At 39.9% G+C, this 115,343-nt stretch carries 97 protein-coding genes and 1 pseudogene (1 of these 98 only partly in view); 54 read left to right on the plus strand and 44 right to left on the minus strand.

Annotated elements, in window-relative coordinates; all coding sequences use genetic code 11:
- Window positions 1-352: 352 nt before the first annotated feature.
- Window positions 353-3,061, minus strand: coding sequence for an HTH-type transcriptional regulator MalT (malT, locus tag BCU68_RS08885; RefSeq protein WP_102564418.1), 2,709 nt, complete (start codon window positions 3,059-3,061; stop codon window positions 353-355).
- A gap of 550 nt (window positions 3,062-3,611) precedes the next feature.
- Between malT and BCU68_RS08890 the strand changes: the two genes are divergently transcribed.
- From BCU68_RS08890 to glgB, 3 genes are all read left to right on the plus strand, one after another.
- On the plus strand, window positions 3,612-6,065 hold the full coding sequence (locus tag BCU68_RS08890; protein WP_102564419.1) for a glycogen/starch/alpha-glucan phosphorylase: 2,454 nt from the start codon (window positions 3,612-3,614) through the stop codon (window positions 6,063-6,065).
- 112 nt (window positions 6,066-6,177) lie between these two features.
- A complete protein-coding gene (gene malQ, locus BCU68_RS08895) occupies window positions 6,178-8,358 on the plus strand; it encodes a 4-alpha-glucanotransferase (protein ID WP_102564420.1) in 2,181 nt (726 codons plus the stop codon).
- A 171-nt stretch (window positions 8,359-8,529) separates the two neighbouring features.
- Window positions 8,530-10,713, plus strand: a complete 2,184-nt coding sequence (glgB, locus tag BCU68_RS08900; RefSeq protein ID WP_102564421.1) for a 1,4-alpha-glucan branching protein GlgB — start codon at window positions 8,530-8,532, stop codon at window positions 10,711-10,713.
- Between the two features lie 54 nt (window positions 10,714-10,767).
- Here glgB and BCU68_RS08905 read toward each other — a convergent pair whose 3' ends face one another.
- The gene (locus BCU68_RS08905; RefSeq protein ID WP_102564422.1) at window positions 10,768-11,724 is read right to left on the minus strand and encodes an AEC family transporter; all 957 of its coding nucleotides are present in this window, start codon (window positions 11,722-11,724) and stop codon (window positions 10,768-10,770) included.
- 198 nt (window positions 11,725-11,922) lie between these two features.
- Between BCU68_RS08905 and BCU68_RS08910 the strand changes: the two genes are divergently transcribed.
- Together BCU68_RS08910 and BCU68_RS08915 are read left to right on the plus strand one after the other, a co-directional pair.
- Complete coding sequence (locus BCU68_RS08910; RefSeq protein WP_102564423.1) at window positions 11,923-12,204, plus strand: pyrimidine/purine nucleoside phosphorylase; 282 nt, start codon at window positions 11,923-11,925, stop codon at window positions 12,202-12,204.
- Window positions 12,205-12,303: 99 nt separating this feature from the next.
- Complete coding sequence (locus BCU68_RS08915; protein ID WP_102564424.1) at window positions 12,304-12,567, plus strand: hypothetical protein; 264 nt, start codon at window positions 12,304-12,306, stop codon at window positions 12,565-12,567.
- Window positions 12,568-12,597: 30 nt separating this feature from the next.
- Here the strand turns inward: BCU68_RS08915 and BCU68_RS08920 are convergent, their stop codons facing one another.
- A complete protein-coding gene (locus tag BCU68_RS08920) occupies window positions 12,598-13,362 on the minus strand; it encodes a ribonuclease H family protein (RefSeq protein ID WP_102564425.1) in 765 nt (254 codons plus the stop codon).
- 178 nt (window positions 13,363-13,540) lie between these two features.
- Between BCU68_RS08920 and BCU68_RS08925 the strand changes: the two genes are divergently transcribed.
- Together BCU68_RS08925 and BCU68_RS08930 are read left to right on the plus strand one after the other, a co-directional pair.
- Window positions 13,541-13,783, plus strand: coding sequence for an RNA recognition motif containing protein (locus BCU68_RS08925; protein WP_102564426.1), 243 nt, complete (start codon window positions 13,541-13,543; stop codon window positions 13,781-13,783).
- 246 nt (window positions 13,784-14,029) lie between these two features.
- Window positions 14,030-16,396: an ATP-binding protein gene (locus tag BCU68_RS08930; protein ID WP_102564427.1), complete on the plus strand. Its 2,367-nt coding sequence runs from the start codon at window positions 14,030-14,032 to the stop codon at window positions 16,394-16,396.
- 122 nt (window positions 16,397-16,518) lie between these two features.
- Here BCU68_RS08930 and BCU68_RS08935 read toward each other — a convergent pair whose 3' ends face one another.
- The 6 genes from BCU68_RS08935 to deoD all read right to left on the minus strand — a co-directional run bounded on the left by BCU68_RS08935 (window position 16,519) and on the right by deoD (window position 23,564).
- Complete coding sequence (locus tag BCU68_RS08935; RefSeq protein ID WP_102564428.1) at window positions 16,519-17,244, minus strand: flagellar brake protein; 726 nt, start codon at window positions 17,242-17,244, stop codon at window positions 16,519-16,521.
- A 150-nt stretch (window positions 17,245-17,394) separates the two neighbouring features.
- Window positions 17,395-19,155: an EAL domain-containing protein gene (locus BCU68_RS08940; protein ID WP_102564429.1), complete on the minus strand. Its 1,761-nt coding sequence runs from the start codon at window positions 19,153-19,155 to the stop codon at window positions 17,395-17,397.
- Window positions 19,156-19,609: 454 nt separating this feature from the next.
- The gene (locus BCU68_RS08945) at window positions 19,610-20,740 is read right to left on the minus strand and encodes an HlyD family secretion protein (RefSeq protein ID WP_102564430.1); all 1,131 of its coding nucleotides are present in this window, start codon (window positions 20,738-20,740) and stop codon (window positions 19,610-19,612) included.
- Window positions 20,740-21,132, minus strand: a complete 393-nt coding sequence (locus tag BCU68_RS08950; protein ID WP_102564431.1) for a DUF3302 domain-containing protein — start codon at window positions 21,130-21,132, stop codon at window positions 20,740-20,742. The genes BCU68_RS08945 and BCU68_RS08950 overlap by 1 nt, the downstream gene beginning before the upstream one ends.
- A 188-nt stretch (window positions 21,133-21,320) precedes the next feature.
- Window positions 21,321-22,790 carry a lactate dehydrogenase gene (locus BCU68_RS08955; RefSeq protein ID WP_102564432.1) on the minus strand — a complete coding sequence of 490 codons (1,470 nt, stop codon included), beginning with the start codon at window positions 22,788-22,790 and terminating at the stop codon, window positions 21,321-21,323.
- A 63-nt stretch (window positions 22,791-22,853) separates the two neighbouring features.
- Entirely contained in the window at window positions 22,854-23,564 is a 711-nt protein-coding gene (gene deoD, locus BCU68_RS08960; protein WP_102564433.1) for a purine-nucleoside phosphorylase, read from the minus strand.
- A 265-nt stretch (window positions 23,565-23,829) separates the two neighbouring features.
- Between deoD and phrB the strand changes: the two genes are divergently transcribed.
- Both phrB and BCU68_RS08970 read left to right on the plus strand, forming a co-directional pair.
- The gene (phrB, locus tag BCU68_RS08965; protein WP_102564434.1) at window positions 23,830-25,266 is read left to right on the plus strand and encodes a deoxyribodipyrimidine photo-lyase; all 1,437 of its coding nucleotides are present in this window, start codon (window positions 23,830-23,832) and stop codon (window positions 25,264-25,266) included.
- Entirely contained in the window at window positions 25,263-26,222 is a 960-nt protein-coding gene (locus BCU68_RS08970; RefSeq protein WP_102564435.1) for a L,D-transpeptidase family protein, read from the plus strand. Before phrB ends, BCU68_RS08970 begins: the two co-directional genes overlap by 4 nt.
- An 81-nt stretch (window positions 26,223-26,303) precedes the next feature.
- Here BCU68_RS08970 and BCU68_RS08975 read toward each other — a convergent pair whose 3' ends face one another.
- Complete coding sequence (locus BCU68_RS08975) at window positions 26,304-26,570, minus strand: Lpp/OprI family alanine-zipper lipoprotein (protein WP_102564436.1); 267 nt, start codon at window positions 26,568-26,570, stop codon at window positions 26,304-26,306.
- A gap of 288 nt (window positions 26,571-26,858) precedes the next feature.
- Here BCU68_RS08975 and BCU68_RS08980 point away from each other — a divergent pair, with 288 nt between their 5' ends.
- The gene (locus BCU68_RS08980) at window positions 26,859-28,193 is read left to right on the plus strand and encodes a DEAD/DEAH box helicase (RefSeq protein WP_102564437.1); all 1,335 of its coding nucleotides are present in this window, start codon (window positions 26,859-26,861) and stop codon (window positions 28,191-28,193) included.
- 131 nt (window positions 28,194-28,324) lie between these two features.
- Here the strand turns inward: BCU68_RS08980 and BCU68_RS08985 are convergent, their stop codons facing one another.
- On the minus strand, window positions 28,325-30,844 hold the full coding sequence (locus BCU68_RS08985) for a nitrate reductase (RefSeq protein ID WP_102564438.1): 2,520 nt from the start codon (window positions 30,842-30,844) through the stop codon (window positions 28,325-28,327).
- A gap of 434 nt (window positions 30,845-31,278) precedes the next feature.
- Between BCU68_RS08985 and cobA the strand changes: the two genes are divergently transcribed.
- From cobA to pstB, 9 genes are all read left to right on the plus strand, one after another.
- Window positions 31,279-32,103, plus strand: coding sequence for a uroporphyrinogen-III C-methyltransferase (gene cobA / locus BCU68_RS08990; RefSeq protein WP_102564439.1), 825 nt, complete (start codon window positions 31,279-31,281; stop codon window positions 32,101-32,103).
- A gap of 19 nt (window positions 32,104-32,122) precedes the next feature.
- A complete protein-coding gene (nirB, locus tag BCU68_RS08995; protein ID WP_102564440.1) occupies window positions 32,123-34,711 on the plus strand; it encodes a nitrite reductase large subunit NirB in 2,589 nt (862 codons plus the stop codon).
- 32 nt (window positions 34,712-34,743) lie between these two features.
- The gene (gene nirD / locus BCU68_RS09000) at window positions 34,744-35,082 is read left to right on the plus strand and encodes a nitrite reductase small subunit NirD (RefSeq protein WP_102564441.1); all 339 of its coding nucleotides are present in this window, start codon (window positions 34,744-34,746) and stop codon (window positions 35,080-35,082) included.
- 24 nt (window positions 35,083-35,106) lie between these two features.
- Entirely contained in the window at window positions 35,107-36,576 is a 1,470-nt protein-coding gene (locus BCU68_RS09005) for a NarK family nitrate/nitrite MFS transporter (protein WP_102564442.1), read from the plus strand.
- Window positions 36,577-36,665: 89 nt separating this feature from the next.
- Entirely contained in the window at window positions 36,666-38,459 is a 1,794-nt protein-coding gene (locus BCU68_RS09010; protein WP_241901324.1) for a bifunctional protein-serine/threonine kinase/phosphatase, read from the plus strand.
- 292 nt (window positions 38,460-38,751) lie between these two features.
- Entirely contained in the window at window positions 38,752-39,573 is an 822-nt protein-coding gene (locus BCU68_RS09015) for a phosphate ABC transporter substrate-binding protein (RefSeq protein ID WP_102564443.1), read from the plus strand.
- An 85-nt stretch (window positions 39,574-39,658) separates the two neighbouring features.
- Window positions 39,659-40,588: a phosphate ABC transporter permease subunit PstC gene (gene pstC, locus BCU68_RS09020; protein ID WP_102564444.1), complete on the plus strand. Its 930-nt coding sequence runs from the start codon at window positions 39,659-39,661 to the stop codon at window positions 40,586-40,588.
- A 5-nt stretch (window positions 40,589-40,593) separates the two neighbouring features.
- A complete protein-coding gene (gene pstA, locus BCU68_RS09025; RefSeq protein ID WP_102564445.1) occupies window positions 40,594-41,457 on the plus strand; it encodes a phosphate ABC transporter permease PstA in 864 nt (287 codons plus the stop codon).
- Between the two features lie 48 nt (window positions 41,458-41,505).
- Window positions 41,506-42,255, plus strand: coding sequence for a phosphate ABC transporter ATP-binding protein PstB (pstB, locus tag BCU68_RS09030; RefSeq protein WP_102564574.1), 750 nt, complete (start codon window positions 41,506-41,508; stop codon window positions 42,253-42,255).
- Between the two features lie 462 nt (window positions 42,256-42,717).
- Here the strand turns inward: pstB and BCU68_RS09035 are convergent, their stop codons facing one another.
- Genes BCU68_RS09035 through BCU68_RS09060 form a run of 6 tightly spaced genes read right to left on the minus strand, consistent with a single transcriptional unit; the run spans window position 42,718 to window position 49,618 of the window.
- Window positions 42,718-44,379: a BatD family protein gene (locus BCU68_RS09035; protein ID WP_102564446.1), complete on the minus strand. Its 1,662-nt coding sequence runs from the start codon at window positions 44,377-44,379 to the stop codon at window positions 42,718-42,720.
- A gap of 2 nt (window positions 44,380-44,381) precedes the next feature.
- Window positions 44,382-46,247 carry a VWA domain-containing protein gene (locus tag BCU68_RS09040; RefSeq protein ID WP_102564447.1) on the minus strand — a complete coding sequence of 622 codons (1,866 nt, stop codon included), beginning with the start codon at window positions 46,245-46,247 and terminating at the stop codon, window positions 44,382-44,384.
- Window positions 46,240-47,178 carry a VWA domain-containing protein gene (locus BCU68_RS09045; RefSeq protein ID WP_102564575.1) on the minus strand — a complete coding sequence of 313 codons (939 nt, stop codon included), beginning with the start codon at window positions 47,176-47,178 and terminating at the stop codon, window positions 46,240-46,242. The genes BCU68_RS09040 and BCU68_RS09045 overlap by 8 nt, the downstream gene beginning before the upstream one ends.
- 43 nt (window positions 47,179-47,221) lie before the next feature.
- Window positions 47,222-47,701 (minus strand): DUF4381 domain-containing protein, encoded by a 480-nt coding sequence (locus BCU68_RS09050; protein ID WP_102564448.1) that lies wholly within the window; start codon window positions 47,699-47,701, stop codon window positions 47,222-47,224.
- Window positions 47,698-48,630 carry a DUF58 domain-containing protein gene (locus BCU68_RS09055; protein ID WP_102564449.1) on the minus strand — a complete coding sequence of 311 codons (933 nt, stop codon included), beginning with the start codon at window positions 48,628-48,630 and terminating at the stop codon, window positions 47,698-47,700. The genes BCU68_RS09050 and BCU68_RS09055 overlap by 4 nt, the downstream gene beginning before the upstream one ends.
- Window positions 48,631-48,661: 31 nt before the next feature.
- Window positions 48,662-49,618, minus strand: coding sequence for a MoxR family ATPase (locus tag BCU68_RS09060; protein ID WP_102564450.1), 957 nt, complete (start codon window positions 49,616-49,618; stop codon window positions 48,662-48,664).
- A 339-nt stretch (window positions 49,619-49,957) separates the two neighbouring features.
- On the opposite strand from BCU68_RS09060, the gene BCU68_RS09065 reads away from it, so the two are divergent.
- From BCU68_RS09065 to BCU68_RS09075, 3 genes are all read left to right on the plus strand, one after another.
- Window positions 49,958-50,437: a carbohydrate binding domain-containing protein gene (locus BCU68_RS09065; protein WP_102564451.1), complete on the plus strand. Its 480-nt coding sequence runs from the start codon at window positions 49,958-49,960 to the stop codon at window positions 50,435-50,437.
- Window positions 50,438-50,552: 115 nt separating this feature from the next.
- Complete coding sequence (locus BCU68_RS09070) at window positions 50,553-52,568, plus strand: methyl-accepting chemotaxis protein (protein WP_102564452.1); 2,016 nt, start codon at window positions 50,553-50,555, stop codon at window positions 52,566-52,568.
- A gap of 109 nt (window positions 52,569-52,677) precedes the next feature.
- Window positions 52,678-52,878, plus strand: coding sequence for a restriction endonuclease subunit S (locus BCU68_RS09075; RefSeq protein WP_102564453.1), 201 nt, complete (start codon window positions 52,678-52,680; stop codon window positions 52,876-52,878).
- 137 nt (window positions 52,879-53,015) lie between these two features.
- Here the strand turns inward: BCU68_RS09075 and malK are convergent, their stop codons facing one another.
- Window positions 53,016-54,131: a maltose/maltodextrin ABC transporter ATP-binding protein MalK gene (gene malK, locus BCU68_RS09080; protein WP_102564454.1), complete on the minus strand. Its 1,116-nt coding sequence runs from the start codon at window positions 54,129-54,131 to the stop codon at window positions 53,016-53,018.
- Between the two features lie 730 nt (window positions 54,132-54,861).
- Between malK and malE the strand changes: the two genes are divergently transcribed.
- The 3 genes from malE to malG all read left to right on the plus strand — a co-directional run bounded on the left by malE (window position 54,862) and on the right by malG (window position 58,617).
- A complete protein-coding gene (gene malE / locus BCU68_RS09085; RefSeq protein WP_102564455.1) occupies window positions 54,862-56,043 on the plus strand; it encodes a maltose/maltodextrin ABC transporter substrate-binding protein MalE in 1,182 nt (393 codons plus the stop codon).
- 100 nt (window positions 56,044-56,143) lie between these two features.
- On the plus strand, window positions 56,144-57,715 hold the full coding sequence (malF, locus tag BCU68_RS09090) for a maltose ABC transporter permease MalF (protein WP_102564456.1): 1,572 nt from the start codon (window positions 56,144-56,146) through the stop codon (window positions 57,713-57,715).
- Window positions 57,716-57,726: 11 nt separating this feature from the next.
- Window positions 57,727-58,617, plus strand: a complete 891-nt coding sequence (malG, locus tag BCU68_RS09095) for a maltose ABC transporter permease MalG (protein ID WP_102564457.1) — start codon at window positions 57,727-57,729, stop codon at window positions 58,615-58,617.
- Window positions 58,618-59,009: 392 nt separating this feature from the next.
- Here the strand turns inward: malG and BCU68_RS09100 are convergent, their stop codons facing one another.
- Both BCU68_RS09100 and BCU68_RS09105 read right to left on the minus strand, forming a co-directional pair.
- Complete coding sequence (locus tag BCU68_RS09100) at window positions 59,010-59,255, minus strand: hypothetical protein (protein WP_102564458.1); 246 nt, start codon at window positions 59,253-59,255, stop codon at window positions 59,010-59,012.
- Window positions 59,256-59,372: 117 nt separating this feature from the next.
- Window positions 59,373-59,858, minus strand: a complete 486-nt coding sequence (locus BCU68_RS09105; protein WP_102564459.1) for an acyl-CoA thioesterase — start codon at window positions 59,856-59,858, stop codon at window positions 59,373-59,375.
- A gap of 217 nt (window positions 59,859-60,075) precedes the next feature.
- On the opposite strand from BCU68_RS09105, the gene sbcD reads away from it, so the two are divergent.
- From sbcD to BCU68_RS09120, 3 genes are all read left to right on the plus strand, one after another.
- Window positions 60,076-61,323 carry an exonuclease subunit SbcD gene (sbcD, locus tag BCU68_RS09110; protein WP_102564460.1) on the plus strand — a complete coding sequence of 416 codons (1,248 nt, stop codon included), beginning with the start codon at window positions 60,076-60,078 and terminating at the stop codon, window positions 61,321-61,323.
- The gene (locus BCU68_RS09115; RefSeq protein ID WP_102564461.1) at window positions 61,320-65,003 is read left to right on the plus strand and encodes an AAA family ATPase; all 3,684 of its coding nucleotides are present in this window, start codon (window positions 61,320-61,322) and stop codon (window positions 65,001-65,003) included. Before sbcD ends, BCU68_RS09115 begins: the two co-directional genes overlap by 4 nt.
- A gap of 141 nt (window positions 65,004-65,144) precedes the next feature.
- Complete coding sequence (locus BCU68_RS09120; protein WP_102564462.1) at window positions 65,145-65,570, plus strand: DUF3010 family protein; 426 nt, start codon at window positions 65,145-65,147, stop codon at window positions 65,568-65,570.
- A gap of 100 nt (window positions 65,571-65,670) precedes the next feature.
- Here the strand turns inward: BCU68_RS09120 and BCU68_RS09125 are convergent, their stop codons facing one another.
- Window positions 65,671-66,357, minus strand: a complete 687-nt coding sequence (locus tag BCU68_RS09125) for a DUF4344 domain-containing metallopeptidase (protein WP_241901335.1) — start codon at window positions 66,355-66,357, stop codon at window positions 65,671-65,673.
- Window positions 66,358-66,500: 143 nt separating this feature from the next.
- Between BCU68_RS09125 and BCU68_RS09130 the strand changes: the two genes are divergently transcribed.
- On the plus strand, window positions 66,501-67,289 hold the full coding sequence (locus BCU68_RS09130; RefSeq protein WP_102564464.1) for a helix-turn-helix transcriptional regulator: 789 nt from the start codon (window positions 66,501-66,503) through the stop codon (window positions 67,287-67,289).
- Window positions 67,290-67,350: 61 nt separating this feature from the next.
- Here BCU68_RS09130 and BCU68_RS09135 read toward each other — a convergent pair whose 3' ends face one another.
- The gene (locus BCU68_RS09135; RefSeq protein ID WP_102564465.1) at window positions 67,351-68,271 is read right to left on the minus strand and encodes a M14 family metallocarboxypeptidase; all 921 of its coding nucleotides are present in this window, start codon (window positions 68,269-68,271) and stop codon (window positions 67,351-67,353) included.
- 114 nt (window positions 68,272-68,385) lie between these two features.
- The gene (pyrC, locus tag BCU68_RS09140; protein WP_102564466.1) at window positions 68,386-69,414 is read right to left on the minus strand and encodes a dihydroorotase; all 1,029 of its coding nucleotides are present in this window, start codon (window positions 69,412-69,414) and stop codon (window positions 68,386-68,388) included.
- Between the two features lie 216 nt (window positions 69,415-69,630).
- Here pyrC and BCU68_RS09145 point away from each other — a divergent pair, with 216 nt between their 5' ends.
- Window positions 69,631-70,794: a YcbX family protein gene (locus BCU68_RS09145; RefSeq protein ID WP_102564467.1), complete on the plus strand. Its 1,164-nt coding sequence runs from the start codon at window positions 69,631-69,633 to the stop codon at window positions 70,792-70,794.
- An 84-nt stretch (window positions 70,795-70,878) separates the two neighbouring features.
- Here the strand turns inward: BCU68_RS09145 and nadE are convergent, their stop codons facing one another.
- Window positions 70,879-71,709: an ammonia-dependent NAD(+) synthetase gene (gene nadE, locus BCU68_RS09150; protein ID WP_102564468.1), complete on the minus strand. Its 831-nt coding sequence runs from the start codon at window positions 71,707-71,709 to the stop codon at window positions 70,879-70,881.
- Between the two features lie 100 nt (window positions 71,710-71,809).
- Between nadE and BCU68_RS09155 the strand changes: the two genes are divergently transcribed.
- Together BCU68_RS09155 and BCU68_RS09160 are read left to right on the plus strand one after the other, a co-directional pair.
- Complete coding sequence (locus BCU68_RS09155; RefSeq protein WP_102564469.1) at window positions 71,810-72,340, plus strand: nicotinate-nicotinamide nucleotide adenylyltransferase; 531 nt, start codon at window positions 71,810-71,812, stop codon at window positions 72,338-72,340.
- Between the two features lie 18 nt (window positions 72,341-72,358).
- Entirely contained in the window at window positions 72,359-72,835 is a 477-nt protein-coding gene (locus tag BCU68_RS09160) for a hypothetical protein (protein ID WP_102564470.1), read from the plus strand.
- Between the two features lie 6 nt (window positions 72,836-72,841).
- Here the strand turns inward: BCU68_RS09160 and BCU68_RS09165 are convergent, their stop codons facing one another.
- On the minus strand, window positions 72,842-73,450 hold the full coding sequence (locus BCU68_RS09165; RefSeq protein WP_102564471.1) for an AraC family transcriptional regulator: 609 nt from the start codon (window positions 73,448-73,450) through the stop codon (window positions 72,842-72,844).
- 177 nt (window positions 73,451-73,627) lie between these two features.
- Between BCU68_RS09165 and BCU68_RS09170 the strand changes: the two genes are divergently transcribed.
- Window positions 73,628-74,734: a 1-acyl-sn-glycerol-3-phosphate acyltransferase gene (locus tag BCU68_RS09170; RefSeq protein ID WP_102564472.1), complete on the plus strand. Its 1,107-nt coding sequence runs from the start codon at window positions 73,628-73,630 to the stop codon at window positions 74,732-74,734.
- A 69-nt stretch (window positions 74,735-74,803) separates the two neighbouring features.
- On the opposite strand, the gene BCU68_RS09175 is transcribed toward BCU68_RS09170, so the two are convergent.
- Both BCU68_RS09175 and BCU68_RS09180 read right to left on the minus strand, forming a co-directional pair.
- Window positions 74,804-75,427: a hypothetical protein gene (locus BCU68_RS09175; RefSeq protein ID WP_198591712.1), complete on the minus strand. Its 624-nt coding sequence runs from the start codon at window positions 75,425-75,427 to the stop codon at window positions 74,804-74,806.
- A gap of 81 nt (window positions 75,428-75,508) precedes the next feature.
- On the minus strand, window positions 75,509-75,802 hold the full coding sequence (locus BCU68_RS09180; protein WP_102564473.1) for a DUF406 family protein: 294 nt from the start codon (window positions 75,800-75,802) through the stop codon (window positions 75,509-75,511).
- A 447-nt stretch (window positions 75,803-76,249) separates the two neighbouring features.
- Between BCU68_RS09180 and BCU68_RS09185 the strand changes: the two genes are divergently transcribed.
- From BCU68_RS09185 to BCU68_RS09195, 3 genes are all read left to right on the plus strand, one after another.
- Complete coding sequence (locus tag BCU68_RS09185) at window positions 76,250-76,711, plus strand: TetR family transcriptional regulator (protein WP_102564474.1); 462 nt, start codon at window positions 76,250-76,252, stop codon at window positions 76,709-76,711.
- Between the two features lie 77 nt (window positions 76,712-76,788).
- On the plus strand, window positions 76,789-77,067 hold the full coding sequence (ppiC, locus tag BCU68_RS09190) for a peptidylprolyl isomerase PpiC (RefSeq protein WP_102564475.1): 279 nt from the start codon (window positions 76,789-76,791) through the stop codon (window positions 77,065-77,067).
- Between the two features lie 284 nt (window positions 77,068-77,351).
- The gene (locus BCU68_RS09195; protein WP_102564476.1) at window positions 77,352-78,716 is read left to right on the plus strand and encodes an alpha-amylase family glycosyl hydrolase; all 1,365 of its coding nucleotides are present in this window, start codon (window positions 77,352-77,354) and stop codon (window positions 78,714-78,716) included.
- A gap of 133 nt (window positions 78,717-78,849) precedes the next feature.
- On the opposite strand, the gene BCU68_RS09200 is transcribed toward BCU68_RS09195, so the two are convergent.
- From BCU68_RS09200 to BCU68_RS09210, 3 genes are all read right to left on the minus strand, one after another.
- Window positions 78,850-80,724, minus strand: a complete 1,875-nt coding sequence (locus BCU68_RS09200) for a methyl-accepting chemotaxis protein (RefSeq protein ID WP_102564477.1) — start codon at window positions 80,722-80,724, stop codon at window positions 78,850-78,852.
- A 90-nt stretch (window positions 80,725-80,814) separates the two neighbouring features.
- Window positions 80,815-82,179: a YjiH family protein gene (locus BCU68_RS09205; RefSeq protein ID WP_102564478.1), complete on the minus strand. Its 1,365-nt coding sequence runs from the start codon at window positions 82,177-82,179 to the stop codon at window positions 80,815-80,817.
- Between the two features lie 206 nt (window positions 82,180-82,385).
- Window positions 82,386-83,069: a YoaK family protein gene (locus BCU68_RS09210; RefSeq protein ID WP_102564479.1), complete on the minus strand. Its 684-nt coding sequence runs from the start codon at window positions 83,067-83,069 to the stop codon at window positions 82,386-82,388.
- Window positions 83,070-83,381: 312 nt separating this feature from the next.
- Between BCU68_RS09210 and BCU68_RS09215 the strand changes: the two genes are divergently transcribed.
- The 4 genes from BCU68_RS09215 (at window position 83,382) to BCU68_RS17210 (ending at window position 85,934) form a co-directional block, all read left to right on the plus strand.
- A complete protein-coding gene (locus tag BCU68_RS09215) occupies window positions 83,382-83,678 on the plus strand; it encodes an isoamylase early set domain-containing protein (RefSeq protein WP_102564480.1) in 297 nt (98 codons plus the stop codon).
- 250 nt (window positions 83,679-83,928) lie between these two features.
- On the plus strand, window positions 83,929-85,221 hold the full coding sequence (locus BCU68_RS09220; protein ID WP_102564481.1) for a peptidoglycan DD-metalloendopeptidase family protein: 1,293 nt from the start codon (window positions 83,929-83,931) through the stop codon (window positions 85,219-85,221).
- Between the two features lie 113 nt (window positions 85,222-85,334).
- Window positions 85,335-85,685, plus strand: coding sequence for a hypothetical protein (locus tag BCU68_RS09225; protein WP_102564577.1), 351 nt, complete (start codon window positions 85,335-85,337; stop codon window positions 85,683-85,685).
- A 114-nt stretch (window positions 85,686-85,799) separates the two neighbouring features.
- On the plus strand, window positions 85,800-85,934 hold the full coding sequence (locus BCU68_RS17210) for a hypothetical protein (RefSeq protein ID WP_277868781.1): 135 nt from the start codon (window positions 85,800-85,802) through the stop codon (window positions 85,932-85,934).
- Between the two features lie 92 nt (window positions 85,935-86,026).
- Here the strand turns inward: BCU68_RS17210 and BCU68_RS09230 are convergent, their stop codons facing one another.
- A complete protein-coding gene (locus BCU68_RS09230; protein WP_198591713.1) occupies window positions 86,027-86,308 on the minus strand; it encodes a hypothetical protein in 282 nt (93 codons plus the stop codon).
- 181 nt (window positions 86,309-86,489) lie between these two features.
- Between BCU68_RS09230 and BCU68_RS09235 the strand changes: the two are divergent.
- A pseudogene (locus BCU68_RS09235) lies at window positions 86,490-87,869 on the plus strand (DEAD/DEAH box helicase); the annotation flags it as partial.
- 441 nt (window positions 87,870-88,310) lie between these two features.
- Here BCU68_RS09235 and BCU68_RS09240 read toward each other — a convergent pair.
- Window positions 88,311-89,837 carry a DUF3612 domain-containing protein gene (locus BCU68_RS09240; RefSeq protein WP_102564484.1) on the minus strand — a complete coding sequence of 509 codons (1,527 nt, stop codon included), beginning with the start codon at window positions 89,835-89,837 and terminating at the stop codon, window positions 88,311-88,313.
- 176 nt (window positions 89,838-90,013) lie between these two features.
- On the opposite strand from BCU68_RS09240, the gene BCU68_RS09245 reads away from it, so the two are divergent.
- Window positions 90,014-90,592: a malate synthase gene (locus BCU68_RS09245; RefSeq protein WP_102564485.1), complete on the plus strand. Its 579-nt coding sequence runs from the start codon at window positions 90,014-90,016 to the stop codon at window positions 90,590-90,592.
- Window positions 90,593-90,684: 92 nt separating this feature from the next.
- Here BCU68_RS09245 and BCU68_RS09250 read toward each other — a convergent pair whose 3' ends face one another.
- The 3 genes from BCU68_RS09250 to BCU68_RS09260 form a co-directional block, all read right to left on the minus strand.
- The gene (locus BCU68_RS09250) at window positions 90,685-91,701 is read right to left on the minus strand and encodes a GGDEF domain-containing protein (RefSeq protein ID WP_102564486.1); all 1,017 of its coding nucleotides are present in this window, start codon (window positions 91,699-91,701) and stop codon (window positions 90,685-90,687) included.
- Between the two features lie 211 nt (window positions 91,702-91,912).
- Window positions 91,913-92,125 carry a cold-shock protein gene (locus BCU68_RS09255; protein WP_004730009.1) on the minus strand — a complete coding sequence of 71 codons (213 nt, stop codon included), beginning with the start codon at window positions 92,123-92,125 and terminating at the stop codon, window positions 91,913-91,915.
- 424 nt (window positions 92,126-92,549) lie between these two features.
- Window positions 92,550-92,864 carry a DUF496 family protein gene (locus BCU68_RS09260; RefSeq protein ID WP_102564487.1) on the minus strand — a complete coding sequence of 105 codons (315 nt, stop codon included), beginning with the start codon at window positions 92,862-92,864 and terminating at the stop codon, window positions 92,550-92,552.
- Between the two features lie 190 nt (window positions 92,865-93,054).
- Here BCU68_RS09260 and BCU68_RS09265 point away from each other — a divergent pair, with 190 nt between their 5' ends.
- The 6 genes from BCU68_RS09265 (at window position 93,055) to BCU68_RS09290 (ending at window position 99,434) form a co-directional block, all read left to right on the plus strand.
- Window positions 93,055-93,303: a hypothetical protein gene (locus BCU68_RS09265; RefSeq protein WP_102564488.1), complete on the plus strand. Its 249-nt coding sequence runs from the start codon at window positions 93,055-93,057 to the stop codon at window positions 93,301-93,303.
- A 55-nt stretch (window positions 93,304-93,358) separates the two neighbouring features.
- Window positions 93,359-94,009, plus strand: coding sequence for a YceH family protein (locus tag BCU68_RS09270; RefSeq protein ID WP_102564489.1), 651 nt, complete (start codon window positions 93,359-93,361; stop codon window positions 94,007-94,009).
- A 3-nt stretch (window positions 94,010-94,012) separates the two neighbouring features.
- A complete protein-coding gene (locus tag BCU68_RS09275; RefSeq protein WP_102564490.1) occupies window positions 94,013-94,330 on the plus strand; it encodes a GIY-YIG nuclease family protein in 318 nt (105 codons plus the stop codon).
- A 79-nt stretch (window positions 94,331-94,409) separates the two neighbouring features.
- Complete coding sequence (gene traF, locus BCU68_RS09280; RefSeq protein ID WP_241901326.1) at window positions 94,410-95,531, plus strand: conjugal transfer protein TraF; 1,122 nt, start codon at window positions 94,410-94,412, stop codon at window positions 95,529-95,531.
- A 226-nt stretch (window positions 95,532-95,757) separates the two neighbouring features.
- Complete coding sequence (locus BCU68_RS09285) at window positions 95,758-96,855, plus strand: autoinducer 2-binding periplasmic protein LuxP (RefSeq protein WP_102564492.1); 1,098 nt, start codon at window positions 95,758-95,760, stop codon at window positions 96,853-96,855.
- Complete coding sequence (locus BCU68_RS09290) at window positions 96,855-99,434, plus strand: LuxQ periplasmic sensor domain-containing protein (RefSeq protein WP_102564493.1); 2,580 nt, start codon at window positions 96,855-96,857, stop codon at window positions 99,432-99,434. Before BCU68_RS09285 ends, BCU68_RS09290 begins: the two co-directional genes overlap by 1 nt.
- 30 nt (window positions 99,435-99,464) lie before the next feature.
- Here the strand turns inward: BCU68_RS09290 and BCU68_RS09295 are convergent, their stop codons facing one another.
- Window positions 99,465-99,782: a cysteine-rich CWC family protein gene (locus tag BCU68_RS09295; protein WP_102564494.1), complete on the minus strand. Its 318-nt coding sequence runs from the start codon at window positions 99,780-99,782 to the stop codon at window positions 99,465-99,467.
- Between the two features lie 122 nt (window positions 99,783-99,904).
- Here BCU68_RS09295 and yegD point away from each other — a divergent pair, with 122 nt between their 5' ends.
- Entirely contained in the window at window positions 99,905-101,263 is a 1,359-nt protein-coding gene (gene yegD, locus BCU68_RS09300; protein ID WP_102564495.1) for a molecular chaperone, read from the plus strand.
- Between the two features lie 36 nt (window positions 101,264-101,299).
- Here yegD and BCU68_RS09305 read toward each other — a convergent pair whose 3' ends face one another.
- Window positions 101,300-101,944 carry a D-Ala-D-Ala carboxypeptidase family metallohydrolase gene (locus BCU68_RS09305; protein WP_102564496.1) on the minus strand — a complete coding sequence of 215 codons (645 nt, stop codon included), beginning with the start codon at window positions 101,942-101,944 and terminating at the stop codon, window positions 101,300-101,302.
- A 181-nt stretch (window positions 101,945-102,125) separates the two neighbouring features.
- Here BCU68_RS09305 and BCU68_RS09310 point away from each other — a divergent pair, with 181 nt between their 5' ends.
- Together BCU68_RS09310 and BCU68_RS09315 are read left to right on the plus strand one after the other, a co-directional pair.
- A complete protein-coding gene (locus tag BCU68_RS09310) occupies window positions 102,126-103,292 on the plus strand; it encodes a GGDEF domain-containing protein (protein WP_102564497.1) in 1,167 nt (388 codons plus the stop codon).
- A gap of 169 nt (window positions 103,293-103,461) precedes the next feature.
- Window positions 103,462-103,722 (plus strand): DNA polymerase III subunit epsilon, encoded by a 261-nt coding sequence (locus BCU68_RS09315; protein ID WP_102564498.1) that lies wholly within the window; start codon window positions 103,462-103,464, stop codon window positions 103,720-103,722.
- 49 nt (window positions 103,723-103,771) lie between these two features.
- On the opposite strand, the gene BCU68_RS09320 is transcribed toward BCU68_RS09315, so the two are convergent.
- The 6 genes from BCU68_RS09320 to BCU68_RS09345 all read right to left on the minus strand — a co-directional run bounded on the left by BCU68_RS09320 (window position 103,772) and on the right by BCU68_RS09345 (window position 108,850).
- Window positions 103,772-104,803 (minus strand): biotin/lipoyl-binding protein, encoded by a 1,032-nt coding sequence (locus BCU68_RS09320; protein ID WP_102564499.1) that lies wholly within the window; start codon window positions 104,801-104,803, stop codon window positions 103,772-103,774.
- Between the two features lie 3 nt (window positions 104,804-104,806).
- On the minus strand, window positions 104,807-105,367 hold the full coding sequence (locus tag BCU68_RS09325) for a magnesium transporter (protein WP_241901328.1): 561 nt from the start codon (window positions 105,365-105,367) through the stop codon (window positions 104,807-104,809).
- A gap of 254 nt (window positions 105,368-105,621) precedes the next feature.
- Window positions 105,622-106,059 (minus strand): glycine zipper family protein, encoded by a 438-nt coding sequence (locus tag BCU68_RS09330; RefSeq protein ID WP_102564500.1) that lies wholly within the window; start codon window positions 106,057-106,059, stop codon window positions 105,622-105,624.
- A gap of 58 nt (window positions 106,060-106,117) precedes the next feature.
- Entirely contained in the window at window positions 106,118-106,849 is a 732-nt protein-coding gene (locus tag BCU68_RS09335) for a hypothetical protein (RefSeq protein WP_102564501.1), read from the minus strand.
- A 95-nt stretch (window positions 106,850-106,944) separates the two neighbouring features.
- Window positions 106,945-107,784, minus strand: coding sequence for a LysR family transcriptional regulator (locus tag BCU68_RS09340; RefSeq protein WP_102564502.1), 840 nt, complete (start codon window positions 107,782-107,784; stop codon window positions 106,945-106,947).
- Between the two features lie 166 nt (window positions 107,785-107,950).
- A complete protein-coding gene (locus BCU68_RS09345; protein ID WP_102564503.1) occupies window positions 107,951-108,850 on the minus strand; it encodes a LysR family transcriptional regulator in 900 nt (299 codons plus the stop codon).
- A 123-nt stretch (window positions 108,851-108,973) separates the two neighbouring features.
- On the opposite strand from BCU68_RS09345, the gene BCU68_RS09350 reads away from it, so the two are divergent.
- Entirely contained in the window at window positions 108,974-109,972 is a 999-nt protein-coding gene (locus BCU68_RS09350) for an NADP-dependent oxidoreductase (protein ID WP_102564504.1), read from the plus strand.
- 94 nt (window positions 109,973-110,066) lie between these two features.
- Window positions 110,067-110,453, plus strand: a complete 387-nt coding sequence (locus BCU68_RS09355) for an MAPEG family protein (protein ID WP_102564505.1) — start codon at window positions 110,067-110,069, stop codon at window positions 110,451-110,453.
- Between the two features lie 121 nt (window positions 110,454-110,574).
- Here the strand turns inward: BCU68_RS09355 and BCU68_RS09360 are convergent, their stop codons facing one another.
- A complete protein-coding gene (locus BCU68_RS09360; RefSeq protein WP_102564506.1) occupies window positions 110,575-114,045 on the minus strand; it encodes a hypothetical protein in 3,471 nt (1,156 codons plus the stop codon).
- Window positions 114,046-114,733: 688 nt separating this feature from the next.
- Between BCU68_RS09360 and BCU68_RS09365 the strand changes: the two genes are divergently transcribed.
- Window positions 114,734-115,343, plus strand: the start of a protein-coding gene (locus BCU68_RS09365; RefSeq protein ID WP_102564507.1) for a carbohydrate porin. It continues 674 nt past the right edge of the window; 610 of the gene's 1,284 nt are visible here — the first part of the coding sequence; it begins with the start codon at window positions 114,734-114,736; the stop codon falls past the right edge of the window.

The following is a 115,343-nucleotide window of genomic DNA, read 5'->3' on the forward strand; positions in this document are numbered from 1 at the left end:
TTTGTTTGATTAGAAAAAAGATGAATTGGATTATACAGAGGTTTGTGTAGAAAAGTATGTAATGTCACCAGTATGCCAGCCAAGCAGAACAAGATTTATTTGTATTATGTTTCTCTTTTGCAAAATGGAATTGCAATTTGCAAAAGACGTTGTCAGTTTATAAAAAAAGAATGATTTTATCTGCAAAAACAGGGAGAAAAGTTGGCACGATGCCTGCATATGTATAAGTGATCCTTCTTAAGCCGAGGATCACCTAGCCAACTGACGTTGTTAGTGAATATTATCTTTGTTCACAAATTATATGAGCCAATCGCCTTATTTGCGATTGGCTATTTTTTTGCCTAGTGAAAAGTTAAAACCCCATCAACTGCAATAAGTTTTCAGCGGTACTGATTGCTTCCTTTCTATTTGCGATATTTAGTTTCTGGTAGAGATTTCGAATGTGCGTTTTGATTGTTGTGCCCGCCACATCGAGCTCTTGAGCTATTTGTTCGTTACTAAAGCCAGAGTAAATTAAGCCAAGGACTTGCCATTCTCGCTGAGTCAGTGGGCTGGTACGTACAAGCTCTGGAATATTTGGATGGTTAACTAACTTTTCAATAAACTCTTCATCAAAGTGAATAGAGCGACTTCTCTGCGTTGTTGAAATCTCTTTTATTAATTTGACGGCGCGATGACGCTCTAAGTCACCAAGCTCGACTTTGTTAGTGATCCTTTCTAACAGATGACCAATCGAAGCTCCATCGATTAAGAAGTTGCCTACCATGCCCGTTTGGTTGGTTAACTTTAGAGCCGATTTTAGTTTCTCAACAGCATCATCTTCATCTTTTAGCTTGACACTTAAAACTGCCTCAACAATTAAATTCCTATTAGTATCAGTGATTAGCTGGTGGTTTTCTGCTTCATTTTTTAAAAAAACGAGTGCTTCTTTGGCTTGGTCCAGTTGATCTAGGTTAATATGAGCGCGAACAATATTACGCCATTGTAACTGGCAAAAATGATTGCTTGCTTGCTCAGGTCTTATTGCACAGTTTAGCCACTCTTGCATCGATTCTTTATCCCCTTTTGCTTGCCAAAACAGTAGAAGTGAAAGCGATGCATTGGCAGTCCAATCAACATGATAAGTTGACTGCTTCAACAGATGGTTTATTTGGTCAATAAATTTAGAGGCTTTATCGAGCTCTCCGCGACCTGTGGCAATACGAGCGAGCATTGAATAACAATGTAAGTGCTTACTTGGATCATGATGACCAAGAGTATCTAACCCTTTATAAGTGCACTCTTCTGCTTCATCGAGTCGATTCCAGCACCATAAGATTTGTGAACGAACACGTAATAAAAATTCATGCAAAGGGATGTGTTGCAACTGATGCTCTTCAATAAATTTAAAGGCTGACTCTTGTAATTCAAAAGCAGCTTGAACATAGCCTTGTGCGATGAGAATTTCACTTTGTTGTAAAATGGCCCACAGTGCTTGGTGATAAACTTGATATTGACGAGCTAACTTTTCCGTCTGTTGCATCATAGGTAAAGCGCGGCGTAAGTTACCCATCACATGGTTCACTTCACCAACAATTGAGGTCGCAACAATTCGACTTCGATAAATAGGAGAATTTAACTGGCTTAGTGCGAGTTCGGCCATTTCAAGTGCTAGTTCAGGGTTATTATCATTAATAGCAACTTGGGCACGTAGGACATTATATTGACCTTGATGCTCACTATCTAACTCAATATTACGAGCAATGTGCTGTTTCTCTGCTTCTGTAATTAATGTGCTTACTTGATCGTAACGATGCTGGCTTTGTGCTAACCAAGCGCGTAATAGTGATAGTTTAGGGTTACTATACAGTACTTCATCATCAAGGTTGTTAATTGCGAACTCTAAAGCCGTTAACTCACCTTGGTTAAACATCTTCCAGCCATACTTATCCAGTATCTTAGCTGTTAATTCACTGTCTTTGGCTTTTTGAGCATGACCTAACGCTTGATGTGGTGTTTTTAGTTTTAGCCAAGCATTAGCAGCGCTATGATGTAAATCGAGCTCTTGCTGAGGGATGCGGGCTTGACGTTGGTGAGATAGGAATTCACCAAATAAATTATGGAAGCGATACCAGTTGTGTTCACCTTCTAAAGGATAAATGAATAACCCGTAGCGATTAAGTGACTCAATTTGACCTAGGGCATCATCTCTATGTGTTAACTCACAAACGAGCTCATCATTAAAGTGATCAAGTACTGAACATTGCATTAAAAACTGGCGCGTCTCAGTATCTAAAAGGTCAAAGACCTCCTCAACTAAATAATCCCATAAGTGAGCATGATTAAACTGGGAAACCGATTCAGCCGATTGAGTTAATGTGCGCTTTTGATGTTGTGCTTGCAGAGCAATGAGTTGTAATGCTGACGGCCACCCCTCAACATAACTACGCAAACTATCAGCTGTTGAATCATCAATACCATCCGTTACTCTTTGGTTGAAAAATCGAGTCGTTTCTTCAGTATCAAAAGCCAGTAGGTCATTACCTATTTCTATCATTAAATCACGAACACGCAGGTTCGCTGTACCTAATGGCGGTGTTGCACGGCTGGTGGCGACAAGCGTTAAATTATCAGGCATATGCTTAATAAAAAATCGCATGGCTTCATGAATATCATCATTTTGGATCAGGTGGTAGTCATCTAATACGAGATAGCACTCTTGATGAAAGTCAGACATTTCAGCAAAAACTTGACTAAATAAAGAGTGAATAGATGAAAACTGACGCTTTTCAGCTAATTTTTGCGCACTTTCACAAGCGTACTGTGTCGCTTTATTGATTGATTGAATTAGATAGTTAATAAAGCGAAACGTATCATTGTCGCTGTCATCTAAGCTATACCAACCGATATTAGGTTTATCTGATAACCATTGTGCAGCCATGGTTGTTTTGCCATAACCCGCCGGCGAACGGAAAAGGACGAGTTTATAAAATGGTGCTTGTTGCAGTAGGTCTAAAACTCGAGGTCGTACGATAGCGTTATGTAATCGGCCAGGGCGGGTTAGTTTTGAGGGTATCCACATGTGTATTTAGCCTGTGATAATAATGTTTTCGTTATTATTTGATCTATATCTAAAACAAATAATAGCGATTTAATTTGATTGTCATGTTACTTGAATCAAAGATCTACAGACTATGATCTAGCTCTGAATTATCTACACACTGCCTGTCCGCAAGGTAACTACGCCCTATATTTGTGATGCTCGTCACGTAGTGTCTGCTGATTAGCTTGGTTGTTCACTTTGTCCTATACGTTCAATGCAGCATTATTTTGAATAGAATAGAAAAAACATGTGATCAAACAAGCATTATTTTAATAATTTCATTGCTGATTATTTAATCGCTTTTGTTTTGGTATATAAATACAGTTGCACATTAGCTGTGATCGTAATCACGACTAAATTGATGAATCACATTCAAGGTGAGATTTGGATCACTAACTGTATTTTCATACGCCCTCTACGCCCTAACTTCTCATCCTTAATAATTGAGATTTTAGGAGGATGTTTAGTTTTCCCTGAACATGCACGATATATGGCAGATGAATTGAACATATAAATGAGAGTTCTAGTAATGAAATCAACTCAGCAAAAAAAATTCGATAAAGTAGCTTTTCAGGCAAGTGTTAAGAAGCACCTTTCAGCGACTTACGCAACGACAGTAGAAAACGCAGATAGTCGTGCATGGTATCTCGCTATGGGCCGTGCCTTAGCTGAATTCACAACTTTCGATCTATTAGAAACGGAAAATGATGAAAAAGTCATAAATGCAAAAAGTGTTAACTACCTATCACTTGAATTTTTGATTGGTCGCTTAACGGGTAACAACTTAATCAGCATGGGCTTATATGAAAATGTAACTCAAGCAATGGAAGAGTTAGGTCAGAATGTTACTGACTTATTGGAAGAAGAGCGTGATCCATCATTAGGTAATGGTGGTCTTGGTCGCTTAGCAGCATGTTTTATGGATTCTTGTGCTGCGCAAGAGTTCCCAACTGTTGGTTACGGTCTGCACTATGAGTATGGTCTGTTTAAGCAATCATTTAAAGAAGGTCATCAACAAGAAGCACCAGATGCATGGCGTTGTGTTGAAGGTTATCCTTGGGAAGTTGCTCGTCCAGAGCTTGCGCAAGAGATTGGTTTCTACGGTCATGTTGAAACCTACCAAGAAGGCGGTAAAGAGTGTCGTCGTTGGGTTCCTGGCATGTCAGTAAAAGCAATGCCATGGGATCTACCTATTTGTGGTTACGAAAGTGATACGGTGTACCCACTGCGCTTATGGGAATGTCAGGCAATTGCACCTTTCTCTCTAGCAAGCTTTAATAATGGCGATTATTTTGAAGCGCAACACTCGCTAATTGATGCGGGTAACATTACAAAAGTACTTTATCCTAATGATAACCATGAGAAAGGAAAGACACTGCGTTTAATGCAACAGTACTTCCACTCTGCTGCATCAATTCGTGATATTTTGCGCCGCCATGAGGCTGCTGGTCATACTTTAGCATCATTGCCAAAGTACGAAACTGTACAATTAAATGATACTCACCCAACGATTGCGATTCCTGAACTTATGCGCATCTTACTTGATGAAAAAGGCTTAGGTTGGGATGAAGCATGGGCGATTAGTTCACAGACATTTGCTTACACAAACCACACATTACTTCCAGAAGCTCTAGAAGTATGGAGTGAGTCTTTGATTCAGCGTCTACTTCCTCGTCATATGGAAATAATTTACCAAATCAACCACTTATTCTTGAAAGAAGTGCGAGCTAAGTGGCCTGGTGATGTGGCTAAACAACAAAAGCTATCAATCATTCAAGAAGGTTTCCATCGTATGGTACGTATGGCTAACCTTGGCGTTGTTGGTTCATATGCAGTGAATGGCGTTGCAGCTCTTCACTCAGCACTTGTGAAGCGTGACCTTTTCCCTGAATTTAATGAGCTATACCCAACTCGTTTACAAAACGTAACGAACGGTATTACTCCGCGTCGCTGGTTAAAGTTCTGTAACCCATCACTATCTCGTTTGATTACAGATAAAGTCGGTACAGAGTGGCCTGCTAAATTGGATCAATTGGCTGGTATAGCTAAGTTTGCTGATGACGCAAAATTCCAAAAGCAATTCATGGCTGTGAAAAAAGAAAACAAGCAGCGCCTAGCTAACTGGGTTTCTGACAACATGGGTATCGAGCTAGATACTAATGCCATTTTTGATGTGCAAATTAAACGTTTGCACGAGTACAAGCGTCAGCATCTTAATATGCTGCACATTTTGTCGCTTTACCATCGCTTACTAAATGATCCTGATTTTGATATGGCGCCACGTGTTGTGATCTTTGCAGCGAAAGCCGCTCCAGGTTACCACCTAGCAAAAGAGATCATTTACGCAATTAACAAAATTGCAGATAAAGTAAATAACGATCCTCGTATTGGCAATAAGCTAAAAGTGGTCTTTATTCCTGATTACCGTGTAAGTATTGCTGAAATCATTATTCCAGCGGCTGACGTTTCTGAGCAAATCTCTACAGCAGGTAAAGAAGCATCAGGTACTGGTAACATGAAGATGGCACTAAACGGTGCATTAACTATCGGTACGATGGATGGTGCTAACGTTGAAATTCGTGAAGAAGTGGGCGAAGACAACATTTATATCTTTGGCTTAGAAGTCGATGGCGTAGAAGCACTTAAAGCATCGGGTTACAACCCATTTGATTACTACAATGCAGATCACCTACTTAAATCATCAATGGATTTATTGCTAGGTGAAGAGTTCACTCCAGGTGAACCAGGCAAGCTTCGTGCAACATTTGATAGCCTACTTGATGGCGGTGATCCATACCTGTGTCTAGCGGATTTTGCTTCATATGTTAAAGCACATGAAGATATGGATGCACAGTATCGCGACCAAGCTGGTTGGGCTAAAAAAGCAATCTTAAATACAGCACTTGTAGGTAAGTTTAGTTCTGACCGTAGTATCCGTGATTACGTTAATAACATTTGGAAACTAGAAACTGTTAAACGTTAATCAAGGCTAAATAGCTAAGGCGGAACATCTGCCTTAGCTAATTTTTTAATTGTATTTTTATAAATAATAAACCCGATATTAGAAGGTTTACAACGTCCCTTCGGAGAGAGCGATGATAGATCAAACCGTATTAAAAAAAGTCGCCGAGATGGCGAATATAGCCGATAGCTACGTAAGTGCGTGGGGCGAAGAAGCATCAGTATCTGATGCCACTATTCAGCATATGCTTTCATCACTTGGTTATGATGTAAGTAGTGAACAAAAACTGCTGAAATCAGCAGAAAAAAAACATAAAAAAGATGTATTAGATCCAGTACTTGTTGTTCGAGATGGTGAGCAAATAGAAGTTGCTCTTTATTTAGGCGTAAGTGCTCGCGAAAGTGAAATTAGCTGGCGCATAGATACAGAACAAGGAGAGGTACTTGAAGGCTATCTTCAATCACAAATCGTAAGAGATGATCGTGCTGAGGGTGGCCCTTTAGTATTTGCACTGCCAAGTGACTTGGCGTGGGGTTATCATACATTAAGCGTCTCTCGTAAGCGTCGTAAAACACCTTATGTTATGTCGTTAATTGTGACTCCAACATCGTGCTTTAAACAGCCTGCTATTCAACAAGATAAAAAGCTATGGGGACCAAGTGTTCAACTTTACACACTACGCACTCAGCATAACTGGGGGATTGGAGATTTTGGGGATCTAAAACAACTCGTTAGTGATATTGCTTCTCGAGGTGGTGATTTTGTTGGATTGAACCCAATTCATTCTCTTTTCCCTGCTAATCCAGAAGGTGCAAGTCCATATAGCCCATCTTCTCGCCGTTGGTTAAATATTTTATATATAGATGTCAGCTCTGTACCTGAATTTTCTCTCAGTGCAGAAGCCCAGCAACTCGTAGGTAGTGCTGACTTCCAACAACGATTGCAAAAAGCGCGCGACTCTCACTGGGTTAATTACACTGAGGTCTCGCAGCTTAAAATGCAAGTTTTACCGCTTTTATTTGCAGAGTTTCAAACGCGCCACCTAGATAAAGGGACAGAGCGAGCTCAAGCATTCGAAGAGTTTGTGAAGTTGGGGGGCGAAAGCTTAGTACATCAAGCAGCATTTGATGCATTACATGCTAAATTATTAGCGGAAGATTCTGGGATGTGGGGTTGGCCAGTATTCCCTGAGAAGTATCGTCGCTTTAATAGTCCTGATGTAAAGAAATTTGTTACTAGTCAAAGTGATCAAGTGCAACTGTATATGTACTTGCAGTGGTTAGCCGATGGTCAAATCAATGAAGCTCAGGCATTAGCTGAAGAAAAAGGTATGGCAGTTGGCTTATATCGAGATCTTGCGGTAGGCGTTGCCGATTCTGGCTCTGAAACTTGGGCTGATGACGGTAACCTTGTCATGGATGCGAGCATTGGTGCTCCACCGGATATTTTAGGTCCTCTAGGTCAAAACTGGGGCTTACCACCTCTAAACCCTGAGGTGCTAAAAAATACAAGCTACGAAGCATTTGTACAATTATTGCGTGCCAATATGAAACATTGTGGTGCATTACGAATTGATCATGTTTTAGGACTGCTGCGCTTATGGTGGATTCCAAAGGGTGAGAATGCGACAAATGGTGCTTATATTTACTACCCAGTTCAGGATATGCTATCCATTCTTGCTCTTGAGTCACATCGCTACCAATGCTCTGTGATTGGAGAAGATTTAGGCACAGTGCCTGATGAAATCGTTGATATTTTAGCTGATGCAGGCGTGCATTCATATAAAGTCTTCTTCTTTGAAACCGCAGAAGATGGTGGTTTTATTTCACCAAAACATTATGCAGACCAATCAATGGCCGCGCTTTGTACTCATGATATGCCAACATTACGTGGATTTTGGCATTGCGATGACTTAAAAATGGGTAAAGAAATTGGATTATACCCAGATCAAGCGCAATTAGATGGATTGTTTGATGATCGCTTGAAATGTAAACAAGGTATCTTAGATTCAATTGCTTGGCATGGTTATTTACCTGAAGGGGTTGGCCGTGACGCAAGTCAGGTGCCAATGGACACTTTTTTAAGTGAAGCTCTACAGTTGCATGTTGCAGCCGGCGATTCAACCCTGTTAAGTGTACAGCTAGAAGACTGGTTACAAATGGACAACCCGGTGAATATTCCAGGTACGATTGATGAGTATCCAAACTGGCGTCGTAAATTATCGATGAATTTGGATGAAGTTTTTGCATTAGAAGGTGTTAATGGGATTGCAACCCGTTTGACATCGGTTAGGGCTGAAGCGAGTAAGAAATAGAGAATACTTTGATTAGTTAAAGAAATTTGACGTCGAAATATAGGGTTAGGTCACTCTATTTAACTGCACCCTGTTGTACAATTAATTGTCGTTATTATGCCCGCATCTATATCGCGGGCTTTTTTTGTATATATTTTAATTATAGTTAAATGTCAGTTAGGGAGAAAGGTTTTGAAAACATGCTCTATTTCAAAGCAAAAACAGGGATATAATCAGCTTAAGGAAGCTTCATTTAATAATCCATTTGCATTTTTAGGTCCATTTCAGGCTGAAAAAGACGTTGCATTACGAGTTTGGATGCCAGGGGCTGATAAAGTTGAACTCATTATTGGTGATGAGCCTCGTATTGCATTGGAAAGAAGCGAAGAAAGTGGGTTTATTTTACCTTCGACTCGAGATTTACAATTTACTCATTATCAATTAGCTGTAGATTGGGCGGGGACTGAACAAATTATTGATGATCCATATCAGTATCATGATCTCTATATTGGTTTCGAAGAGCTGCATACACCAAAAGAAATGTACCACTACATGGGAGCGCAATTTGTAACGTTAGAGCGTGATGGTGAGTTAATTTCAGGAACTCGTTTTTTAGTTTATGCACCTCATGCAACAGCGGTTAATCTTATTGGTGATTTTAATGCTTGGGATGGTCGACGCAACCCAATGCAACGCTTAGATTATGGGATCTGGGGACTATTCATACCAAACCTCGAAGAAGGTGCTCAATACAAATTTGAGATGAAAGGTCCTAATGGTGAAGGCTTACCACATAAAGCTGATCCATGGGGTTTCTATGCTGAGCAGTACCCTTCTTTTTCTTCTGTGACTTATGATCATAATCGTTACGATTGGCAAGATAGCGCGTGGCAAAATCGTCCTGTGACGGAAAAGCGTAAGGAAGCTTTATCATTTTATGAGCTCCATGCTGGTTCTTGGAAGCGTAACGAAGAAGGTGAATTTTTAAATTATCGTGAACTTGCTGCTGAGCTTATCCCATATCTAACGGATTTAGGCTATACCCACGTTGAGTTAATGCCAGTATCAGAATACCCATTCTATGGCTCGTGGGGCTACCAACCAATTGGTTTATTTGCTCCAACAAGCCGCTTTGGTTCACCTGATGACTTTAAATATTTTGTTGATCAGTGTCACCAAGCCGGTCTTGGTGTTGTCATTGACTGGGTACCTGCACACTTCCCATCGGATAGTCATGGACTGGCTAACTTTGATGGTACACCGCTATATCATGATCCTGATCCTCGTCGTGGTTGGCACCAAGATTGGAATTCATTTATTTATGATCTCGGTCGTGAGCATGTACGTCGTTTCCTTGTTTCAAATGCACTGTATTGGATAGAACAATTCCATATTGATGGTATTCGTGTCGATGCCGTCGCGTCTATGTTGTATCTTGATTATTCTCGTAGTCATGATCAATGGATACCAAACATTGATGGTGGTAATGAAAATTATGATGCGATTGCAACGCTAAAATGGATGAATGAGGAACTGTATAAGCATTTCCCTAATGTCATGACGATTGCTGAAGAGTCAACAGCGTTCCCTGGTGTTTCTGCACCAACGTTTATGGGTGGATTAGGCTTTGGCTTTAAGTGGAACATGGGCTGGATGCACGATAGTTTATCGTATATGCAAGAAGATCCAATACACCGTAAATATCATCATAATACGATCACTTTCCCATTAATTTATGCGCACAGTGAAAATTATGTCTTATCACTTTCGCATGATGAGGTTGTATATGGTAAAGGTTCGCTGCATGACAAAATGCCAGGTGATGAATGGCAACAGACTGCCAATCTACGCGCATACTTAGGTTATATGTATGGTCAACCAGGCAAGAAATTAAACTTTATGGGTACCGAGTTTGGTCAAACGGCTGAATGGGATCATGATGATCAACTGCAATGGTTCTTATTAGAATTTGAGCGCCACCAAGGCTTGCAGCAATTGACTAAAGATCTAAACCATCTTTACCGTAATGAGACAGCATTGCATGAACTTGATTGCCACCCTGATGGTTTTGAGTGGCGCTTACAAGATGCTGCTGACGCAAGTATTTTAGCGCATGAGCGTATGAATGAAGCTGGTGATCGTATTTTAGTAGTCACTAACTTTACGCCAGTGCCACATACTGCTTTCCGTGTTGGTGTACCACATAAAGGTAAATATCAGCTACTTCTTAATACTGATGATGTACAGTATTCAGGTAGTGACTTTGATGTGTTAACTAAGGTGTCTTCTAAAGCCGTTGCAAGTGAAGGGTTAGATCAATCCATTACTTTAAGCGTGCCGCCATTAGCGACCTTATTCTATAAATTCGCTAAGTAACCTCTAAGCGTTTCAATAAATAAAAACCCAGCTCAGTGCTGGGTTTTTTATTTTTTACAGTAAGTTAAACGTAGAGAGTATAAAAATGCCCATAGTGCATGTCACTAGAGATAAAACGGTCGTTAATGCGATGATATTCGCCGCTAAAACAGCATTACCGCCCATCGCTCTTGCCATAATATAACTTGCAGCAGCGGTAGGTGCAGCACTCATAAAGAAGACTAACCCTAAATCTAGCTCCGTAAAACCGATACAGTAAGCTCCGAGTGTGATCAACAGTGGGCACAAAACCAGTTTGTAACCTGTTGAGAAAAAGGTCGAGAATGTCTCTTCTCTAAGTGAACCAATATTGAGGGCGCCACCGGTACATAGTAGCGCGAGTGGTAGAGTCATATTGGCAAAGTATTGACCTGCATCAGTAATAACTTTTGGTACTGGTATCGATAGGAAATAGAAAAGCATACCAAGAAAAATAGCAATAATGAGCGGGTTTTTTGTTAAGGTTTTTGTTATAACCCCAAGCGCTTTAGAGCTCGATTCTTCTCCCTTTGGTGACAAAGCGATAACGGCTAGAATATTATAGAGTAATGTACAGGCAGCAACATAGATCGCAGCGAGTGCCACTCCTTCATCGCCATAAACATTGGCAACGTAAGCAAGCGCAATAATCGCTGTATTCGAGCGGAAGCCACCTTGAATAATAACCCCTTTATCCTCTGGTTTTTTAAAGAAGATATGCGTACTTAGTGTAGTGAAAAGATAAAAGAGAATATTGGCGATTAATCCATAGATAAGCAAAGTTCCACTTGCTGCAAAGTCATGCTCAGAATTGATGATGCTTAAAAATAACATAGCAGGTAATGTTATTTGAAAAACGATCTTAGAGGCAACATCAATGAAATTCTCATTAATGATCCCGACGCGCTTTAAAATCACACCGAGCAGCAGCATGATACAAATAGGACCAGTAATTGAGATAGAAAAGAGCAGTTGGTCTAGTAAATGTGCCATTTGATAATGTATGTCCAAGATTGAGTGAGGTTGAATTTTACGTCATATTTATTTGTATGATAAATTTTTTTTGATGATTCTATTGTGATCTTATCGTTAATCCAAATGGTATAAAGATTAAATATGTAAATGGATTATTAAGTAAGCTAAGATTGGAGAACAAATTTACCTTAAATAGAAAGCAGGGATGTATCAGCAATGATTATAGAAAATACGTATTTTTCTGGTGGTGTTAAGTCGCTTGGTTTTAGCCAAAAAGAAACAGAGAGTAGCGTGGGTGTTATGGATGTGGGTGAATACACTTTTGGTACCTCTGCACCTGAAAAAATGACGGTAGTGAAGGGGTCATTAACCATTAAACGAGTGGGAGACGATGACTGGGTTACTTTTGTTTGTGGTGAATATTTTGAAATAGCAAGTAACTCCTCATTTGATGTAAAAGTCGTGACACCAACGGCTTATTTATGCGAATACTTCTAGGGTTGTTTTTTGAACTATCTTAACGGATGAAATTATAACTATACTTATATGAATGACAGAGTTATCTGTTGGTATAGATACATGTATTAAGGGGGCGTTGTGAGTAAAAGAAAAAAAAATCGTAAAGATATGGCATTAGATTTTGATTTTACACCAGAGCAACGGACCCATTTTACCAACATGGCTCATCAAACGGACTTAAAAAGAGCCTGGCAAGCGAATCAATTTCAACAATCATCGAGCATGTCGGTACTAAAGCAGTATTCGCGATTAAAGCCACAATACTCAAAGCGTGTTAAGCGGACTCTTTGGCTGCTTATATTCGTGGCAGTTGTGATGGTCAGTATGTACTTTATAGGCTAGTAACCCAAATCAGATACTAGCCAGTTTACTTTAACCTGATGTCATAGCAAGTATTGTATTTACATCCATAGTATCAGCGTAGCGATGAAAACCAGCATCTTGGCTCTTAATGGCATGAATCGACATTCTATCGGCTAATTCATTGCCTTCCACGCCAACGTGACCATTAACATGCAAGATAGCAACCTTATCTTTAATCTCGGTATAACGGGCAAACATTTCCTGTATAAGAGCTAAGTTCTTAATCTCACCGCCTGATTTTTTCCAGCCATTCTTTTTCCAATTCGCTGCCCATTGGGTAATACACTGAATGGAGTATTTAGAATCACAACAAATGCTGACGGATTTTGAGCTTAATATGGCACTTTTAGCCATAATTAACGCTTGGTTTAAGGCATTCAACTCGGCCGTGTTATTCGTGCCCTGAGGGTGATATAAGCCATACCATAACTCGGCGAGCTGGTTATGGTGGTAAACGGCAATTCCTGAACCCGAACGACCAGGGTTTGGGTCACATCCTCCATCGGTAAAGATAGTAACATCGCTTTGCAAAGCAATAATTTCTTTAGCGGTATAGGTCTTTACGCTATTTTTACTTGCTGCTGTTTTCTTAGTCGGTGTTGCTGATGAGCCTGAATTCGACTTTCCTTCAAACGCTAATTGCGCTTCTTCTTTTGTTTTAAATGACTTATAGCGAGCACCATTGAACCCATCAACGTGGCTTTTACAAGTTGCCCAATCGGTGAAAATACCTGTTTTTCGACCCTTCCAAACGACATAATATTTCTTTGCCATTACATTACGTACTCATCACTATTGATTATACGTAGACTATAGCCTGTCCTTAATCATGCTTGAAGAAAAAAGTGAAGCAAAACCTAGCATCGCATTTAATCTAATATATCAGCTTGGTTTATGGCTTGGCTTCTGTGATAATCACCTTTACTGTAGATGATAAAAATAAGATATTCCTATGAAATTATTAGTTCGTAACCTACCACGCACCACAACTCAAGATGAGTTAAAAGCCCTGTTTGAGCAATACGGTGCTGTCGTTTCTTGTAACCTAGTAATGGATGAAGAAACGGGGCGTTCAAAAGGATTTGGTTTTGTAGAAATGCCAGAAATGGATGATGCAGTAAAAGCGATTCAAGAGTTAGATCGCAGCAAAATCGAGAAAGAAAAGATTCGCGTAAAAGAAGTGACATATAACTAATAACAATTGCAGTTATATTGTATTGATAAGCCAGAAATGACTCACTCATTTCTGGCTTTTTTAATGGCTATCAATTACGGCTAGAGCAAGGAAGTTTTAAGCGTTGAATCGAACCTATTTTGACCTGATTACCAACCAAAATGGTATAATTATTGAGCGCTTAAATAACCCTGTAAGTTAAGTCACTAAAAAACGCGATTTTTACGACTACACTAAAGTTAACTAAATGGAATTTAAAGGACTTTTATGGCGATCCATAAGCTCAATTCACAAGCATTATACCGTGTTGCGGATTTAGATAATCTGCCTTGTAAGTCGACGAAAGAATTAGCTCCGATTGATGAAATTGTGGGGCAAGAGCGGGCTCAAAAAGCGGTTGAGTTTGCAATGTCGATTAAAGAAAAAGGCTACAATATTTATGCAATCGGTCAAAATGGGCTGGGTAAGCGGACGATGATTTTGCGCTACTTAAGTCGTCACCAGCCAGAGAGTGATGAAGTCTTTGATTGGTGCTACTTAGCCAATTTTGACAATATCAGAACGCCGAAAGTATTAAAGTTACCTTGTGGGGTTGGCAATACCTTTAGGCAAGATATTGAAGTATTAATGGTCAAGTTATTAAAAGCTATGCCTCTAGCGTTTGATAATGAAATGTACTTTAGCCGTGCGGATAAATTAAAAAATCAGTTAGCGAAAAAACAGCAAGCCGCTTTAGATGGAATTAATAAGGAAGCGGTTAAGCAGGGCATTAGCTTAACGCTTACTAATCAAGGCGATTATCAATTTGTTGCGATGAATGGCGAAGAAATGCATACCGAAGAGAGCTTTGATGCATTGAGCCCAAAAGAGCAAGAGCAATTTGATAAAACTATTGATGGACTAGAGGTGAGCTTACGTAATATGTCACGCTCATTAACAGAGCTTGAAGAGACCTATTCTGAAAAAATTCAAAAATTGAATGATGAAGTTGCATTAGATGTGATTGCTCATTTTATTAAAAAGTTGAAAAAAGATTACGCTCAGTATCCAGAGATAAAAAAACACCTTACCGATTTACAAAAAGACATTGTTGATAATGCGGATATTTTCTTAGAGCAAGCAGAGAGCAATGATCAGGCAGAAATTGCCTCCGCTTCGTTAGATAAAAAGTTACCACGTCGCTATAAAGTTAATGTGTTAGTCAGTCAACAAGATAAAACCTTCCCGATCATTGTTGAAGAGCACCCGAATTATCACTCACTGTTTGGCTATGTCGAAACCGCCACTTTTAAAGGAACAGTCTTTACTGATTTCTCATTAATACGCGCTGGAAGCTTACACAAGGCGAATGGCGGGGTATTACTGATGGATGCGGTTAAAGTTCTTGAACAACCTTATGTCTGGGATGGGCTAAAACGAGCTTTACGCTCCCGCCAGTTGAGCTTTACCTCTTTAGAAAAAGAAGTGACCTTAACGGGGACGGTATCTTTAGATCCTGAACCTATTCCTCTTGATGTGAAAATTATCTTATTTGGTGATTATAAAACTTATCAATTATTACGTCATTATGATGCTGAGTTTGCTGAATTGTTCCGGGTAACGGCTGATTTTGAAGATGAAATGCAGCGAACCACAGATTCTGAAATGCACTATGCTCGCTTTATTTCTAGCATCGTGCATGACAATAATATGCTTCATTGTGATAGAAAGGCGATGGCACGTATTATTGAGTACAGCTCACGCCAGTCAGGCGATCAGAGTAAGTTATCATTACACTCAGCTCAAATTGCCAACTTGCTACGAGAGTCAAATTACGTTGCTAAAATATCGAAATCCAATTTGATTCGCGCTAGTCACGTCGAGCAAGCTCTCGCCAATCAGTTGCTTAGAGTTAATCGCTTGCAAGATAACGTGATGGAAACCTTCATTAATGGTACTACGCTAATTCACACGGATGGCCACGCTATAGGTCAAGTGAATGCTTTGTCGGTGCTGAGCACGACGGATCATATGTTTGGAGCACCGAATCGGATCACTGCAACAACCGCGTATGGTAATGGTGATGTTATTGATATCGAGAGAAATGTTGATCTTGGAGGAAGTATTCACTCGAAAGGCGTCATGATCTTATCCGCCTACTTATCTTCAGTGTTTGGACGCACAGCCAAAGTACCGTTAACGACTCACATAACCTTTGAACAATCTTATGGCGGTGTTGATGGCGATAGTGCCAGCATGGCTGAATTTTGTGCGATAGTCTCTGCATTCTCGAAACAAGCCAATCGACAAGATATTGCGATCACCGGCTCAATGAATCAGTTTGGTGAATCACAGCCGATTGGTGGGGTAAATGAAAAGATCGAAGGTTTTTTTGATGTGTGTAGTATTAAAGGTCGAACTTTGACTCAAGGCGTCATCATCCCACACTCAAATCAGCATAATTTGATGCTACGAGCGGATATTGTTAAAGCGGTCGAGCGTGGTGAGTTTCATATTTGGGCTATTGAGCATGTATCAGAAGCGATTGAAATATTTACAGGTAAAAAAGCGGGTGAGTTAAATGATGAGGGGGCATACCCTGTCGATACTATTTTTGGTCTAGCTCAAACTAAACTCAATGCATTGAGAAAGTAGTTAACGCCGCTTTAGATTGAATGTGTAGAGGTCTTACTTAGCATCATTCAAATGAAGTTTAGATTTATTAAAGTGCCATTCCTGTTGTAGTCGCAGTTATAGCACTTGATTGGTGTTCAGGTTTAGTTACGGAAAATTAATTTAGTACCATCAAACTTTAGGTGAGATAAAAGATCTTTAACGTTCTCATGCCCTTCATTATTAAACTCTAAGCCATAGCGTGAGTAATGGTATGACTTTTGCGAATTACAAACTTTTCCTTTCAGTGGGCTGAAGTGAGTTTTTCGGGTCGTCCCTGAATGGACCGAAATAGACACTTGGTCACCAATTTGAATTGGTTTACCAAGCGGTGGAGTAAAGAATCGACACCCTCCTTTGGACAAATCTCTTATCTCACAGTCAATGCTATTACCATCAAATGAGGCTTTGGCTGATAGATTGACATTGTAGCGAGTTTCTTTACGTAGTTGAGCGATTTGCATATTGGCTGGGATAGAAAGCATTAGCATAGGTAGTGGTTCAGAGATTGAGTGCTGCAGTTGACTACGAAACTGAACAACAGCACCTTCACCTCGGTAACAGAAAGCTTTGACTTTTATCCAAAATCCTGGCTGGAAATAAAAAGAGAAATCATCATCAGAAATGTTAGGAGTCTCAATGAGTATGCTACCACTGCTATGAACGCCAATAAATTTTGTCGCAGTAATAAACTTAATACCGACAGGTGTTGTAACGTTAAGCGTCATTTCGCTGCTGTGCTCAATCATCTCTAAAGCATCAGTGCTATTGATCGTTGTGATGTTTGATGAGTCTTTATTTGATTTATGTTTCACAGCCGATACGTGCATTAATTGAACTCTCCATGAGTACAGAACATTTAATCTAAACTATTGATAGTAGTTTTTTATTCTATGTTGTTCAATCACAAATTCAATTAAGCACCAATGGGTTCAATATTAGCTTTGACTCTATTTGTGAGAGAAAAAGCTAATAAGTATTTAAAAGTTATGATATTTTAGTAGTTCAACAAGAGACTTCACATTCAACTTTTCAAGCAAGCGATATTTATAGGTACTAACCGTTTTTACGTTAATACTTAACTGGTTAGCTATCGCTTTATTGCCGACACCTTCAATGAGTAGCTTTAAAACCTCTAATTCTCGCTTTGAAAGGGCATCGAGTGGAACCGTCGATGCAGCATTTTTTGCCGATAAAGTATTTTTATGAGCAAAATTCAATATGTTTTCTACCATTACATCAAGCTCAAGCGTGTTGCTAATATAGCCAGCATCAATGATATGACTATTCGCATCACAAAAGAGGTCACTTTGTTCTGAAATAAAAATCACCCGACCGTTGAAGTTGGAAGAGTCAATTTTTTCTATGATCTTAGCGTCATCTTCATTTGTTAAAGGTAGATTAACAATTAGTAAGTTACACAGCGTATCTCGAATGTGGTTCAGTGCTTGGTGACTATTCGTAACACGGTGTACACTTTCTACTTGAGTGTTCAATAATAGTTGGTTTTTTAATGCTGTACCAAGAATTGGCTGTTCATCGACAATTAATACATTCAGTTGTTCGCTATCTGTCTGAGTCTTTTGTTTCATTAACTCTTGTTTTAAAGCATGGATCGACATAGGGCGACCAGTGAAGTAGCCTTGGCATTCATCAGCATCCATATCTTTAAGGCATTGCCATGTCACCTCATCTTCTACACCTTCGACTACGACATTCAGTTGTAGTGCTTTTGCCGTACCGATACAGAGTTTAACAATAAGGGCATGCTGAAAATCGTCAAGCATATTACGGACAAAGCAGCGATCGATCTTCAAAGTATCAAAAGGTATTTGGGTTATTTTTTGTAAAGACGAGTAGCCGATACCAAAGTCATCAATGGCAAATTTGACCCCAAGCATTTTCAGGCGAGCTAAATTAATCAGTGAATTTGAGTCAGCAGAATAGATATGACTTTCCGTTAACTCTAAAACAAGGTTATGGTAGTTAAACCCTTCCGCCTTGCAGGTATCGATAATTTCATTACAAATATCAGAGCACTCCAGATCACGCTGCGTTAAGTTTATCGACAGCTTGATAGGTGTTGATAGATTTAAGCTCTGAATTGCTCTGACAGACTTATGCAATACAGTATGAAAGAGCAAGTTATAATTTTCTCTTTCATTAATATATGGCATAAAGTGGTTAGGCGTTAGGATACCCAATGTTGGATGATCCCAACGAATGAGCGCCTCAACACCAACAATAATATTTGACTTAAAGTTAACTTGTGGTTGGTAGAAGTAAAATATTTCACCATTTTCAACCGCTTTGATCACTTCTTCTTCAGTAAATAGATGCGTTTGTGATGCTTGTATATTTACTTTGGGTTTGGAATCATCAACCTCAAGTGCTTTGGATATATCATCAGATGCGAATGGTTTTTGTATCGCATTGACATTATTAAATTTTAATTCTTTACAAGCTAAATAAGCGAGTTTTATAACGCTTTGATCGCTGCTGCTTAATATAATGACATTAGCATGTTGTTGTTTATTTGATATTGTATTTAAAACTATAATGCCATCAGTATCAGGTAACTGAATGTCACAAAAAATATGTGTAAATCTTTCCTTAGCGCATAATTCCAGGGAGTCTTTCCCTGTATGTGAAATAACAATATCATTAAAACCTAATTTGTTTAATATTAACTTCAAGCTAATTGCTTGTATTTGATCGTCTTCAATAATGAGAACTTTCATCTTTAGGCCTTAAAACTTAAGAGTATTAACAATTTTTTTACTCTCACCCTAGGTAAGGGTAGGTGTGTTAGAAATATGTGAACTTATTCAGTCTGGATTTACAAAGGAATTAGTATCCTATGTGGAATAGTGAGTCAAGACCTAGAGGAGAAAAGCATACATTTAATCAAATTGTGGGAGCGTTTTTTTGTACCCTGTCAACTTATCGACAGAGTGCCATTATAATTACACCTTGTTAACGAAGAGATGAATAATGAAGTATAGAGTTCGCTTTAGAAAAACTTATGTATTAGTTAATAAACCTTATGGATATTAGCTGTCTGAGAATGATTTAATTGTATTTATATTGAGTTGGCAGTTTTTAATAGATCATTATGTGATAGTGGTTGCTAGATAATATATTCAATAGGTAATAGAAGAGACTTAGATAAGCCCCTTCTATTTTTATTGGTTATTAATGGTCGAGGTATAAATAATTCTGCCAACTCTTCATTCTAATTAACACCTTGCGCATAACGGATACATGAGTAAAACTATCTGAATAAACGGCAACTTCGACAGCTGTGCCTAAGGGTAAATCATAATTGGAGAGGTCATCATTGATAGCCAGGGTAACGAAAACTCGTCCATCGGTTCTTAATGCGTTAGTACCTAATAGTGATCCCCTCGCTTGAAACTGGCTTTCAGCAATAGCAGGTAATCGTTGTATCACTTCTCCTTTAAATACCTTTCCAGGTAGCGCACGGAACATAAATTCTGCTTCAAAACCCGGAGCTAGGCGTTGTAATGAATTTTGTCTGAAGGCTGCGGTATAAAGCTTTTCTTCTGTATGGACAAAGGTCATAACAGGCGCAAGTGGAAGAGGTACCGCCATGACTCCTGGGCGGAGCGCTAATTGAGTAACATAACCATCTGTTGGAGCCTGAACAACCGTTTGCTGCAGGTTAAATTCTGCTTTTCTTAGTTCAGCAAGTAACCCAGCGACGGCTGTATTTTCACCATTGATTTCTGACTCTAATGCGATGTTGGCTTGTTTTAATTGTGCATTGCTGACTTTTAGCTCGGCTTCTGCTGCTTTGTAATTTTGTAAGCGTGTGTCAACTTGTTGCTCTGTAAATGCCCCCTTTTTGTAGCCTCGCTGATATCGATCATACTCCCGTTTTGCTTTATCCCTTTCAGCTTCTGCTCTAACGGTAGCGGCTTCCGCTTCAGCGACATTGGACTCTAGCACTAGGGCATCTTGGCTTGCTTCCATTATCTCTGCTTTGAGCTTTGATACCTCAGCTTGAAAAGGGATCGGATCTATTTTGAATAACACATCCCCTTTTTTTAACTGCACATTTGGTTTAACGGGGACTTCTATCACTTTTCCACGCACGCCAGACACTATCGGTGTTGTGGCATAAACCTGATTGCCGATCTGTGTAAAGGGATGGTTGTAGTTCATTAATAGAATCAATGTACCAATTAAAACGACGCCACCTAATACTGCTGTTGGTACTGTCCACTTATTGAGTGGGATGTTAAATATTTTAAAGATCGCAATACACAAGGCGGCATAAGTCATTATTAGTAATAAATCCATTATTCAGCTCCTTGCTCAGGTGATGGGGAAGTATGGGGTGGAGCTTTATCCAAAGTCGTTTGAGAGTTTATTTGTTTTAGCTCTTGTTCGAGAAGTGCAACTTGATCGATTAACTGATCAACCCGATGATGTATATCTTGCTGTTCTTCCTTAATTTTATCAAAACCCCATCCACGATCTTTACGCCATAATGTTGCCCATATCCATAGGAAAGGCCAAATAGTATGTAGAGTGAATAGGCTAACCCAACCAGATACATGGATGGCGTCTTGGTGTGGATGACCGCGCTCCTTGGCAATCTCGTAGGGAATATCATGGATAACAATAATCCCATAAAAGATAACGAGCGCGACAAAAACGAGTAGACCGAGTGCGAAATAATCTAAAAACATAACACATCCTTGTTGGATAATTGACCTTAATGATACTTACTGGTTAATTATTTGTTATAAAAGAGATTAATACAACTCGATAAGAGAAATTTAATTGATAGTGACGCAGGTAATAGGCTTGCCTCTGGGTATTCGGCAAGCAAAGGTAGTCAACAGGGTTGTGTTAAAAGGTGAGATAAAAAATAAGACTAAGAGAGAAGTTGATTGACGGTCATTGGCTGCTTGGTTAATCCTAGTTTTTGCGCTGCGGTTTGCCCATCTTTTTGTTGATAGCAGAGGTTGTGCCATGCGCGAAAAATATCCAATAAAGGCAGTAACCCTGCTGGACGTAATTTGCGGCGAGGTTCATTAATAAAATGACTAAATAGTAACTGAAAGCGCTGTTGGTAAAACTCTGTCTGTTGTAGGGAGGCAAACTGTAACCAGTGCTCTAAGTTATTATTATCACCAGCCAGGTAACATAGCCCTTTTTGGTGATGATTTTGAGTACCAATTGCCCAGCGGTCACGCCACCAACTCATATAGACGATATCAACTTTATCAGAGCTATATTGCTGATCCCAACCACTCTCTTCTTGTACATACATTAGGTCAATTTTATGACTTTCAATTCTATCTAAAGATAAGCTTAATGCTGCAGAACGTAATAAAGGATCTTGAGGTAGATAGAGAGCAATCGGTTTATTTTGATCGCATAAATTAAACAGATGTAAAAAGTGTGCGTAGGCAGTATAGGGTGGTCGGATTAATGCCCCTTTCGATGGGTAAGTAAATGAAGTGAGATCCCCCATCGGATCTTCAACATTACTACGCGCTAGAATGGTTTGATATTGCTGTTCAATTAAGGCATTGAGCTTGTGTGATGAAGCGGTTTTAGTTTGGGTTGCTTCTGGGCTGAAATCGGTTGCGACATAGCGAGCATTGGGCTTATAAGCATTATGTTCACGACTTATTTGTTCTTTTGTATCAGAAGTATAGTTAATATGTTGGGAAAGAATATACCCTGAATGCGCTTCACCGGTCATCAGCCAGTAAACCCCATTGTTGCTGTTGGGTTGCAGGGCATGATAGTGAGAAGCGAATTGATAGCTTGTTGCCTGTGTTAACCAGCGATGATCGGTCACCGTTAATTTGTCTCGGCAGCGGTTAGCAATATACCTTAGATGATCGTAAAACGTTTTAGGGTTTACTGCGAGTTTTCGGCAGATTTCACGTACAGAATACCCCATAAACAATAGGGCAAGAAGTTGCTCTTGAAAGGCAAGATCTTTATTTTTACCAGAGCATTTATCAACAAAGGTTGCTAGGCACGCTTTACATCGGTAGCGTTGACGATCGCCACTAAATCCAAAAGCATGGTAAAGGTGCTTATGGGTATGAACAGATAAGCCAAACTGATGACATTGTGAATTTCTACATGCCAGCAGGTTGCTATTTTCATCTTGTTTTAAACGTTGGTATTCGTCTAATACATCTTGGTTATTCAGTAGAGGAGGAAATGCACCACACTCTCGACATATCATTGTGGGGCGTTTCGGGTTTGTATGTTGCAAAATATAGTGTATAGGATCGCTAGAACCAAAGTTCTTGCAGGCTAGTGTTTTACAAAAGTTGAGCTGTAATCCATGTGCCACATTGGGGAGTTTGCCATTTGACACAGTCGCTTTCCTTAGCTAAATACTGCCAAACCATGTTGGCAGTATCCTATTATATCAATTAGATTAGATGTTAATTGCCGTTTCCAATGCAACAACCATCATGTCGTTAAATGATTTTTGGCGTTCTTCTGAGCTCAGTTTTTCGCCACGAATGATGTGGTCTGAAACGGTTAAAATTGTCAGTGCTTTTGCTTTTAGATCAGCAGCAACACCGTAAATGCCAGCCGCTTCCATATCAACACCTAGGATGCCTAGCTTGTCCATTTTTTCAAAAATGTCAGCTTCAGGTGTGTAAAATAGGTCAGCAGAAAATACGTTACCAACTTTTACTGGTACATTATGAGCACGTGCTTGTTTTACTGATTCTTCCAGTAAACCAAAGTCAGCGATTGCTGCGAAATCATGGTTATTGAAACGGATACGGTTTACTTTTGAATCCGTTGACGCGCCCATACCAATCACAACGTCCATCAGCTTAACGTCATCACGTACAGCACCACAGCTACCAACGCGGATTACATTCTTTACACCAAACTCAGCAATTAATTCATGTACATAGATACAGCATGAAGGAATACCCATACCGTGACCCATAACCGATACTTTTTTACCTTTGTAGGTACCAGTGTAACCAAACATATTGCGTACATCACATACTTGCTTTACGTCATCTAAAAAAGTTTCAGCAATGTATTTAGCGCGAAGTGGATCACCTGGCATTAGAACTGTTTCTGCAAAATCACCAACTTGAGCATTAATATGAGGGGTAGCCATAATTGTTTCTCCGTTTTCATTAAGTAAATGACATTGGTAATGTGTATTACTAAATTATATTGAATTTGGTTTTTTATTTTCAGCTGATAGTAACGGCATCAAGCAGGATGACATGAGAGCATGATCACAAAACCAGCTTGATGATACTTTAACACTACTATTGATAACTAAATCTGTTGAACGGTGAAATTACCACTATTTGCTATGCTTGGAAAGGAAGTCTATTAATCAAATAGATTATTTAGTGAAGGTAGGTGCATTAAGAATGAATTTGATATGGTTTCGTCGAGATTTGCGAGTGATTGATAACACAGCGCTTAGGTTTGCCTTGGAGGCGAATCGTCCTGTTGTTGCTGTTTTTATTGCCACGCCAGAGCAATGGGGTCAACATCACATGTCACCGATTCAAGCTGACCTAATTTACCGTCGCTTGTTTGCACTCCGTGATGATCTCAAAAAGCTAAATATTCCCTTATTGTATTGTGAAGTAAGTAACTATTCAGCAAGTGTCGATGCCATAACCCATTTAGCTAATTCATTCGATGCCGATCATATTTTTGCTAATAAAGAGTATGAAGTGAATGAGGAACACAGAGATCGGTTATTAAAATCTTCCCTACTTGATTCTCAATGCACTCTATCTTTGTTCGATGATAAATGTGTGTTTGCCCCTGGTGACGTTTTAAATAAGCAAGGTACATATTTTAAAGTATTTACCCCTTTTAAGAAAAGTTGGTTAAATCGATTTACACCACCACATGTTACTTCCCCACATGCACAAGAATATAATCTATCTGACATGCAAAGTGAGCTTGCAAACGAGTCCAATTTTAGTGAATTGTCGGATTCAATTCGGTTCTCATACTCACGTAAAAATAGTCAGGCCTGGAAAGTGGAAAGTAGTGACATTATTCGCCAGTTACGTACATTTTGCACTCAGCATGTTGACCAATATGATGTTGAGCGCGACTTTCCCTCTCTCGATACAACCAGTCGACTTTCACCCTATCTAGCCATTGGAGCGCTTTCGGTTCGTCAATGTATTGCTCGTTTATATATGCAAAGCCAAGCGGGAGTACTTAGTACAGGTAAGCAGATTTGGCTCAGTGAATTAATATGGCGTGAATTTTATCAACATTTACTCTCTTTTGAGCCAAAGTTGTCGAGAGGTCATGCGTTCGTTACCTGGAGTGAGGATATTGGTTGGCATGATAACCTACAAGCACTACAGGCTTGGCAGCAAGGTAAAACAGGCTTTCCACTGGTTGATGCTGCCATGAGACAGCTAAATCAAACCGGTTGGATGCATAATCGTTTACGTATGGTTGTTGCCAGCTTCCTGACTAAAGATTTACATCTCAACTGGCGAGAAGGTGAAGCGTATTTTATGAGCCAATTAATTGATGGCGATTTTGCTGCCAACAACGGTGGTTGGCAATGGTCAGCCTCTACAGGTTGTGATGGGCAGCCATACTTTAGGATCTTTAACCCTGTAAGCCAAAGCGAACGATTTGATGCACAAGGCGAATTTATTCGTTACTGGTTACCTGAGCTTGAAAGTGTGCCGGATAAGTGGATTCATCAACCTTGGATGTGGGAGGGTTCACAAATGTTAGATTATCCCCAACCAATCATTGATCATAAAGTTGAAAGAGGGGTAACTTTAGCGGCATACAAAGCCGCAAAGGATAGCAGCCAATGATTTTTTTTAATGCCATTCATCAAATAGCAAAACCATGTTTGCCAAGAAAGTGGAAAAGCGCTTTATTGGGCCTGTGTTTATCAGCCAGTAGTGGGTGCTTACTTGCTGCAACTTATTCTCTACCAAGTGATGAAAGTAAAATGGTCGGTCGTCTACAAAGGCACATGGTTGATAAAGGCGAAACGCTCGCCAATATAGCGAAGCACTATGATGTTGGATTTTTAGCTTTAATGGCAGCAAATCAGGGCGTTGATCCTTTTTTACCTGCAGATGGTCATGTTTTGACTATCCCAACACAGCTAATTTTGCCCGATGTCCCAAAAGAGGGGATTGTAATTAACTTAGCAGAGCTGAGACTTTACTATTTTGAACCGAAGAAAGATCAAGTACATATTTTCCCTGTCGGAATCGGTAGAATTGGGCGTGATACCCCTGAAATGAAAACCAGCATAAGTCAGAAGCGAGCTAACCCTACCTGGACACCTCCTCAATCAATTCGTAAAGAGTATTTAGAAAAGGGAGTGACGTTGCCCACTGTTGTTCCTGCAGGGCCTGATAATCCGCTTGGTGAGTATGCTTTGCGTCTTTCCTATGGGATGGGGGATTATCTTATTCATGGTACAAATAAGGACTTTGGTATTGGTCTACGAGTCAGTTCTGGCTGTATACGTATGGAGCCAAAAGATATTGAGTGGCTTTTTAATCAAGTTAAGAAAGGTGAAAAGGTGCGCATAATTGATGAGCCAATTAAAGTCGCATTTGAGCCAGACCGTAGTGTGTTTATTGAGGTTCACGAACCATTGACACGCAGCAATGGGACCAAGAAAGAATTAGAATTGCCGAGCGATTTAAATCGATGGTTAGAGATGTATAATTTTTCATTAAGCAAAGCAAAATCAGTGATACTTGCTCAAAATGGCTTACCGATAGAAATAGTAACGCCTACTAATGAGTAGGCGTTACTATCATTAATCATTGAAACTTAGCTCGTATGATTAAGTTCCAATGACGGATGATTATTTTACTAAGTAAGTAAATTACTTAGTGTATGAGCGAGCAATGTTATCAATACGATCGTTCGCACGCTCAGCATCTTCTTTTGCAGTCATGGCCGCTTGACTTGCTTCAGACGCTTTCATTTCAGCACTCTTTTGTTCACTTTTTAGTGCAGAGACTTCTTGGCTCAGTTGAGCAACTTGGTTTTGCAGCTCAGACATGCCAACATCAGCAACTTTATCACTTGAAGAACAGCCCGCAAGTACAAATACAGATGCAGCAGCTACCGCGATTAACGTTTTATTCATAGGAACTCCTTGTTTGATAAATATCGATAGTCGCCATATATGTTGTAAATCATAGAGTAGCAACATATATCATTGTAGCGACAAATTTACATACAGCCTAATTTTGTGCGATGTTATTTTACTTTAATTATCTTTTTTCTCTATTTTGATTCAAATGCTTAACATGGGTCACAGGAAGTAGAGGTTAATTAATTAAGAATAATTTTGTGTGATCGCTATCCATGTTTGGTGTTTTCGCGGTATTATGTAGTGTTATTTAATTAAAATTGATCAAGACTGGAGAGTCCATTGCACTTTAAAGATTTAGGCCTAGATAATCGGTTACTGAAAACCTTAAAACACTACGATTTTAAGCAAGCAACCGATATTCAAAAACAAGCTATCCCTGTAGCTATCGCAGGAAAGGATTTATTAGCTTCGTCAAAAACTGGATCTGGCAAAACTTTAGCATTCGTTTTACCTATGCTGCATAAGGCTCTTAAGTCAAAAGCATTCTCAGCACGAGATCCTCGTGGTGTTATTTTGGCTCCAACGCGTGAGCTAGCAAAACAAGTTTACGGTGAACTTCGTTCAATGCTAGGTGGCTTATCTTACGATGCTGCTCTTATTGTTGGTGGTGAAAACTTCAACGATCAGGTAAAAGCATTACGCAAGTACCCACGCTTTATTGTTGCAACACCAGGTCGCTTAGCTGATCACCTTGAGCATAAATCAACGTTTTTAGATGGCGTTGATACCTTGGTTTTAGATGAAGCCGACCGTATGCTTGATCTAGGTTTTGCTCCAGAACTGCGCCGTATTAACAATGCAGCTCGTCACCGTCGTCGTCAGACGCTAATGTTCTCAGCAACGCTTGACCATGATGAAGTCAATGGTATTGCGGCTGAGATGTTAGATTCACCAAAGCGTATTGCCATTGGTGTTTCAAATGAAGAGCACAAAGATATTACGCAGAAATTTTACCTGTGTGATCACCTAGACCATAAAGAAGCACTGTTAGACCGCATTCTAGAAGAAGCGGAATATCGTCAGGTCATCATCTTTACCGCAACACGTATTGATACTGAGCGTCTAACCGCTAAGTTAAATGAGAAGAAATTAAAAGCCGTTGCATTAAGTGGCAGCTTAAATCAAACGCAACGTAGCGCAATCATGAGCCAATTTGAGCGCTTTGTGTTTAAGATCTTGGTAACAACCGATGTTGCTTCTCGTGGTCTTGATATTGCCAATGTAACGCACGTTATTAACTTTGATATGCCAAAGCATACCGAAGAGTACGTTCACCGTGTTGGTCGTACTGGTCGTGCTGGTAACAAAGGTGATGCGGTATCACTCGTCGGTCCAAAAGACTGGGATAGCTTTAAGCGTGTAGAAACATTCTTACAGCAAGATCTTAGCTTCTCTGTATTGGAAGGCTTAAAAGGTAAATTTAAAGGCCTACGCCCTCGTAATCTACCATTTAAAAAGGGTGGTCCAGCGAAGAAATCGAGCAAGCCAAAAGGCAGCACGACACCTAAGAAGCAGAAGAAACGCGATAAGAGCTTCCATCAAAATGTTGCAGTGGGTGATAGCGTCTTTATCCCTAAGAAAAAAGTCGCACCTAAAGTTGATGATGGTGAGTAAACCGCTAATGGGCTAGTTTATCCCTGATAGACAATATCCCTAATAGACTATGAAACCGAAGCTTGCACTCTTTGCTCTTTATCGTTGAGAGTATATGCAAACTTCGGTTTTTTTATATCTAAATTATTCACTTAATCTACATACTCCCTCTGCATAAACCGTTGCTCACCTTCATTATCAATGGCACTGGCGCATACCGCTTCTAACCATTCTACATCGAGCTCAGAAATAGGCGTTTTCACTAAGAAAGCTCGATTTACTCTCATTGACTTTATCGTCGCCACTCTAAAATTACCGCTATCATCATTGCTCTCATAGGATAATTTTTTATCACTATCAGCATCAAGAAAATGGCTGAGTTGTAGGGTTAATTCGATTGGGTTTAAATGAGAGGCAAGTCGATATAGATAGCCATGCTCGACTTTTTGCTTAACCCAGTAGTCAAAGGATTCAAAGTTAATGCTGTTTTTACTAATGAAAATGGCTTCCGTTCGGTAGTGCCATGGACGAATGGTTACTGGTGTGTGCTTGAATTCCGGTTGACCTGAGCGACTATCTGCATTCGGCTTAATCAAATCGCACGGCTTACTGTTTTTTGCCGTAAGTTGATTCCAATGGATTGGCATGAATAGCTCACCTGGTGCTATTGATTCGTTGACATCAACTCTAGCCAACACTTGTCCTTGAGCACTCTCTATCATACTAATCGCGTTGTGTTGTAGCTGGTATTGCTGTGCTGTTCGCGGGTGGATGGTGACATAAGGCTCTGGGGTGTGACTGGCTAAACGAGAAGAGAGGCCGGTACGTGTCATCGTATGCCAATGATCTCTGATCCGCCCGCTATTAAGTAAAAGTGGGTAGGAGGTATCGACTTGGCTTTGAGGTTGCTGATGTTGGACGGCAATAAACTGCGCTTTTTTATTCGTAGTAAAAAATTGCTGGTCATGAAACATACGCTGATGAACGATTTCAGTTTGTTTTATTAGTACTGGCCATTGTTGTGGCGTCAGTTCACTGTACCCTTTAGCATCTAAGTTGGTTAATCCAATTAGGGATAGGTCGCGGTTTTCTCCCATGGCATTATCTAAGCTTGTTAATTGGGCGTACTCATTAAAAATCTCTCCCTCATGGGCATAATCAAAAGCAGTGATAAACCCCATCTTTTGTGCAACTTGACTGACTATCCACCAATCAGGCTTAGCCAACCCTGGGCTAGGGAATAGTCGGCGTTGACGCGATATTCTACGCTCAGAGTTGGTGACAGTACCCGATTTTTCACTCCACCCTTGAGCAGGCAAAACCATATCGGCGAGTTGAGTCGTTTCAGTATCAGCAATACAGTCGGAGACGACAACAAAAGGGCACTTTTCGAGAGCGGATTTTATTTTTGCGCTATCGGGTAAACTTACCATTGGGTTGGTCGCCATAATCCAAACGGCTTTGATTTTGCCTTGTTCCATTGCATCAAAGAGATCAATGGCTTTAAGACCTGGTTGGTCAGCAAGATTGTTCGTTTGCCAGAAGTCACTGATCATTTGATGATGCTTAGGATTTTCGAACTCCATATGCGCTGCTAACGTATTGGCTAATCCACCGACTTCTCGCCCTCCCATTGCATTAGGTTGACCGGTGATGGAGAAGGGACCACAACCTTCTTTGCCTATTTTCCCTGTCGCTAGGTGACAATTGAGAATGCTGTTTACTTTATCAGTACCTTGAGAGGATTGATTGACACCTTGAGAGTAGATCGTGACGACTTTTTGAGTCGTAGAGAAGGCGGAGTAGAAGGTGGCTAAATCATCAGAAGCAATGCCCGTTATTTGTTCTACATTGCTATTTTGTTCGAGGTTAAGGCTCTGTTTTGCAAGAGTGAGCGCTTGTTCAAATCCATCGGTGTACTGTTCAATATACTGTTGATCAAGGCTATTATTGTCAGAAAGATAAGCAAGTAGACCATTAAATAATGAGACATCTGAGCCAGACTTTAATGCTAGATGGAGATCAGAAATTTCACACGTTGCTGTTTTACGAGGATCAATAACGACAATATTGAGTTGTGGATTATTTTGTTTAGCAAGACGTAAGCGTTGAAATAAAACTGGATGACACCAAGCTAAATTAGAGCCTGTTATGATCACCATTTCAGCTTGTTCTAAGTCTTCATAGCAGATCGGGACCGTATCGGTACCAAAAGCGCGTTTATGACCTGCGACAGAAGAAGCCATGCACAGTCGCGAGTTGCTATCAATATTACTGCTACCAATAAAGCCTTTCATTAATTTATTAGCGACATAGTAATCTTCAGTCAAAAGTTGCCCTGAGACATAAAAAGCAACGGAGTCTGGACCATACTCTTGAATGGTTTGCTGAAACTTTTCAGCGACCGTTTTTGTTGCTTCATCCCAACTAATATCGGTGACGAATGACTGATGATTAATACGGTTTCGCTTTAGCGGTACCATTAAGCGCCCATCAGTAATAACTGTATCACCAAGCGCAACTCCCTTTGTGCATAGCTTTCCATAGTTGGAGGGATGCTGTTTATCACCTCTAATATCAAGCCCTCCTTGCGCATTGGGTTTGGCTTCAATGCCACAACCTACTCCACAATAGGCACAGGTTGTTTTAATCCATCCATCATTACTTATCATTGTCCCTACCTTACTCATACAAATAGAGCTTGATGTTACAGTTGTTAAATATTTATCTATAGAAGCAATCTTTAAGCCATATAGTGGGAAGATAGTTAAATGGAGAGTTTTTGTTGTTTTTATAAATGTTTACAGCACTTTATATGTATATACCTCTAAAGTGGTATGTGGTGTAATGGTGATTATAGTGGGAGTTTATTTAATTGTTGCACTGTTTTGATGTGCTTTTGCACCAAAGGGGGCTTTAATTGCATTTTTTGAACGTTTTTATATTAGTACACTTGCCTAGTTATGAGGGTGTTTTTATTTTTAACATTATGTTTACCAAGTGAATTTGAATTTATTTATTGTGTATTTTTTGAACTGGCACTTTCTTTGCTGCCCTAATTGGTCAATGAGATTTAGTTTATCTCTTGAGCTAAAGGGAGTTGGATATGCAAAAAGTACAGAAGAATATAGGCAAAGTGACCTTAGTGGGAGCCGGTCCAGGAGATCCAGAATTGTTGACGATTAAAGCATTTAAAGCCATTCAAACCGCTGACATTATCGTTTTTGACAATCTGGTGAGTGAAGAGATACGTGCACTTTTTCCCAGCCAAACAGTACAGATTTATGTTGGTAAAGCTAAGGGTTGTCATAGTTCTAGCCAGCAAGATATCAATCAACTTCTCATTGAAAAAGCACTGTCTGGCTCAAGTGTATGCCGAGTAAAAGGAGGCGATGCATTTATCTTTGGTCGAGGTGGTGAAGAAATGCTCCTCCTTAGCCAAAGTGGTGTTGAGGTTGATGTGATTCCTGGCATTACTTCGGCATCTGGCTGTACAACGTATGCTCAAATCCCATTAACACATCGAGGGTTAGCGCAAGGGTGTACATTTATTACCGCACATGCAGAAAAAGAGCTCGATATAAAGTGGCAAGCATTAGCTCAACTAAACCAAACCTTAGTTATTTATATGGGCTTAAGTAAAACCTCACTTATTTCAGAGCAGCTAATAGCCGCTGGAATGTCGCCATCAATGCCCGTTGCGTTAATTGAAAATGGCTGTTGCCCACAACAAAGAACCATTATTGGTCATCTGGCAGAGCTTGATCAGCTAAAGGTTAAGCATGAGGTTCAGTCACCAGCTTTAATCGTTATAGGTCAAGTCGTCACCGTTGCTAAGAAAATGCAATGGTTGGAAAAATTGGCCAATTCAGATCTGAAAACTCAACAGCAAGACGCCCATCAATCGCAAGCCTTACCTTTATCAGCCTAGTTCTTTCAAGGATGGAATTATGAATATAGTAGATAGCACTCAAAGCCGTAATAGTAAAAAAAGAATTGTCGTGGTTGGCAATGGAATGGTTGGTCATAAATTTATTGATACGTTAATTGGAGCCAATTGCGATGATGTTGAAATCATCACTTTCTCAGAGGAGGACCGGTTAGCGTATGATCGCGTTCAACTGACGGCGTACTTTAATGGCAAGAGTGCCGATGACTTAGCGTTAACCGATGAAAATTATTATAACCAAAATGGTGTCAAGTTTGTTCTAGATGAAAAAGTCACCTCGTTAGATATTGCGAATCATCAAGTTATAACAGCAAGTGGACGATGTGAGCCTTATGATAAATTGATACTTGCCACTGGATCTTATCCATTTGTGCCACCGATTCCTGGTAATGATCAAGCGCATTGTCATGTTTATCGCACGTTAGATGATTTAGATGCAATTGAGCATTCAAGCAAAGAGAGTCAGTCAGGCGTTGTTATTGGTGGTGGTTTACTTGGTCTAGAAGCGGCCAATGCACTGAAGAATCTTGGGTTAAAAACTCATGTCGTCGAATTTGCGCCCCGTTTGATGGCTGTTCAGTTGGATGATGGTGGTGGTGCTCTTTTACGTCGCAAAATTGAAGATTTGGGCGTTTCTGTTCACACCGGTAAAGCGACGAACGAAATTATCGCAGGTGAGACATCTCGTTATCGAATGAACTTTTCAGATGGTTCATTTTTAGAGACAGATATGATCGTATTTTCAGCCGGTATTCGACCGCAAGATGAGTTGGCTCGTGATGCTGGACTTGAACTCGGTGAGCGAGGTGGAATTGTTATTAATGACCACTGCCAAACCAGTTCAGATGATATTTATGCCATTGGTGAGTGTGCACTTTGGCAGCAAAAAATATTTGGCTTGGTCGCACCAGGTTATCAAATGGCCAAGGTGACCGCGTCACATCTATTATCAGCAAATGAAGAGAGTTTACGCTTTAATGGTGCTGATATGAGTACAAAGCTGAAACTGCTTGGCGTGGATGTTGCCAGTATTGGTGATGTTCATGGGCAGATAGAAGGTGCGCAGTCTTATACTTATCACGATGAAATTGAGCAAGTCTATAAGCGATTAATTGTTTCCTCTGATGGAAAGAAAATAGTTGGAGCAGTGTTAGTTGGGGATGCTGATGCGTATGGCACTTTGTTACAGCTTAAACAAAATGACATGCCTTTACCTGACAATCCAGCCGTATTAATTTTACCTAATTTCTCAGCTGATGTTGATGGAGCGGGAATGGGGGTCGATGCTTTACCTGATGCCGCGATGATTTGTTCGTGTTTTGACGTTACAAAAGGGGACATCAAGCAAGCGGTCTCGGCAGGGTGTACGACTATGGCGATGCTTAAAGAGACAACCAATGCATCAACAGGTTGTGGTGGCTGTTCTGCGCTCGCTAAGCAAGTACTTGATTCTGAACTAAGCCAATTAGGTGTTGAGGTTAACAATGATCTCTGTGAGCACTTTGCTTATTCTCGCCAGGAGTTAAGCGACATTATTCGCGTGAACAAAATCGAAACCTTTGATCAGCTATTAACGGCTTATGGTTCTGGGCTCGGTTGTTCGGTGTGTAAACCGACAGTAGGATCAATTTTAGCTTCTTATTGGAACGATTATGTACTCGATGATAAACACCTTGAACTGCAAGACACTAATGATATTTACCTTGGTAATATGCAAAAAGATGGGACTTACTCTGTCGTGCCTCGAATTGCTGGTGGTGAAATAACGCCAGATAAACTGATTGTTCTAGGGCAGGTCGCCAAGGACTATAACCTCTATACAAAAATCACAGGCGGTCAACGAGTTGATTTGTTTGGCGCTCAACTCAATGAATTACCTCTAATTTGGAAAAGACTGGTTGATGCAGGTTTTGAGACGGGCCACGCCTATGGTAAGTCGGTGCGTACTGTTAAATCTTGCGTTGGCAGTACATGGTGTCGCTATGGTGTTGCTGACAGTGTCGGCTTTGCCATTGATATTGAAAATCGATACAAAGGCTTACGTTCCCCTCATAAACTCAAATTTGCCGTTTCAGGTTGTACTCGTGAGTGTGCTGAAGCTCAATCTAAAGATATTGGTATTATTGCCACGGATAAAGGTTGGAACCTCTATGTTTGCGGTAACGGAGGAATGCGCCCGCGCCATGCTGATCTCTTTGCCTCTGATCTTGATGAGAAAACCCTAACTCAATATATCGATAGAATTCTCATGTTTTATATCCGCACTGCAGATCGATTGCAGCGTACCTCTGTATGGCTAGAAAACTTAGAGGGCGGGATTGAATATCTAAAACAAGTGGTCATTGACGATAAATTGAACTTGGTTGAAGAGCTTGAAAAAGAGATGGCGACCAATATCAGTCATTACCAATGCGAATGGAAAACCACCTTAGAAAGTCCAGACAAACTTAAACGTTTTCAGCACTTTATTAATAGTGATGAAGTGGACGATAACTTGGAGTTTGTTACCGCGCGCGATCAGCGTTTCCCAAATGATAAGGTCAAGCAGGTGAAGTCGCTTGAGCAAAGAATCGACGTTGTTGAAATTTGATTATTATAAAAATAATAACTTAGGAGGAAGTTATGGATAACTGGATAACGGTTTGTTCAAGAGAAGATCTCGTCCCACATACAGGGATCTGCGCTAAGGTAAAAGATCAGCAAGTTGCTATTTTTTATTGCCAGCGTAGTGAAACCTTATATGCGATATCCAATTATGACCCAATTGGTATGGCGAACGTGATATCTCGCGGGATCATAGGCTCAATTCAAGGAGAACCCTGCGTAGCATCACCGCTTTATAAACAACACTTTAATTTAAAAACCGGTATTTGTGTTGAAGAGCCAACTTATCAACTTATGTGTTTTAAGATCCGAACGCTAGATGATCAAGTACAAATTCAATTACCACTAGTCGCCTAGTCGCACCACGAAAGGATAATTATTATGGATAATACAAAATTTAATCTTTTGTCTTTTACAGGAAAAATGAAAGTACTTCATCTGAGTTGGATGGCATTTTTTATCACCTTTGTTGTTTGGTTTAACTTTGCACCATTGCTACAAATGGTAAAAACGACCTTAGGTTTGACCACGGAAGAAATTAAAACCTTACTGATTTTAAATGTTGCGTTAACCATTCCTGCTCGTGTTGTTGTTGGTATGCTCACGGATAAATATGGTCCGCGGTTGGTTTATACAACCTTACTGGCAGTTTGTTCGCTACCCTGTTTTATGTTCGCACTGGCTGATTCTTTTATTCAAGCAGCGATAGCTCGATTCTTGCTCGGCTTCATTGGTGCTGGTTTTGTGGTGGGTATACGTTTAGTTTCTGAATGGTTCCCACATGATGAACTTGGTACAGCAGAAGGTATCTACGGCGGTTGGGGTAACTTTGGTTCAGCGGCTGCAGCCTTTACTCTACCAACGGCGGCATTGATGTTTGGTGGTGAAGACGGCTGGCGCTATGCGGTTGGTATCACTGGGTTAATGAGTTTAGCATTTGCATTTATTTTCTATAAAAATGTCACGGATACACCAAAAGGCTCGACGTACTTTAAACCGACTCACTCAACAGCAATGGAAGTGACGTCGAAAGGTGATTTCTTCTTCTTACTTGTGATGAAGGTACCAATGTATGCTGCTTTAGCGCTATTAACTTGGAAGCTATCACCAAGTGGCATCAATATGCTGTCTAATCTCGTTGTGAACTCTGTTTACTTCAGCTTATTCGCTCTATATTGTTATGAAGTTTCACAAGTGTGGAGAGTCAACAAATCCGTCTTTACTAAGCCTGTCCCTAAAATTCATCAATATAAGTTTAAGCAAGTTGCGGTATTGAATGTATTGTATTTTGCTACCTTTGGTTCTGAACTAGCCGTTGTCTCTATGTTGCCACTCTTTTTCTCTGATACCTTTGAGCTAACACCGGTTATGGCTGGTATGGTTGCTTCGGCCTATGCCTTTATGAACTTAATGTCGAGACCTGGTGGCGGTTGGATTTCGGATAAATTTGGTCGAAAATCGACACTGTTAATTTTAACGGCAGGTCTTGCTGTTGGTTACTTTGTCATGGGGCAAGTCGATAGCCAGTGGCCACTATGGTTAGCTGTCGTGGCAGCAATGGCATGTTCGTTCTTTGTCCAAGCCGGTGAAGGTGCTGTGTTTGCAACGGTTCCACTGATTAAACGTCGTATGACAGGTCAAATTGCCGGTATGACTGGTGCTTATGGTAACGTCGGAGCAGTAGTGTACTTAACGGTCTTATCATTTGTTGACTATCAGACTTTTTTCTTTGTGATTGCAGGCACCGCTGTTATTGGCTTTATGACGTTAATGGTAATGGAAGAGCCAAGTGGGCAAATCGCCGAAGTGAATGATGATGGTAGTGTCACAATGATTAATGTCTCTCATTAATTGATTTCAGTATGACGCTATTTAAAGCTCTGTCTATTTAGGTCAGAGCTTTTGTTCTTTCTTTATATTATGTCATGAGAGTGCCGAGTATGAATAAAGCGATACAAGCAATGCCTGCTAACATCCAGCCAATAATACAACCCGCATCAACATCTTTAGTCCTGCGTTTTGGTGGATACTCTGCACAGGGCTGTCGAAAAGAAAACCAAGATGCCTTTGTTGCGAAACATCCAGACTTACGCGCAGACCAGGAATGGAAAGGTAGCCTAGTCTGTATCGCTGATGGGGTGAGTTGCAGTCAACATGGTCAACGAGCAAGCCATACCAGTGTGATGCAGTTTGTGAGTGACTACTATGCTACTCCCGCAAGTTGGGGCGTCGAGCGTTCGGTTGGAGAAGTGTTACGAAGTCTAAACTCATGGCTATTTTCACAAGCTGAGTTAAGCGAAAATAATACGCTCCATAATGGGCTTGTCACCACATTCAGTGGCATTGTCTTTAAATCGAATACCGCTCATATCTTTCATGTCGGTGATACAAGAGTGTATTTACTTAGAAATAATGAATTACGACTTTTAACTCGGGATCATCAACGGATTAACTTTGGTAAGGCTGCATACCTAACACGAGCACTGGGTATGGACACTAAGCTAGAAGTTGACTATCAATCACTCACCTTAAAAGAAGGCGACCAATTCATATTAACCACTGATGGTGTGCATGATACTTTATCAAGTCAGACATTACTGGAGCACTTTTATGAGTTAAATCCAAATGCTGAGTTAGAAAGTGAAGCAAAAGCAATATGCCAACAGGCTCTTGATTCTGATAGCCAAGATAATGTCACCACGTTATTAGTTTCGATTGATAAGCTACCTCCACCTACGCTGATGGAATTTCAGCAACAACTCGTGAACTGTACTATTCCACCGGTATTAAAAGTCAATAATCGTATCGACGGTTTTGTGGTGACAAAAGTGTTGTACTCCGGCAGTCGAAGTCATGTTTATGAAGTTATCGAGCAAACATCGCAAGTTAGGTATGTATTAAAAGCGCCATCATTACAATACCAAGATGACACCGAAACCTTAGTCTATTTTTGTAATGAGTACTGGGTTGGTTCGCATATCAACAATCATCGGGTTATGAAACTTTACCCAAGACCTGCAGGTTCACCTTATCTTTATCACCTTTGTGAGCCGATCAAAGGCATTACTTTACGTCAGTGGATGTACGACAACCCAAGCCCCGCTATTGATGCGGTACGGGTCTTATTAGGCGAAATGGTTAAAGCGGTTAGGGTGTTGCAGCGACTTGATATGGTGCATCGCGACTTAAAGCCTGAAAATATTATGATCACCTCAAGTGGTAGCGTTAAGCTGATTGATTTTGGTAGCGTTAAAATTATGGGCTTAGCTGAAGGAGGGGAGCATCAAGTTGATGACTTTCCTTTAGGGGCTGCAAACTATATTGCACCTGAATATTTATCAGGTAAAGAAGCGACCACCATTTCCGACTTATTTTCGATTGCCGTCATGGGTTTTGAAATGCTAACAGGGAAGTTGCCATATAAAGAGGTGTCGACTCAGTCAATTTCTCAAGCTCGTCATCAAAAGTGGCACTATCGTTCCGCATTGCAGTTTAGAGAAGATATTCCCCAATGGTTAGACTTAACCTTCAAAAAAGCCTGTCATCCATCCAGTGCGCAGCGTTATCAAGTTATGAGCGAATTCATCGCTGATCTGTCGACACCAAACCATCAATTAGTAAAAGAGGTCAACAATCGTTCATTAATTGAGGTTCAGCCCATTCTCTTTTGGAAAGGCTGCACATTATTCTTTGTCATAATCGCAGCTATTGAGCTGTTATTGCTACTTGAGTAAGGAAATACTGATAATTATTTTTAGAAAATGAAAAAAAAATTATTAGGTTAGATGTACGGTGTTATAAGTGAGAGTTTTAACATTTTTTAGTTTATTTATCAGTGCTTTATGTTGTTTTTTTGGGAGGTTGGTGTAATGCCTTAAGTCACATTTTTACCCTGATTTATCTAGAAACTAGCCATTTGTCATCGAGCATTCAAGGAACTGAAACATAACTGTAATAATAAGAATTTAAAGTGAGCCTCGTTCAAGACAAACACAACGGCAATTTCGCCCCTTAAGGATATTTGTGATGAAAAAGACAGTAATCGGTGCAATGGCTCTTCTAGGCGCACTAGCAGTGAATCCAGTTTCAGCTAAAGAAACTATCTCAGCAGTAGGTTCAAGCAGTGTTACACCACTGATGGAAGTTTTCTCTGAAACGTACATGAAAACAAACTCAAACGTTTTCGTTGAAGTTCAGGGCCCAGGTTCTTCAGCTGGTGTTAAAGCCGCTAAAAATGGTTCAGCAGACCTAGGCATGTCTTCTCGTGATTTAAAAGATTCTGAAAAAGAGTCTGCTTTAATTGAGAACGTAGTAGCACGTGACGGTATCGCAGTAGTTGTTAACCCAAAAAACACGGTTCAAGAACTAACAGCTGACCAAGTTACATCTATCTACAAAGGTGAAGTTACAAACTGGAAACAGGTTGGTGGTGAAGATAAGCCAATCGTAGCGGTTACTCGTGATACTGCTTCTGGTACACGTGGCGCATTCGAAGACATCATGTCTCTAAAAATGAAAGTTAACGACATCACAGTTTCTGCAATCTCTCAACGTGCACAAGTTGCTAACGGTAACGGCGCACTTAAAACTATGATTGCTTCTAACCCATACTCAATTGGTTACATCTCTCTAGGTACAGTTGATACTTCAGTATCTGCTCTAGCAATTGATGGCGTTGCAGCAACAGTTGATAACGTAAAAGCAGGTTCTTACAAAGTAGCACGTCCTTTCCTTGTTCTTTACAAAGAAGGTCAACCATCTGCGGAAGGTCAAAAATTCATTGACTGGATGCTAACAGATGACGCTCAATCTCTTGTTGAAACAGCTGGCTACATCTCAGTAAACTAATTTAACACTAATTTAATATTGCTCAGCTCACCATTTTGGAGCTGAGCCTTTTCTCCCTCTTCGAATTTTCGAATTGAGATTTTTTATGACCATCGCAACTAATAGTGAACAGCTTATGAATAGCGAAGCGGCAACATTGAAGCGCGGCCTACGTGCTAAAAAACGCATCGACTGGAAAGAACGCATTTTTCACAGTTTATTTTTAACCAGTGCAATTATCGGTATCGTTTCATTAACCATTATTGCTTACTTTATTGTTAAAGAAAGTATCCCAGCGTTCCAAGCTGTGGGTGTAACAAATATTGTATTTGGACAGAACTGGCTTCCACCTGCTTTATACGGCGTAGCTACTATGATTGTAGCTTCTATTGTTTCGACATTAGGTGCTGTACTAGTAGGCGTACCAATTGGTGTGTTAACGGCAATCTTTATTGCTGAAATTGCACCAAAAAGATTAGCAAATATTATCCGCCCTGCTGTTGAATTATTAGCTGGTATTCCTTCGGTGGTTTACGGCTTCTTCGGCTTGGTAATTATTGTTCCTCTTATTCAAAACGTTTTCCAAGTACCAGCTGGTAATACGATTCTAGCCGGTATTATTGTGCTTGGTATTATGATTTTGCCAACAGTAATTACCGTTTCTGAGACATCGATTCGCGCAGTACCTCGTTCGTACAAAGAGGGTTCTCTAGCGTTAGGTGCTTCAAAGATTTTTACTATTTTTAAAGTACTTATCCCTGCTGCACGTTCAGGTATTATGACAGGCGTTATTCTTGGCATCGGCCGAGCGCTAGGTGAAACGATGGCCATCATTATGGTTATGGGTAACGCACCAGCAATGCCTGAAGGTATACTTGACTCAGCTCGAACACTAACCGCTAACATTGCTATTGAAATGTCATACGCAAGTGGTATTCATGCTAATGCTCTATATGCAACAGGTGTGGTTCTTCTCGTGTTTATTATGTCATTGAATGGTGTGCTTCTTTACCTAAACCGTGAGAAAGCGAGATAATTATTATGGATACAGTAAAATTAAAAAAAGCTCGTCAAAATAAAGATATGCTACTAAGTGGCTTTATTTGGGCTGCTGCAGGCCTAACCGTTGGCTTTTTATTTTGGATTATGTGGTACATCCTATCGAATGGTTTACAGCATGTAGATTGGAAATTTATTACTGATGATTACACTCGTACGGGTGATCAGCATGGTATTTTCCCAATGATTGTTTCAACTATCTATATGGTAATTGCATCAATTTCAATTGCAGCACCACTGGGAATCATGACGGCAATCTACTTAACAGAATATGCGAAAGTAGGTAGTCGACTCGTTAAAATTATTCGTTTCTGTACTGAGTCTCTAGCGGGTATTCCATCGATTATCTTTGGTTTATTTGGTATGACATTCTTCGTAGGTGTTTTAGGGTTAGGTTTCTCGATTATCTCTGGTGCTTTAACACTAAGTATCCTGATTCTTCCTGTTATTATCCGTACGACTGAAGAAGCATTGATGTCGGTACCACAAAGCTACCGTGAAGGTTCATACGGTCTTGGTTCTTCAAAAATTTACACTATCTGGCGCTTAATACTTCCAAGTGCTATGCCAGGTATCTTAACGTCGGTCATTCTTAGTATTGGTCGTGTGATTGGTGAGTCTGCCCCGGTTTTCTTAACCGCAGGTATGGTTGCTCGTATTCCTGATTCTGTTTTCGACTCAGGCCGTACGCTAACCGTTCACCTTTATAAGCTAACCACAGAGCTATTCACTATTGATGAGTGGAACCAAGCTTATGGTACCGCTACAGTCTTGATTGTTGTTGTATTGCTTATTAACACCGTAACAAAGCTGATCGCAAGCCGCTTTAATACTGCTACGTATTAATAGTTTGCAAATAAAGATTAAGAATTGACGAATTTAAGAGAGTAAATGATGAACAAATTTAATATTGAAAACCTAGATCTTTTTTACGGTGAAAATCAAGCACTGAAAAGCATCAACCTACCAGTACCAGAGCGTCAAGTAACTGCGCTTATCGGACCATCAGGTTGTGGTAAATCAACGCTGCTACGCTGTTTAAACCGCATGAACGATCTGATTGCTGGCGTAACTATCACAGGTCTACTAGAAATGGACGGTGATGATATCTACGGCAATATTGATGTTGCAGATTTGCGTATCAAAGTGGGCATGGTTTTCCAAAAAGCAAACCCGTTCCCAATGAGCATCTATGAAAACGTAGCGTATGGCTTACGTGCTCAAGGCATCAAAGATAAAAAACACATTGATGAAGTTGTAGAAAGCTCATTACGTCGTGCAGCACTATGGGATGAAGTAAAAGACCGTCTTAAAGCGCATGCATTTGGTCTATCTGGTGGTCAGCAACAACGTCTATGTATTGCTCGTACGATTGCCATGCAACCAGATGTTATCTTGATGGATGAACCAACATCAGCGCTTGACCCAATTGCGACTCATAAAATTGAGGAGCTAATGGAAGAACTGAAAAAAGACTATACCATCGTGATCGTAACTCACTCGATGCAGCAAGCACGTCGTATTTCTGATCGTACTGCTTTCTTCCTAATGGGTGAACTTGTTGAGCATGATGATACACAAGTAATCTTTAGCAATCCTAAAGATGACAGAACAAAGGGTTATGTAAATGGTGACTTTGGTTAATTAATGTCTCTCTACATAGCCATACCTTATAACCACTATAATATAAGCGATGGATACTTTTGCCCTACCGAGACGTAGGGCTTTTTTTGTCTCTGTGACAAAATGATCCGCGCTAAAAAAAGACCAGCATTCGTGCTGGTCTTTTTGGTTTTAAGCGGCTATTTCATATCATATCTTCTTATCACTACAAGTGATTACTATCCGATAGTTGAAAGCTTGTATTTACGCTTGTAATAGCCTCATACAGCGTTTTATCCCTATCGTAGATACAAGGTGTGGGCAATATGGCTAATACCCTCAAAGATTCATTTGTAGAGCGATAGGTGAGCTTAAATAAAGGACATAAAATATTCTGGAGTTGTCAGTGAGCATTTCTGCCCACTGATGTTTAGCCTATTGATAGTGACGGACAACTTATTAAACCTGAAGCCTGATATTGCTGTTATTATTGCTGTTATGTCGTTATAAAGCGGGAAGTATTAACCCATCAGAGGATTTATTCTTTGCCTGCATAAAGGCTTCTTTGATTAATGTAATTAACGCTTCTTCAGACCAATCTTTTGCTTGCTCTTGTTGGGCATAATGCGCTTGATTCATCTGCTTTAACTCCATTTCTATTTTCTCTCTTAATGGGGCAGGGAGTGTTTGCTTTGTTAACCATGACATTACGTGATTTTGAGTTTGAATAGGGTCTTGCTGCTTGATAATAGCGATGAGATTGTTTTGTTCATCACTTGTTTGTTGCGTCCCTGCAGTTTGTGAGTGACTTAGATCTGCAGTCGATGAAGTACGACGCCATAAGTAGAGTGCGATGAGGCTTACTACAATAGCCCAAAGAGAAGTCATAAGGGCGATATAAGGCCAGAGACCAGAATCCTTCACTTCAATGATTTGAGGAGCTTGAGCACTGCTTGCTGCTAGAGGCATTGCCGTTACAACGGGATCGCCAGGTTTCACCTCTAAAACTAAGCCGTTTAATCGACTTTGTTGCGGCGCTTTGGTTTGTGTATTCCACCAAGGAATCGTGATCGCAGGCAAAGAAATTTCACCTTCTTGGGTTGGAATGAGTACCTGCTTGAGCAACATGATGCTAGTGCCGTTTTCTGTGGTACTAAATTGTGGCTTCTCTGCGTACTCCCTTACACTTACTGGGTTCTTTAGCGATAGGTTAGGCAGTTGGTGCTGAGTTAGATTCTGTGCTTTAAGCATAACCGTACGTGTTACCGATTCTCCAACTTCCGTGGCAAAAACAGCATCTTCATCAATAGGGTTACCATCTTGATCTTGCCAGCTTTGTTGCAGTGTTAACTGACTGGTTGGCAACCAAAAGCCATCATAGTCACTCGGAATAGGTAATACTGTTAACGATAGCTCTTCAGGCGTCGTATCAAGTTGCAGTAAGCGTGTCCCCGAGTTCCTTGCACCATAAACCATTGCGCCAGTGAGCTTAGGTCCAACGACAGTGAAATTCCCTGCTTTTTCAGCCGTTAATAGGAAGCGCTGATCAACAACGGTCACTTCTGCGCCACTCTGCACATCTTGGTATTGTTTTGACTCACCAATAGGCTCAAGTGCTACACCAGTAATACTAGGTGGCAGAATCGTTGGGTTTTGTAACTGTCTTGGATCGGCTTTAATGATCAAACGTACCTGTAGGTGTGTGCTTTGACTTGGGTAAAGTTCGTTATTTTCCAGCGTAGTTTGAAACTCAACCAGGTCATCTTGTGTTGGCGTGTTTGCATCCGCAGTGACTTGAATCGTAATGGGTTGCGTTGTTGCCCCTGCGACTTCAAAGCTTGGTATAGTGATTGATCCAACTTTTAATGGTGCGAGTGCAACTGTCCATTCACTGCGAACGCTTCGTTTGCCATTATAGCTTGAGCTTGATGAACCAAAGCTTGGGCGACCGATATAAAAGCTGTCTTCTAGGCGACTGAAATCTACATCACTGGCTGAAAGGTGTTGATCAACGATAATACGTAGTTGGAATACTTCATCTTTGCTGACACTATTTTTAGTCACACTGGCTAGTGCATTCGCTGCGTGTACGTTTGTGCTAAATGCCATCGATAAAATAAAGAGGCAAGAGAGTAGGTTAAGTAATAGAGAATGTCTTTTTTTCATGATTACCACGTTTTCCCGTTATTATCTGGCGCTGATTTCTGTTGTGCTTGCAAGAGCATTTGAGCACGAATTAATTGGCTAGGATCGCGAACACTTTCTACCTGTTCAAGCCTTCTCATATCTGGGTCGCTAGCCTGTTCGTTGGTTGTCGATATAGACTCAGTTTGCGATTGGTTAGCGTCAGTATCCTGTTCTTGGCTATCAGTTTCCGCCGGTTCTCCTTGTTGATCCGTTTGCTCATCTTGATCTTGGGAAGGTGAATCTTGTTCTTGGTCAGAAGTTGCTTCAGGTGCTGATTGCTCAGGATCGGATGACGGTTCAGGCTCAGTTGAGTTTGAGTCATTCGTTTGCTCACCATCATTATTTGATGAATCATCTTGGTCTGATGGTGATGGGCTTTGATCGGATTCAGCATTTTGGTCTTGCGAGTCTTGTTTATCCGATGACGGTGAATTGTCATCACTGGATTGTTGATCAGACTCTTGCTGTTCTTGCTGCTGTTGGGCTTGCTTTACTTTGGCTAAATTTTCCTGCGCATCTTGGTTATCAGGATTCTGGGACAAGATATCTTCATAGAGTTCGATAGCCTTTTCAAACTGACCATCTTGAGCATAAGCATTGGCTAAATTATATTGCGCATCTTCTCCGTCAACCTGTGACAGTGACTCAATCGCACCTTGATAGTCGCCTGCTTGATATTGAGCCGCCCCTTTCCATTTAAGATCGGTAAACAGCTCTGATGCTTGCGAATAATCACTGTGCTGAAACGCATCATAGCCTTGTTGTTGGCTATTTTTCCATGGGCTCGCGTGTACATCACTGGTATGCATTAGTGGTAATAAGGTCAAAGTGGCGAGCCAGAAAATGCCACGGCGAAATAGGAAAAGCGCAGGAATTAATAAAAGCGGTAATAGCCAAAAGCCATTATTGACTCTATCGAGTAATTGAATATCTTGTTCCTTATTGTTGTCTTGCATTGGGTTATTGAGAGAGGACGTAGTCGCGCCAGCAATATAGTCAATATCCGCATTGGTTGCTTGCAATGGAGTAAAGACGCCACCAGTTTGGCTGGCTAATGTTTGCATGTTACTTGTGTTCATTCTTGCGATAACAGTTTGACCGGAAGATTGCTTCAATAGAGCGCCATTGGGTTGTTGAATGGGAGCACCATTGCGAGTGCCAGCACCTAAAATCGACACTTTCCAATGAGTGGATTTAACCAGTTTAAGCGCCTGAGATAGCTCGCTATCATCAAGTTCATCACTGATCAGTACGATATCGCCTTTTAAGTGTCCTGCCTGAGTTAGCATCTCAATTGCTAGTTGAATACCTGCTGGTGCATTGCCTCCTTGTATTGGCATGATCTCAGGGGATAAGTTGGGGATCAAGTTAGCCAATGTTTGAGTATCAGAGGTAAGTGGACTTATCGTATACGCATCGCCAGCATAAGCGACTAACCCAGTAGATCCTTCTTGCCAGTGAGGAAGCAGATCTAAGGCTTTATAGCGCGCTTGAGTGAGTCTGTTGGGTTTTATATCGGTTGCGTACATTGAGGTCGACATATCTAAAACCAGCACTCTAGGCGTAGAAACGTCAAAGCTCGGCAGTTTCACTTGCTGCATGCTAGGTCCTGCTAACGCGATAATAGCGATGCTCCAAGCAAACGAGAAAAAATAACAAATAGAGCGCCAGTAGCTGCTTTTTTCTAAGCCGAGTTTCTTGGCTAAATGAGGTGCAATAAGAGCATTTGTTTGCTGATTATTAGTGGAAGTATCGCTTTGGTGACGTCGGTATTGCCAACCAATAAAGACTGGGATCAGCAGTAAGCCAAGCAACCATTTCGGGTATAGAAAAATAAAATCAGTCATTTTGTCGCCCCATAAAGAAAAGCAAAATAGACAATAGTAATGAGAAGAATAATGGCAAGCCAAACCATTCAGTTTGTGGGCGCCATGTTTGCGTTGCCGCTGAGATGGGCTCAAGTTGATTGATGGTATCGTAGATAGTTGCTAAGTCGTTGCTGTTACGCGCTCGGAAGTATTGACCGCCAGTGATATCAGCAATTTGTTGTAATGTCTCTTCATCAAGATCGCTAGCCGTATCGACTTTGCGAGTGAATAAAAAGTCACGCACCATCATTTCACCCGCACCGACACCAACGGTATAGATAGTGGTTTGGTATTTTTGAGCAATCTTTGCCGCTTCTATAGGATCAAGGACACCTGCGGTATTGCTCCCATCGCTGAGTAAAATCATGACACGTTGTGGAGCATCGCTATCTATGAAGGTTTTCGTCGCCAGACCAATACCATCACCAATGGCGGTTTGGGTGCCAATTAAGCGTAAAACCGTTTGTTGTAACTGGGCAGCAATGGTTTTTCTATCCAGTGTAAGGGGTGTTTGTAGATAGGCGTGATCGGCAAATAAAACCAGACCAAGCCTATCACCGCTGCGTTTTTCGATGAAGTCAGATAACACATTTTTAACTGCCGTTAAACGATCAATCATTTGATCGCCCTCTTGCATATCTTCCTGGCTCATTGAATACGACAGATCGACAACCAGCATCATATCTCTATGTTCTGGCTGAAATTCAACCGGTTCACCATAACCAACCGGTCTTGCGATGGCGCATACTAACAAGCCCCAAACTAGCCAAGTGGTGACCTTAGGGATTTTGCGAGAAGGGGTCATAGAGCTTGAGTTTGAAGGCAAAAAGGGCAGTACAATCGGGCTGCTTGCTTTCGCCTTTGGCATGGCATAAATCACCACCAGAGGCAAAGGAAGTAGAATGAGCATCCATCCCCACACAAACCCGATGTTAAACCATTGGCTTAATAAACTATTCACGACCACCTCGCTTTGGTGGCAATGCTTGCTCTACCCAAGTTTTACAATCATGGATCAACTCTAGATGATGATCTGCCGTGGTTTGATTTTGATATAACGCCTGTTGCCACTGTTGTTGTTTTGGAGTAAATAGGGGATGTTTAAGCTGAGCGTCCAAAAATTGATACCACTCATCCCCTGATAACTTCGCAACTCGCTCTCTTGGGTAATAACAAAAAGCAGCTTGACGTAATAACTCAATGGCAGCAGAGGGCGTTAACGTTTCCTTTTCTAATTCAAATAGATGCAAAGCCGTTTTTTGTGCTAAACGCAGTTTCTTTTGCCAACGCAGGTAATAGAAAGAAGCAATGATTAAACCAATCATTGTAATCGCCATTGCCCACCAGCCCCATGAGAGTGGCCACCAACTAGGCAACTCGGGTAGGTGTAATGGATTAAGATCGAGCGGTGGTGAGGAAGTTGTGTCGGTCATGAATGCTGTCCAAATATTTGTGAAAGTAGTGGCGTAGCACTGGATAGTGAATGATATGGGATCGCAAGTGATAAACAGTCTTGGCTTAAACGGTTTTGCTCATGCTCAAACGCTTGCTTGATCGCTTTTCTCGAGTTTGATGAACCAAAGTTAAACCATTGGTTGTTTTTACCATCTGAGATTTCTTTTTGACCTCGAAAGCGAGTCTCACCTTGCTCTAAAGGATCAAAGCAATGGATAAGGCGCACTCGGTTATGTCTGCGCAGTTGAGCCAGCGACATTTTATCGCTCGCTTGATAGTGCAAGAAATCGCTGAGAATGATGATCTCACTCCCTTTCGGGCTAAGTCGATGCAGTCTGTTTAGCCCTTCTGTCATTGATTGAGATGAGTCTAAAGGCTGCGAGCTTTGCTGTAGTGTCAGTTGATGCTGCTCAATAAGGGTTTGTAAAATCTGCAGGGGCCCACTATTACGAGCCGTCGGGCGACATTCGATGAAGTGCTCCCCAGTACTGATAATCGCACCAATTCGGTCTTTTTTCGCAACCGTTAACCAAGCTAATAAACTCGCCATATGCGCCATTTGCACCGACTTAAGGAGCAGTTGGGAGCCAAAGTGCATGGTCGAGTTTACATCGAGATAGAGGATAACAGGCTGTTCACGCTCTTCACTGTAAAGCTTAGTGTGCGCCTTACCCGTTCGAGCGGTGACTCGCCAATCAATGTTACGGATGTCATCCCCAGCCTGGTACTGTCGCACCTCTGAAAAATCCATCCCACGACCTTTTTGACGGCTTTGATGCTGACCACTTAACTGTGACCATAAGCTTTTTGCTGGTGGTAGCCAGTGGATAGTATGCGATTTATATTGCAACAGTTGCTCTAAATTGAGCGTGACGCCATCGCAATAAGGTGGCAATTGATTATGCATTTATTTACCTTGAAATAGAACAAATGGCACGTTACGCACTACCGACAAGGGTAAGCAGTTGCTTGATAATCGTATTGGCTTGAACGCCTTGAGCTTGAGCATGGTAACTAAGAAGTAAACGGTGCCTTAATACTGGGTACGCCATTGCTTGTACATCTTCTGGCGTTACATAGTCACGACCTTCTAGCCACGCATGAGCACGCGCACAACGGTCTAATGCAATGGTTGCTCTAGGGCTCACTCCCATTTCTAACCATTGTGCTAACGCTTCACTGTACTGCTCTGGTTGGCGAGTCGCAATCACCAGGCGGATGATGTACTGCTCAACCGATTCTGACATATGAATATTTAAAGCCGCTTGTCTTGCTTCAAAGATGGTCTTTTGGCTAATTTGTACTGGTTTACTCGTTTCTGTGCCTAATGCTTCGCCACGATTTAAACGTAGGATGTCCAACTCACTGTCAGCACTCGGATAGTCGACTTCTAAATGGAGTAAAAAGCGGTCCAATTGTGCTTCAGGAAGAGGGTAGGTGCCTTCTTGTTCGATGGGGTTTTGAGTCGCCATAACTAAGAATAGTTCAGGCAGTGCATAGGTATTTCGCCCTGCGGTCACCTGTTTCTCAGCCATTGCCTCTAGCATTGCTGCCTGAACTTTAGCGGGTGCTCGGTTAATTTCATCGGCCAGAATCAATGAGTTAAAAATCGGTCCTGATTGGAAAATAAATTCACTGGTTTCAGGGCGAAAAATATCCGTACCGGTCAAGTCAGCGGGCAATAGATCAGGCGTAAATTGGATGCGATGAAAATCTCCCTCAATGCTGTCAGCAAGTGATTTAACCGCACGCGTTTTAGCCAGGCCAGGAGGACCTTCAACTAAAATATGCCCATCGGCTAAGAGTGCAATTAAGAGTTGCTTAACCAGAGCTTGTTGGCCAATGACTTGGGATTCTAAGTGTTGTTTTAGTGAACAGAAAGCTTCTAAATGCATAACAAATCGCTCAGTAGATTGTTTTATTGAAATTGTATTGGTGCAAAATAAATGAGAAAAGTTCCCTCTATTTTACTGAAATTACTATCTTTGTATCAATATGGGGGTGATATTAATGATTACAAATGAAATGGGTCACTTTTCTATCACTCATTGTGGGAGATATAGATCCATTGTTAATCAGAAATAGTATGTGATCGTGCCCTCGTTCGTGAAATCTCTCTATGTGGCTAATAAATATCATAATTGTTGATAGGATTTAGTTATTCAATACTGATGAGGTAATTAACTTATATCTCTATTACTAATAGAAACAGAACTTCATCAAAAGGAATTATTATGAAACCAAAAATTGTAGCCCTATCACTATTAATGCTTGTCGCACCATTAAGTCATGCCAAGACGGAAATCATTAGAAATGGAGGTTTTGTAGACAATGGACATTGGTGGGCTGTAGGTGCACAACTGAAGGTGAGTAACTCAAGCGGTTGTGTCGATATTAATAAAAAAATGCCTAACCCTTGGGATGTACTTCTAGGTCAGAATGATATTGTATTAAAGCAAGGTCAAAAGTATCAACTAAGTTTTAAGGCATGGTCTGACACGTCAACTAAGTTTGTGGCTTCAGTTCAGCATAGCTCTCCTCCGTACACTCAATATTACCGCTCAGAAATTCAAGTCAATAATTCGAAGAAGAATAACAATTTTGAGTTTACTTATAATAGGTCAAGCAACTCATCAGGTCAGGTTCAATTTCAACTAGGAGGTGAAAAGGTTGCAAGAGTTTGCTTTAGTGACATATCACTATTAGCGCTTTAACCGTTTTTTACGGCCAATGGCAATAAAAAGTAATTGGCCTTATTTGGCATGCTTACCAAACTCTTTAATGCCCAGCTCATTTGAGAGTTGTTAAAAAATATTATTAGTGGCTATTATGAATTTATCAAAAAAAATATCGATAGTTCAATTGAACGCAATTATATTCTCATTATTTGTAGTGTTAATTATTTTTGTTGGATTAGGTGGTTGGAAGCTGGCAAGTTCTGTGGATGAAACTGTGACGGATGTATCACGTAAGACTTTCCCACTTTTGCAGCAAGTTCAAAGCTTAAATATAGTGTTAACCGATATAGATTCATCATTAGTGAGTGCAATTATTTATGATGATCCTATTTCAATAGAACATTATCACAATGAAGTTCAACTAGGGCTTGAGGCCTATAATCACCAAGAGGATGACTTATTAAATTGGCTAGATGAGTATGGGCTTGGTCGTAACCTTCTTCTTGATACATCACACTCAAAAGAAACATTGTTTGTGGCAATTAATAATTTATTAAATACAGGTGCAGAATTATCAAGTTTAAAATCATCTCTCGAACAGAGAACTCGTGACTTTCAATTAAACATCGCCGTGCTAGGTAATGATTTAGCTAAGCTTCTGGCTGATACATCTAGCTCTGATATTAAAGTGCGTTATGATAATTACTCTCCGCTTTATCAACAATTAATTGAGTCAACAGTTTTAGCTTTTGGGTCTAGCGATGGCATGGTTTTTCAGCAAGAAAAGTCAAAAATACAACAAAACCTACCTGCCTTCATTGATAGTTATGAGTCTCTGTCAATGAGACTAAACTTTTCTAAAGATAGCATCCTAATGCTTGATGAAAGATATAAACTAATTATCCATGAGTTGCAATCTCCAGAAGGTTTATTAGCTCAATTTGAATTGGTATCACAAGCTGAAATTTCATTATCTCAGGCGAGAATGGCACAAATGTTGTCGTTAAATCAGCTCTCCGTGCAATTAAGAGAGCTATCTACAACGAGTCAGCAGGAAACGCAATTGCAGCTTGATAGAAGTAACATCACGTTGTCTCAAGCGATTAATTTGCTCGGTATATTTGTTTCATTCTTGGTCTTTGTTTGTGTCATTTGTGGATTTTATATTCAAAGTACAATTAAGACACCACTCAATATTCTACGTAAAAGCTTTGAAATGATCTCGAATAAAGATTTGAGAAATACTTGTTCTTACCATGCTAAGAATGAGTTTGGAGAACTAAGTACACAATTGAATCATGTTATTTTGCAGCAACGAGCAACCGTAGAAGAATTGGTAGAAAGAAGCGGCTACTTAAATGATGTTGCAGCCACTAATCGGTCATCAAGTCTTGATATTCATAAACAACTTGAGCAGCAAAAAATTCAATGTACTGCAGTTGCTAATGCAATGGCTGAGATGATACAGGCAATCAGTGATGTGGCATCAAATGCAACAATTAGCTCTGAAGGTGTGCAAGAAATGGATCAAAGTAGTGATTCGACTGTGCGTTTGACTCAAAATGCAGTTAAGGCGAATCAGTTGTTATCTGAAACGATTTCATCTGCATCAACGCAAATAAATGAAGTGGCAGAGCATGCGCAGCATATCCATGGTGTGCTAGAGGTTATTGATGGTATAGCAAGCCAAACTAATTTATTAGCGCTTAATGCCGCCATTGAAGCCGCGAGAGCGGGTGAAAATGGTCGAGGTTTTGCAGTGGTTGCTGATGAAGTTAGAGGCCTTGCGAAACGGACAGCTGACTCCACGACCAGTGTTCAGCAAATGATTGAGGCATTGCAGTTGAATGCTGACTCTGCAGTTAAGAAAATGAATAACTGTCAGGAAATAATGGTCCAATCAAGTGTTTGTTTCGATGAAATGAATGCCGAAATTAATGTGATTAGTGATAAGGCAGCCCACCTAGCTAAGTTAAGTTATAATATCAATGTAGCAGCACAGCAGCAACAGGTCGTGGCTAATGATGTGGCGAAAAGTATGGATAGGATTTCACATTCAGCAGAACTGAACTATGACTTAGTGACGGAGTTTAATGTATCAAGTGATTTACTTGAATCGCATGTGGTTAAGCAGCAGAGTTTTATCGACCAGTTTAAGCTAGGCTAAATCGTTATTTACAACGATGGGTGTTAATATTAACTTCTGGTTATTGACTAGAATCTGCGTCTTTAAATGGGTAGAATCAGTGATAGATAATATTAATTAGGTGTCGAAAATGAGCGATTTTGAAAAAGAGTTAGAGCAACTAACAGTTGATATGGGTGATACGCCTGAAGTGAAACTGCCTACTTTAGAAGAACAGAAAGCGGTAGTTGCTAAACTAAAAGCATTAGAAGCAGAAGGTAAGTTAACACCTGAAGTTTTAGAGCAGCACTTTGGTCAATTTCAATCGGAAGATGACGCGCCATTACATTAATAAGCCATTAAATGATTTTAAAGCATCCTTGATAGGGTGCTTTTTTGTTATTGGAATAAAAAATCCCTTTTACTCATTATACTCTTTCAGTTAGAAAGGGTTAACAAAGTAAAAGGGATTTTTAAATTTATGACTCGTTAAATATCAACGCCATTTTCTTTATGCAGACGTTGGCAAGCACGACCATCACTATGGAATAGGTGACAACGGATCGCTGGGATACCTATTTCAAGTTTGTCACCCGGGTCGACATCAAGAGTATCAGGCTGGCGATAGATAACATCCGCATCAGCACCTTCAAGATTAAGGTACACTTGGGTTTCATTACCGAGTTTTTCCACAATCATGATTTCACCATCAATAGTCGCATCACCTGCTGTCGATGAAACTAAGTGTTCTGGGCGAATACCCAGTGACATGCGATCACCGACGTTAACTGTTGTACCGTCAACGGGAACCCAAAAAGTAAAGCCATTGGATAGTTCGACATTCACACGCGTACTTTCTGCATCTTTAACCGTTACGCTCATAAAGTTCATTTTTGGTGAACCGATAAAACCGGCAACAAAACGGTTTTGTGGGTAGTGATATAACTCTAGTGGACGACCTACCTGAGAAACATAGCCACCATCCAATACTACAATCTTGTCAGCCATCGTCATTGCTTCCACTTGATCGTGTGTTACGTAGATCATAGTGCAACCAAGTTGACGTTGTAGCTTGGTGATTTGTGAACGCATCTGGACACGTAAAGCCGCATCAAGATTTGATAGTGGTTCATCAAGTAAAAATAGGTTTGGTTGAGAAACTAAAGTACGGCCAATCGCAACACGTTGACGTTGACCGCCAGATAGTGCTTTTGGTTGACGCTCAAGCAGGTGACCTAATTGTAGAATTTCAGCGGCGTGTTCAACACGTTTTTTAATTTCGGCTTTATCTGCATTGGCTAACTTTAAACCAAATGACATGTTGTCGTATAAATTTAAGTGCGGGTACAGTGCATACGATTGGAATACCATGCCAACGCCACGTTTTGATGGCTCCACCTCATTCATACGTTCATTACCGATATACAAATCGCCAGACGTAATGTCTTCTAAACCAGCAATACAACGTAATAGTGTTGATTTACCACATCCTGATGGACCAACGAAAATGACAAATTCACCTTCGTTGATTTCAAGATCTACATTTTTAGAAATAAGTACGTCGCCATACGCTTTACAAACATTTTTTAACGTGACACTGGCCATTTAGCTCGTCCTCGATCAATTTTTTGAAATTACTGCCTAGCAGTATATGAATTATGTTATAGGCAATAACAGTAGGAATAGGTAAGTTTTTGAGAAAGTAAGAAAAAAGAGGCAGCACTCACAAAAATATAACGAGTATCAAAAATAAAAATCCAACGATAACTGAAAATATTTATTGAACACTTATAGTGAGTGCCGCCTACCAAAGCTAAGGTCACACTGTATCCCCCGACATAAATTAAAAAGTCTCCCCTCGTGAAAAATCACCAGCAATTTAATTTATGACTACAGTTTGTGACCAGCTATGTAAAACCAATGCAGTGACTTATTAAAGTATGTATTGGAAAAGGGTTCTTACCATCCACTCTTGGATGGATGCAGTTTCCTGTATCTAAAAGAATCTTACATCCTCCCAACTAAATATTTTGTAGGGGGAGTAGGGGGGGAGGAGCATTTCAGGGGTGAGAGATACGAAGTGAGACTTGCTTCAAACTATTGCTCGCTTTAAGGGTGAAGCGCTTCACAGAAAGAATCTCTTTTGTGATTTACATCGCCCATGCTGAGCGATGCTGATCACGAAAACCAGTCATAATAGGTGGGGCGTAGAGTTTAGGATGATGAGAAAGATGTGATTTTCTCCGATGATTAATAGCGAAATATGGCTCATCTAGTTAATTAGTTGATGACTCTACATCGAAATCGAAAAAATATAAAAAAAAGGATATTAAACATGAAAAACGCTCTAAGCGCAGTAGCACTGGGTACTCTTGTTGCCCTTGGATCTTTTGGCGCACATGCTGCCATTGATGAAGGACAGTTAACTATATGGATTAATGGGGATAAAGGGTATAACGGTCTGGCTGAGGTTGGTAAAAAGTTTGAGGAAGATACAGGTATTAAAGTTACTGTTTCACACCCAGACGGCTTAGAAAATCGTTTTCCACAAACTGCAGCAACGGGCGACGGTCCAGATATTATTTTCTGGGCTCATGACCGTTTTGGTGAGTATGCAGAAGCCGGTTTCTTAACAGAAATTAAACCGTCTAAAGAGATCCAAGAAGGTATTGTTGATTTTGCATGGGACGCCGTTAAATATGATGGAAAAGTTATCGGTTACCCAATAGCGATTGAGTCATTATCTCTTATCTACAATAAAGATTTAGTCCCAACACCACCGAAAAACTGGGAAGAAGTTGCAGCTCTTGATGCTGAACTACAAAAAGATGGCAAAAAAGCGATCATGTGGAACCTAAAAGAACCGTTCTTCACATGGCCATTAATGTCAGCAGATGGTGGTTATGCATTTAAATACACATCAACAGGTTATGATGTAAAAGATGCAGGTATTGCGACAGAAGGCGTTAATGACGCAATGACTTTCATCAAAGGTCTTGTTGACTCTAAAGTAATTTCAGCGGATATGGATTACTCAGTTGCAGAAGCTGCGTTTAACCGTGGAACTGCTGCAATGACAATCAATGGTCCATGGTCTTGGTCGAACATTGATAAATCTGGTATCAACTACGGTGTAACAACACTGCCTAAGTTTAATGGTCAAGCATCAAAACCATTCGTAGGTATCTTAACAGCAGGTATCAGTACTGCTTCACCTAACAAAGATTTAGCGGTTGAGTTCTTAGAGAGCTACCTACTTACTAATGATGGTTTACGTAAAGTAAATGATGATAAGCCACTAGGTGCGGTTGCACTTAACTCTTTCCAACGTGAGCTAGATGCCGATCAACGTATTTCTGCGACTATGGATAATGCAATGAATGGCGAAATCATGCCGAACGTACCGCAAATGGGTGCATTCTGGTCAAGCGCTAAAAATGCCATTGTTAACGTTGTAGATGGCCGCCAAACTGTTGATGCAGCACTAAGTGATGCAGAAAAGCAAATGGTTAAATAACTGAAAAAATTAGTTAGTAACAAATAAGGTTTAACCTTTTAGGGAGGGGGTAACTCCTCCCTATTTTTATTTTTAATTTCTATCGTTAGCAGGTTCCTCTATGCAGTCAGTTCAAGCTACAGATGCTTTAAAAGCACCAGCAAGCCTACCGACCAGTAAAAGTGTTTTTATTAAATGGGGTCTTTTAGGCTCAGTCGGTCTTATTAACGGCTACGCGACTATTTTAATGTACGCTCGTGGTGAGGTTGCATTTGCACTACTTACTTTACTATTAACCTCTCTCGCTATTTATATATTTGGTAGCAAGAAAACTTACGCACACCGTTATATTTATCCAGGTGTAGCGGGAATGATTCTATTTATCTTATTTCCTTTGGCTTATACCGTTGGCTTAGCTTTTACCAACTACAGCGCAAAGAACCAATTATCGCTTGAAAGAACCCAGTCAGTCTTGATGGATAGAACTTACCAAAGCGGCGTAAGTTACCCTTTCACACTCTATAAAAATGATGAAAATTATCAGATTGTTATTCAAGACGGCGAACAGACTCTTGCAACACAACCATTTTCATTAGCCGAGACAGAAACATTAGACTTAACATTAACACCAGTCAGTTCTGTTAATGGCACAAAAGAAGCAATTAAAGCGATCATTGCCAATCGTAGTGCGCTTAATCGCTATGATATACAACTGCCTGATGGCGAGACGGTACGAATGAGTGGGCTGCGTAAATTGGCAGCTGTTGCTCCTCTTTATGCTCTACAAGACGATGGTTTAACACTGATTAATAATGAGTCAGGTGATGTAATAAAACCGAACATGGAGGTTGGTTTCTATCAAGCTGTCAATGAAGAAGGTCAGTTTGTTGGTAATACCATTGCTCCTGGCTTTGTTGTACAAATTGGTACGCATAACTTTGAACGAGTATGGAAAGATGATGGTATTAAAGAGCCATTTATAAGTATCTTTATTTGGACGGTGGTTTTCTCAGTACTAACGGTTGGTTTAACGCTGGTTATTGGCTTGATCTTGGCAAGTATTGTGCAATGGGAAGCGCTAAGAGGGCGTGCACTATATCGTGTTTTGCTTATCCTTCCGTATGCAGTACCTGCTTTCATCTCTATCTTGATATTTAAAGGTCTTTTCAACCAAAGCTTTGGTGAGATCAACATGGTTTTAGAGTCGCTATTTGGTTTGAGTCCAAACTGGTTCTCGGATCCTATTTTAGCGAAAAGCATGGTATTAATGGTTAACACTTGGCTAGGTTTCCCTTACATGATGATTCTGTGTATGGGGCTGTTAAAAGCGATTCCTGATGACTTGTATGAAGCATCAGCAATTGATGGTGCCGGCTTTATGATGAGCTTTAGACGCATCACAGTGCCACTGATGATTAAACCTTTGACACCACTACTTATTGCGGCTTTTGCCTTTAACTTTAATAACTTTGTAATGATTCAACTGCTAACACAAGGTGGACCAAATATGATTGGTACATCAGAACCGGCAGGTTACACCGATCTATTGGTAAGCTATACCTACCGAATTGCCTTTGAAGGTTCTGGTGGTCAAGACTTCGGTCTAGCAAGTGCAATCGCAACGCTTATTTTCCTATTAGTGGGTGGTCTTGCATTACTCAACCTTCGATTTACTAAATTGGCACAAGATTAAGGAGCAACCCAATGGCGATAGTACAAGGCAAATCATTAAAGTACCGTGTATGGGCAACTCACATTGGTTTGTGGTGTTTCCTCTCACTTATTATCTTTCCATTATTGATGATCATTGCGATCTCTTTCCGTGAAGGAAACTTTGCAACAGGAAGTTTGATACCAGAAAACCCATCACTAGAGCACTGGAAACTCGCTTTAGGTATGTCGGTCACAAATGCTGATGGTACAGTGACACCACCGCCATTCCCAGTGTTAACCTGGTTATGGAATTCAATCAAAGTAGCAGGAATTAGTTCGATATTAATCGTAGCACTATCAACAACCTCTGCTTATGCATTTGCTCGTATGCGCTTTAAAGGCAAGAATACGATCTTAAAAGCGATGATGATTTTCCAAATGTTCCCAGCGGTACTTGCTCTGGTTGCGATGTATGCTCTATTTGATAAATTAGGTCAATACATTCCATTCTTAGGCTTGAATACGCACGGTGGTTTGATTTTCTCTTACCTAGGTGGTATTGCGCTGCACGTTTGGACAATTAAAGGGTATTTTGAAACGATAGATAATTCTTTAGAAGAGGCTGCGGCTCTGGATGGGGCGACACCATGGCAAGCATTCCGCTTAGTATTGTTACCATTGTCAGTACCAATTCTTGCTGTTGTGTTCATCCTATCGTTTATTGCAACGGTTGGTGAAGTTCCTGTCGCATCTTTACTGCTGTCTGATGTAAACTCTTATACACTAGCCGTTGGTATGCAGCAGTATCTATACCCGCAAAATTACCTATGGGGTGACTTTGCCGCTGCTGCTGTGCTTTCCGCTTTACCAATTACCATCGTGTTCTTATTAGCACAACGTTGGTTAGTCGGTGGTTTGACCGCTGGTGGTGTGAAAGGTTAGTTAATAAAAAAGATAAGAGCGGCTGTTGTGGTCGCTTATTCATCTGTGTTTTTACTGTGTTTTGGTTTGGCCGCTGACAAGCAGTAAAGCACATCTATCGTTACGCATAGCTGGCAGTTAGTTCGGTAATCCTTACACCATTTTTGCTAATTGTTTTTGTAACTCTAACCCAAGTCACTGACTTGGGTTTTTTTTCGCTAGAGTTTTTGAAAGAGGCGATATGATCTAAAAAATGGGAATTATAATGTCATGCTGATAAATAGTGGTGATGTTAGTTTTTATATGAGTAGATTTGAGTAGTTTCTGGCGTCAGGAGATTTTGACCACATTCGTTTATGTGTTCAGTATTAAAGGAAGAAGGTAAAGCGATAAATTTAGGGCAAGAAAAGAAGCTAAAACTCTCGACTCGATGGTGCGCAGCCTAAATGTTGCATCAGAATGTAAATGCTCTCTTGTTGCAATGCGACTTTGCGAAATAAATCAGCAAACAGGTGATCGCCACCAAAGCAAGCTCGAATGTAGTGGTTAATTTCGTCTGAATCATAACCTTCAACATACAGACTTCTAACCCACTGATACTCAACTGAAGTTAGGTCAACAATGGTACCTTCACTTAATGTCGTTCCATTTTTATTCAAAGTATCCCCCTGTAATTGGTTTCATTTCCATTTGATGCAGTATTGAAACAAAAAAACATGAAAGAAAGATGACAACAGGGGTAAAAATTACAATCGGTCTATTTTTAGGAATATTGACTATTTTAAGTGCTCTACGTGAGCTTGCATCTCATCACCAATTTGCTTTCTCATATTCATTAAGGTGATGGCTGATTCACGAAGTTTTATATCCGTTTCAGTTTGAGGTATCCATTCCGGTATTGGCGTCGGTTTCCCGGTTTCGTTAACGGCGACCATAATCACAATGCAGTGGGTGGTTAAGCGGCGTTCTAACTGCTTTGGATCGCTTGCTTGTACATCGAGAGCGATATGCATTGAAGAAGTGCCAGTGTAAATCACTTTGGCTTTTACTTCGACAAGATTGCCAACATGAATCGGTGAAACGAAGCGAATCCCCCCTGCGTAAGCTGTGATACAGTACTTACCACTCCATCCAGCACTGCAAGCATAGGCGGCGAGGTCAATCCATTTCATGACCGCTCCACCGTGTACCTTACCTCCAAAATTCACGTCACTTGGTTCGGCTAAGAAGCGTAACGTAATGTCGCGTTGGCGATCCGTCATATTATTGAATTCCTATTTGTAAAAAACCAACAAGACATTGATACTCTTGTTAAAGTATTAGCTACAGAAACCGTAGTAATAAAAGTGCGATCTGTAAATTATGTTGGCAGATTATTGATGACGTGGGCGATTGATTACTTCCACTACTCTGACGATGTAGGCACAATAAAATGATTATTAGACGCTAAAACAGCAATGGCTTAAGAAGATATTATCTATGCGTATATTACACACCTCCGATTGGCATTTAGGGCAGCATTTTTTCACCAAAAGCCGCAAACATGAGCATCAAGCCTTTTTGACTTGGCTATTAGATTTAGTCACAGCAGAGCGTATCGATGCCTTGATTATTGCCGGTGACGTCTTCGATACGGGTTCACCACCAAGTTATGCTCGAGAGATGTATAACCAATTTGTGGTTAACTTAAGCACCACTGGATGTCAGCTAGTGGTTTTAGGTGGAAACCATGATTCAGTATCAACACTGAATGAGTCAAAACAGCTCCTTGCCTGCTTAGATGCATATGTCGTTGCCAATACGAGTGATGACTTAGATGAACAAATCATTGAGCTAACCAGTAATGGAAAGCTAGGTGCTTATCTTTGCGCGGTGCCTTTTGTGCGAGCGCGTGATGTTGTTGCAAGTCAATCGGGAGAGTCGGGGCTAGATAAACAAAAGAACTTGAGCAACGCTATTTCAGCGCACTATCACCGTCTATACCAACGAGCATTAACATTAAGAGCCGCCGAAAATGTAACAGTACCGATTATTACTACCGGTCATTTAACCGCATTAGGTGTGACCAGCAGCGATTCTGTCCGTGATATCTATATTGGTACTTTAGATGGTTTTGATGCGAAAGGATTTCCACCTGCTGATTATATTGCTCTTGGTCATATTCACCGTCCACAAGTGGTGGCAAAACAAGAGCATATTCGCTATAGCGGCTCACCAATTGCCTTAAGTTTTGATGAATTAAAGTCCAATAAACAAGTGCTGATTGTTGACTTTGCTATTGAGGGAGATCCTTCAATTGATCCTATCGCAGTGCCTTCTTTTCAGGAAATGCACGCAGTAAAAGGTGACTTAGAGAGCCTAGAGTTAACCTTGCGTGAATTGGTTAGCAACAGCCAATCTGACTCAATTTGGTTATCCATTGAGGTGGCAGGACAAGATTACCTTTCTGATCTGCAAACGCAAATTCAAACCATGATCGATAGCTTAACACCTGAAAATATGAGCGTAGAAGTGCTGCAACTGCGCCGTTCGCGACAAGGCAAAGCGCATCAGTTAAGTCAGCAAAAAAATGAAACCTTGGCAGAGTTAACGCCATTTGATGTGTTTAATAAACGTGTGGCAATGGAAAGCTTTGATAGCGAAGAAGAGCAATCCCGTTTACAGCGAATTACCCAAACATTTAAAGAAATCGTATCAGATGTTGAGCATAACGAGGTGTCATCATGAGGATTCTAACTTTACGCTTTGCAAACCTTAACTCTCTTAAAGGTGAGTGGAAAGTCGACTTTACTCAACCTCCATTTAGCGATAATGGCTTGTTCGCAATTACTGGACCAACCGGTGCTGGCAAAACCACCTTACTCGATGCGATTTGTTTAGGTTTGTACCACAAAACGCCACGTCTTGGTGCGATCTCTACTTCTAACAATGAAATCATGACTCGAGGTTGTGCTGATTGCTTTGCTGAAGTTGAGTTTGAAGTAAAAGGAAAGGCTTTTCGTTCATTTTGGAGCATGCGCCGCTCGCGTGGTAAAGCGGATGGTAACTTACAAGCTGCGCAAGTTGAACTCGCTGAAATAGAATCAGGCAGTATTTTAGCTAATCAAGTGAAGAAAAAAGATGAGCTGGTGGAATCACTTACCGGGCTAGACTTTGCTCGCTTTACTAAATCAATGATGTTATCTCAAGGGCAATTTGCTGCTTTCTTGAATGCAAAAGAATCAGAGCGAGCTGAGCTATTAGAAGAACTAACCGGGACGGAAATTTATGGTCTGATTTCTGAAAAAGTCCATGAACACTTCACTCAAGCGAAAAACACGCTATCGGACTTGCAAGCTCAAGCGAAAGGCGTGCAATTGCTATCGGCAGAGCAGTTAGAAGATTATCAAACAGAACTCGCAACTGTTAAGCAAAGTAAGCAGCAACTTGATAATGAACTAAAACAGTGGCAACAGCACCTAAAATGGTGGGAGCAGACGGACGAAGCAAAGGCTAACTTAGCCAAGGCACATCAAGAGCAAGGTGATGCGCAGCAAGCCAGTGAACAAGCTCAACCTTCACTGACGAAGTTAGCGCAAAATGAACCGGCAGAAAAACTTCGAGTTCCATTTAATCTCTATCAAGATGTTTTACAGCAGCATCAAGAGTTAGAAGTTAAGCATACACATAAAGCCGTTGAACAACAGAACATTACTCAAAACTTACAGCGTCATGCTGAGAACTTAGAGCACGCAGCAAATACATTGTCGAAGAGCAAGGCGGCGCATACCTCTTTAGAGCAGTTAATTAATGAACAGGTGTTACCACTAGATAATGCCATTGCGCAGGCAATGCAAACTCATCAGCATCATCAATCTCATTTGCACGATGTTGAGCAAGAACTAACTTTGGCTCAAGCGAAGCAACAGGCTGAACGTAATGAAATCATTAAATTGAATGAAACCGTTCAAAAGTTTGCTAACTACATTAAATCGCATCAATCTGACGCGGCATTGATGGAGCAGTTAACCGGGTGGGAAGCGAAATATCAGCAACTAGAACAGATAGCGCATGAGATAAAAGTCGCATTGAGTGAGCAAGCATCACAACAAGCAGAATACCAAAAGCGACAGCAGTCAGTGAGTGTCGTTGAGCAAACTATTGCAGCCAAGCAACAAGAAGAGCAGCGCATTAACCAAGCTTTGCTGCAGGCTGAAAGTGAAAAGCAGGCACTTCATGCTACGCACGGTGATAAGCATGTATTATCGCAACGTTTTACCCAGCTTAGTGAAGCGTTGGCAGCTCAATATGCATTGGTTAATCTGCAGAGTCAGCATCAACAATATCAAAGCGAGTTACTAGACAAGCAAAAAGCGCACAGTGAAACGGCAGAAAAAATCAATCAAGCCCAGGTCACTCGTGGGCATTTACGTGCTCAATACCAAACTCAAAAACAGTTATGTGAGTCGTTAAAAACTCAAGCCTCTCAAGAAGAACATTTAGCCCATTATCGCCAGTTATTGAGCGCAGATTCTGAATGCCCACTATGTGGTTCGTTTGATCACCCTAAGATCAGTGCTGATGGGCAAGCGCAAGGCGTGGGGATTGTTGAGCAGTTAAATAACGCGCAGCATACCTTTGAGCAAATTGAAACTAAGGGGCGAGAAACACGTAACGAACTGGACTCGCTAGAGCGTTATCAACAAGAGTTGGTCAATAGAGCGCAATGGTTAGAGGCGCAAATACCGTTATTGGCGCAGCAATGGCAACAACAAACACGCCACCTATCGCAACCATTAGCGATTGATGATCAAGCTAAGTTAGAGGTTTACTTTCATCAACTTGAGCAAGATAAGCGTTCGTTGTCCGCTGTGATTGAGCAATGCGATAAAGCCGAAGCACTATTGAGTGAGCAGCAGAAGGCTTTAGCAGACTTTTCTCTTGAGTTTGAAAAAACAAAACATCAGCTTAACCTTCATCAGCAAGCCGTCATGGATGCTAAGAGCCAGCTAGCTCAAATCCAAGCTCGAATTGATAACAGTAACCAGCAGCAAGGCATTCAAGAGAGTGCGCTACGTCAGGCTTTTGCCGATGCTCATTACACACTCGATGACAATGAAGCGATTGGTGTATGGCTACAAGGGAAGCAAGCGGATGCGATCAAGTGGTCACAGACGAATGAGCAATACAATAGCCTAGCACACAGAATCGATAGCTTAGAGAAAGATCAGCAGACGAGCCAAAAAACGATTGAGCAACTGATCAATAAGCAGGCTGACGTTAGCGAAAAACAAGCACAGATCACTTTACAACTGACAGACCAAAAAGCGCAGCGTCATGCTCTATTTGGTGAAAAAGAGGTCAAAGCAGAGCGAACAACAATGGCGCAACAGTTACGTGATCACGAAACTCAGCACCGTTCAGTGTTGGAACTGCATGAGGCAGTAGTGAAAACGCATCATGCCCTGCAAGGTGAGTTATCTGTGCTGAAGCAATCGCTTGAAGATCAAGTGGTACTGGTGGCGAAGCGCCGTACAAATTGGGATGAAAGCTTGCAGCAAAGCCCGTTTGCAAGCCAAAGTGAATTTGAGCAAGCGTTACTTTCCGAGCAAGATCGAGTGCAGTTAGAGCAATTAAAGTCTCAACTTGATACACGCAGAGAAAGAGCCGCAGCAGTCATGGAGGCTTGTGAGCAGGCAGCGACTAAGCTTGATGGTTTGCCGGAAGCGGAATTGTGGCGTAAGACAGCAAAACACGATGTGATGGAAAGCTTAGCAAACCAAATGAAGGTTAATGAGCAAGTGATACAGCGTGAAGGAGAGATTAATCATGCACTTACTTCAGATGCAGAGCGTCGCACCGATCAGCAAGCGCTATTTGAACAGATAGAGCAGCAACAAAAAGCGTATGAAGATATTCATTATCTGCACTCTCTTATTGGATCTCAAAAAGGCGATAAATTCCGTAAATTTGCGCAAGGTTTGACGTTAGATAACTTGATTTACCTTGCAAACCAGCAGTTGAATCGCTTACATGGTCGTTATCTATTGCAACGCTCCGAGTCTGAAGGGCTAGCATTAGCGGTTGTCGATACGTGGCAAGCCGATGCTGTGCGTGATACCAAAACCCTTTCTGGCGGAGAGAGTTTCTTAGTGAGCTTAGCACTGGCTTTAGCCCTTTCTGATTTAGTCAGCCATAAAACCAGTATTGATTCGCTGTTTTTAGATGAGGGTTTTGGCACGCTAGATACTGAAACGCTTGATATTGCCTTGGATGCGCTAGATAACCTTAATGCTTCAGGAAAAATGATTGGGGTGATCAGCCATATTGAAGCGATGAAGGAGCGAATCCCTGTGCAAATTAAAGTTACGAAGAAAAGTGGGCTAGGGATGAGCATGCTAGAAGCCGCGTATAAAGTCGTCGCTTAAGCATTTAGGTGAGTAATGATGGTGTATTAGTGTTCATCATCATTACCCAAAATCAGCAAATATAGTTTGTTAGTAACGCTAAGCTAGATTTGAGAGAGTAACAAGCTATAATGCATGACAAGAAATCAAATAGGTATGAACATGAAAATTTGTGGTGTAGAGCTTAAAGGTAATGATGCAGTTATTTGTTTACTAGAACTATCAAATGGTGCATTTATGATCCCTGATTGCCGCGTGAGCAAGCTGTCGATCAGCGATGCTAATGATACGCAACAGATGAAAGACTTTCAGTTTTCTTTTGCTAAGCTAATGGAAGACTACCAAGTTGATAAAGTGGTGATTCGCCAACGTCAAACTAAAGGTAAATTTGCAGGTGGTGGTTTTGGTTTCAAACTAGAAGCTGCTATCCAATTAAGCGAAGGTTTTGATGTTGAAGTGGTATCACCAAACGAGCTTAAAGAAAGCCTAAAAAGAAATCCATTAGCGATTAAATTTAAAGAAACAGGCTTAAAGCAGTATCAAGAGCAACCTTTCATGACCGCTTATGCTTGTCTAAAAGGTGCATAATACCAATTGATTATCTGAATTAATGGTATAAAAGAAAGAGAAGAGCCGACAGTCGATATACGATTAGTCGGCTCTTTTTGTATTATCACAATGAGCATGATTAATCGTCTTTGAGATAAAAATGCCAATTTTCATTGGTCACGGCAAATTGCTCGATGCAGAAATCTTTTCTATCACTTAAAAAATGCTTCTCCACTTCATCTAATAGGGTCTTATGCTTTTTCGGATCGCTGCCATAAACGAGGCATAACGTTGCAAAGTAGCGTTGAAGATCAAAACTATGCTCATCAATGTAATCACCTAATTCATAATACTCAGGTTTCCCTTCGGCTTCTAAAGCAAATATATCAGCAGCATTAATCGCAGCACTATCTCCCTGTTCAACATAATTAATCATCATGATGGCAGCCAAGTTATCAGCGGCATCTTCTTCTTTAGCTAAGATGGGGATCTGATTATCAGCAATCAAAGCATGTGCCATTTCATGCAAAAGTGTGTGCAGTAAAGTATCCATGGCGAGCTGTGAAGCCTGTGAGGGTTCGAATCCCGCTTTTTCTAGGTAATCAATCGACTCAAGAATAAATGCATAGGGGATGGTGATAGAGTGTGTACTCGGATCATATAAAGGACCATCATCACTGCCATATTCTATCGTTAAAGGGTGATTAAGCGGGAAGTGGTGAGCATTTAATTCGACAAGGGTAACATCGAGTTCACTTTGTTTGATTAATTGAGCAGCACTGCTTTCATCGGCAGATTGTGCTGTCTGATAAGTAATAAAAAGCATAGAATTAGTCGCATAAATACTTTGACTAATCACCAACGGTAGAAAAAGAGTACAGAACCATAACTTCATGTAAAACCTCAAGCTTAGAGAGAATTGCGTGGCAGTATTCAGTATAGTCTCTTTGGCATAATAGGAAGGCAGGCTTGAAAAAGACAACGAGAAACTTACACCCTTCATTAGTGATAGCGGATGCACCATCGGATGTATTTATGAATTTCGAGGCATTTTTATCCAATACTGAAACGAGAAATCACAGTCATTCATGGGGACAAGTGCAGCTAATTAGTGGCGGTATTTTAGAAATGAAGGCGGAAGATACCCGTTTTCTCGCTCCACCACATTTAGCCATTTGGGTACCCGCTGGAGTGAAGCATTACAGTTATAATCGCAAGCCGTTGGATTATTGCTCTATCAATGTTGCCCACCATCTAACTCATCAGTTTCCTAGCCAAACCAGTTTAATTAAAGTCAGCCCAATCGTCTCTGCCATTATTGATGATTTTCGTCATCGTAAAGTGAACATTGCTCAAGAGGGGACCGATAAGCGTTTGGTACAAGTGTTACTCGATCAATTAGCCACTGAAAACATTGAGCCACACTTTTTGCCTTCAAGTCAGCATAAATACCTTGCTCCAATATTAACTGCACTTGAAGAAAATCCGATCAATGAAGGCTCACTTGCTAATTGGGCGCAGAAAGTTCATACCACAGAACGCACTCTAGCACGTTACTGTCAGAGTGAATTGGGCATGAGCTTTACTGAGTGGCGTTTAAGGGTGCGCTATTTGTACTCGCTGGATTTGTTGCGTAAGGGGCAGTCGGTGAAAGAGGTTGCTCTGACGTTAGGTTATAAGCAAGCGAGTTCATTTATCGGAATGTTTAAAAGATACGCTGGGGTAACGCCAGATCAATATAAGAGCCGCTTACTTTGATTTTATTATAGTAAAGACATACAGACCGCAAATTTACGGTCGATATGGCATCACTTGTCGGTTACTTTTGGGCTAAAACGAAGTCCAAGCCACCGACAATGGCAGCAACTTGAGCACTATTACACTCTTCATCCGTTACTGCTGGGCTATCAGGGTAAACTTCCGTTGTCGAACCGTATTGGCAGTTTGTCATCCCACCACATAGCGCGAGCTTTTTCATTGGGTAGTTAATTACCCCAGTTTGCACAACAGGTGAACCGATAATTTCACCCTGATCATCAGCAGGTGCAATATGAGTCACTTTTTCTACTGACTCGATGATAGCGCGCTGAAAATCAGGCATTGGGTTTTCTGTATCACCAACCGTATAGAAACCATCAGGGATCATACCGCGGGTGTATTCTAACCCTTCTCTTGCCATTAGTGCTGGGCGAAATTCAGTTTCATCACTGTCAGTTGTCTCATGCAGATCAATATGCATTAAGATTTGATCATCAAGTTGGGCAACAAAAGCCATGATCGCAGCAGATTCTTCAGCAGGGCTATCAGCATAAAAAGAGCGGTTAGGATCTATCGCAAGTGGATTCCAACGGTTGATCACTTCGTATCCCCAAGGGCTAATGCAAGGTGCTACGATGATATTCACGCGATCGCTATATTGCTCGGCGTGAGTGTTTAAAAATTGTAAGGCACCGTGTACACCACTGGTTTCGTAGCCGTGCACACCACCGGTAATTAAAATGGTGGCTTTGTTGCTATCCCACTGTTTTGATTTGATTGCGAAAAGTGGAAAACGTTCTGGGTCGTAGCTTAATGCGCCGTACTGTTCAATATCAAAGCGATCACTTAGAGCGTGTATTTTCGAAACGACTTCTTGTTGATATGAACGTTTTACCGTTATCTGTTTGCGCCAAGCGAGTTTGTCAGCATCTGTCCACGCCTGACCTGGTGTACCAATAGGGTAAAATTGTTGAGTGTCCATATAGTCACCTTTTGATGAATGTGAATAATAAAAAACAGGCGCATAGTAACACTATACGCCTGTGGATGTTATTTGAGATAAACGATGAAATTATCGAACTATTAACACACTATTTTATTTAACGCACCACTGAATCGCTTCACCAGCACGGATTGGTACGACAATATCTTGACCAAAAGGCATTGTATCAGCAACAGACCATGCTTCTTTCGTTAGCGTTACGCTATCGGCATTACGTGGCTGACCATAGAAATCAGGTCCGTTATGGCTAGCAAACGCTTCTAAATTCTCTAGTTTGCCTTCTTGCTCAAAGACTTCAGCGTATAACTCTAATGCAGCGTGAGCAGTATAAGAGCCTGCACAACCACAGGCTGCTTCTTTCTTACCTTTACCGTGTGGTGCAGAGTCTGTTCCTAAGAAGAACTTCTTGCTACCGCTTGTCGCAGCGCTGATTAACGCTTGCTGGTGGGTATTACGCTTAAGGATAGGTAGACAGTAGAAGTGCGGTTTGATCCCCCCCACTAGCATATGGTTGCGGTTATAAAGAAGGTGATGAGCCGTGATCGTTGCAGCAACGTTATCGTTGGCATTGTTTACAAATTCAGTCGCTTCTGCCGTTGTAATATGCTCAACAACAATTTTTAAATTTGGGAAATCATTAACGATAGGTGCTAACACGGTATCTAAGAAAATCTTCTCACGATCAAAGATATCAATCTCATGGGTTGTCACTTCGCCATGAATCAGTAAAAGCATACCGACTTCTTGCATTGCTTCGAAAACAGGGTAGATGTTTTTAGCGTTAGTCACACCAGAATCAGAGTTGGTTGTTGCGCCTGCTGGGTAGAGTTTAGCTGCCACAACAGCGCCAGAGGCTTTAGCTGCACGAATCTCTTCTGGTGTTGTATTGTCGGTAAGGTATAGCGCCATTAAAGGAGTAAATTGCGCTTTAGGCTGCTCGGCCATGATACGTTCGCGGTAGGCTAATGCCATCTTGGTATCAGTGACAGGTGGGATAGTGTTAGGCATGATCAAAGCGCGGCCATTGTAACGGCTAATATCTCGTACTGTATCTGCAAGTACATCACCATCTCTAAGGTGTACGTGCCAGTCATCAGGTCGTGTGATCGTAAGTGTTGTCATTATTAGCTCCCACCAATTAAAAGTTATGCGATTGGAGCCTAACAGCAGCGAAAAATGTGAATGCAATCGCTTCCGTTTAGGCGACAGGATGATAGTAGAAAAGACGTTTTATTTCATCCTATTTCTACTACTTGGTGTATTATTTGTTTTAGTAAGAGGGAATTCACCATTTCTTACTCATATTTATACTTATTTTTAGGTCGCAAAGAGGTTGCTATGTCATCTCACTTTTCAGTGTTATCGCAGATAAATGTTTATCCCGTTAAGTCATTAAGTGGTATTGCACTTTCTACAACCTGGGTCGAAAAGCAAGGACTGACCTTTGATCGTCGATTTATGTTGGCATTAGAAAATGGCCGTATGGTTACCGCTCGTCAATATCCAAATATGGTAAAAGTCACCACGACCTTACTAGCAGATGGCTTAATGGTGTCTTATCCAGGTCTAAATAGCTTAAGAATTTGTTATGCAGACTTTAAAAAGCAATCAACACCAGCGAGCGTTTGGGATGATGACTTTATGGCTTATACCACGACCGATGAAGCGAATGAGTGGTTCTCACGTGTCGTAGGCCAACCCGTTGAGTTACTTTATACCGGTGAGCAGTCAGGGCGTGTGCGAGAGAAGCTTGGCCATAACGTCAGTTTTGCCGATGGTTATCCAGTGTTGATGATTAGTCAGGCCTCATTAGATGAACTTAACCGACGTAGCCCTGAATTACATTCAATGGAACAATTTAGAACCAACTTAGTGGTATCCGGTGATGAGCCATTTATTGAGGATAGCTGGAAAAAAATTCGTATAGGTGAGGTTGAATTTGAAATCGTTAAGCCTTGCGAGCGCTGCATATTAACGACGGTTGATGTTGAAAGTGGTAAATTTAGGTCGACAAAAGAGCCTTTAAATACTTTGCAGCAATTTAGAGCGAATGATGATGGTGCGGTGTTTTTTGGTCAGAACTTGATAGCAAAAAACGAAGGTATCATTAAAGCAGGCGATCAAATTGTGGTGCTCGAAAGCAAAGAAAAAGATCACTACATTGATTCATGGATCGACGACGATGAATTAATACTCACTGAGGATCTTAATGATCTTCCCGATGTAATTGATGAGCCAGAAGTTAAGACCGTAAAAATTCGCATTGATGGTCACACATTCTCTGGTGATAACCAAACAACGCTATTAGAACAAGCAGAATTAGCCGGTGTACCGCTCGCGAATAGCTGTCGCTCTGGTATATGTGGGGCGTGTAAAGTGACCGTTGAGTCAGGGAAAGTGAAGCAAGAATCCGCTCCGGCACTAAAAGAAAATGAACAGTATCTTGGTAAGGCTTTAGCGTGTTGCTGTGTACCTGAGACTGATGTAGAGATTCGTTCATAATTAATGATAAAAATAAAACATCAAAGGGCAGTTATACCCTTTGATGTTTGCTACGCTATTTCTGATCACTGACTTTGATTGGCATTAGTCGTAAATTGTCGGAATAGGTAGGCGCTTATGTTGAGTGGCGTTATATATGCTGATAAGTCGGTTAGCAACATCAGCAGAAACAGGCTTTCCTTCTAAGAAATCATCAATTTGGTCATAGGTTAAATTGAGAGCATCTTCGTCCGCTTTTTGAGGCGCTAATTCTTCTAAATCAGCTGTTGGCACTTTATGTACGAGCGTTTTAGGAGCACCAAGAGCATCGGCTAATTCACGTACTTGACGCTTGCTAAGACCAAATAGCGGCGCCATATCACAAGCGCCATCACCAAACTTAGTATAGAAACCAGTAATGTTCTCTGCTGAGTGATCCGTTCCTAATACAAGACCGCCGACGTAGCCTGCAATCTCATATTGTGCCACCATGCGTGCTCTTGCTTTCACATTACCTTTTACAAAATCAAGCTTTGCGTTATCTGTTGGTAATAGACCTGTGTGCGCTAGAGCAACATGAGAAGCGGCATGCAATCCGTCAACACCTTCTTTGATATTGACAGAAACAGAATGGCTTGGCTGAATAAATGAAAGTGCTAATTGTGCTTCATCTTCATCTTTTTGTTCGCCATAAGGTAGACGAACAGCAATAAACTGATAATCACTATTTTGCGCCGTTTCATTCAATTCATTAATCGCTAATTGCGCTAAACGTCCACATGTTGTGGAATCGACACCGCCACTGATACCGAGTACAAGAGTTTTGCACCCAGAGTCTACGAGACGTTGTTTGATAAAAGTCACGCGGCGCTCAATTTCAAAAATAGGATCAATTGAAGGCAAGACACGCATTTCATCACGAATAAGTTGTTCCATGAGATTTCCTTTCCTGCGGTGATATAAAAAAATGATTTACGTAGTATCATACCTAAATCAGACAATTAAAAAACTCTAAATGAATAAGGCAATCAAACTGATGAAAAAAATCGCGATATTTGGTAGTGCATTCAATCCACCGAGCCGAGGTCATCAAAGTGTGATTGAATCATTAAGCCATTTTGATCTTGTTTTACTCGAGCCTAGTATTGCTCATGCTTGGGGGAAAGAGATGCTGGATTATACGATCCGCTGCCAGCTGGTGGATGAGTTTGTGGAAGATTTAGGTCTGGGGAATATCCAGAGATCAACCTTAGAGCAGGAGCTTCATATACCAGGACAAAGTGTGACCACCTTCGCAGTATTAGAAAAAGCACAAGCTATCTACCCTGATTGCGATATTACTTTTGTCGTTGGACCAGATAATTTTTTTAATTTTGCTAAGTTTTATAATGCACAACAGATTATGCAACGTTGGTCTGTGATAGCGATGCCAGAGAAAGTGAATATCCGCAGTACCGATATTCGTAATGCGATTAGTCGCGGTGAGTGTACAGCGAGCTTAACCACACCACGTGTCACAAAAATGTTGCAGAGAAATGATCTGTATAAGATAATTAACAATCATTGATTACCTGTTTGAGGACCCATGAACTATAAGCCTTATCTCATCTCTATTGCTATAGGTGTGTCCTCTTCAGCCTCTGCTGGCTGTGATTTTTTACAGCGCTCAATCATGTTTTTTGATAATGAAGAATTGTCTTGGTGTCATAACTTAGCAGATAGCTTAGATTCGGTTTCCTATCAAGTCATCACTTTAGGTGGTTTGCTTGGTGAGGAGCCTCAAGATCATTACTGGGAGAACTGGGCATTACAGCCAGAGGATGCGCCATTATTTAGCCAACATATTTCAGATAATCATTTTGGTGTTGGAGTATGGATGCCAGAAGAGTTATTGGAAATAGAGAGCCAAATGACAACGGAAGAGTGGTTGCGCAATCATGGTTTGCAGTTGAGTGTTGGTTTTGGCAATAAAAAATATGGAGAACCACGCTTTCGAGTCGATTATCGATGGCATGATTCTCACGATGGCGATCTAATGATGCAGATTGAGGTGCCTTTCTAAGCTGTCTTAGATTAACTCACCAAATGCAAGTAGACATAACTGATCAAACTCTTCATTCCTACCTGAAAATAGTTCATCAATCACAAGCTGTTTTTTACTCCCTGATAGCAGTCTTTTCTTCGCTTCTCTTAACATCATAACAAGGTGCTGTGATTGGTCTAAATTATGCTCGCACTCTGGATACCAAGCATTTAATTGTTGACCTAAGTGTGACTCTTTTAGCTGTGGCTTTAATGCCGTCATTTCTACTTTTAATACTGCAAGTAGATCTTTGAGGTGTGTCTCATCCGTTACTTGCAAAGAGAGCTTATTAATAATCGCTTGGGTAAGTACAGATAGCGTTACATGACCTGCTTTTAATGGCAAAGGATCAGAGATGCGAGCGGAGAATTCGACTTGATGAACTTGCGTATTAGGGAAGTAAGTCATAGAGACTAAGCAGTCAAATGGGATCCAAAGACTTTGCCCTGGCTCAATGGTGTACTCTTTTTTACCAAGACGAGCAAGAATCAACCCCTGCTGAACAGATATTAGGCTATGTTTGAGTACCTTTTTCCTTGGTGTTATAGCAATAAAAGGAAAGTTAATATTTTGGTATTCAATTGCGTAATTCATAGTTCAAGCCTTTATTTATGGGGGGCTAAGGTTAACGCTTATCATCATTAAAACCAAGTATAAGCACCATTTTTACGATCATTCTGGTCCGACCTTGTTAAAAGTATGGTTTACATAGCTGCGACTGTCGATAAGTATGGGTAGAATAAGAAAGATTTTTTCTTATTGTAGTGAGTTATGACTTCTAAAACCGATCCGTATCATGATATTCGTCCATATAATGACGATGAAATCCCTTTAGCCATTAATCGTTTAATTAATGATGAAGAGTTTATTAATGCGATTTTGCAACATCGTTTCTCTCATCAGGCTGATTGGGTAAAAACTGTCGCTAGCCCATTTTTACGTATTTACTTAAAGGTAAAGTGGAGTAAATATCACTCGGTTGAAGATATTCAAGCAGAAGTTAAGAAGTACTTATCAGACGCTCTATCGGAAACGACGCAAGGTGTGACTTTTTCAGGCTTAGAGCAATTAAACCCAGATGAAGCCTACTTGTTTATTTCTAATCATCGTGACATTGCATTGGATCCAGCATTGGTTAACTATGCCTTGCATCAAGCAAATCATCGCACAGTGAGAATTGCTATTGGTGATAATTTACTTAAAAAAGCCTGTACAACAGAGTTAATGCGTTTGAATAAGAGTTTTATTGTTAAGCGTTCGGCGAAAGGACCGCGTGAGATGATGAAAGTGTTAGGGCAACTATCATCCTATATTAAACACTCACTAGAAACGAAGAACTCGATTTGGATCGCACAAAAAGAAGGACGTGCTAAAGATGGTAATGATTTTACCGATCCTGCTATTTTAAAAATGTTTCATGTTGAAGGTCGTAAGCAAAAAATCGCATTCAATGATTATATGAAGTCGCTGAAAATAGTTCCGGTTGCTATCTCTTATGAGAATGATCCATGTGATATCGCGAAAGCATTAGAGTTGTATGAAAAAGCAACGAATGACGGTAAGTATCAAAAAGGTGAGTTTGAAGATATTGAAAGTATCATTCAAGGCTTAACGGGTGAGAAAGGGCGCATACATGTCACTTTTGGTGATGTGCTGACCGGTGATTACTCGACACCAGAAGCGTTGGCAGAAGAGATTGATCGTCAGGTACATAAAAATTATCAACTCTTTCCGATTAACTTATTAGCTGCAGAACTTGATGATGAGTCGATCACTGCTACAACTAAGCAAACATTGCAAAATAAGTTAGATGACTTGCCTCAAGGTGCTCATTCTTTTCTTATTGATGCGTATGCTAATCCGGTAAAAAATCATTAAAATTAACAATTAGCTCTCTTTGTGGCTATCAATTCGATGAGCGATGTCGATGGAGAAGAGAGCTCAACTCTAAGGTGCAACTGCGCCACCAAGTTGTAAACTGCTAGGCCATTGAGTAATTTGGTTGCCACCTAAAAATATATTTCCATTAACCGTCATTATTTCTGGAAATGTTGTAATCGATGACCCACCGATATACAAATCTCCTTCAATAATGATCCCATTAGGTAGCGTTGATAATGGTGTGCGAATCACGCTTAGATCACCTCTAACTCTCAATCCGCCAGCTAAACTTTGTAAAGGAGTATCGGTAAAGTTTAGATAGCCTCCAACTCTGATATTACTAGGCCAGTGAGTAATTTTAGAGTGAGCTAAGTTAGCATAGCCTTTAATTGATATCCCTGGATTGACTTGACGTAGCGCCCCCTCTGAAGCTTCAAGGCTACCTTCAATAATCAATGATCCTGGAAGTTGTGCTATTGGTGTTTTTGATATGTTTAGATTGCCCTTAATAACAAGCCCATCTGGAAGTTGGCTATATGGGCTATTACGTAAGTACAAATTACCATAGTTATCTAAATGATTTAAAATTTGGTGAGGGTGGATAAGGGCGCTATGACTCAATGGGGTGTAAAGAAGTAGGTAAGCGATAAATAACTGGGTAATAATATAATTGCTGCGCTTTAGTATCATTGACCAGCACCGTATTTACTGCCGAGGTAGGAATAAAAACGAGTAAACCAAGTTACTCGCTTAATTTAGTCATTGATTGATTTAACGACGTAGAGAACGTGTTTTTAATTCAAAAATGATTTTTTCAGCACTCACATCAAACTGAAAGCGAGCGGTCAGTTGAGTAGATGCTTCTGTTAATTCTGACTTTTCATACTTCACACCAGCACAAGCCTCTTGAGCTAAGGCTAAATACTTATCAAACTCAACATCAATCAGCGCTTTGCTTGCCGCCGAGATGATGATTTCTGATGTCTCATCACCTTCTTTAATGATAAAACCAATTTCGCCTGCGCAGCCACATGCTTCACAAACAGTATTTTCTTCAATACTCATAGCCTTTCCTCATACTTAGTGATGCGCTCATTCTATCGGGCAATGAAGTGAGTATCTACCAAAATGATAATAAATTAATTTTCAGCATGAATAGCGGATTAAATACTTTTAAGTTCAGAACATAACTGAGATAAATATCAACTACATCTGTGATGTGGATCACATATTTATCGCGTATATTGTTATGTTTTGGTCAGTAATATCTACTTTGGTTGTCCGGTGTTGAATAATACTGCATTATAATGCCATGTCGTCCCATTCTCGTGGTGAATTAGACGCAGTCGAAAATCCTAGCATTTAACTTAATGACAACATAAACTCATTTTTTAATGCTTTGTTAACCTTTTGTACACTATACGGTCTAAGGTTAAAGGGGTTTAACATTCGTCTATCTTATTAGTCATTACGTGTGTTGTTAGGTACATCTAAAATAGAAGAGCTTTAAATATGCCAAAGCGTAGCAAAGAAGATACTGAAATAACGATTCAAAAAATTATGGATGCAGTCGTGGATCAACTGATTCGGTTGGGTTATGACAAAATGTCTTATACAACATTAAGTCAGCAGACAGGGGTTTCGCGCACTGGTATTAGTCACCATTTTCCTAAAAAAGTGGATTTTACTGCGGCACTGGATGGTCGTATTTTCCAAATTTTTGTCGGCTACTTAGACTTAGAGAATGATCTGAGTACTTTTTCAAAAAGTTGGGTAGCAGCGTTAGACAATAAAGAATTTGTTGCGATATTACGTTTAGTTTTTCATCACATTGTTACTTCTGCCAAATCGCAAGAGTTTGCAAGTAATAACATTGCTCGCCTATACCAAGTATTAGAAGAGCGTTTTGGTAAAGAAAGTGATAAAGAACTTGAATGGCTTCTAGGCAAGTCTCTGGTTCAGATGACGCTTTAGACGTAATCGAGATGCTTTTTTAGATATGGATGAGCTGTGATATTATGGCTATATACACTAAGTTATAGAGAATAATCATGGCAAGAACTGCTGCAGCTTTGCACATTTTGGTTAAGCATAAAGAACAAGCTGAAGATATCATTAAGCAACTTAAAAAAGGGGCTAAGTTTCAGACATTAGCTAAAAAGTACTCTACCTGCCCTTCGGGGAAAAAAGGTGGCGATCTTGGTGAATTTCAAAAAGGACAAATGGTTCCTCAATTTGATAAGGCCGTTTTTAGTGGTGAAATCTTAACGCCTTTACTCGTCAAAACAAAGTTCGGTTGGCATGTGATCAAAGTGCTATATAGAACCTAGTTGATTCAATTAACGTAATCATTATTCAAAAGAGCCTCATTGGGCTCTTTTTCTGTTTTGGCACTGTCATACTCACTTTATCAAATAGGATTAGAATATCGGTAATCTATCAGCCAATAGTGGTGCTTAATCGTACCAACTACGCCTTGTATATACACCACTGCGCAGCGACTTAGGGTGGATTAATATAAATAATTACAGTCTATAATAGTCAATAATTGTTTAGGCATTGTATTCAGAGTGACTTTTCTAGTCATAGCCTAAGTGCCAGAGGAGAAAATACCATGGAGCATTTAAATTACCGTAGCAATGTGGTGTTGCATGCATTTGATTGGGAATATGCATATGTTGAACGTCAAGCAAAGGTCATCGCAGAATTAGGGTATCGCAGCGTATTGGTATCACCGCCAATGAAATCCTACCAGAATCAACTTGGTACCCAATGGTGGCAACGCTATCAACCACAAGACTACCGTGTTATAGATAATCAACTCGGTAATACCGTGACCTTCAAAGCGATGGTTGATGCACTATCAAAATTCGATATACAAGTTTATGTCGACGTTGTCTTTAACCATATGGCAAATGAATCTTACCTGCGTCAGGATTTACAATATCCAAGTTCAGCCGATTTACTTGAGTATCAAGCGCGAGCTGAGTATTTCCAGAAACAGCGACTATTTGGTGATTTATCTCAGCCGCTTTTTAAAGATGAAGACTTTGTTGATGCTTTTGGGATAGAAGATTGGAAAGATAAGTGGGAAGTTCAAAACGGTCGTATTTCTGGTGGACCACAAGATCCGGGTTTACCGACTTTGCAAGATAGTGACTATGTGGTAGAGCAGCAGCAGTCATATTTAAAAGCATTAAAGAAAATGGGCGTGAAAGGCTTTCGCATCGATGCCGCAAAACATATGACCATTGAACACCTTAAAAAGGTATGGACTGATGAGATCACCAATGATGTACACATTTTTGGAGAGATTATCACTGATGGTGGAGCAACAGCGGAAGAGTACGATACCTTTCTAGAGCCTTACTTAAAGGAAACGCGTTTAGGTGCGTATGATTTCCCACTATTTAATACCATTTTTGAAGCCTTTGAGCCTAAAGGTAGTTTTACTTCATTAATTGATCCATATTGTTTTGGACTCGCATTATCTAAACGCCGTTCCATCACATTTGCGATTACTCATGATATACCTAACAACGATGTTTTTAGTAACTTAGTGATGAGTGAAGAGGATGAAGCGTTAGCTTATAGCTATATTCTAGGGCGTGATGGTGGGGTACCACTGATTTATACCGACTTAGATACCAGTAATATACGCAATAAAGCTGGCAAACCTCGTTGGCAAGATGCATGGAAAGCCCCTGAAATGGTTAATCGAATTGCCTTTTACAACCATGTTCATGGGGAGAAAATGTCAGTTATTGAAGCCAATGATGATATTTTAGCTTTTTCACGAGGGGATAAGGGTTTAGTTATTTTAAATAAATCAAAAAGAAAGCAAACACTCTCGATTGATTGGAGTTGTAGAGTCGTAGATCTTTTAACCAATCGTATTTTTGAAAGTAAGAATGGAAAGTTAATTATTCGAATTTCAGGTAAAACGAGCTTAATGCTAATCACAGAACCTCAAGTTTAATCCTATCCCAATTGCAGTCAAAAATAGGTAACTGCAATTGGTGGTATTTATTGCTCAAATAGTATCAATGAACTTTGCCCCTCTTTTATCAAACGAGCGATCAAAGAGGGGCAGTTGTGATTCAGCTTTTAAGCTATACGATAAATTTATTGAGCAGTGCATCTTGAGCTCGAACATTATCTGTTTGGCTTTGCATTTCGTTGCTTGTATTTTCAGCAGCGTCAGCAACTTGTGTAGATAGGTCTTTAATTTTTAGCGTGTTATTGTTTATCTCTTCAGCGACTAAGCTTTGCTCTTCAGCAGCGGAAGCAATTTGAATGTTCATATCGGAGATCTGTTGAATGGACTCTCGGATATGCTCCAAAGCCAAGTTTGCTTTTTGAGCGGCAGCAACGGCTTCAAAGGCGGTCTCTTTGCTTTCATTCATAACATTCGAGACTGATTGAGTGCCTACTTGAAGCTGCTCAATCATCGTTCGAATTTCAGTGGTTGATTGTTGAGTACGTAAAGCAAGTGTTCGAACTTCATCAGCGACAACCGCAAACCCACGCCCAGATTCTCCAGCTCTTGCCGCTTCAATCGCTGCATTAAGAGCCAGTAAGTTAGTTTGATCGGCAATATCATTGATAACTTTTAAAATCGTCTCAATATTGTTCGTCGCTGTTTGAAGTGTGTTAACTTCAGCAACCGCTTGGTCAATTCGCAACGATAAATTATTAATCGCAAGGGTGGTGCTACTAACAACATCCGTACCTTCTAATGTTGCATCATCGGCTTGTTTTGCCGCTTCGGCAGCACCTTGAGCATTATTAGCGACATCTGCAGACGTCGTTGCCATTTCATGCATAGCGGTCGCCAGTTGCTCTAACTCTTGCAACTGTGAGCGCATAGCAACGACAGATTGTACAGAGCCTTGTACAGTGAGTTCTGTGCTATGCATAATGTCAGAGCCAATTAACTTAGATTGCTGGATCTGGGTTTGAAGAGATGAGGTAAAGGTATTAAAGTTTTTTGCAAGCGTGGCAAACTCTTCGTCAGTATTCGTATCAAGACGTTGAGTTAAATCACCTTGACCAGATGCAACATCATTAATGGCATGATTTAGTTGACCAAGCGGGCGCATTAACCCACGAATTACAAAGTTAAGCGCAACGATACTCAATACAAGTGCAATTAGCGTGTAGATAATCGAGTTATTACGTAGATCGCCGATAGTGGCAAATGCTCTATCATGATCGACAATAGCACCGATAGCCCAACCTTCTGATGGAATAGGGGTAAAGTTAACTAAGTACTCTTTTCCATCTACATTGACGGTTTGGTGCTGCTGGCTCATCGGCACATTTGGCAGATAACTTTGCATCGGTTGACCATTGTAGTTTGAGTTGGGATGAGCAATCGTTGTGCCATCAGCTGAAACTAAAAATAGGTAACCAGCACCATCAAATAATTCAATACGATTAATTAAATGCGATAGATTATCTAGCGGAACATCAAAAAACATGACACCTTGAAGTATGCCTTGTTCTTTGATTGGCAGGCTAACGGAAATAATCACTTCATTAATCGCATCATCAAAATAAGGTGGAGTGACAACGAGTTGGTCACTATTTTTAGCATCAATATACCATGGGCGCGTTTTAGCGTTGTAGTCACTCCCTGGATTCCAGCTTGGGTCATTTTCGATCAGAGTGTTACCAGCTTCATCCCCATAGCCGACCACAATGAACTTTTCTCTTAGTACCTTAGAATCGACAATCTGCTGTATAAAACTACGGTCAGAAGGGTTTATTTCAACCATACCAGCGCTTGATTGAGCCAGTAATTTGTTAGCTTCCATTCCCACAACAACTGTGCTTTCAATTGCTGCCACTACTTCAGTTAGTGTGTCATTGACTTGGTGTTCAATCTCTTTTTGAACGGTATAGAGTTGTTGAATCGATAATAACGAGACAGTAACAAGAAGTAATGCAGAAGATGCTGCAACAACCTTGTGACTAAATTTCATGGTGTTTCCTTTTACGGTTTGGGTTTTGGTTTGCTTAAATGTAAAAAGCCTCACAATGAGGCTTTTTATAAAAACGATAACGCTATGTATTTAAAATATTAAGTGCGCAACACCTGCGATAACTGGCAGAGTGATAATGGTACGTAATATGAAAATAACGAATAACTCAACAATATTGACAGGAATACGGCTACCTAATAGCAGTGCGCCAACTTCTGACATATAAATCAATTGTGTTACTGACATAGCAGCGATGATGAATCGAGTCATATCACTCTCTATTGAGGACGCTAAAATAGAAGGAATAAACATATCAGCAAATCCGACCACAATAGTTTGTGATGCTTGAACGGCTTCAGGAACACCTAATAGTTCTAAATAAGGAATGAATGGCTGACCTAAAAATGCAAACACTGAGGTATGCTCTGCAATGATCAGTGCAATAGTACCAAGTCCCATAACAACAGGCAGTACGCCAAACACCATATCGATGGCGTTATGAATACCTTCTTTAAATACTGACTTTATCGACTTAACTTGACCCGCTTTTTTAAGTGCTAACTCTAGACCCCATGAAAAAGTTGAGTAACCTTCAGGGGTTGCATCAGCATCTTTTGTTGGTTTTGTACCATCAATAAAGAGATCTTTTTTCATGCTCAAAGGTGGTAGGCGAGGGATAATAATGGCAGCAGTGAAGCCAGCTAAACAGATCGCAGCATAAAATGGTAAGAATAGGTGCTCCAACTCAACCTGAGCAATCACGACTAGGCTGAAAGTAATCGATACAGCAGAGAAGGTCGTTCCAACGACGGCAGCTTCACGCTGAGTATAGAACTTGTTTTCGTATTGTTTACTCGTAAGCAGAATTCCGACACTACCATCACCAAGCCATGAAGCCATACAGTCGATAGCACTGCGACCTGGAAGGTTAAAGATAGGACGCATAATTTTACTTAGCAGTGCACCAAAGAGCTCTAATAGACCAAAATTAAGTAATAAAGGAAGTAGCAAGCCAGCAAAAATGAAGACAGAAAATAGAGTTGGTAATAGACCTTCAAGTACTAATCCACCAGTATTTTCTTCCCAAATAAATTCAGGACCGATTTGAAAAAAGCTCATGACAACTGCTAAGCCACCAAGTAGACGAACTGTCATCCATAAAGGGCTAGGCGTTAACAGTCCGTGTATAAAAGCACTTTGCTTCATGCAGTTTGGCTGATGGATCTTATAGAGAATGGTTGATACTGACATGAAAGCGATAATCGCAGTAACAATAGGCACTAAATAATCAGCGAGAAGGCTTTGAATCGATTTAGCTAAAACAGCGATCGGAATGGTTAGATCACCTTGATAGCTAATGGGTGCCATGAATAGAAATAAGCCAAGTAAAGAAGGGATGAAAAACATCCAAAAATTTCCTTTGTTGCTTAAAGCTGACTTTGCATTTTTTTGCATAATGTTCTCACGTTACTACTAGTCAATAATGCCAATCCTTGGTCAGTATGTTGACGAAATATCCATATTTACTCTATAAGGCAGCAAGACTACCTAGCTTTGTTACACATTGCAATACTATGCAGTATATAAAACTACTTATTCATTAAGGCGAATGTTTATTCTTATTTTATGCACTTGCTCAGTATTAAAGTATAAGGTCAGTTTTAGGCAGACCTGTGATTACGATATAAATAAAGTGAATATAGTAGAGCGAGTACAAATGAACAGGTCGCTGGGAAAAGAAAAGCATAAATTTGATACTTAATGAATAAGCAGGTCCCTGTCGCTCCACCAAAAAGAAAACCTGTCACAATCGCAATAAGCAACTTAGCTTTGCGTTTATCAAACATCTTTCCTTTAAGCCATTCTCCAATCATGATCCCGAGATCAGTGATGACACCCGTAACGTGAGTAGTACGAATAATGGCATTACTAAATGTTGTGAGCATCGCATTCTGTAGTCCACAGGCAGCAGAGGCAAAGTATTGACCCGTAATAGAGCCTTGCGCAAGAGCAAAGAGAGCCAGCAGCAATAAGCTACCTTCTATACAAAGGGCAAAACTGTAGCGACGACCCAGTTTTAAAGCCGTACTTTCAATATAGAAACCACTTAATGCCGCTCCAGCCATAAAACTAGTGATGATCAAGATAAGGTGTAGACTTTGCTTATAATCAGGCAAGGATGAGGTATCTTGAATTAAGTTACTGCCTAGCAACGTCACTGTACCTGAAAGGTGTGAAATGGCTTGATGTTGAAAGTCGAGCAGTCCAATAGCATTAACTGAACCAGCAAGAGCCGCGAGTAAAAATGCGCCGTACTCTACCCAGCGGGGAAGTTTAGATATCACATTTAAGCCTAATTAATTTGGTACTGGATTATAACGGTAAATGCATTCGTACAGAAAGCCCCCAAACATGGTCTAATTTGATTTAGATCAATATTACTAATAACCAAACGTTTAACTAATGTTGATGTAGTCCCCAACTTGATTGAAAGTCGTATGTTTAATGGTTAATTATTATGCACATATATGTTGTTTATGTGAGTCAAATTACATATCATAAAACTAGCCAGTAACCCAGTGAGCAGATCTTACCACTGCTCGCAAATTTGAATACTTGTGTTCAGGTCAATTATTGAACAAATGGAGTTTGTAGTAATGATTAATAAACGTTTTTTTAAAACAAAAGATGAAGTAGAAGTTACCTTCGAGCTAAAAGATGTAAAAGCGGATTCTGTAGCAATCGCTGCTGATTTTTTAGGTTGGGAAGCAACGCCTATGAAAAAACTTGCGAAAGGGACAACGTTTAAATTTAAAACTCGTTTACCTAAAAATGAGCAATTTGAATTTCGCTACCTAATCAATGAGCAGGAATGGGTAAACGATGCTCATGCAGACAGCTATATTAAAAATAGCTTTGGTGAAGAGAACAGTTTGGTTTCAACAGCTCAATAGTCTGATAAATTTTGGTCAAAAAACCCAACTACTAGCACTAGTTGGGTTTTTTATATCGGCTAATTATCTTATTGTTTTTATTAGAAAGCCTGTACGAGTAAGAAGATTCTTTTGATTAGCTATTCATTTTCAATGCAAAAAAAGCCCTTTATTTTGAATATCTAGTTAAAAAAATAGCAAACTAATAGTGAAATCTGCATCAGGAAAGCATATCCTCTAGCCTCTGTATTATAGATAGATTTATTTGACCGTGACTTCTAAACCATTGACAGCTCATTTTATAGAGCTACCTCTATTTAAAAAAGTAATGCTTGCTTGCTTACCTTTGGCTGCCATTGCTGGTATGTCGAGTACATCAACACCAGTGTACCGTACGGTAGATCTAGCATTACCTACTTCTGAATCAGTCTTTGCACTGGAGTTATCCGCACCGTATCAGCCTGTACTTATGCCCCACTATGAGTATCAAATTCAGGTAGGGGATAACTTAAGTACGATATTTTCTACCCTAGGCTTTCCCTATACTGAATTGCTTAAGGTTATGGAAACAGATTTAAATTATCTGGCTTTGGATACGCTAAAGCCGGGGAATACATTACGTTTTTGGAAAACAGAACAAGATTCCTCTCGTTTAGCGAAAATGGAATTGCAATTTAGTCCAGCTGAAAAAATAGTATATAGTCGCTTGGAAGACGGCAGTTTTGAATATAAGGATATTTCTATTCCCGGTGATTGGCAGCAGCAACCTTTAGTCGGTGTTGTGAAAGGCAGTTTTTCCCGCTCTGCAAATCGATTAGGCTTAGGTACTGCTGATATTGATCACGTAGTTAGTTTATTGAAAGATAAAATTAATTTTGCGAAAGAATTGCGTGAAGGAGATAAGTTTGAAGTGGTTCAAAGTCAGCAATTTGTTGATGGAGTCGCCACTGGAAAAACGGAAATTCAGGCGATCAAGCTCTTCAATCGAGGTCGTCTGATTAGCGCTTACTTACACAGTGATGGGCAGTATTATGACCAGCATGGTGACAGTTTGCAGCGTGCTTTCCTGCGTTACCCATCAGAAAAGCGCTGGCGCATTAGTTCAAACTTTAATCCACAGCGTAAACACCCTGTGACAGGGCGCGTTTCTCCTCATAATGGTACTGACTTTGCAGCGCCGACAGGAACACCAGTGCTATCAACAGGAGATGGTCAAGTTATTATGACGCGTGACCACCCTTATGCGGGCAAGTACGTTGTTATTCAGCACGGTAGTTCTTATAAAACGCGTTATTTACACCTAAGCCGTATTCTAGTTAAAAAAGGCCAAAAGATATCACGTGGTCAAAAAATTGGTTTAACAGGGCAAACAGGGCGCGTAACAGGACCACACATTCATTACGAATTTATTATACGTGGTCGTGCGGTGAATCCAATGACGGCCAATATTCCAATGGCTAGTTCTATCCCTGATGATGAGCGCCAAGCATTTAACCGTCGCAGAGATGAAATGGATCAACTGCTTGAGCAACAAACCTTGTCTTTAGCAAAAAATAACAGCTAAATATTGATATATTATCGAATTAGTTAACTTTAGCATAATGGTTCTGATACGTTTTGCTACTGTTATTACAGGGCGGTATTTTTACAATGCTGCCCATTGAAAGTGAGAAAATTATGCAACAAAATGAATTTGAAACCTTAGTAAAACAACTGTGTGAACAGGGCAACTTGCCACAAGCGTTAGAGCAGTTAAAAGTCAATGAAGATCAAGAGATCGCTCAAGCAGCTCAATCTCTAACGGGTCAATTTGCGCTGGCTGAAGTTGAAGGTGAAACTCGAGTTTATCATGTGACACTTGAAGACGATGAAAATGGGCAAGAGCAAGAATTCGTTGAGCATGTTATGAATGAAGGTGAAGATGTCATCAAATTCATCGCTTGGTTTTTTGAATCTATGTTTGATGTTAAACACAAGGAAACTTACCAAGCTGCTGGCAGAACTTACCAACAGCCTAAGCGTAGCTAACTTTACATCTTGTACTTTAATTACATGTAAAGTGTGATCTAGGTCTTGTTTTTGGTTTTGGTTAAGATATAATTACCGCGAAAAGAAATTTTATTACATAAGTAGCGGAATATTATGAACCACGATTTAGGCAGTGTTTTTCTTGCGCAAGCTTTAGCAAAGAAAATGATGCACGAAGCAATGTACGGTAAGCCAGCACCGAAAAAAGTTTCTCTTTTTAAAAGAGTAATGAAAAAAATCGCTCGCTAATTAATCGCGATAGCGTTGAAATTTTAAAGCCTTCACCTTTTGCCTAACTTAGGACATGATGTGAGGGCTTTGTCATTTTTGTTATGCTTGTTTTATGGCTTAATTAATTCATTTCTAATTAAGCTACGACGAATATTTTTACACAACTTACCAAACTGACGCAGCTCTGTCATATTAGGCAGAACACCAATACTTAATTGATGCTCCCAATAGATAACTTCACTTTCAACCATTTCAATCAACTTCTTCGGGCAACCGACACATGTATCACCACAAATTTGTGCTTCAGGGGCATCAAATGGAAACTCAGCTCTAACAGCGCTAATGATATTGGTCATTGCTGTTTGTCTGTCAGGTTTTATTGTTGTCATCATTGCGCTCGATATCATGAGAAAATAGTAATAAAGCAGTTATAAAGGGCTAGCTTTAGATTGAGAGTACAATAGTCCTTTCTTTTCGAGATTAAAAGCCTCAGAATAGCCCGCTTCATTTGGTGAGTGGTTTTTAGGCTGTAGCCAACCCATAATCCTAATTAATAAAATTGAGAATCATACTATGAGTTTTACCTCTTTGGGCCTTTCTGAAGCAATCCTTAAAGCCATCGAAGCACAAGGTTATGACAAGCCATCTCCAATCCAAGAGCAAGCGGTTCCTGCTGTTTTAACTGGTAGGGATGTAATGGCTGCGGCTCAAACGGGTACCGGGAAAACAGCAGGTTTTACTCTACCTATTTTAGAACTATTATCTAATGGTCCAAAAGCACAGCAAAATAAAGCACGCGGTAATAAAGTTAGAGCACTAATTTTGACACCTACTCGTGAGCTAGCCGCTCAGGTCAATGCGAGTGTTGAGAAATATAGTCAGCATCTAAATCTGCGTTCAACTGTTGTGTTTGGTGGCGTTAAAATTAACCCACAGATGCAAAAGTTACGTGGCGGCTGTGATGTATTAGTTGCAACGCCAGGGCGTTTGATGGATTTATACAACCAGAATGCCGTTCGCTTTGACCAATTAGAAGTTCTGGTTCTTGATGAAGCCGATCGCATGCTTGATATGGGTTTTATCCGTGATATCCGTAAGATTTTAGCGCTACTTCCTGCAAAGCGTCAAAACTTACTTTTCTCAGCCACATTCTCAGCGGATATTCGCAATCTAGCAAAAGGCTTAGTGAATAACCCAATTGAAATTTCAGTTAGCCCAGCAAACTCAACGGCACCAACAGTAGAGCAAAGTATTTACCCAGCCGACAAGCGTAAAAAGCCAGGTATGCTGGCGAAGCTAATTACCGATGGCAATTGGAAGCAAGTACTTGTGTTTAGTAAAACAAAACATGGTGCTAACCGCTTATCCCATTTTTTAAATGATCAAGGGATTACCGCGGCTCCTATTCATGGTAATAAGAGCCAATCGGCACGAACAAAGGCTTTAGATCATTTTAAAACAGGTCAAATCCGAGTGCTAGTAGCGACGGATATTGCTGCACGTGGTATTGATATTCCTCAACTACCACAAGTCGTGAACTTTGACCTACCTAATGTATCAGAAGATTATGTACACCGTATTGGTCGTACAGGTCGTGCTGGAGAAGTAGGTAAAGCAATTTCATTAGTATCGGCTGAAGAAGCATCAGACTTATTTGGTATTGAGCGTTTGATTAAACAGCTACTACCGAGATTTGAACTGGAAGGTTTTAAACCCGTCCATGAGTTGCCTGAATCTAAATTGGACACTCGTCCAATTAAAGCTAAAAAACCAAAGAAACCAAAGGCGGGGCATAAAGATGGCCAGCGCTCTGGTGGTTTACATAATGGTAATCAAGATCGCGGTCGTGGTGCTCGAACAGCTGAAGGTGGCAATAAGCAGCGACGTAAACCAGCACCAAAACGTAATAATGGTTCAACAAGTCGTGATGGGCGCAATGCGAATAAAAGTAATGGCCAGAAGTCCCCAGTACAACGAGCACAAAAAAATACTAACCAATAGTGAATCGTTAGCTAGATCCTTTGTTATTCACAAAAGCTGTTGCCAATGAAATAGCGAATACTAGCCGATAGTAAAAAGCCTCATTTATGAGGTTTTTTTGTTTCTGTGCATTTTAAAATTGCGAGAGATCCCAAGCAAAACGCTATCATTGCAAATTGCGATTGCAAAATGCAAAAAGGTAAAGAGTAAAGAGTTAATAACCCTATAGAAAGCAGGCTATTTGATATAAATATAAACTAAAAAAGTTGGCACAGATACTGCATTGTATAGCGTGACCCTTCTTAAGCCGAGGGTCACCTAGCCAACTGACGTTGTTAGTGAACCTTATTTTTGTTCACACATATATATAGCCAACTGCACTTTTTTGCGGTTGGTTTTTTTTTACCTCAATTTCTACTTACTATTAATGTCACACTGTTGATAGCAACTCGGCTCCCTAGGGCAAGCTGTCCCTCTAGAGCAAATTAACCGCGCATCATTTTCAATACCACGCTCGATCCAATTAATATTCAAAATTTTTGCTACTGTCGTTAGATCTTTGCGGATATGACGAGGTATAGATACACTTCCGCCACCCTTAACGCATGACTGCTTTAACTCCTCAGCAATTGCGAAAGCATCACCACCTTGCGCAGTTATAGCAGGGTTTAAATCAATTCCAGCACATAGTACACGGTTGTTACCAGCAGGATCTGTCATATTGATGGACTCACAACAATAAATTCTAGGCTCATTAGCGACATTTAGAATCGATATTTGTGCAGAACTACCTTGTTGAAATTCAGATAAACGGCGGAAGACAGCCCAGTGTTGGCAAGGATCGTTCACCATACGCATGTTGCCCCAAGGAAGTGGGATACCATTACCACGATAGACCGCTTTTAACTTTCCTGGACCATAGGCATCAAAGTAGTGCCAATGTGGGTAAGGCGATACTACAGTCATACGGCGCATGGCAACTGATGGTGAAACCCCTGCTTTTTTATGCACATCTATTTCATAGCCATTACGATCTAAAAGCTGTCGATAAGGCACTTTAGGGCAAAGCAAAGCGCCCGCAAAAAAGCTGGATTCAAAGTCTCGCCATGCTTGCAATATATCTTGTGAGTTGAGTTCTGATGTTGGTTTTTCATCCGTAAAATCTTCCCAACTATTGTTGTTACCGACAGATAACACACTCTTTAAGCCTTCTTGGCTATGTAAAATAGAATGGCCAATATAAACAGCAAGGTCATACTTCAAACGGGTAGGGTACTGCTTCAAAATATCATTAAGATAAATGGTATTCGGTGGCTCAAAAAAAGAGGTAACCAACTGCTTTGAATTAATACCTAATTCATCAACGATATCTTGTGGGGTACGACTGATCCAGCGAATATCAATGTTTAAATGACGTGCAATATCGGTCAGATCTTCAACAGATAAGTTTAAACGCTTTAAACCAACCTCTTCGGCAGCACGCTCAAGATCAGGAAAGTGATTTTGTAAGCTTTCTTGGTGAGCACGAATTAGCAGGTGCGCAAATTGACGGCCAGTGATCCCCGTCTGTGAAAGCATTTCTGGGATTGCTATCTGCAAAATATCATTAGAAAAAAGGAAATTAGGTTCAAGGGCCATTCCGCTAATTCCGCCTCGACTGCCTTTATTTGGTGTAATGGCTTGTTGCCCTGGTTCATCATCTAGAAACCAAGTGGGCTTTTTTTGGAAAACTTCAGCAATGACCTCAAGCATATCAAAGCTTGGTACACGCTTACCTCGTTCAATCATTGATAAGTAAGAGACCGATGGAGCATGCTCAGGATTGACTCGCATACAGCGGGTTGATAAATCCTCCATAGTTAAATGATTATTTTTTCTTAGATTTCTTATCTTAGTACCTAAGAAATGAGACTGGCGTATTAAACTTTTTGAGATAGGCATTTGTAAAATTCACACTGTAAAGTTTTTGTTGTGAAATTGTAGTAAAAAAGAGTGTAATCTACAAACTAAGCAATGAGAACTTGCTAGGTGTTAACTTGAATCGTTAGGTTATCTCTTAGTTCGTTATGCTAAACAATTGATTATTTGTAAATAAAATATGGTAAAAGGGAAAGACTATGAATATGCTAACAATCGATAAAACTGAAATACAACAACAAAATAACCTATTTATCGCTGAAGCTGTCTTTGCCGTCGAGGCCATCAGCACTAACGAACAGTCAGAAAAGCAGAGAAAAGCAAAACAGTTACTGGATCAACTTTTCCCACTAGAAAATGGTTCTCATCAAGATGTGACTAGCTATGTAATTGACTACAATCATCTTCTTGCATATTTTAAAGGTGGGCAACATAGTGGCTTGAAGTTTCCAAAGCACTTTGTTGCGTATACAGGACAAAAATCACAACCAGATGCTATGCTATTAAAGGATGCAACAGGCAGTCACTTAGAAGTTATTTTGGCAGCAGGTCAGGGAACGGGTCATATTGAATTGATGGATATTGAGGATATTCAATTGGAAACTTGTACCACTTTTGATCAAAATTCAGCAGATCTAGCCTGTTCGGCAATACGTCATTGGATTAGCTTGATTAAAAGCGATGGCCGAGGAAAGCCGCTTGCTTGCAGTGAGGATCGTGAGTATATGTCAAAAAGTGGGCAGGATTACCACTTGATGCATTGTTATACCTATCGATAATTGAGCGAGAAGTAAACAATGCATTTGATAGGTACTACACCTTTAGCAACTCATAGCATTGTTTACTTTCATTAACGATATTAGCTCAACATTTATAAAGGCATAACTCGGTTTCGACCTAAATTTTTTGCACTATATAATGCTTTATCAGCACGCTCTATTAATTGTTCAGGTGAATCATTATCTCTTCGTTCAGCAACACCAAAAGAGGCCGTGATACGGTTGATTTGTTCACCCGTTCGGCGATCTTTGATATTCATTTTTTCGATTGTTCTACGATTCGCTTCTGCAAATTGACGGGCAATTCGTAAATTATGCTGCGGAATAATAATAGCAAACTCCTCACCACCAAACCGATAAAGTGTTATCGCATCTCGACAGTTTTCTTGCAGCCTTTTGGCAAGGCGCTTAATAATCGTATCACCAAATAAATGACCGTATTGGTCGTTAAAGCCTTTGAAGTGATCGATATCGACCAGAATTAAACACATTGCTTGGTTGTTGCTACAAAGTGCTAGCATATCTTTATCAAAAGCACGACGGTTATAAATTTTCGATAGACTATCGATCAGTGATTCTTTTTCAACCGCGGAGAGTTGAGCTTGTAAGCTTTCGATTTCAGAACTCGCATTATGCAGTTGTGATTTAAGGTAGAGTGTTGAATTTTGTATATCTTTAGACTCAGAAATCAGCTGTCGTACAATTTCAGTGGTTTCATTTAAATTTAAGCTTTTTTCATCTATCTGATCTAAATATGAAAAATAGTGAGATATCGCATTTGAAAAAGCCGTTGTATCTTCCATCGCATCATTCATAGATTGAGCGACCTCAGTGACTAATGCTTCCATGTTTGTTCTGACTTCATTAAGTGCGATATCATTCTTTTTCGCTACGTGACGCTCATAGAGGCGCTCATTGATAGCGGGAGGACAGACATCATAATGCTTAAGGATCTGATCCATTTCTGTGTTTAATTCAGGTAAAGCCTCATTCACATAGGCGTACCATAGTGCATAGTTCGCTGGAGTGACAGGAACTTGATTTTTAATCATTAATGGGATGGCTTTTTTAAGGTTCAGTGCCGCTTTTTGAATGTCACTTTTACTCATGAAGGAAGGTACCAAAGTTAATAGGCTAAGCTATATAGGAGTGCTCAAAACGATATAATGAGTGGGTAGGGTAGCTGATTTTAATACTAATTACTTAATATTTAGCAAGTAAGTTGATTTTAAATAAAAAATAAGCAGCATATCAAATTATAGAAACAAAAAAGCACCGATAAAAATCAGTGCTTAAGAATATTTTAAGTCTTTAACTTAATTACTGAGCAACAACGTTAGCTGCTTGTAGGCCTTTTTGACCATTTTCAACTTCGAAAGAAACCTTTTGGCCTTCTTTTAAAGTTTTGAAACCTTCAGATGCGATTGCACGGAAGTGTACGAATACGTCAGCACCGCCGTTATCTTGAGAAATGAAACCGAAACCTTTCTCTTCGTTAAACCACTTAACAGTACCAGTATTTGTATTAGACATAATTTGTCCCTTATTGAAATTCTTTAAAGTAAAGCGCTGATAATGTGAATTATTTAATATTGCTAAGAAATAAGGAAAAACTCAATACCGAACTTGTAGCGGTCTTATGTGTTAATTTTACTTTCATCTAATTTAAATAACTCCGTTTAGCAGAGCAAAGGCATAGTAACATAGTCATCAGCGTTGTACAGTGCCATCTCATAGTTACGTGGACAATCACTACTATGAATAACTCCACCCAAAAAAGGTAGTAGATGTTCGCTATAAAGTCAATGGAATGAGGTTTATTCGAGGGTATTTGTAAGGATTTGCTGATATAAACAGTATTTAATACTGCATTTGATACTTGGTGAGATAAAGCCAAATAAAGGTATATTTGGCTTATCCACTTATACTCAATGCCTACAGGTTGGCATTGATAATATTACTTTTTGCCTTGAGTTTGCTTATCTGCTTCGGTTAACTCACGGATACGACGGCTGATATCGCGGCGTGCCTTTGAGATTTCAGCACTTTTAATGATGTGATCATCAACACGATCTTCATAATCTGCTTTCATATTTTTAATAATGATTAACATTTCATCTTGTGTCATATCAGCTTTAGTATAATCTAAAAGGTTGTCTAAAAGATCGACACGTTTACGGTTGTCACGAACTTTTTTTTCATTATCAATAAGTTCGCGCTTAAGTTTGTTTTTTTTGCGTGCTTGGTTAACGATTTCAAATACACTAGTCATAACTTACCTTTATTAAAAATTACTGGATACCTAGCAGTGATTAAAGCACATCATATAAATTCATAACAGCATTAAGATCAAAATCATCACATGGTCGATTAAAAAAAGAACACTCGCATCACCGAGGGATTGTACCCTTAATTAATATCACTATATGATAGAGAAAATCGTCTATTCATACAAAGGTACAATGAAATTGAAGCATGATAATGAGGATGATCTCGCTCTTATAATGGTAGATAGAGAAGCACTTTTAAGCAAAGAGGAAACGAGTCATGTACCTGATAGTGAAAATATTGGGCAAGATAAGATTCGTCAAGCTTATAAAAAGGCGAGTATGCACATGCAACTTCTCTCTATTGAGATCAGTCGACCGAAAATCATGATGTTAGATGAGCATGGTAATCTAACGCCATTGACTTTATTTTCAGAGCATTAGGTCGTGCTAAAATAGAAACTCACTTGCAATAAAGTAAAATAACAAGGAAGAGAATATGACTATTGAATTATCCGCATTAGAAGCACGTATTATTGGCTGTTTAATTGAAAAAGAAGTCACCACGCCAGATCACTACCCATTAAGCTTAAATAGTTTAACAAATGCCTGTAATCAAAAAAGTAATCGCGAACCTGTTATGGCGCTATCAGAATCTGATGTCTTAGATACTGTTGAAGGTTTGATCTCTCGTCGCCTTGTGAGTGATGAAAGTGGCTTTAATAGCCGAGTAAGCAAATATCAGCACCGTTTTTGTAATACCGAATTTGGTGATTTGCAGTTTACCGATCAAGAGCGTGCCATTATTTGTTGTATGCTACTCAGAGGAGCGCAAACACCTGGTGAGTTACGCACGAGAACAAATCGATTAGCGACTTTTGCTGATGTCAAAGAAGTTGAAAGCGTACTAGAAAACTTAGCAGTACGTAGTGCAGGTGAGTTAGTGATTAAGCTACCGAAAGAGTCAGGCAAAAGAGATTGTCGCTATCAGCACCTTTTATCAGGGCAAGTTGATATTGAAGCTTATGCTGTACCACCGAGTATTGTTTCTGCAACGAAAGATGAGCAGATAGCGAGCCTGGAACAAGATGTCGCTTCATTAAGAGAAGAAGTTGCAGAATTACGAACTTTAATTGAATCTGTTTTGTAATTAATGAGTAGCCATAATCTCTCAACGATAACAACTTGTTCTGATTGGTATATTTATTTCATACGGACACGTTATGACACCCTTTATTGTGGTATCACAACGGACTTGTCCCGCCGTTTCAAGCAGCATGAATCGGGGAAAGGGGCAAAAGCTTTGCGTGGAAAGGGCCCTCTATCTTTGGTTTGGAGCCAAAAGCTAAGTAATCACAGCGAAGCTCTTAAATGTGAGATTGCTGCAAAAAAGTTATCTAAAAAGAAGAAAGAATTGATAGTTAGTTCACAAAAAAAGATTTTCCTCTCGGATAGTCAGTTGCACTTATAGAATTTTTCTTTGCTCATCACCTAGTTTGTAATAATCTTCATGCGCATTCAGTACTTATAGTAATTAAAGGATTAATAGTATGAATTTTATGACAAAAACTGCCGTTTCAGTCGCGGTTGGTTTATGTTCAAGTAGTGTCTTTGCAGCTCATGTAGTTGCTGATGCTCGTGGTAATGCGATGGGTAATACGGGTGTTGCATCGGCAAACTATCTCACTGCGCCATTTTATAATCCTGCTCTGGGTTCAAGCTTTCGTGATCATGATAATTTTGGTCTTTTGCTCCCAGCCGTAGGTGTTAACGCCTCTGATCAAGATGATGTTATTTCTACTATTGATGATTTAGATGATGCTATCGATAACAACAATTCGACAGATGTACATAAACTGCTTGATAAGCTAGACGGGAGTCAGCCACTTAATGTTACAGCCGGTTTAGGTATTGCGATTGCTCTCCCTACACATGCAGTCTCAACCAATTTTTTTGCACGTGGTTATGTAGAAGTCATGTCGCAAGTTAACGTTGATAACAGTTCTAATGCAGAGGATCGCTATGATAACTCTGAAGTGGATACTAAAGCATTTGGATACTCAGAGTATGGGGTGTCCTTTTCAAAAGCCTTTGTTATAGCGAATCAAGATGTTTCATTCGGTATTTCACCAAAATATCAGCAAATGAAAACTTATACTAAAATGACTACGCTAGAAGATTTTGATTTCGATGACTATGAAGAGTCGGAAAATAGTGCTGGTGCCTTTAACTTTGACCTTGGTGCCGTGTGGTATAGAAATAATTTCCGTGCAGCGTTAGCCATCAAAGATGTACTTGCTCAAGAAATAGAACTTAAAAACAACCAAGGGACTGTGTTAGATACCTATGAGCTGAACCCGCAAGCAACCATCGGCTTAGCTTATACCAATCGATTCTTTACTGCTGCTTTTGATGCCGATCTAACTAAGCAAACGCGCTTTAAGAGTATGGATGATGATACCCAGTTTGTTCGTGTTGGCTTAGAGGGAAATGCTTGGGGTTGGGCTCAGCTACGAGCGGGCTATGAAATCGACCTGCAAGATACTCTTGATAACTCACTGACCGCTGGTGTTGGCCTCAGCCCGTGGGATGTTGTTCACCTTGATATTGCTGCTTCGTATGCTGGTGAAAATCAATTTGGTGCTGCAGCTAATTTATATCTCACGTTCTAAATGAGAAATTAGCATAAATAGATAAGTGATAAGCCATCCATTGTGATGGCTTTTTCGTATCTGATTAGAAGTACGTGATACCTTGTGAGTTTTTTTGTATTAATACTTCACCATTTCTACCAATTTGATCCAAGTTGCCACATAATTAACACTGCACTAGCGGTACAGCTAGGCATTGGCTAGTAAAAAATGAACCAAAGTAGTTCATAGTAGAGATGATATTTTAATGAAACAATTTTTAGCGCTTATCTTGATCGCAGGCTTTTCCCTGCCTGCGATTTCACAATCAACACACGTATTACATGGCTTTTGGGGTTACCAAGAGTTTTTAGATGCACACCCTGAGCAGAAAATACTAACAGATGCATTGAGACAACAGGTATTAGGCTCGCCACAATTATTAACCACACAGCAGACTCGTCCTGTGACTATATCGGTAGTCTATCCTGGTCAACAAATCTCAGATTATTGGGGTAGAAATATTAAAGCCTTTGAAAAAAGATTAGATGAGTTGGGTATAAATTATCAAATTAATCAGGTTTTTACACGACCAAACCTAGATGCAAGGCAGCAGAGTCTGTCACTGATGGAAGCGATAAAAAATAAAACTGATTACTTAATTTTCACGATGGATAGTATTCGTCATCGTAAATTTATTGAACATGTTATTAGCTCGACAGAGACAAAACTTATCCTACAGAACATTACGACGCCTGTTCGCTCTTGGGATTTAAGACCTCCATTTATGTATATTGGCTTTGATCATGTTGTTGGTACAAGAATGTTAGCGGATTACTTTAGCGAAACGTTTCCACAGAAGACGAAATACTCTGTGCTGTATTTTTCAGAAGGCTATATTAGCGATATGCGCGGAGACACGTTTATTAAGTTTATGAACCATAACGATAACTACGATTTGCGCTCTGCTTTTTATACCAAAGCCAATGAAGAAAGTGGCTATAAAGCAGCGCTAGCGAGTATCAAGAAAACACCAGAGTTGGATTTTATTTATGCTTGCTCAACCGATGTAGCGATTGGGGCGGTTAAAGCTTTAAAAGAGTTAAATCGAGACGATATTAGAATTAATGGTTGGGGTGGGGGGTCGGCAGAACTCGAAGCCATAGAAAATGGTGAGCTTGATGTAACCGTAATGAGAATGAATGACAACGCTGGTATCGCAATGGCAGAAGGTATAAAACTCGACTTGGAAGGTAAAGCGGTACCGACTGTTTATTCAGGAGGTTTTAAATTGGTAACATCTAGTGATTCTCAAGATAGAATTGATCAACTGAAAGCAGAAGCATTTCGTTATTCGGATAAATAATGACAGTGAAGTATAAAGCTGAACCAATTAAGCGTCGCTCATTAGCTTATTTAATTACCAGAATGATGATTTTAGTTATCATTGTACTGACATCAAGTATTTTGGCACAAAGCTATCAGCAAAGCAGCCGAATCATTAATCAAGAAGTTGAGCGTACATTACAGCAGACTTCCAGTTTAATACAGACTCTATTTGATTATAAGCTGGCAGCATTACAAATAAACCAAGACAGTAATGCTAAAAACGATATGATATTAAAGTTTTTAAAGGATAAAAATAAAGATAAGCTAGATGACTTTATTTTTAGTCTTGATCAAAAAGCATCCAATCAGGTGCCGGACTTACGCTTTATCGGTCAAGATAATCGTATTATCTGGGGTGACAGCAATGCTAATTTTTATGGTTTAGCTTCAGAAGACATTAAGGCACTATCAGAAGAAGTGAAGTTTGGCAGTAACTGGCATTTTATCAAGTTAGATAGCGCCTTAGGGCAAAGGCATATTCTTGCTAGGCGATCCCCTGTTATTGATCCTGAATCAGGAGAAGTATTAGGTTATTTATATATAGCCACCATTCTAGATGATAACTTTCTATTAGTTAATATGCTTAAAAAGGGCAGTAATAGTGAGAATGTTATTATTGAAAGTGAGAATAAATCTATTGCTAATACATTAACTGGCAATGAAAATTATAGCCTTTCAGAGTTGGTTGAGATAGATCACACGAATCTAGTGAATAATCCGATATTAAGTGTAACTCAGTTGAGAATCAATGAAGTTGAAGCCCCTATTATTGTTATGGCCATTCAATCTGATGAGAATTTGATTAAGTTTAAGAAAACGCATCTGTTAAATTTAATATTGCTTTTTTCGGTTATAATTGTCGCATTCATTTTTATCCGTAAGTGGGTGCATGAGAGGATATTTACAGAGTTAGAGTATTTAATGACTTATACGCTATCTATAAAAGATGGGAAAGACTCATTAATATTTAAAGGGGCTGATATATCTGAGTTTGACCACATCGGTCGAACGCTTGAAGGCACCTTTTCTCGCTTGCTTGATCAAGAAAAGTCATTTGAAAATTTATTTAATTTTTCATCATCACCGATAATGCTATGGTCTACATCAGGACTACTCATTAAAATGAACCCATCGGCTCGAGAGAAATTGATGGATTTTGATAGTAAAAACTTATTACATGGTGCTGATTTTATTAAATTTAAATACCATCTAATGCAGTATGTAAAAATGATAGAACCTGGTGATAGATTGACGGGTATTAATATAGAGATAGGTAATGAAACTTATCAGTGGAATTTATCATCATTAAAAGTAGAGAATGGTCCTGCGAGTGTTATTGTTCAAGGTCAGGATATTACTGCACTAATAGAAGCTGAAAAACAAAATAATTTAGCTCGTCAAGAAGCTGAAAAATCGGCACAAACGAGAGCTGAGTTTTTAGCCAAAATGAGTCATGAAATACGTACGCCACTTAATGGTATTATTGGTATATCTCAGCTATTACAACATTCAGCGATAACGGAAGAGCAAAAAAAACAAATCAATGTATTATATAATAGTGGTGAACATTTATTATCAGTGTTAAATGATGTGCTTGATTTTTCCAAAATAGAGCAAGGTAAGTTTAATATTAACGTTCATGAGTTTTACTTTTCAGAGTTAGTTGATCTTATCGTTCAAATATATAACCCGTTATGCTCCGCTAAAAAAGTGGATTTGATAGTTAAAAACGAACTTCCTAGTAATATGAAGATACTTACCGATCAGACTCGCCTTAATCAAATTATGTTTAACTTATTGAGTAATGCAATAAAGTTTACTAGTGAAGGACATATTATTATTAGCTTTAAATTTAGCCCTAATAATGACGATGTAGGAAATATACTGTCTATTACTGTTGAAGATACAGGGATTGGAATTAGTTCGGATAAAATTGAGGCGATGTTTGATCCCTTCGTTCAGGCTGAGCCGATTACAACTCGTGAGTATGGTGGGACTGGGTTAGGTTTAACTATAGTTAAAAATTTAGTCGAGATGCTCAGTGGTGATATTCAAGTCCATAGTAAGAAAGGGCAGGGGTCAACCTTTTTAATTAACTTGCCCGTTGAAAAGCCTAATAGGAAGGTGACAAGCAAGAATGTGCCGCTGTCATTTGACTTACAACCGCCACTCTTCACTCAACCTGTAAGCGTTCTCTTGGTTGAAGATAACCATACAAACGCTTATATCACACAAGCATTTTGTCGTAAATATGCGATGGAAATTAAATGGGTAACCGATGGTTTTAAAGCGCTGGATAGTTTAAAAGAGGAAACGTTTGATCTTATTTTAATGGATAACCAACTGCCTGGCTTGAGTGGCATAGAGGCAACAAAAGTTATTCGAAATGAAATGAAGCTTACAACGCCGATTTATGCGTGTACTGCTGATGCAATGGAGGAGACGAGAAAGTCCTTTATACAGGCGGGGGCTGACTACGTCTTAATTAAGCCGCTAAAAGAAGAAAATTTGCATACTGCTTTAATACACTACAAGCAGATGACAGAGATAAACTAGCATTATAGTGAGCTAGCTTTTACCTTGTCTTTAATGATTATGCTGCTCTAAGCAGGAGCGGCATAAACATAAATTTGCTTGTTTTATATCCGCGGGAAGATCTTCCGTTGACCTCTTATCCAACTCAAAACACCAACAAGTTTCCTTCCCTGCACTGATATCACATTGGGCATTACTATGGCATTGAGGACATTGGTGGGTTGTATTCTCACCATTTAGTGCTGCCATAATTAAGCTTCTTTGCTCGTCGCTGTATGATGCCCAGCCGATAATTTCATTGACCGTTCGATGACAGCCAGAGCAAATTCCGCCATTATTTTTACACACGCCGATACAAGGTGAACGCATGGTCATTTCCCTACATTTATAGACTTAAATGATGAATTTAGCAGCTTTCAATATGAAAACAAGGTGTAATTTTGTGAGCTATTAGGATAGGATTGCAGGCTTTTTTACTTCTTGAGGTTATTATGTATATTGGTTTTGATTATGGAACGGCAAACTGCTCAGTAGCAAGTATCGTTGATGGAGAGCCTAAACTATTACCATTGGAGCATGATAACCAATATATTCCTTCTACGCTTGCAGCTCCAACCCGAGAGTCGGTATCAGAGCTATTATTCAGACACTACAAAATCAAGCCCACAGATGTGGTTGGCGAGCAAGTGTTGCGTCGAGCCGTGGCATTAAATCGAGATGAAGGATTAGACGACCTATCGATTGCTGATATGAGCTTTGGTCAAACCGCACTCGATCAATATTTGGCTGATCCTAGAGATACCTACTACGTAAAATCACCAAAATCTTTTTTAGGTGCAAGTGGCTTACACGATGTTCAAATTAGCTTCTTTGAAGATTTAGTCTGCGCCATGATGGTAAATATCAAGCACCAAGCAGAGCAGTCAACTCAACAATATATCACTCAAGCGGTTATCGGTCGCCCTGTTAACTTTCATGGTCGTGGTGGTGAGGTAGCTAACCAACAAGCTGAGAAAATTTTGACTCAGGCTGCAAAAAGAGCAGGTTATAAAAATATTGAATTTCAATTTGAACCTGTCGCCGCTGGTCTAGAGTATGAAAGCACTCTTCAAGAAGACAAAACGATTCTAGTGGTTGATATTGGTGGTGGTACAACCGACTGCTCTTTAATTGATATGGGACCAACTTGGCGTAATAAATCGGACCGTAGTCAAAGTTTATTAGCACATAGTGGTCAGCGTGTTGGTGGTAATGATCTTGATATTTATCTTGCTTTCAAACAATTAATGATTCCATTTGGCATGGGAAGTCAGTCAATTGCAGGCTTAGATATGCCGTTAACTCAGTTTTGGAACCCAATCGCAATCAATGATATCGAAGCACAAAAATCGTTTTATAGTCAGCAAAATTTAGCAGCTTTAAAACTATTACGTAAAGAAGCACAATCCCCTGAAAAGCTAGATAGACTTTTATCGGTATACCAAGAAACACTAGGCTATAGCATTGTTAGAAAGGCGGAAGAGGCGAAAATAGCACTGGCAAAAGATGACCAATATCGAGTAGCCATGAATCTGCTTTCTGATGTGATAGAAGTCGATATAGATATGCAGCAAATGGTTGAAGCGATAGCAACACCGAAAAATAAAATGGTTAACTTAGTTCAAGAAGCCATTTTACAATCGGATAAAAAAGCGGATGCTATCTTTATGACGGGTGGTTCAGCACGTTCACCTATCTTAAGGCAAGCCGTACAGTCTCAACTTCCAAATACACCAATAGTTAGTGGCAACTACTTTGGTTCTGTTACTGCAGGGCTTGCTCGTTGGGCCGATATTTGTTTTAAAGGTTAGCGGAAGGGCGCGTTACTTACTTTTTGATAAGTAAAATTACCACTGACGAAAGCCGCACGTATCAATATGAAAACGGACGCCAGAGTATAAGCCAAGACCGACATTATATTTTTTACCAACCGTATTGAAAATATGTAACAGTTTTTCATGCAATACCGTGCGGTCAATTGAGTCTTTAGGAACCACATCTAAAGCACAAAAGGAGAGGTGTTTACTCTGCGAAGCACCTCCTGCCTCTTGATTATATTCAGCCGTTCGTTCTCCAGAGACAGGTATCACTAAGCCTATTTCTGGCTCAATATAAGTCTGTATAAAGCGAATTGTATTGATCATCTTTGGTATGTTCTTATCATCGGGAAGAGTGAATAAGGTACTTTTCGTATGCGTCCAGTCTGTTCCTTGTAAAAGCACTAAATACAGAGGCATTGTTTCTTTAATACCAGCTGCTAAAAATTGCTCTTTAATTTCTATCAACCTTTTTTCATTTTTATTCAGTAAAGCCCACCCTTTGAACGCGACTAGGCTTGGCACTTTATAGCCTTGTATATCGACAATAAGATCCTCATAGGTTAAAGACCATGGGTCGGTATATAAGGGTTCAAGTTCATCCGATGCCAGTGAAGCAGTACTAGTGATGCTCACAATGAATGCATAGATGATAATGATGAGCTTATTGTTCATAGTATCCCTTTTGAATGTAAATGATTATCAATCTAGCATAGTGCAAAAAAACGACACTGTCCTTTTCGACTGCTAAACTAGTTATATAATCATCAGCAGATGTAACGATTGTTGTAGCTGTTTAAAACAGATAAGACGTAAGTACTTTTGTTTCTTCAAAATGCATTAATGGAGTGATAGATTGATACAATACCGTAATATTAACTATTCAATAAAAAGCCATATTAGGCAGTTTCACTATCGAGCTGAAAAAAGTAATACTTATAAAATCCAGGTAGGTGTATTGGCACTTGCCGTCGCCTCTATGCTACTAGGTTCTACTATTTTCCTATGGTCTGATAATAGTATTATTTTGGATATGGACCATGAAGTTCAAGCTATTCAAAAATTTTTGCATTACATTTTACCTAGTCTCTGTGCCTTAACTTTTCTTGTAGTTTCTTTAGGGGAAGTAAGTGAGTCGAAAAACTATGTTTGTTTATTTATTTTAGCTAGCGGTCTTGCTGTCATACATGCAACGACCTTAAGGGCAGAGTTAACACTGCATCCAATTAGTTTCATTTCTATTTCTTTAGTAGCAAAAGTCATGATTCTTACACCAATAAAAACATGGTTTATTGTGAGCTTTTATATCTTGTTCGCTATAGCAACAGTTTATACTTTACATGTGAGTGTGGAGTTTCACATGAAGGCGGTTTTATCCATTATTTGTATTTATATATGGCTACTGTATTTGGGAATAGATCACTACCACTCTAGAAAGAACACATTTCTCTATCAGCATAAGCTTTGGAAAGAGAACCAGCAAATAGCAATACAAGGATTAGATGCACAGTCAAAGAATAGCCATTTAAGTGAAGTAGCAAATCGAGACAGTTTGACAGGATTGTTTAATCGGTATCATTTTAAAAAATGTTTTAATCATGAACTTGGACGCTTGGCTCGAACCCAATCACCATTGAGCTTGCTTATCATCGATATTGATTACTTTAAATTAATAAATGATAATAAAGGTCACCAGGTTGGTGATGAGTATTTAATTAAAGTGTCAGATATTTTAAGAAATTGTATACGGCGTGATACTGATATTATTGCCCGTTATGGTGGAGAAGAGTTTATTGTATTACTACCTGATACAGACCATTTAGGATTAACAACTTTAAGTCAAGGTATCCTAGATGCAATAAGAGAGCAAAAAATACCTCACCCGATAACGCCTTTTTTAACCGTAAGTATTGGTGGAATTACTACCTTAGATCATGACGTAGATTTGATAAAACTTGCTGATGATAATTTATACCATGTAAAAAATAATGGTCGAAACGCTTATTCTATTTCTCAGGTATAGCTAGCGTGTCGATCATTTCATCTTGATTGATTTAAAAATAGCGAAGGCAAGGATAGTGTTCTAATTTATGTTAAAATAGCTTATCAGCGATATGAATGTGCAGTACATCTCATTTGTTTTACTGAGCATAGTGAAACCCTAACATGATTAATTAATGAGGATATGAGATATGAGCAAATTAACTGCTGTAGAGCGTAAAGCACGTGATGATGAACGTTTTTCACAGCGTGTGACTGAGCGTAGAGAAAAAGGTGAAGATGTTATTGCTTATGCACTAGCAACTAAAAAAGCAGTGAAGTTCTTAACTAAATCAGAAAAGAAAGAACTGCAAGCACGAAAAATTGCTCGTCAGGAAGAAATCAGACTTAAAGAACAAGAAGAATTAGCGAAAATTGAAGCAACATTTATTACGCCTGACGGTCAGGAATAAATAATTATCCTCTGTCTAAGTTGTATTAGGCAGAGGACGTAAAAATGTTTTAAAGTGCGCTAAAATAAGCTTTTAATGATTTTAATCTCACAGTCCCTCCACCAATTATATCCATAAAGCTCAACCCTGGCAGTGGCTTCTTCGCTGATATCCATGCTGAACCAGTCGCACCTAAAGGTATGTCGTATCCTTCGGGTTCATCAAACTCGATGATAACTGTACGGCCATGCGAACTAGTATTTTGACTGACATGCTGACGAACAGATTGCGTGCTACCACGTGCTGCTATTTCTGCTTCCCCAGTATTCGACGTAATACTATTTACTCTTCCTCTGAATATTTCACCTGGGTGCGAGTCGACATAAAACTCAGAAAATTGTCCTTTCTCAATATGACGGAATGTTTGATCACTCACTCGCATTTCAACAAACTTTTTACTTGTGTCATATAAAAATAAATTCCCCAATCTAGACCCTTCAGCAATATTTACAACACCAACGATCCCATCAAACGGTGCTGTAACGGTATTTCTTGTATTTAGCCACTCTAGTTGGTTTATTTTGGCTTGAGTTGCCTTCGCTTCAGCCTCTGCAGCTAGAAGCTCTGATTCACCTCTTTCGATACGAACAAGTAAATCATCTTTCTCTTTTTCAGCACTAAATTGCTCTAACTGTATTAATCTATTATGATTTTTTTTATCCAGTACAATTTGCTTTAGAATACTTTCAGTTTTGTGATGTATAGCATTTAAATTAGCAGTTAAACTATTAATCTCTTCATCGGTATCTTCCGATTCTAATGTATAAATGACATCACCTTTCTTTACACTTTGGTTATGTTTGACATAGACATCTTTAATTTGCTGGCCTGCTAATGGGCTTAAAACAGCATGTGGAGCTTTTACTGTTGAACTATCAGTTAAATCAGCAGGTGACCAAAACCTATGAGCTGTAAATAATAGGAAAGCAATAGCTGCACCAATGCTCACGCTAATTACAGCATTACGTAGTGTCCATTGAATTATCCCCATCTTGACTAATAACCATACAATGAAAATATATGGGATCATTATTTCTTTCATTATTTATTCTCCAATATTATTTTTGTTTGGTACTAACTGACGGTCAATTAACTTCTTTAATTTGTGGCTATCATTTTGGGTGGTTAGTCCATTTCTAATAATAGAGCTCAATGTATTACTAATGGAAATCCAGTTAGTGAATGCAATTATGACTGCGAGCACCCACCAACCCTTATTAATAAATAATCCACACAAAGAAAGAGAAAAAACTAAGTTAGCTTGATGACTTTTAATTTTTTCACTTCTATGAACTGCGATTTCATGCAGTTGCCACAATAGGTAAATAACGTAACTACAAACCGTTACAGTAATAACAAAAATAAGGCCCATAAAAAATTCAGAGTCAAATAATCCAATAATACTAGGTAGGCCATTACTGAAGTAAGATTCTGGGATTTCTGTGCCATTTATTGTCGATAGAAGAGAGAATAGATGGCTAAGTAATAAGAAAGAGGTCAGTATTACGATACCTTTTATACACTTCATGACCCAATACTTCACCTTATTGAGCCATCTATTTTGCTTTATAGAGGGCGCTAATTGAGACTGTTTATCTGCTTTCATTTATGATTACCAAAATGTTGATTGAATAGTCCATCGAATAGACCTCTACATAAGTAAGGTATCGGTTCCTTGTCGACATCAATAATATATGGCAATACATACGTGAAATAAATGAACTCAACTCAAGTTGTTATATAAATGAAATTGATGTATCAGTTCAATAAAGGGATGGAGCCATAGATTTATTATAAGTAGATTTGTTTCTTTTCGGGTAAGGGATTGCGTTATTTGCGGTAAGAAGTTTGAAAGACTACTTAGTTTAACGCACTATACCCTCTGTCTTGCATGCAGTTTCTCATTAAATCATTGCGCTCTTTTTGGTTTGTTGCCTCAGCCGCTTGTTGAGAGCCTTTACCTGATAGCATCCCAACAGTTGTCCCGACTGCAGCGCCTTTTTTGGCAGCACTACTACCAGAGTTCCCAGATATACTGCCAGCAATAGCACCTACAGTTGCTCCTCGTGCCCCTCGTTTAACTCCTTGTTCTATAGCGCCAGTACCTTCATTTTGACCGACATGATTCATCAGTTGAGCACACTCTTGCTGATTTTGGTTAAATTCATTAGCATCGTATCGAGTGTGGTCGAATACTAAAGTATGAGCGTTAGCATAGGTAGGAATGGCGGCGAATAAAACCACCGCGACTCCTGCGCTAATATTAATAAGTTTGTTTCGAATTGATTTTCTTTTCACTAAAGCACCCTTAATGATAAATGGGCAAGTCCGTTTGCCATTTTAAATCGAGAATAAATTAGAAGTGGTAAGACAGACCTAAGGTCACGATATGATCGTTATCAATAGCAGACATTGTTGTTGAATCTTCAGGTCCTGTAATGGTTAACTCACCTTCTTGAGTGTTAAAGTAGGTGTATTTGACATATGGGGTCCAATCATCAATTTGGGTTGAAAGTACGACTTCATGCTCATTGGTGCGATAGGATCCTTGGGTGAATAGAACTTGCCCTGCATCTGTACGAATATACCCATCAGAGCCATCACTGCTTTCATGAGTGTATTGGTAATCAAGTATCCAGTTACCTAACGTGTATTGTGCACCAGCGAGAAAAGTATTGGTGTTAATGGTCGTATCACTTAAATGCTCTAAGGTTTGGCTAGATTGGTTATAACCCACACCACCAAAGACATTAAAGCTATTGCTGACTTTGTAATCAATGGTACCTTCAATTAGCATTTCTTCACCTGTTTCCCACTTGCCTAACTCACCGTACAAATTAAAAGTCCATGCATCACTAACATGAAAGTTATGACCATAACCTGCAGCTAGCCAACCTTGATCATCGAAACCAATATAAACTTGACCATTTTCAGAGGCATTAAGGTATGCACCTGCTTCAGTTGAATAGATCCCTGCGTCTGCAGCATTAGAAGCTACATTTTGCTCGATATAGACTTGTGCTGAATTCGCTGAAGCTGCGCTGCTAAGAAGTGAAAGTGATAAAGGTAGTAAGTAGATGTTTTTCATAAGTATCTCCAGTAAGTAACTCTTGTAGTTGCTGGAGATTATGAACTTAAAATTAGTTTATATTAATAAGCTCAAATAGAGTTTAAATATAAATTTCATTTATGCTTAATTAGAGTTTTCTTGATCAGTTCACGTACTTTAAGGTGCTGTTCATCCTTAGCATAACGTCGATGGTACAGCATTCTAAATTTTATAGGGTGAAGTGGAAGTGGTATTGAATGAATTTTCAAGTCTAATTGTGGTGCGAGCTTTTCCGCTAAGGAACGAGTTGAAGAGGCGATGTAGTTAGTACTACTTGCTAGCATTAACATACTGGCAATAGAACTTGTTTCTATCTTTATTTTACGTGGTGGTAGGTCTGCATCAGATAGGAACTCAACGGTGTTCATATCTGCTCTTTTTATTTTCAGTGCAATATGTTCTTCTTGAAAATAAGCTTCTTGTGTTAGTTGCTCTTTAATTCTTGGGTGCTCGATTCGTGTGAGGCAAACGGCTTCATCGGTAAATAGAACCTCTTCGATTAAAGTGTGTTTTTTGCTCGAGATTACATCAATAACAATATCAACTTTTTGAGAAATTAACGCATCGAAAAGTTCATTCTCCTGTAGTGGGGCCTCACTAAAATTTACGTTATCAATATCACTAATCAAGTGAAGTAAACTTTCGGTGCAGTAGATATTAAGGTTATTGGTTTGCTGCTCAAGTGTAGTAATAACATTTAATGGGTCTTCTATCTTATTAGCCAGTGAAACAGCTGCTCCGGTAGGGGCGATACCACGACCTTCGCGAACAAATAATGTTTTTCCAACCACCGTCTCTAGCCGCTTAATTGCAGCGCTAACCGCAGGCTGAGTTAAATCGAGTTGCTCTGATGCCGCAGTAATCGAACTATGCTTGTATACCGCTAAAAAAGTAGTAAGAAGATTAAGATCCAAGTTATATTCTCTTGCTTATTAGTGTGATGAACAACCAGTAGTTATTAACTTACACTATTCAGCGTAAATAAGTGAATTTATTTTATTTTGATTTAGTACAGTTTTCATTTTAAGTAAGCTGGTCTAAATTTATTATATTATAGTAGCGTAACTTAACAGCTTCAAATTACCCTTTGATTCGTGCTGTAATAAAGTCCACGGCAGCTTTCACTTTTGGGGTCGCATAGCTAAGCTTCTGATATAGCATATAAACCGCCATATTCTGCCCTTGAGTTACCGCAAGCGGCTCTGGAAAGTCGAGTTCAACTAACTCTCCACGCGTAAAGTAGGGTTGTAGCACCCAGCGAGGCATCAAAATTATCCCTTCACCATTGATGGCTTTGTTGGTTAGCCATGGTCCATTATTGGTTGTTAATACACTCGGCGCTGACACATTTTGCCACTGACCATCAATCTCACTTAACCATGGTGTCGGACCAAAAGGCGTCTTGAAATAGAGCCCTCTATGCTGCTTTAGTTCGCGAGTGCTGAGAGGAGTGCCTGCACTTTCTAAATATTTAGGTGCTGCTGCAGCAATAAAATGATTATCCATCAGGTGAATGGCAATGATTCGCTCATCAGGTGCAAACCCGCCACGAATAGCAATATCCACATCATCTCGATCTAATTTAGACAACTCATCACTAAAGACAATATCCAATAACACTTCAGGGTAGTAGGTTGAAAACTCATCAAGAATAGGCATGAGAATTTGCTCACCGAAACCAACCATCGTACTAATTTTTAATGTTCCGGTCGGGGTGGTTTGATAATTACGCACAGCTTGATTCGATTGCTCTAGCTGAGAAAGGATAGCGTTCACTTGCTGTAAATACTGTTTACCGACCTCAGTTACAATCACCGTTCTTGTTGTTCGTGTGAGTAACTGAGCACCCAAACTGGCTTCTAAATCTGCAATACGGCGAGATATCGAAGATGCAGGGACATTAAAATGTTTTGCTGCAGCAGTAAAGTTGCCAGCTTCCGCCGTTGCTACAAAGTACTTCAGCGCTTTTAATTGATCCATAATATGCTCATCATTGCTTTTTAGACAATAGAGATTAGCATTTTATCGCCTATATACAATGTAATTAATAGGTAATAATCAATACATCTCCAGAAGCGATGAATCCTAAATAAGGAAATAAACATGAGCCATTACACTGAAATCTTATTAGCCCAACGTCCTGATAATAACCCAATTGGTCCACATCTATTTGAAGTAGTTGAAAAACCGATTCCTAGCGCAGGTCCAGGGCAGGTATTGATTAAACAAACTCATATGTCATTGGATCCTGCCATGCTTGGTTGGATGAGCCCTGATACGAATAGTTATATACCGCCAGTTGATTTAGGTTCGGTAATGCGTTCAAGCGGTTATGGTGAAGTCGTTGAATCTAATCATCCAGATTTTTCAGTGGGTGATAAAGTGCTAGGAATGATGGGTTGGACCGAGTATCTGCTCTCTACCGGGCGCGGTTTAAATAAAATTGAACCAACGATTGGTGCAGAAATGGCATTGTCAGTTTTTGCGCTGCCGGGTTTAACGGCTACGCAAGGTCTATTTAATGTAGGTCATCCTAAAAAAGGAGAAACTCTTGTCGTGACTGGCGCTGCTGGGTCTGTTGGTTCGATAGTGGGTCAGTTAGCTAAAGCAGAAGGCTTGTGTGTGATTGGTGTTGTAGGTAGTGATGAAAAAGCTGACTGGATTGTTAACACTCTTGGTTTTGACGGGGCGATTAACTATAAATCAGACAACTTAGAGCAGCAGTTAATTGAGTTAACTCCGAATGGCGTTGATCTGTTTTTTGAAAATACGGGTGGTCCAATTCAGCATGCTATCTTTAATCGCATGAATACTTTTGGTCGTATTGTCGTATGTGGAATGATTGCAGATTACACGGCAGAAACTCCAGCACCAGGTCCAAACTGGATTAACTTGATTAAAAAACGTATTACCGTTCAAGGCTTTGCTATGCCAGATCATTTAGGTGATGCTCCAGCACTACTTAGTAAATTAACGCCATATGTTATGCAGGGTAAGGTTCACTATCGTAGCCATATTTTAGAAGGACTAGAGAGTTCAATGGATGGGTTGAATCTTCTTTTAACGGGCGCAAACCAAGGTAAGTTAATAGTTAAGCTGTAGTTTTGATACATACATCATATTATAAAACTTAATTTACTCGCTTTGAATAAGGTTATCTACACTGAAGATAACCTTATCTTTTATGGATACCTTTATGATCACAGCACTGTACGCCTCTCTCTTAGCCTTATTAATGTTGTGGCTCTCTATTCAAGTGATTAAACAGCGTCGATTAGCAAAAGTCGCTTATGCAGATGGAGGGGTTGATGCGCTGCAAATTGCCAGAAGTGCACATGGTAATGCCGTTGATTACATCCCCATTACACTGATCCTTATGGCTTTACTAGAGTATAACAGTGCCAATATTTGGCTGATCCACCTTGTTGGTTTAAGCTTTCTGGCTGCGCGTATTATTCACGCTATCGGCATTTTAAAAGGTCGCTTTAACTTCCGAGTACAAGGCATGATATTAACCTTTGTTAGTATGGCGGTGGTTATTATTCTCAATCTGGTTTATCTACCATTTGAACGGCTATTTTAAATGAACGGCTATTTTAAAGTCGTCACCCTAAAACTCCACGGTTGATGAGTGAAAAAATGTGATAAAAAAGGATTGGCGTAATACCAATCCTTTTTCGTTATATTTCGTTTACTTTGATCAGTTAGTGCTTAACTTGAAGTAGATTCATGCTGGTAAGAGAGACGGTGACTTTCTCGATAAGCCCAGTACGTGAGTATAAGTAGTGAGCTTGTTGTGCTGGAATAGTCAGTTCATCGAATGTGATGATGTTACCTTTTTTCATATGCAGTTGGATTTGCGCTGGTGCATCCTCGCATAACTGATAAACAAAAGGCACTTGGCAGTAAGTGAAAGCCAATTCATTTTGTGCAATGGTTAAGCTGCACACTTTATTTTGAATATCTTGGTATTTGAATTGGCTTGAAGTCGTTAAAAATTCAGCGCGATGTAAGAGTGTCGGCTTGATATTAATTGCGCCCATTTCCACTTCCAATCCCAACTCACCAAAGCGTGTAATAACTTCCTCTTTGACCTGTCCTGTCATCCCAGGTTGTTGTGCGCCGGCATGTTTCGGGGTATGAGAGTAAGGATCGGTCGGGAAGGCTCCATACTCTAATGGGGTTTTATTAAATCCAATACCTTCACGCACGCGATAGTAATAGTTCGCTAACTGTTTCGTTTCATTACTATTGGCATCTTGTTGCCAAGCCATCTGATAGTTTTCTTGTACGGCGAGTAATAGCTTTGAGACCATATGCCAATAAATACAACCGAGACCTTCGTAGCCAAACATGGTACCTGAACGACCAGTAAATGATTTATGATCAAAGGTTTGTTCGTATAAGTCTGCGATTTGTTGCCATTGTTCGTGATCAACTTGCGGATAATCGATTTTAACTTGCTCGATCGCTGCCATTAAATAGCCATTATTCTCAAATTGGGCATTGAAGTGATAATGATTATGGCTGTCTTGATTGATGATTCGCGTGTCATTTTCCGCTAACATTTTTTGCAAGATATCATGCTGTTGGAATAGCGGCGCTGGAATGCTGTTTTTATCGATAAAGTGTTTTAGTTTTCGTTCAGGGTAGAGCATGAAGCTTTTTTGATCATCTCGATACATCTCACTAGAGAATAATTTATCTAATAAATTGACAGCTTGAGATGGTGTTAAATAACCAGAACTTAATACAGCAACTTGCCCTTCAAGCATTGGATAAAGCGCCTCAACCGTAACAGAGTTATCAGTATAAGATAAAATATTATAAGCATTAAAAAGCCCATCTTCTCGATAGTTTCTTTCAATACTGACATCAATAATAGCGAGACTCGCAGAGAGTAGTTTTTCTATCTCATTGGTTTGTATTTCAATCTTTCCTGAAAATCCATTGTTTTGATAGATGGTACGACGATACTTTTCAGCAGCAACTTCCAGTGAAGACAGTGTTGTTTTACGTGCTTGACCTGTCATTGTCTGATGTGCGAGATCTTGCGAACAACGGATTAAGATATCGCTTACCGATAACATCCATTCACTAACTTCATTCGAAAGTATAAATGTTGATGGTGCGTTTTTGATAAGTTGAGTCAGAAAGGCTAAGTAGCGACGAATATAGTATAGCGTTACCATGGATAAACCATTACCAACAATCGCATTATTGGCATCGTTCCATTCTGGGCGTTGTGTATTAAGCCAAATACCCCCATCAATAACGAAATTACTGAGTTTGGCGAGTAGAGGAACTAAGATTTTTTCCATCAAGTTGACCATATAAACTTGATCGTTAGCATCTAAAACTAATCGTCCATCACTACCTATCTTCGCCACCTTACCTTCAATCACTGCTTGTAATTGATGATTGAAAGTCACCGTATCTTTTGGGTTTTCAAAGAGTTTATCAACACTGCATAGTTTATAAGGCACATTGGCATAGCTGAAAATATCCTTTTCTAATAAAGCCATAAGGTCATTGTGTTGGTATTTGTCAGCCAGCTCTAAAAATTTAAGTAAATAGATGATTTGATGATCGCCCCAGTAGCCAATATTACTCCACGGATCATCGGCTTCCAGTAACTCCCAATCAATCCCTTCTTTGGTAATCCGATACGGGTTATAGCCATCCATGGTTGAAGCATTAACAAATTTAGCTAAGAAAGAAGGAATAAATTCAGGGTAGCTTAAAGCGATGGCTTCCCAGTTTTGGAAAATATCTCGCCAGTTCCCTTGGTACGACAACAGTCGATCACCATTGTCACCCTTCAATTTGATTTCATAATGGTTCCAAGGTCGACTCGGATCTCCATGACGACGACCAAAAGTGAGCGGCAAGTACTCGTAACATAATCGAATGAGTTGCTTATTGTTGGTTAAGGCGACAACTTCTATTAACTGCGAATGCGTGAAGGTTTCTGGCAGATCAGCAAATAATTCAGCATATTCCTTAAAGATCACTTTATTGGTATTAAGTAGTGTTTTAAGGACATCGTTTTTATCAAGCTGATAGTTATTTTCTACCACGCCACCACGCATGTTATTAAACAATACGTTTGCATAGTGGTGAACGCTGGTGGATTCTTCCGCCGTTAATTGCCATGCATCGGCTCCAGACATTAACGACATGAGATCTTGCTGATTATTATCAATGCTTTGCTGTACTAGTGTCTTTAAATTGCCAGAGCTTAGATCATTGCAGTCAGCAAGAACGTCTTTAAGTTTACTGATTGCGTTATGATCTTTATCGATATCAGCAATGATTGTCCAATCTTGACTAGAGTGAGCGGCAAGCGTCAGGGATTTTTTAATAAAGTAGCTTCCACGTACCCCTTTTGTCACCGACTCACGACAGGTCGTATGCCCTTTGCGAAATGCTGATAACTGTTGGCTGCTTAATAAAATGTCATGGTTTTTATCACTCTCTAAGCTAAACACAGTGGTAGCCAAAAGTGATTCAGCTGGCTCAGCGCGATCACTTAATTTAGCGTACATGGTATAGAGAGCAAGCGATGAGTCTGCAACTTGTTCATTCCATTTATAAGCATCAACAAGTGCACTGCGTGTTTGTAATGCACTTAAAGGAGCGCCAGAAGGAAGGATATTTTGTATGCCATCAATTAGGTCAAAATCAACAGCGTCAGCGGATAAATTGGTAACTTGGGCATGACGGATAAAGCCAAACTCTTCACTGGTGTTCCAGCTGTATTCAAATTTAAGCTGTAAGGAGTGATTGAGCTCTTCAAACATAAGCTTGTCGCCAATGGTATTTTTATAGATGTTTCTCTGAATAGAGTAGAGCCCATCATGGTGGTGATTGAAAGGTTCCCATAATGCAGAACCTAACTCTTTATGCACACGAATAATGGTCTTTGAACCTGTGTTGTCAGCACTCTCGTGGATATGATCAACCGATTTATAAGGAAAAAGGGCATTTTCAGGGCGGATTCTTCCCGCAGACAAACTTCCTGTTGAAGAAATAAATAGCCAGTGATCACTAGCAGACACCACGCTGATAAAAAATGGATTCATTTGGTCTACGTTAGAAATCTTGTAATAACGTTCACCATTCAAATCAACAAACGTACCTTCTACATCTTGGTTAAGCGGTTTTAAAGTCATAAATATTATCTCATCTATTGTTGAAAGCGCTTTCGTGATTATGTCTAAAAAAAGTGTCACTTTAATAGGCATGGGTTAAACGAATAAATATAAAAATATCAATTTATATTAAGTGTTTTAAAGGAAGGCACTGTATTTATTCCTTATATTATGTCGCTTGGTACTGCAATCAAGCCTAATGTAAGGAATTAAATAACAGCTCACAAAGAAAATTATTCCATGAAATAACGCTATTTTTATTTCATGGCTCACTAGTTAATTAGTTAAGTAAAAGGCAGTAGATATATTTCTTAGTTTCTAGTTAGTTCACTTTCTTTATATAAATAGTGACAGTCATCACTATTATCGCTAGCTTTTCGTTCTTTATATTTCGTTACATTTATGAAAGTTTTCATAATTGTGAAATATTACATAAATGATATGGATAATTATCAATTATGACAGGGGATTTACGTGACTGAACCTGATAAATATCATGAAATGAAATTGTCAATGAGTGAATGGTGGGTGACTTTTTTGATATTAAGTTGCTGTTTTTAAATGGATAAAATGTCGTCACGTATTTTTATCATGTTTCATGAGTATGGCTTCTAGTGCTACGTGTGAGCCAAAACGTAATTTTCATAGGTTTCATTGCTTAATATATTTACAACAACAAAAAACATAAGAACACCAATAGGGAAATAAAATGAAAAAATTTAAATGCTTACCAATGACTCTTGCGATTGCTGCTTCACTAGGATCGGTATCTGCTTTTGCTGCTGATGCTGATATGGCAGCGTTAGAACAACGAATTCAAGAATTAGAAGCGAAAACGGCAGTGCTTAATTACACCGATGATCAACAGCAAGCGGTACTAACACCAGAAACGCCAGTACCTGACGGTGTTATTTTCTCTGGCTACGCACGTTATGGTGCTCATTATGCTTCTGGTGATAACCGTTATGTTGAAGTCGGTACAACGGGACGTTCGGTTGGTCGTTTAGGTAATGAAGCTAACGGTGGAGAAATTCAGTTCGGCAAAATTTTTCAAGCAGACAATGGGGCAAAATGGAATTTAGCGTTCATGGTGGATGACTGGAATAATGATCAGTGGGGTTCATCTGGCGGCGTAAACGTGAAAAAAATGTACGCAGGTGTAACCAATGTGTTTGAAAGCCAACCAGACCTATACATCTGGGGTGGTCGTGACTTTCACCAGCGTCCACAACAAGGTCTGAATGATTACTTCTGGATGTCTCATGATGGTCAAGGTGCCGGTTTTAATAACTTAAATCTTGGTGGAGTTCAACTGGACA

Source organism: Vibrio sp. 10N.286.49.B3 (assembly GCF_002873395.1).
GTDB lineage: Bacteria > Pseudomonadota > Gammaproteobacteria > Enterobacterales > Vibrionaceae > Vibrio.

Coding starts and splice junctions, on each gene's coding strand:
- malT (WP_102564418.1), bottom strand. CDS start 3,061: ATGTGGATACCCTCAAAACTAACCCGCCCTGGCCGATTACATAACGCT.
- BCU68_RS08890 (WP_102564419.1), top strand. CDS start 3,612: ATGAAATCAACTCAGCAAAAAAAATTCGATAAAGTAGCTTTTCAGGCA.
- malQ (WP_102564420.1), top strand. CDS start 6,178: ATGATAGATCAAACCGTATTAAAAAAAGTCGCCGAGATGGCGAATATA.
- BCU68_RS08905 (WP_102564422.1), bottom strand. CDS start 11,724: ATGGCACATTTACTAGACCAACTGCTCTTTTCTATCTCAATTACTGGT.
- BCU68_RS08910 (WP_102564423.1), top strand. CDS start 11,923: ATGATTATAGAAAATACGTATTTTTCTGGTGGTGTTAAGTCGCTTGGT.
- BCU68_RS08920 (WP_102564425.1), bottom strand. CDS start 13,362: ATGGCAAAGAAATATTATGTCGTTTGGAAGGGTCGAAAAACAGGTATT.
- BCU68_RS08925 (WP_102564426.1), top strand. CDS start 13,541: ATGAAATTATTAGTTCGTAACCTACCACGCACCACAACTCAAGATGAG.
- BCU68_RS08930 (WP_102564427.1), top strand. CDS start 14,030: ATGGCGATCCATAAGCTCAATTCACAAGCATTATACCGTGTTGCGGAT.
- BCU68_RS08935 (WP_102564428.1), bottom strand. CDS start 17,244: ATGCACGTATCGGCTGTGAAACATAAATCAAATAAAGACTCATCAAAC.
- BCU68_RS08940 (WP_102564429.1), bottom strand. CDS start 19,155: ATGAAAGTTCTCATTATTGAAGACGATCAAATACAAGCAATTAGCTTG.
- BCU68_RS08945 (WP_102564430.1), bottom strand. CDS start 20,740: ATGGATTTATTACTAATAATGACTTATGCCGCCTTGTGTATTGCGATC.
- BCU68_RS08950 (WP_102564431.1), bottom strand. CDS start 21,132: ATGTTTTTAGATTATTTCGCACTCGGTCTACTCGTTTTTGTCGCGCTC.
- deoD (WP_102564433.1), bottom strand. CDS start 23,564: ATGGCTACCCCTCATATTAATGCTCAAGTTGGTGATTTTGCAGAAACA.
- phrB (WP_102564434.1), top strand. CDS start 23,830: ATGAATTTGATATGGTTTCGTCGAGATTTGCGAGTGATTGATAACACA.
- BCU68_RS08970 (WP_102564435.1), top strand. CDS start 25,263: ATGATTTTTTTTAATGCCATTCATCAAATAGCAAAACCATGTTTGCCA.
- BCU68_RS08975 (WP_102564436.1), bottom strand. CDS start 26,570: ATGAATAAAACGTTAATCGCGGTAGCTGCTGCATCTGTATTTGTACTT.
- BCU68_RS08985 (WP_102564438.1), bottom strand. CDS start 30,844: ATGATAAGTAATGATGGATGGATTAAAACAACCTGTGCCTATTGTGGA.
- cobA (WP_102564439.1), top strand. CDS start 31,279: ATGCAAAAAGTACAGAAGAATATAGGCAAAGTGACCTTAGTGGGAGCC.
- nirB (WP_102564440.1), top strand. CDS start 32,123: ATGAATATAGTAGATAGCACTCAAAGCCGTAATAGTAAAAAAAGAATT.
- nirD (WP_102564441.1), top strand. CDS start 34,744: ATGGATAACTGGATAACGGTTTGTTCAAGAGAAGATCTCGTCCCACAT.
- BCU68_RS09005 (WP_102564442.1), top strand. CDS start 35,107: ATGGATAATACAAAATTTAATCTTTTGTCTTTTACAGGAAAAATGAAA.
- BCU68_RS09010 (WP_241901324.1), top strand. CDS start 36,666: ATGAATAAAGCGATACAAGCAATGCCTGCTAACATCCAGCCAATAATA.
- BCU68_RS09015 (WP_102564443.1), top strand. CDS start 38,752: ATGAAAAAGACAGTAATCGGTGCAATGGCTCTTCTAGGCGCACTAGCA.
- pstC (WP_102564444.1), top strand. CDS start 39,659: ATGACCATCGCAACTAATAGTGAACAGCTTATGAATAGCGAAGCGGCA.
- pstA (WP_102564445.1), top strand. CDS start 40,594: ATGGATACAGTAAAATTAAAAAAAGCTCGTCAAAATAAAGATATGCTA.
- pstB (WP_102564574.1), top strand. CDS start 41,506: ATGAACAAATTTAATATTGAAAACCTAGATCTTTTTTACGGTGAAAAT.
- BCU68_RS09035 (WP_102564446.1), bottom strand. CDS start 44,379: ATGAAAAAAAGACATTCTCTATTACTTAACCTACTCTCTTGCCTCTTT.
- BCU68_RS09040 (WP_102564447.1), bottom strand. CDS start 46,247: ATGACTGATTTTATTTTTCTATACCCGAAATGGTTGCTTGGCTTACTG.
- BCU68_RS09045 (WP_102564575.1), bottom strand. CDS start 47,178: ATGCTCATTCTACTTCCTTTGCCTCTGGTGGTGATTTATGCCATGCCA.
- BCU68_RS09050 (WP_102564448.1), bottom strand. CDS start 47,701: ATGACCGACACAACTTCCTCACCACCGCTCGATCTTAATCCATTACAC.
- BCU68_RS09055 (WP_102564449.1), bottom strand. CDS start 48,630: ATGCATAATCAATTGCCACCTTATTGCGATGGCGTCACGCTCAATTTA.
- BCU68_RS09060 (WP_102564450.1), bottom strand. CDS start 49,618: ATGCATTTAGAAGCTTTCTGTTCACTAAAACAACACTTAGAATCCCAA.
- BCU68_RS09065 (WP_102564451.1), top strand. CDS start 49,958: ATGAAACCAAAAATTGTAGCCCTATCACTATTAATGCTTGTCGCACCA.
- BCU68_RS09070 (WP_102564452.1), top strand. CDS start 50,553: ATGAATTTATCAAAAAAAATATCGATAGTTCAATTGAACGCAATTATA.
- BCU68_RS09075 (WP_102564453.1), top strand. CDS start 52,678: ATGAGCGATTTTGAAAAAGAGTTAGAGCAACTAACAGTTGATATGGGT.
- malK (WP_102564454.1), bottom strand. CDS start 54,131: ATGGCCAGTGTCACGTTAAAAAATGTTTGTAAAGCGTATGGCGACGTA.
- malE (WP_102564455.1), top strand. CDS start 54,862: ATGAAAAACGCTCTAAGCGCAGTAGCACTGGGTACTCTTGTTGCCCTT.
- malF (WP_102564456.1), top strand. CDS start 56,144: ATGCAGTCAGTTCAAGCTACAGATGCTTTAAAAGCACCAGCAAGCCTA.
- malG (WP_102564457.1), top strand. CDS start 57,727: ATGGCGATAGTACAAGGCAAATCATTAAAGTACCGTGTATGGGCAACT.
- BCU68_RS09105 (WP_102564459.1), bottom strand. CDS start 59,858: ATGACGGATCGCCAACGCGACATTACGTTACGCTTCTTAGCCGAACCA.
- sbcD (WP_102564460.1), top strand. CDS start 60,076: ATGCGTATATTACACACCTCCGATTGGCATTTAGGGCAGCATTTTTTC.
- BCU68_RS09115 (WP_102564461.1), top strand. CDS start 61,320: ATGAGGATTCTAACTTTACGCTTTGCAAACCTTAACTCTCTTAAAGGT.
- BCU68_RS09120 (WP_102564462.1), top strand. CDS start 65,145: ATGAAAATTTGTGGTGTAGAGCTTAAAGGTAATGATGCAGTTATTTGT.
- BCU68_RS09125 (WP_241901335.1), bottom strand. CDS start 66,357: ATGCTTTTTATTACTTATCAGACAGCACAATCTGCCGATGAAAGCAGT.
- BCU68_RS09135 (WP_102564465.1), bottom strand. CDS start 68,271: ATGGACACTCAACAATTTTACCCTATTGGTACACCAGGTCAGGCGTGG.
- pyrC (WP_102564466.1), bottom strand. CDS start 69,414: ATGACAACACTTACGATCACACGACCTGATGACTGGCACGTACACCTT.
- BCU68_RS09145 (WP_102564467.1), top strand. CDS start 69,631: ATGTCATCTCACTTTTCAGTGTTATCGCAGATAAATGTTTATCCCGTT.
- nadE (WP_102564468.1), bottom strand. CDS start 71,709: ATGGAACAACTTATTCGTGATGAAATGCGTGTCTTGCCTTCAATTGAT.
- BCU68_RS09155 (WP_102564469.1), top strand. CDS start 71,810: ATGAAAAAAATCGCGATATTTGGTAGTGCATTCAATCCACCGAGCCGA.
- BCU68_RS09160 (WP_102564470.1), top strand. CDS start 72,359: ATGAACTATAAGCCTTATCTCATCTCTATTGCTATAGGTGTGTCCTCT.
- BCU68_RS09165 (WP_102564471.1), bottom strand. CDS start 73,450: ATGAATTACGCAATTGAATACCAAAATATTAACTTTCCTTTTATTGCT.
- BCU68_RS09170 (WP_102564472.1), top strand. CDS start 73,628: ATGACTTCTAAAACCGATCCGTATCATGATATTCGTCCATATAATGAC.
- BCU68_RS09175 (WP_198591712.1), bottom strand. CDS start 75,427: ATGATACTAAAGCGCAGCAATTATATTATTACCCAGTTATTTATCGCT.
- BCU68_RS09180 (WP_102564473.1), bottom strand. CDS start 75,802: ATGAGTATTGAAGAAAATACTGTTTGTGAAGCATGTGGCTGCGCAGGC.
- BCU68_RS09185 (WP_102564474.1), top strand. CDS start 76,250: ATGCCAAAGCGTAGCAAAGAAGATACTGAAATAACGATTCAAAAAATT.
- ppiC (WP_102564475.1), top strand. CDS start 76,789: ATGGCAAGAACTGCTGCAGCTTTGCACATTTTGGTTAAGCATAAAGAA.
- BCU68_RS09195 (WP_102564476.1), top strand. CDS start 77,352: ATGGAGCATTTAAATTACCGTAGCAATGTGGTGTTGCATGCATTTGAT.
- BCU68_RS09200 (WP_102564477.1), bottom strand. CDS start 80,724: ATGAAATTTAGTCACAAGGTTGTTGCAGCATCTTCTGCATTACTTCTT.
- BCU68_RS09205 (WP_102564478.1), bottom strand. CDS start 82,179: ATGCAAAAAAATGCAAAGTCAGCTTTAAGCAACAAAGGAAATTTTTGG.
- BCU68_RS09215 (WP_102564480.1), top strand. CDS start 83,382: ATGATTAATAAACGTTTTTTTAAAACAAAAGATGAAGTAGAAGTTACC.
- BCU68_RS09225 (WP_102564577.1), top strand. CDS start 85,335: ATGCAACAAAATGAATTTGAAACCTTAGTAAAACAACTGTGTGAACAG.
- BCU68_RS17210 (WP_277868781.1), top strand. CDS start 85,800: ATGAACCACGATTTAGGCAGTGTTTTTCTTGCGCAAGCTTTAGCAAAG.
- BCU68_RS09230 (WP_198591713.1), bottom strand. CDS start 86,308: ATGATGACAACAATAAAACCTGACAGACAAACAGCAATGACCAATATC.
- BCU68_RS09240 (WP_102564484.1), bottom strand. CDS start 89,837: ATGCCTATCTCAAAAAGTTTAATACGCCAGTCTCATTTCTTAGGTACT.
- BCU68_RS09245 (WP_102564485.1), top strand. CDS start 90,014: ATGAATATGCTAACAATCGATAAAACTGAAATACAACAACAAAATAAC.
- BCU68_RS09250 (WP_102564486.1), bottom strand. CDS start 91,701: ATGAGTAAAAGTGACATTCAAAAAGCGGCACTGAACCTTAAAAAAGCC.
- BCU68_RS09255 (WP_004730009.1), bottom strand. CDS start 92,125: ATGTCTAATACAAATACTGGTACTGTTAAGTGGTTTAACGAAGAGAAA.
- BCU68_RS09260 (WP_102564487.1), bottom strand. CDS start 92,864: ATGACTAGTGTATTTGAAATCGTTAACCAAGCACGCAAAAAAAACAAA.
- BCU68_RS09265 (WP_102564488.1), top strand. CDS start 93,055: ATGAAATTGAAGCATGATAATGAGGATGATCTCGCTCTTATAATGGTA.
- BCU68_RS09270 (WP_102564489.1), top strand. CDS start 93,359: ATGACTATTGAATTATCCGCATTAGAAGCACGTATTATTGGCTGTTTA.
- BCU68_RS09275 (WP_102564490.1), top strand. CDS start 94,013: ATGAGTAGCCATAATCTCTCAACGATAACAACTTGTTCTGATTGGTAT.
- traF (WP_241901326.1), top strand. CDS start 94,410: ATGAATTTTATGACAAAAACTGCCGTTTCAGTCGCGGTTGGTTTATGT.
- BCU68_RS09285 (WP_102564492.1), top strand. CDS start 95,758: ATGAAACAATTTTTAGCGCTTATCTTGATCGCAGGCTTTTCCCTGCCT.
- BCU68_RS09290 (WP_102564493.1), top strand. CDS start 96,855: ATGACAGTGAAGTATAAAGCTGAACCAATTAAGCGTCGCTCATTAGCT.
- BCU68_RS09295 (WP_102564494.1), bottom strand. CDS start 99,782: ATGCGTTCACCTTGTATCGGCGTGTGTAAAAATAATGGCGGAATTTGC.
- yegD (WP_102564495.1), top strand. CDS start 99,905: ATGTATATTGGTTTTGATTATGGAACGGCAAACTGCTCAGTAGCAAGT.
- BCU68_RS09305 (WP_102564496.1), bottom strand. CDS start 101,944: ATGAACAATAAGCTCATCATTATCATCTATGCATTCATTGTGAGCATC.
- BCU68_RS09315 (WP_102564498.1), top strand. CDS start 103,462: ATGAGCAAATTAACTGCTGTAGAGCGTAAAGCACGTGATGATGAACGT.
- BCU68_RS09320 (WP_102564499.1), bottom strand. CDS start 104,803: ATGAAAGAAATAATGATCCCATATATTTTCATTGTATGGTTATTAGTC.
- BCU68_RS09325 (WP_241901328.1), bottom strand. CDS start 105,367: ATGAAAGCAGATAAACAGTCTCAATTAGCGCCCTCTATAAAGCAAAAT.
- BCU68_RS09335 (WP_102564501.1), bottom strand. CDS start 106,849: ATGAAAAACATCTACTTACTACCTTTATCACTTTCACTTCTTAGCAGC.
- BCU68_RS09345 (WP_102564503.1), bottom strand. CDS start 108,850: ATGGATCAATTAAAAGCGCTGAAGTACTTTGTAGCAACGGCGGAAGCT.
- BCU68_RS09350 (WP_102564504.1), top strand. CDS start 108,974: ATGAGCCATTACACTGAAATCTTATTAGCCCAACGTCCTGATAATAAC.
- BCU68_RS09355 (WP_102564505.1), top strand. CDS start 110,067: ATGATCACAGCACTGTACGCCTCTCTCTTAGCCTTATTAATGTTGTGG.
- BCU68_RS09360 (WP_102564506.1), bottom strand. CDS start 114,045: ATGACTTTAAAACCGCTTAACCAAGATGTAGAAGGTACGTTTGTTGAT.